Origin of the sequence: Bradyrhizobium sp. 172 (assembly GCF_023101065.1) — a bacterium.
GTDB lineage: Bacteria > Pseudomonadota > Alphaproteobacteria > Rhizobiales > Xanthobacteraceae > Bradyrhizobium > Bradyrhizobium canariense_D.
This window is the reverse complement of record NZ_CP064702.1, coordinates 229526-341981: the sequence shown is the minus strand read 5'-3', so window position 1 is coordinate 341981 and position 112456 is coordinate 229526. Positions and strand designations below refer to the sequence as shown.

The following is a 112456-nucleotide window of genomic DNA, read 5'->3' as shown; positions in this document are numbered from 1 at the left end:
CGATCGGCAAAAGAGGACTGCAGGCTTTGGTAGTCAGCAATCGGCCGACGATTCTGCTGCGCAGCCAGGGACGTCTCAGCTGTTGGGCGTGGTGCGGGAAAGTTCGACGCGCTCCGATGCGCCGCAGGCGATCGGCACGCATGAGGCGTAAGATCCGACCGCGGGCCGCCCGCCGGTGCAGTCAGCGGGAAGGCGAGAGGCGCCAAACCTGACCTGGTTGCATCAGTTGTACGCTATCCAGATCTATTTCTTGCGGGATCTCGATCGAAACAATGCACGGTAGCCGGTACGCACGATGAAGCGACCGGCTTTGACCAGGCGAATGGTACGGCTGCGCAGGTCGTGGGTCTTCCAGCCGCGGTCGATGAGCCGCCTTTTGCCGAACATCACCTCGGCGATCGTTCGATAGGATGCGCCATCCTCATGCCCATCCCGCGCTCGCAGAGCCAGGCCGAGCCTTTTCCGCTGCTGGGCCGAAAGCCGATGAAAGGCAGGTCCCGGCGGGCGGCCGTTCAGCGCTCGCCATAAGCGATGTGCGGCGTGGGCGCGCGCGACGAAATTCTCGTCAAGCGGCAATTCGGTGGCATATCCGGTACCGAGGTGCGGGGCCTCTCTGAGCCATAATCGATGCTGCGCGCCCTGGACCAGCAAGAGGGCATGCCAGCCGTCCGGTGCTTGCCTCATGGTGGCCGACGTAAGGTCAGCAAGCGGAAGTACTACGTCCGAACCTTGAGAGCCGGACGCGCTCCGAACGATCGGCACCACCGTTGGCATCGCCTCGGGCGCCCAGAAGATGGTCTGCTCGTAGAAAGACCCTTGCGGGTCATGGGTGAAAGCAGCGCCAAATACGCGAATGCTTCCTATCCTGCGGATGGACATCCGCAAGCTTTTTGGAGCAAACACGCGTCGATTTCGGTTAGACCTGCGCCTGACCCAAGAGGCGGTGGCAGAGCGCATGGGTGTCGACCGCGCGTTCATCAATGGAGAGAGGGTTGCAAAACGTGACCCTGCTTACGATCTGGCAAGTCTCGCAGGCTCTGGAAGTTCGACCCGCCCAACTGGTCGAGGAGAAGGCGAGCAAAATTCGTGCGTGATTGTGCGCTCGACCGCATCTACTCCGGGCTGAACTCTCCAAGCGCGATTGACTCGATAGCCGGTCAATAAGGGCTGTGGGAGTGCCAAGTTGCCGTGGAAGCGATCACCAAGTGATGCTCAAGAAGATCCATGATGGTCGGAGAGAATTGACTTCTCAACTCGGATGGCCAAATCCTGCTATCTACCTGCGCCACCGCGCAACCAGATGACGGTAGCCGTGATCTGCCAGCCATCTAGCGCGCCTCAAATAGCTCTCGAATGCAGTTTGCGCCCGCATCGATTCTCGGTCCGGATCAAATGTGCAGCACGATTCGGGCCACTTCCTTCCAGTCGGCGCCATCTGCCGCGGCGTCGAGAAGGCGCCAGTACGTCACCAGATGCTCCTCATCATAGGATGTGAGCGCTGGATCTGTGGGGGCGCAGGCGGCGACATGCGGCTCAAGGGGCGGTGTTTGCATGGTAAATCTCGCAAGAATGACAATAGACGTGCGCAGGCACGGTTCCTCAGTTCAATGTGAAGAAGCAACTTGCGCCGATGGATATGCGCAAGTTGGTGGGTCGGAATTTTTTAAAACTGCGGAAGCAGAAAGGCTTCACGCAGGAGAAATTCTCAGAGGCGTCCGGCTTCACGCAACAATATATCAGCGGATTGGAACAAGGTCGGCGCAATCCCACCGTGGTGACGCTGTTCGAACTCGCAACCACACTGGGTGTTAGCCACGTGAATCTTGTCTTACCGGACCAGGAGTTCTCCAGGAGCTTCCTAAAGCACCGAAGAGGAAAAAAGATTGACCAGTAGAGCATCGTACCGCGGCGAGACGTTCCCCTGCCGCCTGCAAGAAGCCTCGCACGAGCGGTTCGACGAGGTTTTTGTTCGAGCTCTGCTTGCCGGTTTTATGCGGTCGGACCTAAGGAGGGTGTAGCCTCCTGCCCTTACAATCCATCCGGCAATGCTCAAGCGTGAGTGAAGGGCTTCAAGATGATGGTCAAAACGGGACCGCGTAGACGCCGAACTTGCCATTCCGATTGTGCCTCCGCCCGATTAGACGCCCGATGCAAGGTCAGCAAAGCGTTAGCGCTGCAGCGGTGACTTATGAGGTTGAGGCGCTCGGTCCCCGGGCTCCGCAAAGCCCCTCGCTGCCCCAAGAGCAAGCTGTCTACGATACCGGCATTGACCAGACCAAAATAGATATCGGTACCCACGAGAGGTGATGTGAGAACCGCTCCAATGGAACAGCAGCGTGATCATCTTGCCGCCTTAGGCTGGAAAAGAAGCCCCGCCCGATCAACTCAGGCGGGGCTTTGGACCGAGCCTCACTCCCCGTTCTTGCGCGGGCGCGACCACAGGAGCGTGTAGCCCTCTCCGCCTTCGTCATCGAACAGGTTCGCGTAGATCGGCGCGTTGAACGACGGGTCGTCAAGCTTGAGCGAGAGGTAATCGCGGCCCTCCTCGGAGCGCTTGGACCAGGCTGCCCCGATCTCCGCCCGGCCCACATAGATGCGGTGGCTGGGAGCGTTATCGTTGGAGCGGTTGGTCTCGGCGACGATGCGGACGCCCCTGGCCTGCAAACTCAGGGTGACGATCTCGCCCTGGAAATCGTTGCCGACTTTCTTGAAAGAACCGATGTTAGCCATGTCACTTCTCCTGTTGTGTTTCGAGCCCGCGACCACCGCGGCCTCGATGGCGATCTAAAGGCCGAAGACGATCGGCGACGCACCCGCTAGCAGGCCGGAGCGCAGCGGAGGACGCCGTTGGAGCGACTTTCTTGTCTCGCGAGGAATGGGCGCAAGCCCAGGGGAAGAAAGTCGCATCAACGGCGTTGCGGCTCAGACGATCGAGGCGCAGCCGCTCTTGGGCCAGATCGAGCCATCAAGGAGGCCACGTGCGTCCGCGCGCTGAACCGCAATCCTAAGGAGATGAGTGGCAAATTTCGGTTGTTCTGAGCAAGAGGTCGGGACGGGCCGGCGCAGAAGGAGAAACAATCTGCCGCAAAGGGCGGTATCGTCTCCCGCAGGAATGATCGAGCGCGTGCGCCCCACGCAGCTATGCGAGCCAGACAGAGATTGGTGGGCCTTGCATAAAGGCTTCAAAGGGAGACGCGGTTGCCTTTCGCTCGAGCTCGACGCCGTCTCGTTCAACCTGGTCTCTGTGCGAGCTTGCTCGACCTGATGACGACGCAGCCTCATCGCTCGAGCGTGGCGGCTGGAAGAATTGGTCGAGGTGTATTCTCCACCACCCCGGCCGAGTGAGACGGTGGGGGGCCTCGCGAAGCGGTCAAACGCGCCCATGCCGTGCCGCCGATGCAAAGCGCACCTACGCAAGCGAAGGCCTCCCGCCAGCTCGGCGAACGCACCCCGATCTGGGACAGGGCAAACACCACATGGTAGCCGGCGATTGCCGCGGGACCGCGAAGACGGTTGCGACCGGGACGCGCAAGGTCAAGGACCGATTAACCGCGAGAGTGAGCTGACCAGCGGCAAGCGTCAGCGCGCCAGAAGCAATTCCGATAAGCAGTGCGCCGAAGAGGCCCGCGCCATCGCGAAAATGCCGATATTCCGACACTGAGCGCGACGAAAAACGGCAAGGCATAGACCGCCAGCGCAAGGATCAGCCAGCAGAACAAACCGATGCCGAGCGTGTTGAGGGCAAGCCCAAGGGCGAGCATGGCGGTGGCTCCAATGCATAGACGTATTGGTCGCGCCTCCACCACCACCGCGGCGCGGCTTCGGACCTAAAATCGAAACGAGGCGGAGTTGCGGCGTGCAACGCCACCTTGGCGTCTTCGACGGCGCTCATGCGCCGCCGAACTTCCAAACGGGAATACCGAGCCGCTTCGCCTTGTCAGCGAGATTGTCCTGAATTCCCGTGCCCGGGAAATGCATGACGCCGATCGGCAGGAGTTCGAGCACGGCGTCGTTGCGCTTGAACGGCGCCGACTTGGCGTGTTTCGTCCAGTCCGGCTTGAAAGCGATCTGTGGGACCTTGCGATTGGTCGCCCATTTGGAGGCGATCAGTTCGGCGCCCTTGGGAGAGCCGCCATGCAGGAGGACCATGTCCGGGTGCTTGGCATGAACCTTGTCGAGGCGATCCCAGATGAGGTTGTGGTCATTGAAGTCGAGCCCGCCGGTGAGTGCGATTTTCGGCCCGGGTGGCAACAAGACCTCGGTTTCGGCGCGGCGTTTGGCGGCAATGAAGTCGCGGGAGTCGATCATCGCTGCGGTGAACGTGCGGTGGTTGACCAATGATCCCGATCGCGGGCGCCAGGATGCGCCGGTGTTGACCTCAAATTGTTCGATGGCCTGGTCACGGAAGAGTTCCAGGCAGTTGCGGCGTTCGATCAGCGTGACGCCTTCGGCGGTCAGGCCCTCGAGTTCGACCGATCGCACCTCGGACCCGTTCTGCTCGCGCTGGCTCTTGTGCTGCGCTTGTTCGTTGTTATCGAGCTGCCTTTCGACGCGCTCGACGGCACGATGGAACAGGTTGACGGTCGACCAGAGCAGATCGTCAAGGTCCGGCTCAAGCCGGGTGTCGCTCAAGGTCGCGACCAGGGCGTCGAAGATATCGGCGACGGCGCCGCCAACCATCTTGCCCTCTGGGAGTGGTCTTGGATCGGGCTGGTCGTCGAAGGGGTGATAGCCGAAGAGCTGGAGTTCGGTGATGACTTGGTCGGTCGGAGAAGAGTTGTGCAGCGGTTCGACGTCGTCATGGTCGGTCATGGGAAGAGGTCCTTTGCCGGATCGGCCGCGACTATCGCCGCCTTCGTGGCGATCCTCTGACGGCGGCCGAAGCGTGCCAGAACCCGAAAGGGCCGAAGCGGCAGCGGAGGATGGCGGAGGCCGGCTATTTTGCTTCGCGATGCAAAGCGCGCGGCGAACCCAATGATGTGTCTTCACATCACTGGCGCGCGGCGGAAAATAGCCGGCCGTAGCCATTGCCGGCGCGCTCCGCCTGCCGTCCGATCGCTCTCTAGAAGGCCGAGGTCGCGTCCTCTTCCGGTATTGGCCTCGCCTATGACTGGCCGATCGACGTCGATCAAGGACCGGAAGCTATTCCGCGGGTACAGTCGAGGGATGCAGGAAGCGAACGACGTCCTCTGGCACGAGCTGGAGCTGCAACGCTGCTTGGAGAGCATGGACACCGAAGACATGCAGATCTTCGTTGAAGTCGCCCAGCCGGGGCGACAGCGTGACCGCTTCAATGCCGGCGTCCGCTGCGCGCTGGCTGAGGGTCGCCTGCACCGCATCGCCAGCGGCATCGACATCGCGGGCGATGTAGAGCCGGCGCAGCCCGGTCGGAAGAACCATGGCGGAGAGATGATTGGCCGAGAGCGCAGCCAGCATTGGCATGATCGGCAACACGTAACGTAGCGACAGCATGGTTTCGATTCCCTCGCCGGCAGCGAGCACGTCGTCCACCACGCCGAAGCGAACCGCGTTCCCCAGGAGATCGCCCATCGCGCGTCGCGGCGTATCGATCGGAGCTTTGCCCAGCCGAATGCGATCAAAGCCGTCAGGGTCGAGCCAGGTGCGATGCACGCCAGTGATCCTGCCTTCGAGATCCGTGACGCAGGCGATCATCGCCGGCCAGGTCTCGGCTGGCAGGTGTTCGTCGGGCCGATAATAGCAGCGCGGATGGAAACGCAGGCTGCCACCATGGTGCAGGTGGGCGATCCCGCGACGCTGCAAATATGTCTCGGCCAGCGTCCCCTCGATCGGTTGCGATCTCATAAAGAGTCGTCTTGCCGCGTCTTGCGATCCGGCCGGTCCTAAGGGACGAACGGGTTTCGGGACGAGTTCCGGTTCAGTACGAGCCAGCCTCAGAAAGCGCCTCGCCTCCTCTGCGACCTCCCGGAAATCGCGCAAGCCGCAGGTTTCACGGATGACGTCGAGGAGATCGCCATGTTCCCCGGTTGCGGCGTCAGTCCATTTTCCGGCGGAGCCTTTCCGTGAGTCCTGGAGCCGCACGAACAGTGAGCGCCCTGGGGCGTTGTGGACATCGCCGACCAGCCAGTACCGCCCCTCCCTCTTTCCATTGGAGAGATAGTGTCGGCACACCGCCTCGGCCTCGCGCGCGAGGCGGCGTGCTAACTCGCAAGGCTTGCTGAACATCAGGCGGCCTCCCGCTCACTGATGCGCGTGATCGGATAGGGGTCGAGCACTTTCGACAGGACCTCCACACCGCTCGCAACCGTACGCACGAACAACCGCCCGCACGTTGAGACTTTGCAGGAGCGTACGCTGCGCGATACTTTCGGCGAGTTGCTCGATGGAAATGCCCGCCGTCACATGCCGGACGTTGGACTGGCTCAGCACCAGCTTGTTGAACGGAATATCACGCGAGGGCGACAAGGTGATCTTTTCGACAGCCTTCGTCATGTCGATTCTCCACGACGGGCGGCCGAGAGCCTCTCTCTCGACCTCCAACCCGTCGCGGAAAACGACCCGCCCTCTCACTCTCGTGCCCGCGGTGACCCGGTGGAGTCTCACGCCGCTTCCTGGTCCGCTTTTTCCGCCTTCATGTCGGCAGCGGGTGCTGGCAAGAATCCAAGGAGATAGTCCGCGACCTTGCTGGCCTGTGAAGCGGCCCGGACAATTGCACGATTGTCCTCGCGCAGTACGTCAAGCCACGAACCGATATAATCGGCGTGCCGCACCGTTGGCACGATACCGAGCGACGCGCAACCGAACGCGGAGGCAATTTCCGCGACCAACTCCTCGAAGGCATACTTCTTGGTACCAAAGCTGCCCGACATGTCGCGGTTGAGACGTGACGGATGGCCGCTGGCATGTACGTTATGCCGATATCGGCATAAGGCGCATAATGCCGCGATCCAGATTATGCCGCATGGCCTCTGTTGGAGGCTGGATATCCCGGTGTTGGCCATGCGGCTGTTCGGCATAATCAGAGCCCTTCAAGGAACGCGAGCAGTTTGTCGTCCGGCCGGAACCGACCCGGCGGCGCGGATGGTGCGGCGACGAGAGCGAGCGCCTTTTCCTTCATCCGCATATCGGCGTGGATGTAGATCTGGGTGGTCTCGACGTTCTCGTGACCAAGCCAGAGCGCGATCACCGCAGGATCGACGCCATGATGGAGCAGGTCCATCGCCGTGCTGTGGCGCAGCGTATGCGGTGTGACCCGCTTGGTGCCGATGCTCGGGCACGCGCGCGACGCCGTGAGGCAGTGCTTGCGGACCAGATGCTCAAGAGCGTCACGGCTCAGCCGTTCGCCCCGGATCGACGGGAACAGCGGCTTGCTCTGGTCTTTGTCGTTGCCGATCCACGTCGCCAGCAGCTTGGCTGTCTCGCGGCGAAGTGGGGTGGCGCGCTCCTTGCGGCCCTTGCCCATGCAACGGATGTGAGCGCCGGTTCCAAGCGCGACATCGCCCCGGGTAAGGCCGACCAGTTCGGAAGCTCGCAGGCCTGTCTGGATTGCGAGCAACAGCAGAGCATGATCGCGCCGGCCCGCCCATGTGGTGCGATCCGGAGCCGCCAGCAACGCCGCCATCTCTTCGGCATCGAGGAACGTAACTGCACGCTTCACATAGCGCTTGTTGGGCATGGCCAGGATACGCTGGCAGTGTAGTAGCCAGGTCGGATCGGTCATCGCGACGAAGCGGAAGAACGATCGGATCGCCGCGAGCCGGGTGTTGCGGCTGCGGGCGCTATTGCCCCGCGTGGTCTCGGTATGGGCGAGGAAGTCCGCGACCAGATCGGCGTCGATATCTTCGACCGTCAGGTTGACTGGCGGCTTGTTGCGGCGAGTGCTCGCGTACCTGAGCAGTAGCCGGAACGTATCGCGATAGCCAGCGACCGTATGTCGGCTCGCCTCCAGTTGCGTGCAAAGCCGCTCGGTGAAGAAGCGCTGGATCAGCGCAGGTAAGGCGATGGTGCTCATTGTGCCATCTCCCCGCCGCTCGCGGTGGCGCGGCCCATCGCTAGATCGAGCAGCTCCGGGACCGCCTCCAGATACCAATATGTTCCAGAAGGGTTGCTATGACCCAGATAGGTCGTCAGCCGGATCATCTCGCGCGCCGGGTCCTTGCCAGTCCGGTACCAGTTGATCATCGTACGCACGGCGAAGGTGTGGCGCAGGTCGTGGATGCGCGGTCCCCGGCCGTGCCGCTGGTACTGCTGCTCGGATCGCAATCCGATCTGCTGGCATGCTTGCGCAAAGTTGTAGCGGGCCCCACAGTCGGTGAGCCGAGTCGCCTTGTCAGTTATGAACATCGGCTTCGCCGGATGACCGATCAACCGGTCGCGTTTGACGTGATAGTCTAGCAGTCGCTCGACGGCGCTGGGGTCGAGCGGCAGCAGTCGCTCCTTACCGTTCTTACCTTGTCGGACGCGTAACGCACCATTATCGGCATCGAGGTCGTCTCCATCGAGCGCGAGCGCCTCGCTGACGCGCAGGCCCGTGATCGCGATGAGTGCGAACAGCGTCGAGCAGGTCAGCCCGCGCAATCCGCAAATCGACGGAAGTGCCATTGCGGCCGCGATGATCGAAGCGACTTCCGCGTCGCTGTAGATATACGGTCGGGAGCGCATCACGGTATTCGGCAACAATCCCCGGGGCGGGGCTTCATGCGCCAGATCGAAGCTACTTAGCCACTGCGCGAAGAGGCGCACGACGGTAAGCCGCGCCGCTCGCGTCCTGCCGTTGGCCTCGTCGAGCGTAGCATGCCAGCGCAGGAACAGCGCCGTGTCGATATGCGTCGCACGCTCGCGGTCGGCAAACCGCGTGAAGCGGCGGAGGATGCGCTCGCTGGTGCTCAGGTCGTAGCCGAGGCTGCGCCGCACGGCCAGATAGCGATCGAGTTGGGAGGTGAGGCTCATTGCGCGCCTCCCACTACGGGCCAGGGCATTGCTATCGATCGCAGCCCATCTATGTCGAGACGGGCATATATCATGGTCGATGTGCGTGAGCGATGCCGCAGCACGTCGCCCACCTCGTCGAGCGATGCACCCGAGTTCACCAACTGGACCGCAAGGCTATGACGCAGCAGGTGCGATCCCACATAGGGCGTCACCGGTTTCTGGCCGGTCGCCTTCAGGGCATCCTTTAGGACGGCGTTGACGATTTGGCCGTCATTGAACGGACGATGTGGCGCGCGATGGGTAACGAACATCATGCGGCAGGACGTGGGGCCGCGCTCCTCGCGCAGATAGCGGCTCAGCGCATCGCCAACCTCCGAGCTGATCGGCACGCGATCGTGGAGTTTGCCCTTGCCACGAACCAAGAGTTCGCCCGCGCGCCAGTCGACGTCGTCCAACCGGATCGCGATGACCTCGGCAGCACGCAAGCCAAGCCGGGCCATGATGAGCAGCATCGCATAGTCCCGAGCCCCGTGCCGCGGGTTGTGGCGCACGCAGGCGAGCACCGCCTCAACGCCCTCGGGCACCAGATGGCGCGGCAGTCGTGCTCCCCAGCGTTTCGCCGTTCTAGGCAGACTCAGAGCTAGATTGGTCGCTGTCGCGCCACTGCCGAACAGATATTGCAGGAAGATACGAACATGCGTCGCTACCGTCTTGTCGCGCCGCGCACTTGCCATTACGTGCTCAAGGAAGCTGATCACGTCGGCGGGCCGCAACCGCCCCGGATCAACCATCGCATCGCCAAAGCGATGATCGAGGAACCGGTTGGCGAACCGCAGCGTGTGATAGATCGTCCGCGGGCTAAGGCCGCGATGCTTGACCAAATAGGTCTCGAAGTCCGCCAGTAGGGCCGCACGCGCTTGCTGCGCCTCGCTCAACGGCACTGGATGCGTCACGCCGATATCGAGGAGATGCTGCGCGAACCGGCGGGCCAACCTATACGGCCATATCGTGCCGGTTTTCTTACGCGGCACCTTGCGTCCCAGATGCTCGGCCATATCGAGCGTCAACGCTGAAGGACCGATGCCCTGGACATCCATCGCGTGACCCACCTTTCGTAGGATCGATAGGTAGGTCTTGACCGTGCCGGCGCTGTAATTCTCCGCCGCAAAACTCGCTGCGAACGAGCCAAGATGCGGCTCGATGCAGGTCTGCAAATATTGAGACATGATCTTCGTGCTCCTTGTTGTTGGAGCGACGAAGATTATGCCGAATGGGATTGGCGGGATCATGCCGCCAACCGGGCCCAGCCGAGCAGATGCGGCATAATCTGGATCGCGGCATTATGCGCCAGCTCATGCAAGGCCGTTCGATGCCAGTTGATCGGCTCGAAATAAGCTTGCGGTGGCGGCACCTGCACATAATCTTCTGTCGGCGCATAAAAGGCGCGGTTGCCGCCGGTGCGGAAGTCGATGCGAGTCGCCTTGATGAGCTTTTCGACCTGCGGCTCGATCAGGTCTGGCGGCGGAGGCGGCGCTGTTGTTGCGATCTCCGGAGGCAAGCCCTCGCATTGATCGATGTTGAAAAGTGTGAAGCGCTTGAGGAACGGAATGGTCTGCGCTTCCTCACCGTTCTCGCTCGCGCGGCGCTGTTCGTCGACCGGCACAAAGCGGTCGGCATAGACGACGGTCGTGCCGCGCTCGCCCTTGCGAACGTGACCACCGAGCGATAGCGCCTGGCGGAATGTGAGCCAGCTCTGACCTGTGAATGCGCGTTCGGTGGCAGCCCCCCAGAGAATTAGTATGTTAACGCCGCTGTATTGGCGGCCGGTCGCAGCACTCTTCGGCATGGCCAAAGGCGCCCTCGCCGCCGCGGTGCCCCAAGGCTGCACCCACGGCACACGGCCGGCCTCCAGTTCGGCGATGATCTTGTTGGTGATGTCGTCATAAAGGCTCGTCCGGTCCTCACCGGTGCGCGCCCGAGGATGATGTCTGGACATCGCGGATCTCCGCGACGGGCGCCGCGAGCCTCTCTCGCAGCCTGTAACCCGTCACGGCAAAACCGCGCGACACTCTTACTCTCAGCCTCTCATTCAGAATGCGACATTTGCGACCCGGTCCGCCTTCCGTCCCAAGTTTTTAGGACTAGATACTGAGATGCCTGGGGCCCCAGGCCCGACCGGGCGTGCGCCAAGAGCGCATCGCCTCGACGGGAAATGGCACCCGGAGAGCGTGAGCATAGCGACCCGAAGGGGCACGCGGGTCCGAGTGCAGCGACGAGACCGGTTCAATAGTGGCACCCGGGAACGGGGCAGTGATAGCGATCGCCGCAGGCGGGCCCCTTTCCCGAGTGCCCCCGGCGAGGAGCTCCGCAGCTCTTGCGCGAGCTCTTGCGCGAGCTGGGGTAATCCGATCCCGGCCACTCGCTAATCTTGTGCTGGGGTTGATTCGGCCCAGCAAAGGAGACAAGCGATGGCCCTGTATGTCGGACTGGATGTTTCACTAAGAATGACGTCAATCTGCGTCCTCGAAGCGGACGGCTCACAGGTATGGGAAGGCAAAGCCGAAAGTGAACCGGTCCCCTTGGTAAAGGTGCTTTCGCCTTGGCGAGACAAAATCGCTCTCGTCGGAATCGAAGCTTGCCCGCTTTCCGAATGGCTTTACGGCGCATTGGCTGAGAGTGGGTTTCAGGTCATCTGCATTGAGACCCGGCATGCACAGCGCTTCTTGTCCTCTCGTCCCAACAAGACCGACCGCAGCGATTCGCGCGGCATCGCCGAGATGATGCGTCTCGGACACTATCGATCGGTTCATGTGAAGAGCAAGGCATCGCAGCTGCTCCGAACGACCCTGATCGCGCGCAGGAAGTTCGTCGATCACATGCTGGCGATCGAGGACACGATCCGGGGGTTGATGAAGGTGCATGGATTAAAGCTTGGTGCAGTGCACCGAAGTCGGTTTGCGGCGAGGGTCGAAACTCTGCTGGCGGATGCGCCAGACTTGCGAATAGCCATCGAGCCGTTGCTCGAAGCGCGAAACATGATGCGTAAGCACAAGGCCCTTATGGATCGGCAGCTTTCGCAAATGGCTCGCAAGGATGATGTTTGCAAGCGATTGATGACCGTATCCGGCGTTGGACCGCTCGTGAGCCTATCGTTTAAGGCGACGATTGACGATCCAAATCGGTTCAAGGATTCCAAGGCCGTGGCGGCGCATCTGGGATTGACCCCTCGCGTCTATCAGTCGGGTGAGATTGATCGATCCGGCAATATCAGCAAATGCGGTGACAAGCTGATGCGGCATGCGCTCTATGAAGCCGCGAACTCCCACATGCGGATTTCCAAAAAGTGGTCGACACTTCGGGCCTGGGGCGTCAAGCTCGCCAAACGTATCGGGTCCAGAAAAGCATGCGTGGCAGTTGCCCGCAAGCTCGCGATCATCATGCATCGAATGTGGGTCGAAGAAACGGACTTCCGCTTCGGAAAGCCGCCTGTGACCCAACCCACATAAGGATCGTCCCGGCGCAAGAATCTGCCCTGCCGAGGACGTGGGGAGGGTCAGTCCGTTTCGATCCCTGTGCGGTGCTCAAGCACGCGCTGTGAGCTTGGACGACCTAACTCGCCGGACCCCATCATGGAGCATGCCGTAGGGCTGACTCCGGACAGAAGCGTGGGCCAGGCAGTGGCAAATCGCGGTACGATAGTCGCATGATGCGGCAACGATCGTTACCCGAATGGGCGGAGACGCCGGCAAACGGTGGCTCCGGTCGCGGGCCTATGCCCGAGACTAGAGCGTGACCGATCGAAGGGCTGGCCGTCCAAACATCCTTTCTCAGTTTGCCCAAAATTCGGAGGTAATTGGGACTCGCGGTGTCGCAAAACGACGATTGCGCGACGCCTCGAATATCGCTCTACTAAACTAAAATTCCTATTCGTGACGGTCGCAAAAGTGTTGCCCGTCCTTGCCTTGGACCTTGACGTGACTGAGCTCGTTATCTTCGATTCGGATGGCGTTTTGGTCGATAGCGAGATCATTGCGTCGACCGTCTTGGCCCGGACAGCATCTCAGGAAGGCGCAGCGATTGGTGTGGAGGAGGCTATCCGGTCTTTCCGAGGGCTAAAGATGGCGGACTGCGTACGAGTAATTGAGCGCAGGTTGGGCCGGGACGTTCGAGAAACCTTCGTCGCCGACGTCAGAAGAGCAACCGCGTTGGCGTTTGATGCCGAACTGAAGGCTGTCGACGGGATCCATGCGGCGTTAGCCGAAATTACCGTTCCGGTTTGTGTGGCGTCGAACGGGCCGATGTCGAAGCTCACGCATACACTTGGATTGACGAAACTACTGGGCCGTTTTGAGGGGCGCATCTTTAGCGCATATGAGGTGGGTTCGTGGAAACCAGACCCCGGCCTGTTCCTGCATGCGGCGCAAACGATGGGAGTCCATCCCTCACGTTGCATCGTTGTTGAGGACTCGGCGTCCGGAATTTATGCGGCAAAGGCTGCAGGGATGCGGGTCTTAGGTTTTACCGGGAGCGATCCGGAAGTTGAACTGGAGTTGGGAGCGATCTGCGAAGACCTTTTCCATCGAATGCGTGACCTTCCGGCTTTGCTGCAAGATCGTATAGAATGATCGCAACCGCCCCGCAAATGATGCGATATGGGTCAAACTGTATTCACCCTGCCGGCAAGCATGGCCGCTTCCACTCTGAACCCCTAAAAAAGGGGCTTGACGTCAGAGATCGGATTACAGAAGGGATCGAAGCCGGACGGCCGAGACGCAAAGCGGCTCGGTTCAACGAGAGCCCGATGCGGCGGAAGCCGCACGCGCACAAGCGGAAGAACTCCACCAGGGCTTAAGTCGGAGGACCTAGATTTCCTCGCGCGCATTGGTGTGCGCGTCATAGATCCTGATCTGAAGCATGGGAAAACGCTTCTTTAGTTCTTCCACCTGCCCTGGCGCCGCCTCTGGCTGCAAATTCGGCTTTGAGCCGGCCGTCCACTTCAAGCGCGCAACCAGAGGCCGGCAATTCACCGGTGGCTGCAACCATTTCATTCCCGTTGTGCAGTGAGGGGATTGGAAATGATGGGTAGAGTGAGCAGCCCAAACGGCGCCAGAGCCACCTGCCCAAGTGTCGTGATTGGCTAACGCCCGTTCTGGATTGGTGCCCCGCAGGGATCGCATCAAGGATGGGCATTTGCATCGTCCGAACAGGCAGACGGCCTTCCACTTGCGCGGATGCATGCACGATAGAGCCACGGCTCGACGTAGCTGCCCTTCCAAAGTCCTCGGCCCGCGCGCTCAGCCTCGCGCTGAGCTTCGTGATACCTGCCCTTCGAGTATTGGGGCCAATCCAGCGCAAGACCGTTGCGTACAAGCCAACCACCGAGATCCTTGCCTGCGACCGAGCAGGTCGCGACCGTGCGGCCATACGGGTCGAGGCTGACTGGAACACAATTGACGGCACTGCGGCCAATGAAGGCATCAAGGTCGTTCGCGGCCTGAGCACCACACCGATATTGCAGACTGTCGTCGCCACGGCACAGCTGGCTGCTCTCCGGTGCATCGATGCCCCAGAGCCGGATGCGCACTCCATGTATTTCCAATGTGTCGCCGTCGATAACACTGGCCTGGCCGACAAAATCGTCGGCCAATGCTACGCTCGACAAAACGGCGATAATCAATGCGACAGAGGTTCGACGCATTCCAATGACCTTCTAGCTACCGCAAATCTCGTGGATCGGATTTCGGCCAGTTCGCGAGTGGCTTCAGCGCCGGCAGGTTCTCGGGCGGCTCAGGATAGTGAAACTCCGTGCGGCGCCGCCAGTGTCCCTCGGAGCGAGCCCAGAGCAGAATTGCGTCCATCAGCCAAGTGAATTCGTAAACCTTTCAGACGCCGTCATTCATTATAACTTCGCCGGTCGCGTTGGATGCCCGCTGTTCAGCCGGCGAAGCGCGTAAATTTCGTCCCAGCGCGCCCCTTTCGGAGGACGCAAGGCGCTGCAGCGCCCTTTACCAGACGAGGGGCTGAACGTCGTCATGCGCGATGCGGACAAGGAAGGACAAGATTGCGGCGTGGCTGGTTTTGCACAGGGCGGCGGAACACGTGGAAAAGCACCTGCCCCAACGATTTGGAATCCCTGCTCTGTGTTAGCAGCCCGGAACGAACCGAGGGCTGCAAGGATCCGTCCCTCGCGGAGGAGCGATCTTGATGCTGATGACCAAGGAGAGGCGGACGGCGATCCGCACGGTACGGGGGTGGGCGATAGCCGTGCTGCAGGAGGCAGGCGCGATCTGCGAGTGTGCGTACCATGGCTGGATGCAGGACCGCGCAGATCCGCACGCCCGTGAGCAGGCGTTCCAAATCGCCCGCCAGGATCCGCCACCGGGCCTTTCGCCCGAGGCGGCCGCCGGGGCTGTGACCGAGGTCCTGGACTGGATCGGCGATACTTGCCCCGAATGCCCGACCGAGGTCTAGGCACGCGCTGAACGATCGACGCCAGCAAAGGTGACTAACGCCCGAGACGCTTCTCGACGCGCTTGCGGCTGTTGCCGACCTTTTTGACAGCCTTTTTGACCGCTGATGCCGACCGCCCGGTCTTCTTGGACTCTGCCCAGTCGATCTCTGCAAGTTCGGCTGGCAACAAAGCCTCGTAGGTGCGAAGGGCCGCGTGGCCTGGGTGAGAGTCCACCGCGAAGGCGACCAATTCACGGGCCCGTGCGTCGTTACCGGTGACACGGTTGACCTCGGCCACATAGAGCGACAGGGCAGCTTCAAGCAGTAGCCCGATATTGGTCACTCCGGCTGTATGCCGCGTCTTGAAGTAGGTTTTGTGCAGTTGCTCCAATTGCTCCACCGTCCACTCAATAGGAAAGCCCGTGATGAGATGAGCAACGAGGCTCTCCACCGTGGGAACATCGAAATCGGATTTAAACTTCTCAAAGAGGGCTGGCCATTGTTTGCAGCTGAACTCTGGGCCTGCCAACTGATGGAACAGATAACAGAGTGTCACCATCGGAAGCCGCTGGCTCGGCTTTCGTAACCCGGGCACCTGGTCCTCCACCATGGTCAGGACCGGCCGCAGGTCGGTTAGCTTGGCGTCCTTTTGACGAGGAGTACGGCAGCACTAATTTGCTCCAAAAACGCCGAAAGCCGTACCGGCGCACTTTTATGATCAAAGCCCCCGGTCGAGGCTACCCAATATTCGGGAGAAAGCTTGACGGTAACGATACCCGGCAGCTCTCCGCGGTAATTGAATGTCTCGCGTTCAACGGTGCGTCCACGTGCGATGAACTGCATGATGATGTGACGAGCGAGCCGAGATAGGCCTGCGAACGACAACGTTTCCTTCTTGTCGACCTCGGTAGCCTCGGGAAAGCCACTTATGGTCAGTTGGCGCGGAACATCGTGCAAGAGATGCACATAGCCTGACCGGATCGTGTACGCTTGCTGAAGCGCAATGGGAAGATCGGGCCGACCTATTGGTCCTTGCGCACCGGCGGCCTCTTCTCGGAAGAATGACGGCGCAACATGCGCCATGGCGAAATCGCGGAAGCGTCGCGCCAGCGCGACATGCTCGTTGGAAAGAACCCCGTCTCGGACTCCACCGGCGACTTCGTCTGACGCATCCTTCAGGGCTTCATCGATTTTGTTTCGTTTGCGCGAGTCGTAGTCGCTCCACTCAGCTACGTGGCCATCAAAGCCCTGCGCGAGAGATTCTATCGACGTAACGAACAGCGTGTAAGCGAGATTCAGATCGTCCGCCAACCGATGTGAACCGATGACGAACTGCCTAATAGCACGCATGGCCCCGACAAACGTCTCACGCTCGAGCCCGATTAATTGCGTGATGAATGACCAACGCTGCAGCTTCGCCGTCCCTGGCGTGGACGTCCTTATCGAACATGCGGCGGATGAACCGGCTTGGCACCGCCTCGATCCCAAGGCTCGGCCGTTCGGCCAAGAGAAGGCGCCGCGTAAGGTCGGGATCGGGAGTGCAGGTCACATTCAAAAAGAAGGAGATGACTGCGGCGAAGTCATTCAGAAGGTCATCGCCACTTGTCGCAATAAAAACACCCGGCTTGGGACCGTCGGGATGTTTCTCCTGCTTTTCCAGCATCTCGCATGTGAGCGTCGCAAGGGAGTGGAGGCCGGTCGAGGGATAAAGGGACCCTACGGGCGTAATGATCTTCTCACCGCGCATAACGCGGTAATCGGTATAGAAGATCGCGCGGTGAAGCGTTTCGTATCGCTCGCCGGGTGGAAAGAACTTCTCGGTGATAATCTGCAGCATGACCCGTGACCTATTGGTGTTCTACGATCGAGGCGGTCCCGGCGGGAACCCGTTCAATCCTCCAGGCCGTGCGTAGCCGGTCTTGTCGAAGACCTCGTCGAAGAAGGCCAGCAGGGCCGCGTTGATTGCCACGGAATCGGCCGAACCAAGCTCGACTTGCACGATGGCTTCGTCGAATTGAAGCGGACCGCGAATGTCATCCTGGTGAACGCCGAGATGCGCACCCCGCATGTTCAACAGGCCGAGTTCGACCTCGCAGGGGAACATCAGTCGAAGACGCTGGACGGCAAACGGCACGTTCGCATGGAGCGCGCGATAATAGCCTTTTTCCAAGGTAACCACGGGAATGAGCGGCAACGGAATGTGCGCCTGACGCCATGCCCGCTCGCGCGTAATCAATGTATCCGTCAGGCTCCAGAGCTCGCCGTTCTGAAAGAGTTGCGTCGCCCAGCGCAGGGGCCGCAGGCCCCATCGGGTACGCGCCGGCGGGATCGTAATAGATCGCCCCGTAGGCGTTCACCGTGGTGAGACCACGTGGCCGGTCGCCCGGATCATTTCGGACTGATTAACGTTGGCGTTGAGGCTCGACACCGTCAGCGGTGTTTCCCGGCGCTCCATAGGATTAATGCGCATGTAGCCGTCGGGGGCGCCTGCGAAAGCAAACCGGATCTGATCGACGTTGGGCACGCCGATCTCGGCGAGTACCTCGCCTTGCGTAAAATAGCTGCCCTTGCTGAAGGTGGACGGCGTTCGCAGGAAGGCAGGTTTTGCCTTCCGCGCACGATCCTGACCGCCATCCAGCCCTGAAATGATCTCGAAGGCGGCTGCGCTGGCCGCATCGGCTGCGCGCTGTTGCGATCCTTCCTTGTCTGCGTTCGCCTTGCCGGACAACAGGTCCGAGATGCTGCGAATGACGGCGCCTTGCGTTGGGTGACTGATATGCACCCCCTTGAGGAATCCGCTGCCTTCCATCTCGACGGCGATGGCATCGCCATAGTGATCCTTAATCAGCGTCGCGGTGGCGGCCTTCTTCGAAGCCACGACTTTCTCACCTGCCGCGATCGGCGCGACGAAGAACGCGGGGTCTCCGTGTCCGACCGCAGGATCAAGCCGCGACTTCCAGTCGTTTCCTTGGCGGATAACGCGGGCGCGCTGATCCAGCGCATGGGCCGTGATCTGGACGTCCGGTCGCGGCTGGAAGCCCTTGGCGGTATCCTTGCCGGACTCATAGCCATAGACCTTGGTTGCGACCACCACGTCGCCGATGGCCACGTCCTTCACGCCGCCGGCGACGCCGACGAACAGCGCAACATGGGGCTTGTAATGCTCAAGGGCTCGAACCGCGATTGCGGCGGCGCCCGCATTGCCGCGGCCGGCTTCGACCACCGCAATATCCCATCCCTCGAACTCGCCCTTGAAAAAGCCGGTGCCACCGACGGTCTCAACGTTGCATTTCCCGAGCTACCGCAAGACCGCGCGCGTCTCGACCTCAAGGGCGATGACGATGACAGCAGTGGGGGATGGGCGTTGTGGCACGCGGCAAGCTCTGTTGGTATGGGGGTACGACTTAATATACAGGTGCTGGTCCGGCTTCGCCTAGCGGTAATCGCGGTAAAGCCAATGATCGGCATGTCGATGATCACCCAGCACGTGCTGGTGCTGCTGCTGGCGATCATGGTGATCATGGTGATCATGGGCACGGCGATGATCATCCTGATGCTGCTGCTGCTGATGGTGCAGCTGCTGGTCACCACGATCATCATCGGCATGATCATCATGGTCGTCGCGGCTAGGTCGCCTTCTCCCCGTCCTTCAGGGCTCGGGCTTCCTGTGCGCGCGGCATCAAGAACTCCGCGAGCATCTTTGCCGCATCCGTCAGCGGGCCCGGGTCGACCGCGACCTGCTTGGTGAACGCCGCCCACTGATCCTTCTTGCCGACGTCCTCGGTAAAGGTCGGGGTGAATGCGTCCAGCAGTGCGGTCGGAATCTCGGTCTTGCGGCGCGCGAATGTCGCCTTGATGGCGCGGGCCAGCGTGTCGCCCTCGAACTTGTAGGAGCGGATCAGCACCCAGACGTCGTAGAAGTCTTTCAGGCGGGTGTTGGCGAGGCCGAGCGCGACCATCGCCTGGAATTTCTCGGCGATGACAGTCTCGCGCGGATAAGAGCGCAGCTTGGGCGCCGGAAAATCCAGCAGCACCGGCAAGTCGGTCTCCTGCACGCCGGGCTCGATGGCGTCGCCGAATGCGATATCGATTACGACGCGAACGCGGGCATTATCGACCGTGGCATTGCCCTTAATCCGGACGCCGCCGTATTCGTTTTCGTCGCGGATGCGGTCGACGGTGAAGCTGGCCGGGTCGAAGATGACGCCGTCGGCGGCGTCGACGGCGGCGATCTCCTTGAATATCGCAAGGAGGGCGTCGGGGTCGGGATTGCCCGAGCCGAGAAGGTCGATGTCGCGCGTCGGCCGGAACTGGTTGTCGACCCAGGTCGCGAGCAGCATCGCGCCCTTGAGGACGAAGCGGTTGCGATAGTCCGTCGAGCCGAGGCGATAAAGGAGCCGTTCCAGCACGTAGCGGGTGAGGAGAAGGTCGAAGGGCTGATTGCGCTCTCTGGAGAGCGTGAGCAGTCGCGCGCGAACCGAGGCAGCGACATTCTTGGGCGGGTTAGCCATTGGCGGTCATCGCTTCAATATAAGGTTGCATGGCCTTCCAAACCCCGGCCTTGCGCGCGAAATCCGCGATTTCCGAAGGCTTGGCCTTGCGGGTTCGCAGGACCTCGCGCAGGCCTTCGAGCGCGAGGTTGAGGCCGGTGCTGTGACGATAGCGTGTCCCGGCGCTCCGCCGGTAGCGAAAAAGATCGACGACGGTCTTGGCGGGGCTGAAGATCTTCACCGGGCAACCTTCGATCGTATGAATCTCCACGCCCTCCTGAAGCCGCTCCGGGTTGAAGCGAACGAACTGAATGGGCGGATTGGTTGGAAGGGGCTGGCGGTCTTTGGGACCGATGGCGAGCCAGACCATCGAAGGAATGGTATCGGTCAGGTCATGAAAGGCGAGCGCCGAGGTGAGCGCGACGACCCCTTTGGGAACGCGCTTGGCGGCTTCGGCGAGGGAATGGTGCGTATCGATGGGCGCGTCGGGCAGCTGGTACAGCCCGCGCCCGAGTTGGACAACGAGGCCTTTTTCCTTCATGCGGGCGATGGTCGCGGCTGTGACGCCTGCCGTGGCAAGCTCGGAAGGGCGCACGATGCCGCGTTCCTTGAGGAGTTCGATGGCACGGTCTTGTTGGGTCGACGATGGCTTGGCCATGGCTTATGATCCGATTTGTCGGATATATTCGATTTATAACCTGCATTTCATATCACGAGGAACTACCGCAAACAACCCGTAAATTGTCACGCAACCCCTTGATAGATATGACATCCTATGGACCAAAATCCGATCCGGTACACCCCGCTTGTCGCGCCGCAATTGGCGTGGTCGGCTACGACCATGCTGGCCGCGATCGCGTCCATGGCCGCCGCATGGCTAACCGCGAAAACTTATGCGCGCCCAAACCGCCGCCTCACCCAGTCGATTGCACGAGCCAAGGCGCTTGTTCCTTCCGGATAATAGATGCCGGCGCCATTGATCTTCGAAGGGGCGATGCCGGCATCCGCAAGCGTTTTCATCATCGTCTTGAAATCCTTCCATTGCTGCTTTGACTGAAGGAGCGGCACGCCAGATAACGTAGCGTGATGGCAGGCCCAACTCCGCAGCATTTCGTCGGGAATTTGCTGAACGAGATGGGCATCGTGGCTTATGAGACCGATTGTCCGAGCCAGCTTCTCACCAGTTTCGTGCTCGCGGCGCAAATGCCATGCGAGGAAATCAGCCGCCTGTAGGGGTGCGTACTGAAGCTCCTTGTCGCTTTTGAATGCCGGAAGCCCATCGATCAGATTTTGTGCCTCCGCCGGGAGGGATTTGATCATCTCGCTGAAAAACATCTCGACATCGACATCGACGCCCTGTTGCTCGTCGAATACGAACCTGATGGGCGCCCGTACTGGGCTTTCCGCGACATAGCGTGAGACAGTAGAGACGACCGTGAAGCACATCGTGAAATGCAACCGTCCGAAGCCGTATGGCGAGACCGGCTTCAGTTCGTCCTCGAATAGCTGACCATTTGCCGAAACTTCGTAGGAGATTGGCTTATAATGGGAGATGATGGCAGCGAGTCTTGCGACCTTGGCATCCCGCAGTTTTTCGTCCCACCGGCTGTAATGAAATTGCCCGCTGAGGTTATGGGCTTCGGATGCTTTCAGGTACTCGATCGCGGGCCACGCTTTTAGTTCCTGGTGCCAATCCTTGGAGAACGAGGCCCACACGTCTGCGCGATGTAGGTAGCCGGCCAGAAACAATCGCTTGTCGCCAGCTTGTGCCTTGGAATCATCGGTAAATGCTTGAAGTAAATTCAAGCGCGTATTCCTTCTGGCCAACCTCAAAAGCGTGCAAGGCGCAACCACGGTATAGGCTTGAGCAACCGCGTATCAAGGTTTGTTTGCCGATGGCATCGCGATCGTTGGCTGGTCCGGCCGGGCGTTCATGAGTGATCGCCAAGGACGAAGCCCGCTTCACTCCCTTGGGCAATGAGCCTGCGTTGTCTGCGAGGTCTCCCCGGCCGGTGCTTTGGCCCCCTCGAAAAGATCGTCCCGCTATTTGCTTTTGTTGGGGTGCGACGATGGGAGTCCATTCGCCTGGGACATAGGAAAGCATACTGAGGTTGAATTGCGACACTAGGAGGTAAATGACCGCCTTCGGGACGGCGTTGATTTCCTGTCCGAGGCGATCTGCACTAACGGCGGTATAACCCTTCGAATTCTCTGCCGGATGGGGATGCCGGTATCTTCAAGGATGCCGACGAAGTTATCGACCGCGGGAGTGTCGAGAGGCTTGACCTCGTTCTTGCATCCAAACGCAGTTTGTACCGGGTAGCCCTGCCTAAAGGTCGTCATCATCAGGCCCCATGCCATCGCGCCATGAGCTCACATCGACGGAGTAGTTGGTGTCGCCGAATGCAATATTGAGAGGATCGACGAGCGAGACTTGAATGTCGCAATGGAATGGAAACGACAAATCGGCTTCGGCTCCGTCACCACGACGCAGGTCCGAATTTGATCCCCATTGGAGGCCAATCGCGACGGTTCCCGTGGCGCGATAGGTTATGAAGTGCGCGCCAATCGAGCGAACCGATGTATCCCCGACATACACTTCTTCGACCGAATGATGCGTGGCAAGCTCATCGACCTCCTGAATCGTGTCGCTGAGGAGCGCATCAACGGCGGCATCGTCAAGTTCCTGTTGGATGGCGTTAAGGATCGTCGAGCGGCACTCGTGATAGGTATCGAGGAAGTTTGCCAAGGCTTCAATCGCACCGGACGCCGCCGCATCCTGCTCGTCATGTCCTTCAATGATCGTATCTTCCCGCCCGTGCACATGTTTGCTTAGGTTGTCGACCGCCTTGATGAGTCTTTGGCGGATTGGCGCAATCTCGATCTGAAGCGTGTCTTTTACAAACTCATCGCTCAACCCGCCCTGAATGGCGAAAACAATGCGTTGCCCCCGCGTTGGGATGTTACCTTCGCGCTCGGAAATGAACCACTCCGTTTGAACGACCTGATCGACAGGTGCGAGCATGCCCATCATATGCTCGAACAGGATACGCATCGCTGTGCTGAAGAAGTTGAGCCGCAGCGGGTTGGCGGCATCCGCCAGCGCATGCTGCGCCCCGGTGATCGTGGTCCGGGAGAAGTCGTCGACCGCTTTTGGCTTTAAGGCAGCTAGTTGATCGTTGAGCCAGGGCAATGCCATGGTACCCCCGCTAGATTTCGCCGCGCCGGACGCGGCGCTCGTGCTTGTAATCGAAGCAACGAGACATCCGGCGCAGGGGGCTTTGTGAAAACGCCATTTCGTTTCGTCATCAAGGATCGAAGTGAAGGTGTCTCCTGCCATACTGAGACCCAGTCCGTAAAACATTCGCACAAGCACGATATCGTAGACTTGAAAGGCGAGACTGTTGAAGCGGTTTAAGGTGCTAACGCTTTCCATCCCGGCGCCTTCCCCCTTGCGCTCGCGCGACATGGCGCTCTGAAACTGCGGCACAGCAGCATGCACATAGAGCGAGAGATCCCCGTAAAGCGACAGGATGGCCGCGTTGGTTTCTCCGGGTTTCTCGAATTCATCGAAGTATCGAAGCTCGGTTACGTAATCCTCAAAGCGCTTGCTACGGTCACCAAGGCCGGCAAGCCTTTCGTCAAACGACTTCGCGTCCACATGAAAGTCGCGAGACGACAGCTTGACCGCAGCTTCCAGCAAAAACCGCAACTCACGCCGAGCTGCGTTTTGCAGGCCTTCCTTCGCGCTCATTGTGATCGCGATTACGGCCTCGCTGAGATGCGGGGCGAAGCGGAACATGAGATAATCTTCTGCGGCGGAATACCGCGTTCCTTGCAGGCGAATATAGGACTGGGCCGCCAGCAGATCGGAGCCAATGCCCTCCAGATAGCGCAACGCATCCTGGAACGAGCGGCTATTTAGAACGCCTTTTCATAGTTTTCGCGCTTTATCTTCATCGCCCGGAAGATTGCTCCAAGCGGGTTCTCGTCACCTTCGGGTACATGATCGCCATCGCTTGTCGTCATCGTCTATCTCAAAAGAACTGCTGCGGATCATGGAAAGCGGAAGAGAGGTCTCGATCTCGTTGCATGATTGCGTCGATTACGGCAAGTGTGTTGTCCATCAGCGCCATATCTCGATCACGATTGGCCGGGTATAGCTTGTTTCCATGGAACAGATTGTTCCTGACTTGCCAAACGGCATCCAGTAACTGCCGTGTATTGCTTAGCTCAGGCAGTTCATTGCCAAAATTCGGCCTTGCACCAGCCTGCACAAATAGATTCTTCGGCGGTCTCTGGATCAGGATTGGGGCGATTTGTGCGTCCCGGACGGCTTCAAAGAAGTCGCCCGGCAAGTTCGCTGACAGTATTTCGCGGCAAGCCTCGGCAACCCTGTTGTGGTGAGTCCGGCGGAGGAAGCCGCACTGCTTCATCGCGAACTCGAACCGCGCGAAGGTAGCGAAAAATCGCAGCGTTTCGTCGGCTGGGAGGCCATTGAGGAGTTGGTGCGTGGTTAGCATCCGCTGTGCCCAGCCAGGAGTTTTCGGCGGATGGAATACGGCAAGAATGGGCTGAAGCCGGTCTTAAAGCGAGCCTTCATGATAATAGACTCTTCCGGCAAAATAGAAAAGATATCGAACACATAAGTTCGCCTGTCGAGAAGACGCGTGGATGGCTTTAGCGAGCCCGCCCATGTCCTGCCGAACTGCGCCGCTGGCTTGAGCGAACGAGGGGCCCCGGACAGGGGTGCACGCACGGTTCCAGACAACACTATAACGGATCAGCGAACGGCGGCTTGCGACGCTCGGCGGTCATCATCATCGCCAGACGGTGGCGCTCCTCCGCGAACTCTGTATGAATCATTTTCTTGGAAACGGAATCGATAGCAAGAAACTTCAGCTTGCCCATATCCGCTTGCGATTGGAAATAGCGGCTAGGCTCTTCACTTACCACGACAACGGTTGCGTAAAGGTCAAACAACCGGACAGAGACAACGATCTTCCCAGGAAGGACCGAGCTGTAGGCAATATGGTGACCCTCGTGGGGCGTCCAGTAATTGGAAAACGCCACGCAATCTTTCGCATCGAAGATATTGCCTATGTACAGATCGAGGGCGTCCAGATCGCTACTCATTACAGCGGCCCGCAACTTAGCGGCAAGGGGATCATCGAGATAAGCCTCACCCAGCCAGAGAAACGCCAATTCATAGACGATCTTCAGCACGGCATGCTGGACGTAAGCGAAGCTGACTTGCAGACTCTTCATAATGACAGGGGTCTGAACCGTCCGCTCTGTGTATTTGTTGGCTTCCGCTTTGAGCTCTTCATCGGACAGCGGTCTCAACTTGTGACGCTGCCGCTCCCGACGGATGATTTTCGGGATCTGATCTTTGTCCTGTGCATCCATCGTTATCTGACGAACCTTCTGACCGTCGGGCAGTACGGTATTTGCCGCATGATGCAGCTGCCTTTGACTTAGCTTTCCGGTGGCTTTGTCGAATGTTGTCTGGATGCGCCCAGCGGCCTCCCCGACGAGCGTGGCGTCGCCAAGGAATATCTCGTACCACTCCGGGACCGCGCCTGAATTTCCAGCCAGACCTAATTTCGCCCGCCGGGCGCGAACGGGTAGAAAATCGCAAAGCGCTGCATCAACATGCGCTCCGAGCTCGGAATTGCATTGATCACAAACGCGGTCGATCGTAAGGGGCCCGCCAATCGCGCGAGGAAACACATGCTCTTGACTTGGAGGCCGCTCCTTCAGGCAAAAAATGCAACGCATGACTTACCTCGATACGCGGTGATTTGACCGTTACCTAGGCCGTCCGCCTGTTTGCGAACCGAGAGAATGGTCCGCCGAAACGATCCTCGAACGGCGGAGGATCGTTGGGCAGCAAGAGAAGCGAAATTGCAAAATCATATTGCTCGGAGAGCACGGTCATTTCGAGCACGGGCTCAGGGAGCCAAATGCCGCCATCATGCTGCCGCGCCGTTTGGCGTTCCGCCGTCAAGCTCTGCGCAGTCAAGCCCTGCGCAGCCAAGGAGGCAACCGGAACGGCAATGGGGCCAAGGGACGTACGAAAAAATGCACCCGTCCGGAGCGCCTTTGCACTCGAGCGAGCCCAAAGAATAAAGCCGTCCCTCGAAACTACGAGAACGGCGCGTTTTTCAGTATAGGAAAGCCATCGAAGCACGGTCGCGATCAGCGACACTCGGTAACGCTCGGCACAGTCAGAGATGACGTCCAGGTCAACTACAGCATCGGGTTGGATAAGCCGACGAAAATCATCAAGCGGCATGAGCAAATTGGCGGCAAAAATGTTGGCTTGGTGCTCGACTTGGCCGTATTCAGAATCCCACTGAACGAAATCCTGCTCGCCACATCTGATACCGTCAGGATAGGCAAGACGGTGCAGAAGGTAATGGCCGAATTCATGAGCAAGCGTGAAATTAACTCGGCCAGTCGATCGCATTTGGTTGTTGTAAAAGATGCCCCAGCCTTTCTTGCCAGCCGGGGCCTTGTATAGAGCGCCATCGAAGCCGGGCAGACTATCCGCAACTATCCGTGAAATCGGATCATGCGGAAATTTTTGAGCGCTATATTCCTGGGCAACGGCGGTGACATTAATTGGAAAGTGTTCTGCTCCCAAGACCACGTTCAAAACGTGGGTGATCTCGAAGGCCCAACGCTCGGGAGAGAACGGCGAGGTCATGAGTCATCGCCCCAAAGCTTTACCATCTTCCGTATCTTTGCCTTGGTCGCATCATCCATTTGCCGGTACTGGCGATAAAATTTGGCGTCTGCGGCATCTTCGGTGGAGAGAGCCTCTCCTTCATCCAGAAGGTACTCTATCGTTGTATCAAGCTGATGCGCTATTTTAGCGAGCTTGTCCGCCGATGGGCGGGGTGGGTTCTTATTTTCTAGCTCCCAAATGTAACTCTTACTCGACTCCGAAAGCTCGGCGAGCTTGTCGAGACTAAAGCCCTTCTCTTTTCGAAGGCGGCGGATCTTGTCTCCAAGCGCTGTGGACATCTGTGTCTCTCCTTTATGAGCAACAATTGGAGTGACTGTCAGGCATTACTCGCCCGCCGAGATACCAGCTTCTTACGAATGAGACGAAATAGTTCAGCTTGATATTGAGCATCGTGCAAGGCGTTATGATCCGATTTTGACTTCGGGCTTAGCTTCCTATCAATCACGCTAGAGCGGGTATCCCGCCATGTACATCCGGTTGCCCCCATATAATAGGCTTTGATATCGAGGGCGGTGAATCCGAACGGGTTCCTCCCAAGAAATTTGTGAAAATAGTAATTTATGAAGGACCAGTCGAACGGCGCGTTGAAGCCCACGAACACCGGCGTATCGGCGTCCCCAATGAAGCTCTCGATCCACGCCGCAAACTGTGCCATCGCTTCTTTCGGCGGCACACCCGTCTTGGCTAATTGCTCCAGCGAGAAACCGCCAACGTCCAGAGCATTGGGCGCGGCATTTTGGTTGATCGGTTGTAATTCGCAGGAGAACACACGCGTCGGTTCGTCTACGTCGCAGGCACCGATTGAGAGAAGGCTGTATTCTCCCGGTATTGGGCCCGCCGCCTCAACGTCGATCGAAATGAAGATTTCGCGTTTGGAGTTCATGAGATTAGGGGCCCTGTGGCAACAAGGGGGGGGCGACTTTGAATCGCAGCCCAATGCTCTCGAAACGCTCGCCGTCGCTCCTCGATCGTTCCTGTCGTCTTCCAATGCAGGCCCGCGAAGGTGTGGATGTCGAACGGATGAGCACTCCCTTCCTTGACGGTCAGCATTGTCGGAAGGCTCCGGCCAAAGGCATAGCCAAGCTCCAAAAAGCAATTGGGTCGCATTCCCGTGATGTCGGCTAGGACGACCCGGCTCCTGTGCAGCTTAGCAAAGATTTCCTGATCGATGTGCGCGTGCTCGTATTTTTGCTGACCGTCCACGACAACCATACGATAACCCAGTTCTCCCTCAATTACCGGCTGCACCACCACCTGGAAAAACGCCTCTACATCGGCGAAGTCCGCATGGTCCGGATTTAAAAGTCGAACGACGAATGCCGGCGGCGGTTCCAGATTTTCCAGAAGGTCTATGATGCCCTTAACCTGATCGGCTGTGTCGGTACGCGCCGTGAAATTGATGCGATTCATCCAGGTGTGAGCGGTTTGAGCCACAGTTCGAAAGAGGCGTGGAGCCTGGCTGCTTGACAGACCTAGGATGAAAAGCCGGCGCGAGCCCTGATCCGCCGGGGTGACCTTGCTGCCGAGTGGCACAACCGGCTTTCCCGCGTCATGATACAAGTTAGCCAGAAACAAAACTCCCTCGGAACCACCGACAGTAAGGAGAATGTCGCCCCAGCGCGCCTGTGCCTCCATCCGCTTGCTGTTCATATTCCAATGGGACACGTTCTCGATCTGGATCAGATCTGAAGAACGTAATTCATCCCAAAGGCCCTGAAATTCTGCGGGGATCTGCTCTTCCGTCTTATGGTGCTGGACGGCAATGAGGAGGGGATTTGGAGCACCGGTCGGGCGACGGGCGAGATTCTTGTGCATTGTCTCCAAGACCAGCCAATCGAAGCAGATCGGCTTGCTGTCGACGGGCCGGAGCTTCTCGCCGTCAACCGGCAGGACGAAGGTCACCCCCCGCGCGACGAGCTCGCGGACAACGCCCTGCAGCAATTCGCGGGCATGAGCGACGTCAGCCGTCGAAGCATGAGCCAACTCCAGTGACACGCCGCCCGCGATGTGGACGCGGCGTCCAAACAGAGGCGACTTGACCATCAGCGATCCTCCAATGTCGGCGATGACTTCATGGCCAGAACAACCGACTTGAGATGCTCGAATGAGAGCGGGCGGTCCGGAAAGGCCAGCGCCAACGCGCTCGGATAAAGGCGGGTGCGAATATCCGAGTACGTCCACGACGGCTGCCCATTCTTTGCTTCGGTCGCGCCTACCAGTTGCGCGATTTGACTTTCTGGCAAGCCAAGGGCAGCCAAATCGAACTTGAATAGCTGTCGGCGCTCGTCAGCCGTCGGCCTCTTGAACTCCTCGACGATGGCCGCGCGTCTCTGCAGAGCGGGATCAAGGATGGAAAGCCTGTTTGTGCAAAGGAAGGTGACGACGCGGCCACCAAACCTGCGAAGATCGTCGATGCCTTGTATGAGCGTGTTGACGGCAACTTTATCTTCGTGGTGGCTATGGTCCTGAGACCGAGAAGCTGCCAGCGAGTCGCCCTCATCGATAATAAGGATCGCACGCCGCCCGCGGCCCGCGGATTGGGTCACGCGGTGGAACGCTTCCGAAAGGAGCGTCCCCATCTCTCCGACCTTGCCGCTACCGCGAACACGGTTGCTGAGCTTGAATAAAATGGAATCTTCTGCGCGGGCGTCCGCAACAATGCGGTTGGCGAGGCATTCGGCGTTAGCCGTTTTTCCTGTACCCACATCACCGTGAAAGATGGCGAGTGGATACTGTTCGGCGACGAGTTCGGACAGCAGCAACTTGCCGCCGTGGTGCTTCTTGTTCCAGGCACCGATTTCGTCGAGGCTCAAAAGGAGGCGAAGCTGATTGTGAACGCGCTTGTACCGCTCCTCAAATCCGAGCAGCGTCTTCGCTTTAGATGTTAGCGCGGGGTCCGGAAGCGGAGTTTCGCTGTCGAAGACTTTGGGAGCCGGCTGGTTCATGAGGCAAAATCCTTTCGCTGCATGCCGAATGCATTGCTGGCGTAATCCCGGTTGCCCGCCGACTTCAATGTCGCGTGACTAGTGTCGTCGCTTGTCGGACCCCAGTTGATCTTCAGCTTGGGGCTCATCGCCATCTTCTGGGTGGGGGTGTAGTCGTCGGTGTAGTAGAGGATGATGCGCAAGTACGGATTGGCAACCTGAGGCCACATGACCCCGCCGGGGCGGCTCATGGTGAGGTCGCCCGAGGTGGTGTTGACGGTATATTGCACCGCGCGCATCTCCACGAGACCGCTGAGCAAAGTGACGTCGACCTTTTCAAGGAACCCCTTCTTGGCGAGGGCTTCGACATCGTGGGCATATTCGCACGCCTTGGCTTCGGTGATGGCACCGGAGCTCTGCGCAATCATGACGAGGTCGGCGGTGAACCGTCGCGCGACCGCCTCGACATCGGCGTTGGTGTACGAATAGGTCTGACTGGCAGTTGCAGAGTGGGTCATGCGGGCTCCTCAACCTTGAAGCGGGGTCCAAAAATTTCTTTCCACACCTCGGTGTCATCCTCAGCCGACGCGAAGTGCGCGGCCTCCCAGGCGTTCTGTGCGGCGGCCACGATCAGCTGGCGCTCGGCCTCGGTGATGCGGCTGGCGACGTTGTTTAGGCTGTAGACCGGATCGATGATCACGACCGGGTCCTTGAACGTGCCGAACGGCGGCGTGTTGTCGGCGAACTGGATGCATTCCTTCAGGCCGGATTGCGCGATGTAGAGAAGGATGCGCCGGAACCGCTGCTCGATCGATCCGGTGTTGCCTTCGGTGTCGAGCAGGTGCGCGACAAGCAGCTCGATGATGAACGATTTGAGCGGCTTCAGCTCGGCGTGGTTGCGCCACTTCTTCATCAAGCGGACCAGGGTGCGGAAGTCCTTGTCCTTGTTCTTGCGATCACGCACGAACTTGATCTGGCAGGGAGCGCAGGTCTGAAGCCTCGACCCGTCCTGCAGATCGAACTGCCAGCCGTAACCGGGGCGCAGCGGGTCTTCAATGACCGGCACGATGTCGACGCTCAGGCCCGTGCCGACGAACGAGACTGTTGCGGCCTTGCGCTGAATCTCGAAGTCCTCGACATCCTTGTTGGGATAGATCTCGATCAGCAGCTTGTAGATGGTGTCGTTCAAGTTCTGCAGCGTCTCATGGTCGATGCTGCGGCCCGAGATATAGAAGACGACATCGACATCGACCGGGTCGGTCGAGGTCTTCCGCAGGATCGTGAACTTTGCAAAAGAGCCCGCCTTGACGACCTTCGTGACCTTGATCGCGGTCTTCTCGCGGACGGTGCCGCTGAGTTCGGCGATCAGGCGGTCAACCTGCTCATGATATTCTTTGCGCTTGTCGGCCGGCAGGCGCAGCACGTTTGCGTCGTAATACTGAAATTCTGTGTTGTTCAAGGGCACGTGGTGGCTCCTCTAAAGAGTCATAAAAAGTTCGGAATAGCGAACACCGTGAGTGAGTCTTCCGGAAATTACAAGGCGCAAAAATGCGCCTACTCCGAACATCCACAGGGGACCTTTGGTGGTGGTGGACGCGGCGCCGCTGCTCGTCATGTGCCAAACGTGTGCCATGTAGAAAATTGTAATGGTCGGCAACCAATCGGAAGGCAGCCTCGCAACCAATTGATACTGCGCAGTAAAATAGAGAATTCGCGGTAATGCGTGGAAATCGCTTGTACTACATGAAAAAGCTCGCCAGAGGCGGAGCTAATTCATTGATTTTCTTGGGAAAGTTTGGTTGCGGGGATAGGTTTTGAACCTATGACGTTCAGTTTATGAGCCTGACGATTGCCAAAGGGCTATTCAACACGCTGGCCTGCACGCCAGCCCATCTCCCAGAAGTCCGCCTCGAGGCCCCAAGAATCCGATCCCTTCAACGCGTCATCATAGCGCCGAGGTTGATTACGATCGCCAGAGAAAGAGGATCATGAATGCGCTCTCGTCAGGGGAGGTGAAGCCTCTGCCCGTTCTTTAGAAAGCGCTTTGGAAATCGCGGCCTGGTCACCTGGAGCGGGAGCGTTCGGATATAATCGACAAGTTCAAGAAGGCCCTTAAATCGTCAGCTGAAGTCGTGTTTGGATCTTAAGTCAGAGGCGACGCTGACGTTGCCCTATACGGCACCGCAAACGGCATGGACTACGAGCAGTTCACGCGGCGCTTCTCCGCGCGGTCGGTCCGAAGGCATCTTCGTGACGCCCTTTGAGCAAGGCGAGATCGGGCCAGATCTGTTCTGGGCGGCCTGCCGGATAGGAATCGAGGACTTGATCTCCAAGCGCCGGAAGTACCCCTACAAGGGCAGCCGGTGCGAACACTGAATTAATCTGAGGAACGAGTGCACCCGGCATTCAGCCGCGTGATAGGTCAGTTCTGAGGCGCTGCCGGCGCAGCGCCGCCACTTACCCCGATCATAATTGCTCGCGGCCAGTCGACCGGGCTTAGAATGCTCAGCATCTCATGCCGAAGCGTGAGCTGCTGGCGCAAATTGCTCAATCGACATATCCTGCGGGACTATCCTCCGCCTACCAGATCTGTGCAGTGCGAAGCGCTCGCTATAATTCGCAGGCGTCAACCTCCTCGTCCGAGAACTTCTCGGACTCCAGCTCCAGCCTGTTCTTCGCCCCTTCCAGCTCCCCGATTATGAGGACGTAGTCTTCGAACGTGCTCGACGGGCCGATGTGCTTCTCGATCAACCGCCGCAGCTCGCCCGCGAACTGATACTTGCTGACGGTCATTCGCTCGACCATGCTGCAATCCCCATCGCGCTTAAGCCCATCAGAGATGCAACAATAAGCACTAGACTAAGGTAAAGCAGAAGTTGAAAGATCAAGTCACCGTCACGGTCCAACATCATATCTCCCAGCGGCGTTGCCCCATGTTCTGGCTGGCGCACGCTGACTTTGCCAGATCTTGCGCCTTTGCTCCCCAGACAATGTACGCAACTAGTCTCGGTCACATGAGAGCGTTGTCTCGGCTTCACATTTGCGTGGTTTCAGCATAATATTGGAGCACTTCGGACAATCGATCAATCCAATAAGTCCCGTTATCGCGCTCAAATCCTGTTGGATCTCCGGATCCTTCGGTGGATTTCAACGCCTCTACTAGTGGCGGACCTGCGGTCAGCACTGGTCCTGCTTCGTGATCGTGCTGGGAGCGTCCGCGGCGGCAGCAAGATCGAAAATCTGATGCGGACTGACATCAGGAACTGCAAGCCATCAAGCCGGCTTGCGCCACCGACATGGTCCGTCACTCCCAGTCTTCATTGGTCAATTCCCGGGAAGTCATGGATTTCATTAACGCAAGCGTGCTTTGTACCGGAGACCGTCTTTCGGCCTTCATTCTGAGATGATGAGAATCGCTACCGAGGAGGAGCGCGAGACCAACTCGAAAAGCGCGCCTTCAAGCCAGCGCATCGGCTGCATCGCTGATGCCAGCGTAGATTTCGTCGAGATCTGCCGCGGTGACGCAATAGGGAGGCATCACGTAGATGGTATTGCCGAGCGGGCGCAGCAGCAGATTTCGGTCGTTAAAGAAAGCCTGAAGCTTCGGACCGATGTCCGCCAGATAGCCGCCATCGCCCGTTGTCAAATCAAGCGCTGTGATGGTTCCGGAACGACGAACGTTTTCAAAGCGCGCGTCGGCGCGGAATGGCTCAATTGCCAGCTCTTGCATGGCGGCGAGCGAAGCGGCGCGCTCGCGAAAGTCCCGATGCCACCAAAGATCCAAGTTCGCTTTTGCAGCGGCACAGGCTACCGGATTCGCCGTATATGAACTCGAATGATAGAACGTACGCATACGATCTTTCGAATAATGCGCGTCGAAAATGTCTGCACGGCAGAGCGTAACCGCGAGTGGGAGCGCCCCTCCCGTGAGACCTTTCGAATAGCAAGCGATATCGGGCGCGACATTGGCCTGCTCGCAAGCAAATAGCGATCCGGTGCGGCCCCAGCCGGTCATGACCTCGTCGGCAATGAACAGCACGTCCGACGCCTCACAGATCCGCTTCATCGCTGTTAGCACCCAGGCTGGGTACATCAGCATCCCGCCCGCTCCCAATATCAGAGGCTCCACAATAAAGGCGGCTGGCATTTCGTTTCGGCATGCCGACTCGAGCGCAGCGAGTGTCGCCTGCTCACGACCTCTCGCGGGGAACGGGATCGAGGTAACATCGAACAGCAGCGGACCGTACGCCGCGTTGAACACGCCTCTGGCACCAACGGACATCGCCCCAACCGTATCGCCGTGGTAGGAATGTTGCATTACGACAATGCGTCTTCGCTGCTGACCGATATTATGCCAATACCCGAGTGCCATTTTCAAGGCGACTTCGACACTGGTGGAGCCGCTGTCGGAGAAGAAGACATAGTCGAGACCACGGGGTGCGACTTTCAACAGTTGCGCAGCAAGCTCCTCAGCCGGATCGTGGGTATAGCCGGCAAAGATGATCTGATTGAGCTTACCGGCTTGTTCCTGAATGGCGCTTACAATATGGGGATGGCAATGACCATGCGTTACGACCCACCAGGATGAGATTGCATCGATAATACGGCGCCCATCTGCGGTGTGGAGATAAGCACCATCAGCACGCACGACCTTTGTCATTTCGCCTTGAAGCGCGTGTTGCGTGAACGGATGCCAGATTGGCGACTTTGTCGTCGGCATCACGGCTCGAAATCATCAGCACGGAATGAGGCTTGGAATGCGGCCTGCAGCGTGTCTGCCGTGAGGGGAGAAAGCCATGGCAATCGCCCTAGCCAGCGCACCCGCCCCATCTCGCGAATTGCAACCTGAGTCTCAGCATTTCTTTCGCCAATGAAGGCCATCCCAAGAATGCGGATTTCGCGTTTTCGGAGAGCCTCTATCGACAGCAGCGAGTGATTGATGGTGCCCAGCGCTGTGCTTGCGCAAAGCACCACTGGAAGCCGCCATCGCTCGAAGACATCAATGTAGAGTGTGTCGCCGCTCAGCGGCACCATCAGCCCGCCCGCGCCCTCGATCACCAATGGCCGCTCTCCTGTATTGGGCACATCGAGCAAATCCGCCTCGATGCGAACTCCGTCAAGTTCGGCAGAATGATGGGGAGAAGCGGGGGTCCGAAGGCGGTAGCGTTCCGGCAGGATGCGATCGGCCGAGAGACCGCCAAGACAAGAGACGACCTCGGTATCAGTTTCTCCCTCGAGGCCAGCCTGAATCGGCTTCCAATAGTCCGCTCCGAGAAGATTGGCGAGCCCCGCGGAAAACACCGTCTTTCCAATTCCGGTACCTGTGCCCGTCACGACGATTTTGACACTCATTGAAGCTCGCCTTTCGTCTCCTCGATCAAGGCATCGAGCATTGCACGCACGCCGTCCTCCCCCACGTTAAGCGTCAGTGAAATTCGCAACCGGGCCGTGCCCGCCGGCACGGTTGGCGGCCGGATTCCGCGGATATCGAACCCGCGCGCCTGCAATGCAGAGGCGAGCCGCATCGTGCGCGCATTGTCGCCTACGATGCATGGTACGATCTGCGAATCCGAAGGACTTTTCCAGCCGCGCTCTCTCATCTCCCGATGCGAGAACGCGACCAGCTTGGTGAGACGCTGCTGTCGCTCGGGTTCCTGCTGCAGGATCAGAATCGCCTCCCTCACGGCGACAGCCATCAGCGGCGATGGCGCGGTCGCGAAGATGAATGGACGGCAACGATTGACCATAAAGTCTCGCAGCACGCCGGACGCAGTGACGAGCGCGCCGGCCGCGCCCAGCGCCTTGCCGCAGGTATGAACGACCAGCAGATTTTCGCGTCCCTCATAGGGCGCGGTGAGTCCTCGTCCCTGCTCGCCGTAAACGCCTGTTGCGTGGGCCTCGTCTACCATCAGGAACGCATCATGCCGGTCGGCGAGCGCGACCATATCCTTGAGAGGCGCAAAGTCGCCGTCCATGCTGTAGAGACTTTCGACCACGATCCAGATCCGGCCCATTCCGCCACCGGCCCGCCAGTCACGAATCGCGCTTTCGACCGACTCCGGATCGTTATGCGAGCTTGTCCGAAAGTCGGCCCGGCCAGCTCGCGCGCCTTCATGAATACTCGCGTGCACCAGAGCATCAAGAACGAGAAAATCGCCTCGCTGCGGCAGCGTTGTCAGGACAGCGAAATTTGCGACATAACCGCCGCCAAAAAAAAGCGCTGTCTCCGCCCCAAAGAAACTTGCAGCGTCTGCTTCGAGACGTTCGTGCTCCTCGCAATTGCCTCGCAAAAGCCGCGAGCCGCCGGCACCGATCGGTGTACCGGCCTCGATCGCGTCCAAGACAGCCTTTTTCATGCGCGGTGCGCTCGCCAGCGCGAGATAGTCGTTCGACGCGAAATCGATCCCCGCACGCGGCTTGAGGCCGCGCAGCCGGTCGTCTTCTTTCAGGGCATGCAAGGCTACGACATAATCGGCAACTTTGGTCGCATGGATTGGATTCATTCTTCACTCGGACAGTAGCGATCGATCTTACAAAGGGTCTGATGGCAGCGAAGAACAAGGCTTCAGTTTCGGGCCCTTGGCTTCAGCCTGGCAAGATGCGATTTGCTCGGTCGACCAGCACAACGTGCGGCTTGAAATTGTTTGCTTCGGCTCCATCAAAGGAGGCATATGCAACGATAATAACTTTGTCTCCTGGCATCGCGAGTCGCGCTGCCGCACCATTCAGACCTATGATGCCTGATCCTGGAGGCGCTTCGATCACATAGGTGGCAAACCGCGCTCCGGTATCGATGTTGTAGATTTCAACGCGTTCGTTGATCAAGAATCCAGCAGCATTCAGCAGCGCACCGTCAATCGAAATCGAACCTTCATAGTGCAGGTCGGCTTCGGTGACCGAGGCGCGATGGATTTTGCCTTTCATCAAAGTAATCTGCATTTCTCGCCCAAGCTGGATTTCCGCGCGGCCGCGCGCTGCTCTGATTGATTCAGGCCAGGCTGGACGCGATGCCGAGCCGGTCCAGCAAGTTCGCGTCGCGATCGCGCTGCGGGTTCTTGGTGGTCAAGAGTGTGTCGCCGATGAAGATCGAATTCGCGCCGGCAAAAAAGCACAGCGCCTGCAGTTCATCGGTCATATACTGCCGTCCAGCGGACAACCGGACGACGCTCTTCGGCATCATGATCCGAGCGGTCGCCACCAGGCGGACCAGCGCAAAGGGCTCGGGACGCTCCGCGGTGTCGTTCACGGGCACGCCCTCGACCTCGTTCCACATGTTGATTGGAACGCTCTCTGGATGGCTGGGGAGATTGGCGAGCAGCACGAGCATGCCAAGGCGGTCCTCGACGCGCTCGCCCATGCCGACAATGCCGCCGCTGCACACCTTGATACCGGCCTCTCGAACATGTGCGAGTGTGTCGATGCGATCCTGCAAAGTACGGGTGCTGATGATCTTGCCGTAGAACTCCGGCGAGGTGTCGACGTTGTGATTGTAGAAGTCGAGTCCAGCCTCAAAGAGCTGTATGGCCTGGTTCGGGGTCAGCATGCCGAGCGTGACGCAGGTTTCCATTCCAAGACCTTTGACCGCGCTAACCATATCGCAGACCTGATCGAGATCGCGGTCTTTTGGACTGCGCCAGGCCGCGGCCATGCAGAAGCGGCTCGCGCCGGCATCTTTGGCGCGCTGTGCGCTGGCGACCACATCGGCGCAATCCATCAGGCGGGTCGCTTTCAGACCGGTCTGGTAATGCGCGCTCTGGGAGCAGTAGCCGCAATCTTCCGGACAGCCGCCCGTCTTGATGCTGAGCAGGCTTGCGGTTTGGACGTGGTTTGGATCGAAGTTGTCGCGGTGAACGCTTTGCGCCCGAAACATCAGGTCGGCAAACGGCAGGCTGTAGAGCGCTTGGGCCTCGGCGCGCTCCCAGTTACTGCGGAGCTGTGCGCCGATTCTACTGTCGTTCCGTTCTACTCTCCCAGAGGCAATCATTAAGACTTGCGTTCCCATCAATGATTGATCATAGATTATACTGGCGATTATCTATGATCGTTGACCTTCGCTTGATGCTAATCCACACCGCCTGCGAACGCACCCGTTTTTTCGATAGATAATCTATGATGACCGACAGCGAGAGTACGACCGTTGCCTGGCGCATTGCCGAGTCAATCGGAGAGCGCATCATCAGCGGCGCCATCCAGCCAGATGCCCCGCTGCGGCAGGATCATGTCGCGCGGGAGTTCAACTCGAGCCACGTCCCGGTACGCGAGGCTTTTCGGCAATTGGAGGCGCAACATCTTGTCGTCGCTGTGCCCCGTCGCGGCGTTCGGGTTGCCCCGCTTGATACCAATTCAGTGAAAGAGATCGCCGAGATGCGTGCCGCGCTCGAAGTGGTCGCATTGCGCAATGCGGCGCCAAAGTTCACATCCACCCATTTGGCACGAATTGAGCTTGCCCTGATTGAAGGAGACAATGCCCAGACGATTCAGGATTTTGAGATGGCCAACCGCGCCTTTCACCAGGCGCTGGTGGCGCCGTGCGCGATGCCGCGCCTGCTCGCCAGTCTCGACGGACTACAGCTTGCAAATTCGCGATTGGTGTTCGCGATGGCGCGCAATGCTGGGGGGCGACCGCGATCCAATCAGGATCACCGCCTGATTCTGCAGGCACTGCGAGCGCGCAACGTCGATCAAGCCTGCAACCTGCTCTCACGCCACATTCAAACGATTGAGCGCCTTGCCCTTCCCGCGTCCTGACCAGAATGAGATTGGCGGGCTCCGCTTCAGACCGCAGGCCATCGCAAGAGTGTCAAACCCTGTCTGTTTGCCGCGCGAGGCGGCATGTGGCGCCAGCGTTGCAGCGGGCTCGATTCCAAGATAGCTATGCGATCTGCTCGCGATTTTAACCTATGGCCATCCATGATCCGTCACATCGTCTTGTTTACCGCCAAAGATAAGGCCCATATCGACCAAATGATCGAAGGCCTATCGCTTCTCACCACGATCTCGCATGCCCGGCGGCTCGAGATTGCTCGCAATCGCAAGGCCGACCAGTTCGGCAACGATATCGACGTCGTGGTCTATGGTGAGTTCGACAACGAGACGGAACTCGCAGCCTACAAAGCGCATGACCTCTACCAGGAATCGATCAGGCGAGCACGACCGCTGCGCGAGCTGCGCCTCGCGGCCGACTATGACTTATCAACAGATGCGCGTTTCGTCTCAGCGGCAGGCGTAGTCCAACTTAGTCCGCGCATCGCATCCACCGACGGGGCTTAGCCTGACACTCAATCTCGAGAGCTTGCGGCGCTCCGACCAGCGTCGCTCTCGTTGTGGTCGGGATCATATTCGAAGCGTGTCTCACAGCACGCCAGTCGCCGGTGACTCATAGCCGATGCACGTCCGTGAACTACAGTGGATTGAGCCTATCACAGCGGTGCAATGTCTCGCGCATCGACCGCACCTCTCGTTTCTCGATAGCGCAGCAACGCATGAGTTGCTCGGGCGTTACTCATATGTGACCTGCGATCCAATCAGCACCTACATAGTCGCGGGGGGACGGGCGAGTTGCAACGGCGAAGATATCGATGGCGATCCATGGGAAGTTCTTCGCACTCTTCTCGCCAACTATCCGCAAGAGCATCGTCCCGATCTCCCGCCATTTCAGGCAGGCGCGGCTGGCTTCTTCGCTTACGATTTGAACAGGACGCTGGAGCGATTGCCCGCGCCGGCAATTCCCGGTCAGCGTTTGCCCCAATCCATTCTGAATCTTTATGACGTGGTCGTCAGCTACGACCACCGGGACAACAGATGCTGGATCGTCTCGACCGGATGGCCGGAGCAGGATCCCGCACGTCGCGGCGAGCGCGCACGTCGTCGAGCCGATGAGTTTGCAGCCCTGCTTGCCAACCCAAAGTCGCCGCGGATTGTGCTCCCTGCCACAGCGGGTGCATGGAATTCCAACTTCAGCCGTGAAGCATACATTGCGGCGGTACAGCGCGTCATCGACTTGATTCTGGCCGGAGACCTCTTCCAAGCCAACATTGCGCAGCGCTTCACGGCCAGGCTGTCGACTATGTTCGATCCGCTCACCTTCTACCGCCAACTGCGGTCATTGAACCCGGCACCTTTTGGGGCCCTCCTGCGGTATGGCAAGCTGACCATCGCATCGAGCTCGCCTGAACGATTCCTGAAGCTCGACGGAACAAAGGTCGAAACACGACCGATCAAAGGCACGATCGCGCGTTCCGCTGATTCCAACGAAGACAAGCGCCGCGCCAACATGCTCGTTGCGTCCGAAAAGGATCGTGCCGAGAACATTATGATCGTCGACCTCCTGCGTAATGATCTATCACGTGTTTGCACTCCACATTCAATCGACGTTCCAGCCCTGTGCGATCTCGAGTCCTATGCCTCAGTGCATCACCTCGTCTCCATCGTTACGGGTATACTTGCGGGAGACGAAGATGCGGTCACCCTACTTCGAGCTTGCTTTCCTGGTGGCTCCATTACCGGGGCGCCCAAGGTGCGATCGATGCAGATAATTACGGAAATCGAGCGTGTGGCGCGAGAGGTCTATTGCGGGGCGATCGGTTTCATCGGCTTCAACGGGCAGATGGACACGAACATCGCGATCCGCACTGTAACGATCGACGATGATATGGCTGTGTTTCATGCAGGTAGCGGTATAACGGCGATGTCGGACCCGGCGGCAGAATACGAGGAGACGCTTGCCAAGGCGCAGCGAATCTTTGACGCATTTCGTGCTGAAACATCCGGTGCGCTTTGATTGTCATCATCGACAACTACGACTCCTTCGTCTTCAACATTGCCCGCTATTTCCATAAGCTTGGTGAAGCAACGGAAGTATTCCGGAACGACGCGATGAGCGTGAGCGACCTTGTTGACCTCAAGCCGCGCGCAGTGGTCATCTCCCCCGGTCCGTGCACTCCAATTGAGGCCGGAGTATCTACGGCCGTCGTCCGCGAACTTTCGGGTCGCGTTCCAATTCTCGGCATCTGCCTCGGACACCAGTGTATTGGGAGCGTATTCGGCGGACGGGTGGCGCGTGCACGTCGCCCTATGCACGGTCGGTCCTCGTATGTAACGCATGACGGCCGAGGGCTATTCAGGGAGCTACCGTCGCCACTTTGCGTTGGTCGCTACCATTCTCTTGTTGTTGAGCTCGATGAGTCATGCGCACCGAATCTTACGGTGAGAGCGCGTTCCGACGAGGGCGAGATCATGGCCCTCGCACATCGCTATCAACCAACTTTTGGTGTGCAGTTCCACCCGGAATCGATACTTACCCAAGACGGGCACGTGGTGCTTAAAAACTTCTTGCGACTCGCAGAGACTTATCGCTCGCAGCAGGATAAGACAGCAACGTGAGGTACGTGGGTTGGAGTGGGGCTGCTATCTCGCGAGGCCAACTATTACCCGGCGGCCAGTGCGAGGGCGCTCCGCAGCCCGGAAGGTGGGTGCCGCGCTGCGGAGAACAGCGCGCTACTACGTTCGTTTCCGCCGGCCGGCGGGGGGCGCTCAGCGACTCATGGGGCTGGGCTTCGTGCCTCTGCGCTATTTACAACGTTGCGTAGAACAATTTCAGACAGCTGCACAACCAACTGTTTAAGACGCGTAATCTCTTGCTTGCAGCGTTCAAGCTCGCACTGTTCGTCGGTCATGAGCGACATTTCGCGGCGATCTCTATTTGCGGTAACATGATTCATCTAGATGCACCGGAGTTGACGCTGGTCGTCGAGCATGCCCCAAGAGATCGTATGCATTTTCGCAATGAGTGGCGAGCTCACGCCTAAATCCTGCGTTTGACTGCTATCTTCAGGGATTTCATCGCCTCCATCAGAAGCGGCGGGAGACCGATCGATCTGCAACCAACTTGTTCGGTAGTCGCGGTCTGACCGTGCCCCGCGGATTTAATCCAGTTTGAAGTTCGTACTGGCCCACGACACGGACTGGAGCATGAAGCGCAGCCGCTTTTCGGAACAGCGGATCATAGGGATCTGAAGGAGCATGAGACGGGCGTATCGGGGCAGAGCTCATAGGCAGCTTGGCGCCGCTACGGGGCAGATACGGTCGAGCAATACGTTGTCGATGAGGTGCGTCGAGCCGATGTAGGCTGCCGCGCACAAGGTGGCAGGCCGATGTAGCGGGCTCTCAACTGGCTCGAGCGTATCGGCGTCGAAAAGCTCGATATATTGCAGGCGGTCGACGGTCTCCAGATATTGTTCGGCGATAACCAGCAGCTCTTTCCCGTCGCGCTCTCCTGCCTGAAACTCAGCGCGCGCCGCGAAGAGGCCACCTCTGATGGCGCCGGCGCGCCGACGTTCTTCCTGGATGAGATACCGGTTGCGACTGCTCATCGCGAGTCCCGTCGGTTTTGCGGATTGTGGGGACCGTGACGATCTCAATTGTGTTTCATTAGTGATTCGTCACCCGCCCTGATGCCGTAGTTGCTTTCCCGTCATGTTCCGAAACATTTCGACGTTGCGCAGCGTGTAGATCAGAATGGCATAGGATTCGTTTTTGGCCTTCTTCTGTTTGCTGCGTGTCGGCAGATTCATGCTCGTCTCCAGCGTCGAAGGCGGCGTTCAACATAGACGACAGGGTCGGCGGTGGACAACCGACGACCCGATCTGCCTTGTTCTGACCCATAATTCCTCCGGGATCCTCTTTCACAACGGGATCCTCTTTCACAATTCAACCCTGAAGAGATCGTGCGCGACCCGCTCCGAGGCCGTACCTCGGATGCGTGTCTTGGCCTCCGCACTGCCGGCGCGCAGCTTGCCACCGACGGCGAGATCGGCAAGTCCGCGAACCGAGAAGGATGTCGCGCCACAGCGGCGGCCGAGCGACTTGATCGACGTCGTCGGCCACCGGATCCACCAATACTCGAGGCAGGCGGGCCTCCCGTCGATATCAGCTGCCACGTACACTTTGCCCGAGAGGTTCACCTCCCAATAGACGTCGACGCTCTGCGACGGTTCGACCCAGACCGTGACCACATCGCTTGCCCGCGATCCAGTCAGCGGCAACATCAAGAGCACGACCAGGCCAAGGATGCTTCGCTTCATAGATTCCACTCCTGTCTCAAGGCGATGCGAGGGGCTGATGGCCCCTCGAACGCGCGGTCGTTAGAGGTCCCGCGGAGGGCGCGGTCTGAAAATCAGCGACCGTCCTTCGGATTTGACATCGAAGAACCGGTCGGATCCCGCGCCGGTGAACACCCGGGATCGCCGGTCGAACGTTGTGACGTCGATGTGGAGCGACCGCAGGTTGGGCGGCAGTTCGAAAGTTTCGTCGCGATTGCAGCTCAACTCGCCGGTCCGGGTCGGCCCGTCTTCCTCTCGGGTCTCCATCCTGTAGACAGGCAGGCTGATCGAGCAATCGACCCAGGCGTCGTGGGTGCCTAGCCAATTGTCGCGGTTATCGACCCGAGCGAACATTGTGAGCCCATTCTCGGTAATCGACGCGTCTTCAATACCTTCGCAGCGGCCGTGATCGCCACCGCCAGGCAGCAGATGGATGTCCTCGCGCCGCGTAAGGTCGAGACGCCAACCGAGGGCGGCATCGGGTGCTGCAACGGCCCGCGGGACCCGCGAATTCCGTCTGCGGAACTGGCCCAGATTGATGGTACGCATGTCGGTCATCTCGTTCTTGAGGACGAGTTCGACCTCCGCATAAAAGTCGAATGCCTTCTCTGCGACGTCGCGACGGTCATGATTTCCTCGATGCCCAGAAATTCGAAGCCGAGCTGGCCCTCGGCGCCTACATTGAGCTTGTTCATCAGGCTCGCGGCTTCGTCCCAGATATCGACGAGAGTCTGCAGAGCGGCCGCGGCGCAATACAGATTGCAGTTTTCTTCGGCGGTCAGGGTCTCCTTCTCATGGGCCGTGAGCGCTTCCCGAATGTAGACGAGGTACAAATCGCCAATCAGAGAAGCATTCGTGGTGAAGCGGAACTGGAGCTCTTCGGCCGCGTCGTTCTTGTCGAATGTGGAAGGATCGAACTCCGAAATGTTCGCGCGTGCTCGCTCCTCCTGCTCCCGAAGCTGCCGCATCAAGGGCATGATGCGACGCGGGCACGAATGAAGGGGCACTTCGTCGTGAAGGGTATAGGCCGTCACGAATGCATCCGATTCGAGCTTTGGTGAGAGCCGGATTCCCTCGCGGCGAAGACGCTCGATCTTGTCCTGAAAGTTCGTGATATCTCGACCCGAAGCTCGTGGAGCCGACTGTAGGGGATCCCGCTTGCCTGCCCGAAATAGCCTTCCGTGTCGGCGTACATCGTTCTACCTCCGTGTCTGCCCGCCGCAGTTTGGCTGGCTCGCGGAGGCCAATCGGGGTTTTCGCGCGAAAATCCCAAAGTGAGTGTTCCGGTGGGATCGACGGCCGGGAACCGACATGTGGGGGCTTCAGAGCCGGACCATGGCGTTCGAGAAATGGAGCTACGTTGTCGCGTCCTTGGTTGTCCTACTTGTTTGATATATTATTATTATCACAACGGCCGTGACGATAAGAATAGTTATCGAGCTTGAAACTGGAGGCATGTCCGTGATATATCATTCTTATCGAAACGATCCTTTGATTAGGATTATATATCATGTCGTATCCGAGCGAAGAGCTTGTCCGGACTGTCCAGGCGAAACGCACGCAAGAGCGCATAAGCCAGCGTGCGTTGGCGGTCCGATCGGGTCTGACCCAGGCGCACATCTCCCAGATAGAGACCGGCCGGGTCGAACCGGGCCTGTCCAGCTTCATCCAGATGGTCCGGGCACTCGAGCTCGAGGTCGTACTCGTGCCCAAGAAGCTGCTTCCCGCGGTGGAGGGCATCCTGCGCTCAAACTTCAACGAATTCTCCCTTGAGGAAGGACCCTCAAACCTCTTCGTGAAGGCCGAACGCATCGTTTCCGGACAAAGGAAGCGCTACGGTAGCTCCGCTGCGCTCGACCGCATCGCCGAATACTTGCGCTTTCTGAAGCAGGTCCATCTTTCGAAAGCTGACCTGAACCTTGTCCAAGACGTCGTCGATACACTGCGAGGCTATCGCGCCGAACCTATCCCCAACCCAGTGCTGGAAAATTCGGCAGGCGTGTTGCAAGGTCTACGCAACCGGATCGCGCATCCCGTAGAAGCCCCCCGCCCTGCCTACGCTCTCGACGAAGAGGATGACGATGCCTGACGTATCGGTCCTGGACGTACGCCTGCACGACAACCCGATCGCGACCCTCACGCTCATACAGGGCGACCGGTCGCTGCTCGCCTTCAACCAGAGCTACATCGACGACGCCGCACGCCCAACGTTGAGCCTGTCCTTCAAGGACACGTTCGGAAATCTGCTCACCTCATTCAAACCGTATCAGCAGGTCGTTCCGCCCTTCTTCTCCAATCTTCTGCCGGAGGGACCGCTGCGTCGCTACCTCGCGGAACGCGCGGGCGTGAAGGAAAAGCGCGAATTCTTTCTTTTCTGGATGCTGGGCCGGGACCTCCCGGGCGCCCTGTCAGTCCATCCGGCGGAAGGAGAAGCGTTGCCTTCCCAAGTCGAGGAGGATCTCACACCGGACGAGCGGCAGAACTTGCTGCGCTTCTCGCTCGCGGGCGTGCAGCTGAAGTTCTCGGCACTCAAGAACGATCCCAAAAACGCCGGTCTGACCATTCCCGTCGAGGGCGTCGGCGGTTCGTGGATAGTCAAGCTTCCGTCCCATCAGTACCCTGGCGTGCCGGAAAACGAATTCTCCATGATGACCCTGGCGAAGGAGATGGGCATGGAAGTGCCCGAGCTCCAACTGATCGACGTCGAGTCGATCAAGGGGCTTCCGGAAGGAATCGGCGAGCTGAAGGGACGTGCGCTCGCCGTCAAGCGGTTCGACCGCTCCGCCGACGGACCGGTCCACATGGAGGACTTCGCGCAGGTATTCGGCGTGTTTCCGGACGAGAAGTACGACAAGGCCAACTACCGGAGCATCGCGCGCGTTCTCGGCATCGAGACCGGCGAAGCCGGCGTCGCCGAGTTTGTCCGACGCCTCGTGTTCAGCACGCTGATCGGCAACGCCGACATGCATCTGAAGAATTGGTCGTTGATCTACCCCGACCGCCGCACGCCCGTCCTGTCCCCCGCCTACGATTTGCTATCTACGATACCCTACATCGCGGTCGACAAGATGGCGCTGAACTACTCGCGCACGAAGAAGATGACCGAATTCTCCAAGGACGAGCTCACGCATCTGGCGGCGAAGGCGAAGATCTCGGAAAAGCTGGCCGTCGACACGGCCGCGGAAATCGTCCAGCGCTTCAAGAAGATATGGTCGGAACGCAAGGGCGATCTCCCGCTGGAAAAGAAAGTCGTCGAAGTCGTCGACGCACATGCCGCTTCGATCCCGATCTACAGCGAGTTCTGAGCCGTGGCTTACTTAGCCGGATCGAAGGGCGGCAGCGCTGACATACAACCCCACGCTGGTCATCACTGTCTCTCCCGTTCAATCGGATGGGCCACGCCACGCCTTCCAGGATCGTTTTCGGCAAGCCATGCGCTTGCGGCCTCCTAGGTGGCAAAGACCTTTATCCAATCCACATCGCCCGCGCGCTTATGACCATGCTCGTAAATCCAGACAGACTCTTGTCGTTGTTGAGCGCCGCCTCGTTGACCTTCTCACGGTCTAACCGATCCTCAGGCGGAAGGTCCATGACAGCGTGGTACGATTTAGCCGGGGTCGTGCGCCGATCACCCGGAGGCTTTCCCGCCCATTCTCTCCATTGGTCGAACGCATCAGTCATCCCAAAATTTTCCTCAATCCCTTGAAGAACGGATGCCGCACTTTTCCTTCGGCGCTCTTGGTCCTGTACTCGATCTCCGCCAGCAATTGCGGTTCACCCCAAATGCCTCGCTGCGCGATGCGCTTCGTGTAGGGTTGTGTCTTGCGCATCAGCGGGTTGAGTTTCTTCTGAAGCTCCTTCGCGTCGGCTGGCGAAAAGCCGTGATCAACTTTGCCCGCGTAGATCAGGTCCTCGCCCTTGCGGCGACCAAGGTAGAGGCCATCCCATTCTTGTGGTTAATCAGACAGCTCTCCCGCTTGAGCAGAGCATGCAGCCGCCGATAACCGAAGCGGCGATGCTCCTGGGCGATCGCCCGCATGCGCTGGCGAAGGCTGGTATCGTCAGCCCGGGTGGTTTGGTATCTCACGGTCATGCGGCAACAGCCGATGGCTTTACACGCCTGCCGTTGGCTCATCCCGAATGCCTCTCGCAGATGGACGACAGGTTCCGCTCCCCCCGCGGGCGTTGCGCGCCGTTTACGGAGTCGAGATCAATCCACTAGCTGTCGCTACAATCCACCGGTTGCCCCAACGCACGATCGAATCGATTCGCCCGATGCCGGGAACTGTATCGCCGCGCATGGCCATCCGAACCCCATCGGGCCCTCCGAGAACTGCCGTTCCGCCGCGAACGTCAAGAACGGTCCAACCCTCAATGGTTGCTGGTCTTGTCTCCGGGGCAGGCATGAGAGGTCCGCTGGGCGCTATCGAGCCGGTCGCCGTCATATCTGCTTCGATGGCCTGAGAAACGGTGCTCGATACGTCCACGGATTGATGAGCCCTGTCGGACCATGTGGCTGTAGGTTCGGCGGAAATGCTCGCTCCATCTGCGGAGAATTGACTTACGCCTGGCGGTGTTCGCAAACCCAAAGTCGATACCGTCTTTCGCGGGCCTCCGGTCCTGCGGCCTGACTTCGTTTCGGCGATTCGACGCGAAGGCGTTTCTGTCTGAGTGGTTGAATTGAGCGACCCGAAAGTTATAGGACCGTACCCACCAAAACCGGCAGCCCATCCCAACGCAAAACCAGCGATCACCGCGCCTGCGACCAGCCAATTGGTGCGCGTTCGATCGCCGTCTGCTTTCAATAATGCAAGAACCTCTTCTCGGCTGGCACTCGAGAAATCCCGCGCGCTCAGCGTCACACGCGCCATTGGGTCTTCGCTGGCTTCAGCGACCCTCGCCTCGATCTCTTCCCAGGTATTCGCCTGGCGCAATCGCATGACCGAATCCCTTGTGGCTCCCCAATGATCATGCTGCGAACTGAATCAATCATTAACGGCGAATGAGCCGCCAGATCAATATTGATTAGAACCATTGCGCAGCGGGCGACTAGAGGTGGGTCATGAATCGCACGGCGGCGATAAGTTCAGCTTTCTTAACAGGGGATCCAGCCCGTCCGAACGGCACCGCTTAGTCTCAGTCTGCTTTAGAGGCTGATCAGCCGCGCCCTTTCTTGGTCCTTTCGCGGTGTCGGCTCTTTTGTTTGCGGCCCTGGCGTTCAGGTCATGGGGATCGTGCCAATGACGAGGGGTAAAGTCGCGACGCGGTGGAAGAGCGACTTGCTTTGGCGCGGATGGCGGTAAATCAGCTTGCTCTTCTTCGCCAGGCTGGACGTACGCAACATCCGCGCGCTCACCGGCAGCTGGCATATCCAGTTTGATTGTGAATGGCAGGCGATCAGCCTTGTTACCGGCTACTATTGGCATGACCACATCGGCCGCGGGCGGCGGCCCGGATTTCTTCGTGGCTGCAGCAATAGCGCCCAGTCCAACTAGGCAAGCCACTCCAAGCACGACGATTCTAATCACGTGGCGGCTCCCGGTGCAGAGCGTCCCAACGGTCATGATCAGTTGGTCCAAAATGAGGCTGCTCGCTTGGTGTGGTTAACCCACGCAGCGTTAAGCTGAAACATGGGCTCGTGGGTTGGAGCAGTAGCTGAGTAAGCTTCGAGCGAGAAAATGCAACGGGCCGAGTTCTTCGATGTTTCGTCCGAGCGTTGGCAAGCCAAGGTCAGCGGAGCTGTCACTCTTGATCATAAATCTGCTAAGGCCTCCAATCGTTAGAATGCGGCAGCGGCAGGCTAACTTTCAGTTGACTTGCTTCACCGCTGGCACACGATGGTCGCTCACCAAAAGGAGGAGATCATGCTCAGTCGCTTGCTCGCTTCGGCTTTCGTCCTGGCAGGTGCCAACACAGCCATTGCCGATGATATGAAAATGCCGATTAACTCTGGTGAGCTTAAATGGGAGGCAGCACCACCCACCTTGCCGACATCGCGGTACTCTCGGGCGACCCGTCCAAAGAAGGGCTGTTCGTTCTCCGCCTAAGAATGCCAAGCGGTTATAAAATTCCCGCCCATAATCATCCAACAGATGAAGGCGCTACCGTCATATCGGGCAACTTTCACATCGGAATGGGCGACAAACTCGATGAGAGGAAAGCGATCGAGCTAACAGCGGGCGGATACGCCGAAGCGCCTGCCAAAATGAACCACTATGGTTGGACAAGTAGTCCTTCCGTTGTTCAAATTCATGGCCAAGGGCCACTCGGGATAACTTACGTCAATCCCGCAGACGATCCGAGTAAGAAGTAGCGAAGTAAACGAATCGTCTCTGTGTCGCGAGGCAAAAGAAAAGCCCGGACGGTGGTCCGGGCACATTTGTTAGTCGTTATCGTGATGAATGACGGTTTTCTCTCGGCTGCCGTCCTCATTCTCTTTCTTAATGACGGTCGTTCTATCACTTTCCCGATGCTCGGGCTCCTTGATGACCGTTGTGCGGTCCCGATCAACGGGCCGGCGCTCGCGAGACTCTCCGACCGTGACGCCTCCGCCCACCGGACCGGCCTGAACGCCGACACCGACTTCATCCGCGATTGCGGGTGTCGCGATTGCACTCACGATCGCCGCAGCAAACAAGTACTTGCGCATCCTATTCTCCTTCACTTGTCGAGTTGGAGAATGTCTGCGTGCGACAGTTCGTTCCAAGAACAACGGGCGTCAAGCTGCTCATTGTTTACGCAAGTTCCCGTTCCGGGTGAGGCCTTGGATTGGGCGGAACGATTGAGGTTTATCAAACCGCAGGTCTCTTCCGAGCATTGGTTGCGCCGTCTCTCGGAGTGGCTGAGTGGCATCGGATCTGAAGTTCTGGATGGGCGGGGCAGCATCGCGATGATGGCCGCCGACGCCGACTTTCGCAACGCATGGACGGATGCCAACGAAGCAGGCTCACGGGGCACGCGTTTCGTCGCTAAGCGGATCGCCAAAAGGGCCTCCGGGTCGGGCCGAAGCTGCTGGCCGAGGTCGAGTACCGCGCGAAGTGGGCGGAGAAGAAGGTCCGGCCACCCGATCTTCAAGGCCTGCGGGAAGATTTGTGATGGGTGCCTGGGATCGCCGCAGGAAGCAAGCCGACTCAGCGCTCGTTGCGCATGTAGGGGCTACGCTCGCTGATCTCCCGGAGAGCGGGATCGTCATATAGATCGACGCCTGCGGGTGCCCCTTGCTTGCCAAACGCATCGAAGCCGGCGCGCTGCTCCCGAATGGCGAGCATGGAGAAGAACACAATCACCACCCCAGCGACGGCGATCAACATCGACCAGCTGCGCTTCATGTGCGCCTCCGTCGGGCGAGAGCTCGCCTACGATACCGTACCGGTGGTCCGTTTGCGATGCTCGTTTACGCTAAGGCCTATCGTCGGATCGGGTTGCTCCAAGAACCGCGTGCTGCGCCGCAAACGCAGGCCCCTCGGGTGCGCCGTGGGCAGCGGTCGAACTCCTGCGTTCCTGTTTTAATTTTACTTTTTGAAACGAAGCGACAAGCACGGCCGTTTACGGTGCGTAAAATGAAGAAGGAGGAATACCACGCCTGTGAGACTTCTTATTGCAACAAGCGCCGCTGCCGGTCTCCTGGCCCTCTCCGCCGCGAGCGCCTCGGCCGCCATCGCATGCCAGGGGGATTTTTGCTGGCGCATTCATTCGCGCTATCCCTACCCGCCGTCCCCGACCATCGTCATCCATCCTGATTATTGGAGGCCGCCGACTGCAACCATCGTTATTCACGAGCGCTGGCGTCCGGTCGAGCGCTTCACCCGAGAGTACATCGTTCGGGACTACGGCGGCTTCGACGATCCAGAATGGTAGTCAGGTCGCACATGGAAATGCGATCGCCCCAGCGGCACATAACGCTGGGCCGGTTTAATGATGGGCGGCGGAACAGCTTGCGCATTCGCGTGGGATCCGAGTTCCCGACTTGTGCCGCTCCCTCGGTCGGGAGCAAACCTTCCCGAACGGTTGGCAACCTCGGCTGCTGCACTGGGTTTTCAATTCGGACCGGGATGTCGTTCAGGCGCACAATGAATCCATGGCGCCGCCGGAATTGAGCCGCATGGCGGCCCATGTAGGCGCGAAGGGTCGTGGCGGGTGGGGCGCAACACCGGGAGTTTCTGATGTCCCGTCATTTGCGATCTTGCTTCGCCGGTTTGGCTCTTGTTGGAGGTCTTTCGGCGACACCTGCGGTCTCCGACCCGTTCGCCGACTTGTTCAATGCCGCTCCTCGCGAGCCCGCCGCGACCTCTTTGGCGCAACCGCAATGCTTGCCGCGACCCGGCAACACGACCGCGGACCGGGCGCATTGGGTCTATCGGTTCGACGGTCACCGTAAATGCTGGTTCCTGACCGAGGGTGTCGCGAAGGTGAAGAAGACAGTTCGTCATCGCGGGGCCGAAGATCGCACCGCCAGTTTGGACGAGAACGGGACTGCGCAGTCCAGGCACAGCGCGGTGGTTGATGCGCGCGCGGAGTTGCTGCGCTCCGCACCGGCCGAGCCGTCTCAGCCGCCTGCAGCCGAAATCAAGGTGGCTGATGCCGCTGCCGTGCTCGATATTGGCAACGCCATGACGTCAGCGCAGAGCCGGCGGCTTCCGCCTGAGCACTCCGTGCCGGGCCAAGTCGACGTTGAGCAGCTCCTCGCGCCCGCGCTCGCCGGCTCCCCTCCAGCTTTGCTAGTGGGCGCGCGCGTTGCACGACGAGGCACGCAGCTGGACGGCAACTTGGTCAGGTATGCTGCTGATAATGCTTGGTGGCTTCTCAATCCTAAGCTCGAGCCGCACGCTTCGGCGCGCGGTGAGATTACGCCAGTGAGGTAGCGCAATAGCTAGGCACGTACGCGTGTCGCCGCGCGATCGATGAATTCCAGGTATAGCCGAATTGCCACACGTACAAAGGTTCCGCCCGCCCACACTTAGTTTGCCCACCGCCTTAGACGGACATTCGATTACGATGACGGTCCCCGTTGGGATCGGATTGCGGAATGCGGTACAAAGCATTCGTGGTGGACAGCAGCCGACAAGTGATCTGCGTGGCGAAGCTCGACTGCATTGACGAGCAGGCGGCGCGGCGTCGAGCCGAGCAAATGCATGCCGAGCACGACGTTGAGCTTTGGCAAGGCGATCGATTTGTTGCTGTGTTCCGAGGTGCAACGACGAACGACAATGAGCGCGCGATCCTGAATAGACGGCCGGTCTCTCCGCCGAGTTGACATTCGAATATTGTGAGTCATGCCGGCCTGGCAGGCTGCCGACATGTCGCAGGGCCAAAGTCGCCGAGCATGCCCATAACACACCCCGTGTCTTCGGAACCGGGGTGCAGCTCAGGAACGGGTTTCGCGCTGAAAAACATTGAAGCGGTTGAACTTCGCGCAGCTGGGTTGGTCGAGAAGTGGCTCCAGACTCAGATATTGAACGATACCAGCATACTTGGTCTGGGCGAGCTTGAAGTCTCGCGCGAGAGCGCCGTCAGCCGCATGGCGGCAAGAGCGACTTCCTGATGTACTCGGAGGAAGCGGACACCTTCTACGAAGAAGAGGTAATGCTGGGAGCGTTGGACGAGAGTCACATATCCGCGCCATCGAATATTGGGGTGTTGAGCGGCAGCGTCGTCCCGGGTCAGAACACAGAGCCGTAATTGTCGCAGAGAGAATCACGAGCCGTTTTTCAACGTGCTACGGGTCCTCAATCGTTCAGTGCCGATGATCGCAGTGCAGGTCGGAGCTTTTAAGCTGGACGAAAGCAACGTGGTTCTTCATGGCGTCACTGTGTTGGACGTTACCGGAGAGACCCCTGAAGCACATACTTCGGAGGAGGCTGAACGAACGGATCGGAACTATTGGGAGAAGAAGCGCGACTTTGCTTCATTGGCCGTCATGGACAAGATTGCAACCGCCCTGAAGGCGTCTGGGCTCGAGGAACGCCTGTCATCCAACAAGCATCACGTAGCACTTGGATCAACGGGTAATAACTTCTGTTGGTTTCACCCTCGCAGAACGGTTGGTTTCTGCCATATCCAAGATGAGCTCTGGCCTGAGGATGAGCATCTTTCAAATCTTCAAAAGGCCCGCATTGATGCTTCGGCTAGGACACGTATCGCATATCCTTCAGCATAAGCAACAAGACGGTGGATGAAAGGATCGGACGAATCGTCGAATCGCTAAAGCGTACGGAAACGCTAAGTCGCTGACAATGGCACCGCTAACCGCTTCATCGCTGGTATTGCGGGCAGTGCATGACCATCAGGATACCTAGCCACTCTGCTGACCCATTCCTTTTAGGAGGTTCTCCGGCGCTTCGTGGGGCACCGCGGTCGACCTGATGCTCGCTTTGCCGAGCTCGTCCAAAACGGCAGGAGCTATGCCCAGCGCCGACGACATAGCGTGGCGCAACTCTCGCGCCTGGTCGGGCGCATGCTGCGCTAGAGTAGCGATCTGAGCGGAGGCCTGTGTTAGCTCTCTAATCACTCGAGTATATTCCTGCGGAGGATCCGGCAGCGACTTCACTAAACTAAAGAACGGGTCGGACCGAATATAACGTGCCGCAACGTCAAGGAAGGGCTTCATGCAGCGCTCTCGGTCGGTGTAGTAGCGTGCCTCCCAATGAAGACTTTCGTTACCAACGGTTATGCCTTGAGCCGTCCCACTAACGTCGGTGGACGCAAAACGCTCGCTTGCGCTCGCCTCGATTGACAAATCGACGTGGCCAACGACTCCAGGCAAGTCAAAGACCAGGTTCGAAGTGAAATCGTCCTCTCCGACGCCATAGTTGATGAGGACGTCCTGCAGCACGGACGTAGATGGCTGGGCCGCATGATCGGTCGCCACTGTCGCCTGAACCGTGATCGAACCCTGCACGTTTGGTTGGTCCAGTTGCGCCGGTGGATTCAGGTCAACTCCATTGATTCGCCATCGGTATATGGGAAGCCCAAATCCACGCACAGTGGCAACGCAAGTCACTTTCTTCGGAGCGCTGTCGACATACCACTTATAGAGATCCTTTGGGCAGGTGAAAAAGGGCGACGTCAACGCCACGCCTTCATTCACGTGGAACGGCTTCCCCTCGGGCTCCGGGTCGAGCGAGAGCTTTACGTCCCGCCGCAATCCCTCCAGGAGCGGAAATGGATTTTCAGTGGCGAGCTGGGGCGTGCTCCCCGGCCGGAAATATGCATTAATCAATTGCGAGAAGGCTGCGGCTGCGTCGTTCTTGCCTGTGAGGTTTTGATAAGTTTGCGCAAGGCTGTCCCCTCCCGCAGCAATGATGTCCGGAATGGAGTGGTTCAGTTGGTTCTTGAGATAGTAGAGAAACAGCAAGGACAATCCGAAGCTGAGCGGATTCTTGTCGGTGTTCTCGGAGTCGTTGATCCACTGCGTGTCGCGGCTGGACTGCAACCAGCTGTTCACCCATGGCGTTCCGAAAAACAGTGAATACCCTGTGCCGAAGCGCTCGCGGGCGCAAAGCAACGACAGGCCCTCGCCATCGCTCTTGCTCGCGTTCCAGGCGGCGTTTCCGTGCTGGTTGCGATAGCTGGCAAGGACCTCGACCAATTCAGCCACAAAAGACATGCAGCTGCTCTGACCCGCAGCAATCGCGTTCGCGTTTGCCGTCTGGTTGCCGATCTTGATGAGCGTGTTGCCTCCCTTGTACCCGTTGTTGCTTGCCCCACCCGCTGCAAAGTCCGCAATGAGTTGAACTGTGACGCGATTGTCGGGTCCAAATCCATCCGTGATTTTATACCAGCTAGCCAAGAGACCGAATTCAGCTTCACAGACTCCCAGGACTCGCTGAGCCCGCGAGATCGCGTTCGGATTGCCATCGGGGCCGAGCAGGGTTTCGTCGTACTGGATGTTGAAATGCGCAGTCTGTCCAAGCGTCTGCATCTCGGATGCTCCTGCAAAAATAAGCCCCATGGGACGAAAAGCACCACCAATTATGCAGCAATCGGCCTGTTCGACGGGTAGCGATGCTACATCACTGGCTTCTTATCGCTACGTTACGCTAGACGGCGCTTTGCTTGTGAGAGCCAGTTCACAGTTTTGGTTGTTCGCGCATTATTAGATGCGCACGGGTAAATGAGCTCCGGATAGAGGAACTCGAAAAGTCGGGTTCCTGTTGAACAGGTCGAGCGCATCAGCAGACCATGCGCGACTGGTTTAGGGTCGTTGCCCCACGCTGAACATCTTCTTCGAGAGGGAAGGCCGAGAGCGGTGCACAGGACACGCAATTCGTTGCACTCTCCGACTCGGAAGCAGATCCAGGCAGGTATTTTCCTCTGAAAGCCTTTGTTTGACACCGTCGCCTAGCGCGCAGCAACCAAAGACCTCAAGGACGAAGACGCGAAGCGCATTAATGAGATGCAATCCGTGTTTAAGGAAATGCGAGTGCCGGTGCAGTATTCGACGATCGAGGACCGCGCCACGGTTGCGACCATATTTGAGCGCGTGAATCGACAAGGTGTGGCGGTAGACACCCTGCAGCTTCTATCAGCCATGGACCGAGGTCGGCTTATCTCCTCAAGTCAGACATAGCGCCCTGCAAGCGAAGGTCGGCGACGGGCCAACAGCCGACATAGGACAAGGGAACGTGCACGTGAGCCTAAGACAAAGGCTGGCCTGCCGAACACATCAGCGACGCACGACTGCTGCCGGATTCATCCGCAGGCCCAGCAGGCAAGAACAGGCTGCCTCACTCCGGGAGCCCAGCCCTTCGCAATGCTTCTTCATACCGTTGTAGGTGTTCGACGTGCCGGTAAGGTCCAAGCACGCTTTTCAAGTTAGAAATACACAGGGCCGGGTACAGGCTTTGGAGGCGTATCATTGACTTCCGCGCTTGTTCCTCATGCCCGGCCATTGCGTTGCTCGCCGCCGCGATCCGTAGTCCCGCCTGATAATCTGGAGTTTCGCGAAGGGCCCCCATCGCCAACGATGCCCCCTGCTCATATCGTTCCAGGAAGAAGTACGCATGCGCTATCCCGATCCGCATCCGTACCGCCCACGGGTCCACGGGGCTCAGTCGCAAAGCTCTAGTGAACCGCAGAACCGCTTCTTCGGGCTCTCCGAGCCACAATTTCGTCCAGCCACCCCAATTTAGGGCCTCGATGACGTTCGGGTTCAGCGTGAGCGACCTGTCGATCAGCGCGGAGCCTCCATCAAGATCGCGAACGACGTGACTGAGGGTCCATCCACATTCAGCCAGTACATTTGCATCGTGCTTTCCGAGTTCAACGGCCCGATGCGCGAGTCTACAGGCATCAGCAATCTCGTCATCAGTCTCTGCGAGCCATCCGTTCGTTTTTGCAAAGGCGTAACAACTGGCAGCTCGGGCGTAGGCAGATGCATAATTGGGATCTAATTCGATGGCTCTCTTGAACAGCCGGAGCGCCTCCTTATTAGCTTCCCGGTCCGCAAGCTGCTGATATAACCTTGCCTGACCGCGCAAAAACAGACTGTACGCATCAAGGTTGTCTGTAGGTTTGCGCGTAACACGTTCGATTTCAGCCCGCTCCAAGGCCGGCACAATCGCTCCTACCACATTTTCGGTCATCCGGTCCTGTAGATCGAAGATGTCGACTAAACCACCTTCGAAGCGGTCAGCCCAGTGATGCGCTCCTGTTCCGGTATCGATCAGCTGTCCGGTTATACGTACCCGATTTGCCGACTTGCGAACGCTACCTTCCAGCACATACCGCACACCCAGTTCACGCCCGACTTGCTTGATGTCGATAAGTTTGTCCTTGTATACAAATGAGGAATTTCGCGCGATCACGAAAAGCGATTTAAACTGCGATAGCGCAGTGATGATGTCCTCGACCATGCCATCGGCGAAATACTCCTGCTCGGGATCGCCGCTCATGTTGTGGAAAGGCAGCACCGCGATCGAGGGCCGGTCCGGCAGCGCGAGTGGCTTGGTGGTCTCGGCGACTCTTGGGACCGATTGCCCCCATGTGGTCCGGACCGCATAGAGCCTCACCGGCCGGTCGATGTTCTTTAAGCTGCGTTCCCCAAGCTCATCGAAAGCGAATGGGGTCTTCCCGCAAACCTGCTCATAGGCGTTGCCGGAAAGATAGACATCGCCCGGTTCGCATTCGTTTTCAACACGTGCGGCAATGTTGACGCCGTCGCCGAAGATGTCGTCACCATCAATGATGATGTCGCCGATATTGATGCCGATCCTGAAAGTGATTGTTGGGGCTGAGCTGCCGTTTCGCTCGGCCATCTTTGTCTGCACAGCCACCGCGCAGGTGACTGCATCCACCGCACTGGCGAACTCCACCAGCATGCCGTCCCCCGTGGTCTTAACGATGCGGCCCTTGTGGTTAACAATAGCAGGATCAACCAGGTCACGGCGGTGCGCTTTCAGCGCTTCCAACGTGCCGAGTTCGTTCTCGCCCATGAGGCGGCTATACCCAGCGACGTCGGCTGCCAAAACAGCCGCGAGTCGTCGCTCGACACGTCCGCTCGTCACATAAAGCTCCCGCCTGGCCTGCCTCAAGCCACTTCTAATCAAATCATGGGATGACCACGGCCGCCAGCCCGCCGAACGGAGTTCCGAACATGGTTATGCCCGAAATGAGTCAGAAGCTGCCGAACTGGGCCCGGCTGCAAACTTCCAGTTTGCCCCTGTGGCTGACTTGCACCGACACCCCGCCGACGGAAACGATCGGCCAGAAGCGGTCATTCAATCACTTCATCTGCAAGCGCCAGTAAGCTCGGAGGAACGGCAATATTGAGCGCTTTTGCTGTCTTCAGATTGATTGCGAAAACGAACTTGCTTGCTTGCTCGATGGGCAGGTCGCTCGGCTTGGTGCCGCCGAGAATCTTTGCGACATAACTCCCGGCATGACGAAATCCATCGTCTAGATCACTTGAATAGGACATTAGAATGCCAGCACGCGCCAGTTCGGGATAGGGGCCGACGGTTGGCCGACCTGCCTTGCTGAGAGCGGGAACCGCTCGCGACTTGTTGATCGTTAGCATAGGTTCGCCAGACAGGTAGAATGCACTTACTTCGTCGCGCAAACCTTGCGCGATGGCTTCCTCCAAATCGTCAATGGATTTCAGACTGTAGTTCGACACCTCGAAGCCAAGCTGGGCGCCCACCTTCTTCAGAGCAGCCTTTTCCTTCTCCAGCAGTAAACCTTCGAGCGGTCCTAACATGCCAATCCGCGTCACGTGCGGCACGAGCTCTCCAAAAAGGCTCATACGCTTTGCGGCAAGAGCCTCTTCGCCGCCTATTGCATTCAGCACGTTCCCGGTGACCAAGCCGCCCGGCCGCGCATAACTCTGAGCCAAACCCGACGCAATTGGATCAGCGGCGTAGGAGGTGAACACCAGCGGCATCTCAGGGAGCATCCCGTGCACGAAGTTAACGACCGCTGCGACCACAATGACGACTGGTTTGAGTTCGCCAAGTTCTTGAGTCAGCGCGGGTATTCGGCTCAGATCGCCATCGGCGAAACGAGTAACAAGTGCATAGTTTCTGTCTTCGACAAGACCGGCCTCCCTCAGGCCACGACGGAGGCCAGCGAGGCGATCGTTCAGCTGGTCGGCTGACCCAGGAATTAGGACCCCAACGAGTGGCAGCTTACCTCTCGTCTGGGAATATGCCGCCGATTGCGAATTCCAAGCGACAGCTACTCCTATCAAACTGATGAATTCCCGTCGGTGCATGCCTCCCTCCAAGGATGACCACAAGGGAAGCCATGCTAACGGCCCACCGATACGAAAGCGATTCAAGATGCGCCTGGAAGTCCGGTTTAGGTCAAAATGCGAAGAACTCAACCTGAGCAAATCTAGTCCGCCGTGCCGCAATAAGCGGACCTCAACGAGACGCGCCGCTACTTCGCTGGGCCAATTCCGGACTCATGCGTCGCGCGAAGGTGAGCCTTATTCGATCACCTCGTCGGCGCTGGCAAGCAATGTCGGTGGTATGGTCAGGCCGAGGGCGTTAGCGACCTTGAGGTTGATCACCAACTTCAACCGCGTGGGCTGTTCGACGGGAAGATCAGCCGGTTTTGCGCCCTTCAGAATTTTATCGACGTAACCAGCTGTCTTGACGAGAATTTCGGATACATCTTGCCCGTACGACATTAGCAGTCCAAAGCGAACCTTTTCAGCCCATATCGATACCCCGGCTATTCGGTGCGCCAGCGCTGATGCTCCAACCTGCGGTCGCTCGTTTGCGAGCATCGATCCGACCACAATAGCGCCGTCGCATCCGTCGGCAGCAGCAGCCGAAAATGCCCCATCGATTGCGTCCGGGGTTGCCACTTCGAACGGATGCAGGACAACACCTATCGCCTCGGCGGCTTTCGAGTACGCTGAGACATTGTGTTTTGAAGTATTGGGGTCCATCGACCGATCTAGGAGAAGCGCCACGCGGCTCAGACTTGGGACAGCTTCCTTCAAAAGGCTGAGACGTTTGCCGGAAAGATCGGTTCCAATAACAGATAATCCGGTCAAATTTCCGCCGGGATGCGCCAGACTAGCAACAAGTGCGGTGCCAACCGGATCTGGCACGATAGCGAAGACAACGGGTATTGTGCTCGTGATCTGCTTTAGTACAATGGCTCCCGGCGCCGTTATCGCAACGATTACATCGGCATTACTTTCGACCAGCTCTTTGGCGAGGCTGCGAAACTGCTCCAGCTGTTCGGCGGGAAATCGATGCAAGAACACAACGTTCTTGCCTTGGACGTAACCAAGATCATCAAATGCCTTGGTCAGGCTATCCAGATAGACCTTCTCTTCCTCGGCGCTGCCCGCATGCCAAAGCACGCCAATCTTGGCCGCTCTGCCGCTTGTCGCCCCCTGCTGCGCGCGCGCCGCTAGCGGCAAAGCGGGTGACAGTCCAACCAGCCGGATGAAGTCCCGTCGTCGCATATGTCCTCTCCTGCAAGGACGCGCCTATTGGGAAGAACACTCTAGCACTCTTTCTCGTGGGATTTTGAGGTGCTTTAAAGGACCGCTTCGGGTCAAAGGCGGCGGTTGGACCCGGACTGGGGACGACTTCCGCTCTACCTCTCGCTCCAGACATGTCACTGTGGTGCCAACCGACGTGATGGGCGATCAACGGACATTTCGACCGCGATCCTCATCGTCGACTCCCTTGGCACCTGCACCCAAATGCGTAGACTGGCCCCGAACGAGCCAGGAGAGAGCTTTGGCGATCGAGCGGCCAAACCGACGGCTGACGACGATCCTCGCGGCTGATGCAGTCGGCTATAGTCGGCTTGTGGGGATTGACGAGGAAGGCACGCTCGATCGCCTCCGGACCGTCCGCAATGACCTCATCAATCCTATGATCGCCGCCCATCGCGGGCGTATCGTCAAAACTACTGGGGATGGCTTGCTGGCCGAGTTCGCCTCGGTTGTGGATGCAGTTCGTTCGGCGATCGGTATGCAACAGGCCATGGCCGAGAGCAATTCTGGCCTCGTACAGGATAGGCGCATTGAGTTCCGCATCGGAATCAATCTCGGTGACGTGGTCGTGGAGGACGATGGCGACCTCATGGGCGACGGCGTCAATGTGGCGGCGCGATTGGAGGGCACTGCCGACCCTGGTGGTATTTGCCTTTCTAGTGCAGTCTATGACCAGGTGCGTGGCAAAATGGATATCACCGCGCAAGATCGCGGTCGGCAGCAGCTAAAGAACATCGCCGAGCTGGTGCAGATCTATTCGATTTCACCCGCGCAACCCGCAGCAGCAGCGCCGCACACGACCGTCGCACCGCGACTCTCTATCGTTGTCTTGCCCTTCGTCAATCTCGATGGCAACAGCAAGCAGGACTACTTCGTCGACGGTGTCACTGAAAGCCTCACAACCGACCTGTCGCGTATTCCTGGCGCCTTTGTCATAGCTCGCAACACTGCCTTCACTTTCAAAGGCAAGCCAGTGGACGTCCGGGTGATCGGGCGAGAACTTGGTGTGCGCTACGTGTTGGAAGGCAGCGTGCAAGGTGGCGAGGCCCGCATTCGCGTCAACGCGCAGCTCATCGACACGGAAACCGGCGCACACCTCTGGGCTGAGCGCTTCGACAAGCCGCGCGCCGACATCTTCGACATGCAGGACGAAATCACCACGCGCCTCGCCCGGACGGTGGGTGTCGAGCTCGTTGCCGCAGAGGGCCGCCGCGCCGAACGCGAACGACCGAACAATATGGATGCCGGGGACTTGGCCATGCGCGGCTGGGCAATCCTCAACCAACCCTTGTCGCTGCGCCGCGACAGCGCCGCGTGTGACCTGTTCGAGGCGGCGCTCCGGTTGGACGATTGCAACGTCGAGGCGTTGGTCGGTCTTGCTTTCTACCATGGTAATGACCTTCGCACCTTCGCCTCGACCAATCGGGACGAACAGCTACGCATCGCCCAGATGGCCATCACTGAGGCACTGAGGCTCGCTCCGTCCAACGCTTTAGCCCATTTCGTTCACGCCAATCTCCTCCATGTCTCAGGCGCGACGGAACGCGCGCTGCGCGAACTTCAGTTCGCTATTGCGCTCGATCGTAATCTGGCTTGGGCCCATGCTGATGCAGGCTTTCTTAAGGTACTACTGGGGCGAGCTGAAGAGGCAGAAGCTGACCTCACAAAGGCGATCCGGCTTAGCCCACGGGACCCTGCGCTCGATCGCTGGTATGCCCTACTCGGTATCGCCGACCTGTTCCTCGGCAGGCTCAACTCAGCGTTGGATCGGCTCCGCAAATCGGTCGAAATGAATCCGAACGTCGCGATGGCTCACTTTTTTCTAGCCGCGGCGTTCGCGCTGAGCGGCCGCGCTGCCGATGCGCGGGAGGAGCGGAATGCCGGCCTCGAGCTGGACCCGCACTTTACTGTTGCAAGATTTCGAAACGAGCGACGCAGTGAAAACCCGACCTTCCTGGCCCAGCGCGAGCGCATCTACGAGGGCCTAAGCTTGGCAGGCGTGGCAGCGGGCAATTAGAGTTTGTACAGGCACGCGGCTAAGTAGTTCCCGGAAATCAGCACTTTCCTAGCAGGCGGTCGCCCAGCGGCACAAGTTGCCTGCTAACGTCAAGAGCGTCGAACTGCTGGCCGCCGTGGCCGGTCTCGCCTCACCTCCCGACGCGGCTGACGCCATCGCGATCTACGCCTTCAGGCCATCAGCGGACTTGCATGCGGGAACAAAGAGGACGGCCACTGAGGTGTGTCTACTTTCCACCCCTTAAGATACGAAACCGCGGGATCGCCAATTTGTCAGGCGGGCCGCGAACCGCGGTCAGGGCTGTATCGCTCCGCTGAGCGCGCTTGCAGTTGGGGCAGACGAAAAGGTGGGCGATTATCGGTTCTAGAGTATCTCGCACCAGATCCGAGCGAAACCATCTCATGGGGGTGCGGCAATTCGCACAGTCCGGGTGTTCGAACTGCCCAAGTGCTTCCTTTTGCCGGTCCATGCCCGCTCCCCATTGTTCGGGAAACAGTAGCAAGGCAGACCAAATCGCGACGTATCAAACGATACACAACGGCAAATTTGCGCGCCAACCTTGCTTAGGACCTGCCGCTGCGCTGTGCCAACTGACGCGACACGCCAGAAGCGGCGGTCCGGCGCTCGCATACGGCAGGTTCTACGAGGACCTAGCCCACCGGCGCGCCACTCTCCCCTGCTACGATCGGATCCCAACTCCGCAACATATCGGGACGCGCACACGGCCATCTGGCGAGCTCGCAGTGGCTAGTCGGCGTCGCACGTTAGCTTCGTGATTGCGGAAAGACACCACCCGTAAATTTCCCAAGAGTTGGCACCAGTCTCACTGGTACGCAGAGCGGCAGGTTGTGAGCGCCGCACAATGAAAACACCGAAGCCGAAGCAATGGGCCCAGCGCGAGCTCCAGCAATTGTTTAGTGGCGCGGGCAGGAGCTGGTGTATCGAAGATTGCCGCCGAACTGGGCCGCCACGCCGGATCAGTGAGGCGAATGGCGCGAACGATGGGGGATATTGTTGAAGAAGTAGCCGCGGCGCCTCGCCGGCGGCGGATCAGCTCGAAAGACCAAAAAGCGCGCGACGCGACACATCTCGCCTTTGGGCAGCGCGAAAGCTTTTGCCACCTCGCGTATCCGCAATCTTACGGCCATTGTGCATCCGCCATCTTTGGCATCTACTTCAGATTGAATTTGATGACGAACTGATTTTCAGTCGAGGTCCCCATGAGCGTCAAAGCAACGATGGCGACGATCCTCCAGAACCAACTGACGTTAGACGGCGTGCATTCACTGACGCCATCGGACTGCGAGCAGATCGTTGATCGGCTGATCGAGCAGCTCAGAGAGCTGGAGCTTAGTTTAGCTGCGCGAGAACTCGCTGAGAAGCAGGAGCCATAGCGCCCCGCAAATCTTTACGGCCAGCGAGACATTCTGCAGGCGAATGCCTGTCTGCGCGGCGCGTGAGTCCTCCGGCAAATGTCTGCTGCGGGTCAAAGGTGGCGGTAGGCCACTCAGCGGGACGACTTTCGCTCTACCTCTCGCTTCAGAAATGTCGCTGCTTCGCCGACCAGCGCAATGGACCACGAGCGGAAGGCCGTAACTGCGCTAGTCCAGGGTGTTTGAACGAACGGCCCATCGATATCGGCGGCGCCGCAACACTAATGGCAAGCGTCGTCTCCCGAGGGCAATGCTTGCCAAAGACAAGGCTCTGCCTGCGGCCGCGACTCATCCGTTCCGCCCGGAGGAACGATTGCATCAGTTCCGCTTTAGTCGTTCCGCACGTTCAAGAATTTGATGGGCGGCTTGCGATATCCGGCCGCCGATCGAAGGGCCCGGTCAATGCGCATCCTTCTCGTCGGCGGCACGGGGCTTGTCGGATCGGCGATCGACGCCAGGCTGTCCACCGAGGGGCATGAATGCGTATTGGTGTCGCGCCATCCGGACGCGGCGCCTGATACTCAACACGTCATCCTCGATGTTGCAAGGACCACCGACGCTGCGAAATGGAAGGGCATTGTTGCCGGCGTCGATGCCGTCATCAATGCGGCGGGTGCCCTGCAGGGGCAGGACATGCAAGGGGTTCACGTCGCCGGCAGCGCAGCTCTTTATACCGCGTGCGAAAGCGCAGGCGTCCGCCGGGTCATACTGTTCTCGGCGATCGGCATCGACCGCGATGCGCCCACCGATTTTTCTCGTAGCAAGCGGGATGGCGAAGCCGCCTTGATGGCGCGCGACCTCGATTGGGTCGTCTTGCGGCCTTCCGTGGTGGTGGGCCGGCCCGCCTATGGGGGCAGCGCGCTGTTGCGAGGGCTGGCATCACTACCGGTTCTACCCGTCATGCCGGACACGGCAGCTATTCAGCCCGTATATCTCGACGATGTGGTAGAAACGGTTCTGTTCTTCCTGCAACCCGGGGCTCCTTCGCGCATCGCACTTGATCTAGCCGGTCCACGGCAGATCGCCTTCAGCGAAGCCGTGGCGCTGTTTCGCGCATGGCTACGCTGGAGGCCCGCCTACCGCCTGCACCTGCGTGGTTGGGTGGCTTCGGGCGCTTACCGGGCGGGGGACCTGGCCCAGATGCTGGGTTGGGGAACGCCCATCAGTTCGACGGCAAAGGCGGAAATGCGGCGCGGTGCGACCGGCGATCCCGAGCCCTGGCGTCAGCTTACCGGCTTGAGGCCGCGCGATCTTGCAAGCGCGCTCGCACGCGAGCCCGCGTCCGTGCAGGAACGCTGGTTTGCCCGGCTATATGCGCTCAAGCCGCTGATATTCGGCGTCTTCGGCCTGTTCTGGATCGTCACAGGCATCATCTCGCTTGGCCCTGGCTGGGAAATTGGAATGTCCTTGCTACGGGAAGGCAGGGTGCCGGAAAAAGTCGCTTCTCTCACCGTCATCGCCGGCGCGCTCGCCGACATCTGCATCGGCCTCGCGATTCTTTGGCGGCCTCTGAGCCGCTACGGGCTCTGGGCAGCACTGATCATCTCGCTAACCTATTTCGTGATCGGCACGGCGCTGGTGCCGCGGCTGTGGGCCGATCCGCTTGGACCAATGCTGAAGATCTGGCCGGTGCTGATGCTCAATCTGGTTGCCATGGCGATCCGGGAGGATCGCTGATGTTCTATTTCCTTCTTAAGATGGTGCACATCATTGGTGCTGCCGTCCTGCTCGGTACTGGGGCTGGCATCGCCTTTTTCATGCTGGTGGCGCATCTGCGCGGCGACCCGCGCGAGATCGCGGGGGTCGCGCGGACGGTGGTACTGGCCGACTTCCTATTTACGGCGAGTGCCGTGGTCCTGCAGCCGATCACCGGCACATGGCTCGCTTGGTCGAGCGGATATTCCCTCCGCGATGGGTGGATTGCGGCGTCCATCGCACTGTACCTGGTGACCGGCGCCTGCTGGCTACCGGTGGTGTGGATGCAGATGCAAATGCGCGATCTTGCCGTCGGTGCGGTAGAGACCAACGCCAAGCTGCCCGCCCGGTATTACCGACTTTTTCGGTGGTGGCTCGCCTTCGGATTTCCGGCGTTCGCAGCCGTGCTGGTTATCTTCTGGCTGATGATCGCTCGCCCGCCTATTCCATACTGGGATTCGTAGACGGTCCTCATAAGAGGCTGACGTGCTCCACCAATCAGGAACGCATCCTGGGCCTGTGGCTGCCCGGATCGAGGAGTGATGTTCGAGAACAGGCCAGTACGGGCGGCCGGTGCCGTCCGCCTTCGGACACTCTTGAGCCACACCCCGACACCGTTCTGCTCGCAGAGGCCGTCGAAGCAAAAACGCCGCCTGCTTAAATGATCGCAGGCGGCGGCTTCCAGCCCCGGGAGTGTCAGGGATAATTGGGCTCGCTCCATATCTGGGAGCGAAGACGCGAGAGATGTCACTTCCTGTCGCGAGGCGACCATCGTGGAACTCGCGATGGTGCAATCTCTTCCGTGCTCTTTGGCGGTGTAGAGGGCTATGTCGGCGTCGCGCGTCAGCCTTAGTTCATCTGCCGTCGCATCGCTTTTCGCCGCGATGCCAACACTGATCGTCACATATTGTCGTTGTGCTCCAGGATGGTAGATGTGCAATCGGGTGACCAGCAACCGGATTGCGTCAGCAACTTTGACTGGTCTCTCCTCGCTTACACCCGGCAGGACCACCGCGAACTCCTCGCCGCCGTATCGCACTGAGAGCCCTCCGGTGTTTGCCGTCCACTTCCAATCACTTCGGAGATGCGTCGAAGGCAAGCATCGCCGGCCTGGTGACCGAAAGCGTCGTTGAATCCTTTGAAGTGATCGATGTCCATCAAGAGCACAGAAAGCACTTGATCTTGGGCATAGGCTTCGCGAAGGATGCATCGAAGCTGCGTCTGTTCGCCAGCCCGGTAAGCCCGTCAGGCGTCGCAAGCTGCCCCAGCTTCAGGTTGGCTGAAGATAGCTCATCCTCAACGGGCTTTTGCTTGGAAACGTCGAGAAGAACGCCGACAAGTTCCAGGTCATCGCCCGGCGAGTGTTCGGCGATCTTGAAATTGGCCTCGAGCCAGATCATCACGCCGTCGCCGCGCCGCATGCGAAAGCGAACCGAAACGAGAAGCGGTCGCGCCCTTCAACTCCCGGCTTGCCGCCAAAGACCCTTTCGCGATCATCCTCGTGAACTACGTCGAGACACAAACGTCCCAGGAAGTCGGTTTCAGTTTTCCCCAGCACGTTGACTAAGGGGGACACGTAGCGCAGGTACCCCTTCCTATCCATCACGATGACAATATCGGCGATGTTGTCCGCCAGCAGCCTGACCCTCGCCTCTCGATCTCGAAGCGCCCGTTCAAGCCCGGTCCGAAACCGTAGTCGGCTGCTCAGGAGCGCGGCCATTCGAACCCGAGGTCGCGAGGATCTAACGCATCCACGCACACATCGACCGCGCTAATAAAATTGCTCTCATCCGACCCAATCATCGAGGCATTCCGGCGACAGCGGCATCTGCTGGCGATCCGCACCTTGAACGAAGCCCCGCATGAAAGTATCGTGTCTCACTTAAGAGGTGCAGTCCAGTAGAGCCGAATGAGTACTCGGGCATAAAGTAGCCGAAAGCGCTGCCATTTGCGTGGCGGATGCCCTCCTTTGCTCATGTCGTCGACTTGATGTTCCCATCTCGTTTGCACCGATCGCGCCCTGGGCGCGCGTGCCGTCCGCCATGAATATGCGACTACGCGTGTTTTCGAGGAGTAGCAGCCACATGAAGCAACATACCTTCGAAGCATTTTCCACCACCGCGATCTACTGGACACCGCTTGTGCTTATGGGCACCGCAATGCCGCCAAGAGATCCCGATGAAGACGAGGAGGACGAAGACGACGAAGAGGAAGATGACGCTGACGAACCGCCGGTCGTGCGCGAGCCGGACGACGACTAGACTAGCGTGTTCGGCAGCCAGGGGTATAATATTTGTCATGGGCTGGCATGCGAATGACATAGCGCTCCTCAATAGGCTCTGGTCCGCAGGACAGAGCGCGGCGCAGATAGCGCGTCGTCTCGGGTGCAGTCGTAACGCGGTCTGCGGCATGCTGACCCGTCTGGGCCTGAAGCGCGGCCACAAGCCGCCCACAGCAACGCCCAAGATAAGGCCGTCCCCGAAGCTGAGGCCGACGTCGTCGGCAGCCTGCGCTCGTCCAGTCGCACGGAAGGTGTCGCGGAACACAGCGGAGAGGCAACAGCCCAAGGAATTCAGCAAGCAGCAGCTCTACTCCATGCTGGCTGAGGCCGTCAGAAACACTGACTAGGAGCTCACCACCAACGTCGTTGCGCTCCTCGCTTCAGCTATCGTACACGAACCGACGCACGCAAGTCCGTCCGACGAACTGCGTCCATAAAGACCATAGCCTTGATGCAGCTGCACAGATCGGCAGCTAGTTGGCTTCTTGTTTCGCCATTCCGCTCAACGCCAGGTTTCTATTGTTCTGGAAGCTCAGGATGCCAGATATTCGGACCTTTTACTGAAGCAGTGCCTTCGCCGCCGCGATCTGCTCCCGAGAACGGCGGAGCATCTCTCGTGTCATTTGGCTTGCCTCGTTAACATGGCCTGTGCACTGCTATTGCGACTGTACCGAAAGACTGCCTCGATTTAGGAGCCGAGTTTAGTTGGTTGGATCGCGAATTTGCTCCGTCGGCCGGATGTCGGCCTGTGGCCTGGGAACGGCGCACAAGTAGACCTAGAACCGCTATCCAAGCGCGGCGGCCGATGGCTGAAGTACAACCTGTTTCGCTTCCCGGGCGCGGTGTGGTCTGGCAAGCGCGGTTGCGTGGAGCTGGCAGAGGGCGACGTGATCGCGCTGCATCTCGTGGTCGAGCGGCTGAAAGAGGCCGGGGTTCGGGTGCGGTTCTACGGGCGGCTTCGGCGCTGGGACGGCACGTCACCGGTCTGGACGTTGCTGGCACGCGGGAAGCAATGATCCGGCGACTGTCGCAGCGACACCGGCACCGCGCACGCTGCGGCCGGCCCCGCTCTTGGGCATTTTCTGCGTAATAAACAAGGCAGGCTTTAACTCGTCCTGCACTGCCCAATGCTGCTACCCTCAAACGTTTCCCAGTGTCACTTCATCTAGCTCGTTGTCGTCTACATGGGGCGCGAGGGCCCAGTCGCCTGCGGCCGCGCGCTACACCATCGGTTTCGGCGGCGAGCTTCATCGCCGGCACTGCCTCGCGCTCACGTCGTACTCGATGACCATCGCACGCAATTATGGTCTCGGGTCGTAAACGATCACGCGTCGATGCAGAAATATGGAGCCCGGCCACGCACAGGTTTGACGCTGGTCTAAGGGTCGGGAAATCGCTCCTCTCTCATCGAGATAAGATTACGCACTGAAGTCTTTTGGATATGTCTTGGGCAACTTGAAAACAAAGGTCTTGGCCTTGGGAAGAATATTGGTCGGTGTTGTCGAGGTCCGCAAAAGGGACAATCTCGACCAGGAATTGACAACGATCTCGTGGCGATCGCAGATCAGCGTGATTGTCCTGCCTGTCGCTGGAACGCGTAGATGGGATTCAGACCGCAATATGCGAGGGTGCCGGATGCGGTGGCCATGCATTGATCGTAGGTTGAGAACTGGCAGTTGCCAGGATATCCCCAGGTACGTCCCTGCAGGCAATAAACGTCCTGCCGAGCTGAGGGGATGTACGAACGAGCCCGCGGAGCGGCGGTCGAAGGTGATCCAAAGCAGACGAGCATGGGAAGTGCAAGCACAGCAATAAAAAGAAGGTTGCGCATGATCTAGCCTCCGTGAAGTCTTGAGAGGATAGAGAGTGTAGAATTGACGCTTTGATCTTGGTCAATGGCAAAACGCTTAGTAGACGGTTTGACCGATCGGTTTCAAAGTAAGTCTAAGCGTCAGGCACTCGGGTTTAGGAGCAGCTTTCCTGCGAGTTTTGCGGATGGAATGCATTTTTCAAGCGCGGTGGGGGTTCGTGCGTTTGAAAAACCTGGGAGAATAGGCCGATCCGAGCTTGGGAGCTCCGCGCGCGGCAATAGCCGGTTTGGGACAGCCGCAAACCCGCGCACTTATCAAGCCCAGATCGGCGGACTATCGCTACCTCAATTTGTGCCGCTGAGTGTGCAGGGAAGCTTCGGCGGGCTCAAGCTCGTCTAGGCTCTCGTGATCGGCCTGATCCGGCGCAGTTGGGAATTGGCATATTCCTCGCGCTCGCGCGTGAAGTGCTTTTGGTGCGCTTTGAAGCTCTCGACCCGCTTCTTGATCTCTTCACGTTCGCTGCCGTCATACTCTGACGCGCTCAGGTCACCCCGCTCGACGGCTTCCTTCGGCAGAGACCGGGGCAGCTGGATCTCTAGCTTCAGCGATTTGGTAAATGCCATCGTTTCCGCGGCCAGTGCGTCAAGTTCGTTCTTCCAATCGTGCATTAACGGCCCCCATGCGGCACTGCTGTGCTGGCCAGCTAATTCATCATAATCCGAGCTGCGGCTATAAGCACCGAAACCGTCGCATGTAGGCCAGTCCCAAATCGGGTTATTGCTGAAAAAGGCCGCGGACAATATTGGCGGCGGCCCGGGTTCAAAATGCCTATCGTGAAAAAATGCGGTCCAGCGCCGGTGCCAGCGACCCTACACACACAACGTGTCTCTTCATAGTTCCGCCGTTCAGAAACCTTAACGCGCGCCGATCCGGGTTTGCTCGAAAGGGTGATGCGTCCGGAAGAGATCACTGCCGCCTTGTTTCCAATTATGTGCAATCGGCCCGGACCTGTTTCGGCGTGGCTTGCATCAAAGCGCGTAACGGTGTTGCCTCGACGAGGTCAGCTATATCACGAGGACTGCAAGAGCCATGGTCTGGATTAATGGCGATGTGAGCCCGGCCATACATCGTGAACTGGACATTCGGGTTAGCGAGGGTTCTAAATGCCAGATTGTGTGATCGTTCGGGCCCATGGGACGCAATTGGATCTCTTGCGCGAAGAGGCATCGCGCATTGCACGGGCTGCCAAAATCGACTGGTCGATTGAGCGCGCCGATGAGGGGGCACATTTTTGCTTCGAGAATGCCGAGGCGAAAAAGGCGTTCGTCACCATCTGCAAGCACTTTGATATGCCGCACCGAGACGCTTAGAAACCAACTCCGCGTGCGATGAGTCAAGCCACTCCAGAACTCTGCGCCCCACGCGTAGAGCTCGGGCCGCATACCGAATCTATCTTGATCGGGACTTCCAGAAAAGCGGCATGAGCCCAGGATCAGCATCGTATGGGCCGGGATGGCAAATCTGCTCATTGACTTTGACATGAGCCAGCCAGGTTCGCCCTTACTTGCTGCTGCAACGTCTCACGAAGCGGATGTGACCGTGTCGTCGCAAAAAGTTGTTGGACCCGAGCACCTGATAGATCGGCGCTCGTCGAACGCCGAGGCGGAATTGCAATGCGATGAGCCGATGGGCGGTTGATGATGACGGTGCCTGGACGTGCGTGGTACCCTCGCAAAGGCAACCATCAGCGATCCAACGAGCTCCCCTTCGACGACTGAAGTCGTCCCCTGCCTCGGGTTGTCACCGCGCCAATATCCATGGAGGCCTTTAAACGAGCCCCGTCCAGCCGTCGCCTGAGCGCTGCAAATCGGCTGGACAGTTTGGTCAATTCCTCGACGCCAAGCTCACCGAACACAAATTGATCGAGTTCCTTCTGTTGTGCAGCGACGTTCGCGAGGCGCTTACAAGCCTTGTCCGTCAGTGACATGTGGACGACCCGACCATCCCTGATACAGGGCTTGCGCCGCAGAAATCCGGCTTTCTCCAGCGCCTTGGAATTTATTGTAATGAACGACGGGTCAACTTTCAGCAATTTTGCCACCGTGCTGACTGCAACATCCCCCTCGCTCGCCAGGTCTGTCACTGCCATCAAGATTGTCAATTGTGGTCCAGTGATGCCGATTGCCTTGGCCCGGACTTGAAGAAAATCCTCCAGACAGATGTTGAGGGATCGGACCTCCAACGTTAATCGCCGCACCAGCAGCTGAGTGTCAGCAGAGTCGTTCCCGACTTGCGTTGCTGGCTTGGTCAAATGCGGCGCCACCGGATGTTAGGCCCTATCCTCAGAGCTCGTTCGCACTGACAAGATTTCAATAGAGGATCTCTGCTCGTTGCAGCGATTCTGTGCAAGCATCACGCGCTCACCTGCGCCCACGATTTAAGAACGATTACTAGTGATTCGGATTACTGGCTTTTCGACGAGAAACTCGGGCCGCCGTTGGCGGCCGCGCCTAGCTGAGTTGCGAATGCGAGTAATCTCACCGAAATGCACGTTCAAAGGAAGATCTCGATCCGTAGTCTCGCGCAGCGGCGCGGCGTTTCGCCCGCTTCGAAAGCGCTAATTCGAAGGTCTGTTGCCGGATCCCGGGCAACGGCTTCGAAATGGCTTCCATACTGAGCAGCTTTGGGGCGCAACCTCGCACAGGCGCTGCGGTGAAATTCATCGAAATTGATGGCCTGAACGCGGGATTCAAGCGCATTGCGTTGTCGCGTCTCTGTCGCAGTTGCCGTCCACGAGCGCGTGTTACTCGACGGGTTATGCGACTTCACACTTTGCAGCCTGGTCGCCCCTTATAGGTTCAGTCGAGATCCAAAAATTCGACCGTGGAGCTCTTGGAGTAGTGTTAGTTGCCCTGGTCTAATTTACTCATTGAGCATATTTGAGCGCTGCTGAAATCGAACCCGGCCTCTCGGCCGGGTTTCTCAGGCTACGTTTGTACTCAAATTGAGCCTATTTAACATTTGCGGGAGGCTTCAATGCCGATCTCTGGACTTTACGGCCCCGACGACTTTGCCAACCGACCGCAGCGCCAGACCACCGCTGCGCCGCGTCCCGTTCCAGTGGGCTCGAGGCCCGCACTGCCAATGCCTTCGCTGCAATGGACGCCGGAGGTCGAGCGCGCCACCGCGCCGCTTTACGAGCGCGTGAAACGTGTCATCCCGCCGATCGAATGGCCGCTGATGGCGCCGACCATCAAGGCGATCAACGAGCTGAAGCAGGCCCGGGGCGCGGTGATCCTCGCGCACAATTACCAGACGCCGGAGATCTTCCACTGCGTCGCCGACATCGGCGGTGATTCGCTCCAGCTCGCGGTCGAAGCCACCAGGGTGAAGGCCGGCATCATCGTCCAGTGCGGCGTGCACTTCATGGCGGAGACGTCGAAACTGCTCAATCCGGACAAGACGGTGCTTATTCCTGATACGCGCGCCGGCTGCTCGCTCGCTGCCAGCATCACCGGCGCCGACGTCCGCCTGCTCCGCGAAAAATTCCCCGGCGTGCCTGTCGTTGCCTATGTCAACACCTCCGCGGAGGTGAAGGCCGAGGTCGATATCTGCTGCACCTCGTCGAACGCGGTGCAGGTGGTCGAAAGCCTCGGCGCACCAAGCGTGATCTTCCTGCCCGACCGCTATCTCGCCACTTACGTGGCCTCGAAGACCGACGTGAAGATCATTGCCTGGAAGGGCGCCTGCGAGGTGCACGAGCGTTTCACTGGCGCCGAGCTGCGCAGCTACCGCGAGGCCGATCCCTCCGTGCAGATCATCGCTCATCCCGAATGCCCGCCGGACGTGCTGGCCGAGGCCGACTTCACGGGCTCGACCGCGCACATGATCAACTGGGTGCGCGAGCGGCGGCCGCGACGGCTGGTGATGATCACGGAATGCTCGATGGCCGACAATGTGCGCGCCGAGCTGCCCGATGTGGAGATGCTGCGCCCCTGCAACATCTGCCCGCACATGAAGCGCATCACGCTCGCCAACATTCTGGAGAGCCTGCTGACGCTTCGCGAAGAAGTGACGATCGATCCCGCGCTCGCGGACCGCGCAAGGCGCTCGGTCGAGCGGATGATCAATTTGAAGAACTGAGATAAAGCCATGACAAACAACATCAACACGCTCCCCCGCTCCGACGACGTCATCATCGTCGGCGGCGGCCTTGCCGGATTGTTCTGCGCGCTAAAACTCGCGCCGCGGCCGGTGACATTGATCTCGGCTGCGCCGCTTGGACAGGGCGCGTCGTCCGCATGGGCGCAAGGCGGCATCGCCGCGGCCGTGGCCGACGGCGATACGCCGGAAGCGCATGCCGCGGATACGATTGCGGTCGGCGGCGGCATAGTCGACGAAGCCATCGCACTCGGGATCGCGCGCGAGGCGGCACCGCGAATTCACGACCTTCTCGCCTATGGCGTGCCGTTCGACCGCGATCTCGAAGGCAGGCTCGCAGTCGGGCGCGAGGCCGCACACTCGGCGCGGCGTATCGTACATGTGCGTGGCGATGGCGCGGGCGCCGCCATCATTGCGGCGCTGGGCGAAGCCGTGCGGCGCACGCCGTCGATCCGGCTGATCGAAGGTTTCGTCGCCGAAGCGCTGTTGACCGAGGACGGCGCGGTCGCCGGCCTACGATTGCGCGAAGCTGGCGACGCGGCAGCACAGCCGATCCTGCTCGCCGCGCGGATGGTGGTGCTCGCGACGGGCGGCATCGGCCATCTCTATGCCGTCACCACCAATCCGCGCGAGGCCAGCGGATCCGGCCTTGCGATCGCCGCACGCGCCGGCGCGGTGATTGCCGATCCCGAGTTCGTGCAATTTCACCCGACCGCCATCATGGTCGGCCGCGATCCCGCGCCGCTCGCCACGGAAGCCTTGCGCGGCGAAGGCGCGACACTGATCAACGGCCGTGGCGAGCGTTTCATGGCGGCGCGCCATCCGCTCGCTGAGCTCGCACCGCGCGACATCGTGGCCCGCGGCGTGTTCGCGGAGATCTCGGCCGGACGCGGCGCCTTCCTCGATGCGCGGCAGGCGCTGGGCGCACGTTTTGCCGACATATTCCCGTCCGTCCATGCAAGCTGCATCGCCGCTGGGATCGACCCCGCCACGCAGGCCATCCCGATCGCACCGGCGGCGCACTATCACATGGGCGGCATCGCGGTGGACGATCGCGGCCGCAGCTCGATCGACGGGCTCTGGGCCGGCGGCGAAGTATCGTCCACCGGCGCGCATGGCGCGAACCGGCTTGCGTCGAACTCGCTGTTGGAGGCCGTGGTCTACGCCGCGCGCATCGCCGACGACATCGCCGGCCGCACCACTCCCTCGCCCGCACGCCTTGCGGACGTGCCGATGCCGCGGGACGGCGCGCCGGATGCTGCGGCCGTGAAGCGGCTGCGGATGCTGATGAGCACGCATGTCGGCGTGATCCGCAATGGTGACGGGCTTGCGGACGCGGTTCGCAGCTTCGCCGCGCTCGAACGCGAGGCCACGAGCATCGCGGTCCGCAACATGGCAACGGCAGCCCTGCTCGTGGCGGCGTCGGCCTGGAACCGGCGCGAGAGCCGCGGCGCGCATTTCCGCTCCGACCATTCCGCGGACGTTCCCGCACTCGCGCAACGCACCATGACTACGCTCACAGCAGTGCGCGAATTCGCGGACGTTCTGACCGAACGCCCGACACCGCGAGCCGCGCAACCGATGATCGCCTGACGGAGTCTCCCATGATCACCCCGACCTCTCTGCTCTATCCGGACGCCTTTCTCTCCCCGCTCGCGCTCGACGAGGCCGTGCTACGCGCGCTCGACGAGGATCTCGGCCGTGCCGGTGACATCAGCTCGCTTGCGACGATCCCCGAGGCAGCGAAGGCGCAAGCGATCCTGGTCGCGCGGCAATCCGGCGTGATCGCCGGCTTGCCGCTGGCGCTCGCCACCCTGCAAAGGCTTTCGCCCAATATCGAGGTACGCGCACATGTTCGCGACGCAGCGCGCGTCACCCGCGGGCAGCAGGTGCTGACGATCTCGGGGCCGGCACGCGCCATTCTCACGGCGGAACGGACCGCGCTGAATTTCGTCGGCCGCCTGTCGGGCGTTGCGACGCTCACGGCGAACTACGTTGCGCGCACCGAAGGCACCCGGATGCGGATCTGCTGCACGCGGAAAACCACGCCAGGGCTGCGCGCCTTGGAGAAATACGCGGTACGCTGCGGCGGCGGCTTCAATCACCGCTTCGGCCTCGACGACGCGATCCTGATCAAGGACAACCACATCGCGGTCGCCGGCGGCATCCGCCCCGTGCTGGAGCGCGCCCGCGCCCATGCCGGCCATCTCGTCAAGATCGAGATCGAGGTCGACACGCTGCCGCAATTGCGCGAGGTGCTCGACACCGGCCTTGCCGACGCCGTGCTGCTCGACAACATGGACATTGCGACGGTGCGCGAAGCCGTTGGGATCAACGAGGGACGCCTCAAACTGGAGGCATCCGGCGGTGTCACCCTGGACTCGATCGCAGCCATCGCGGCGACCGGCGTGGACTACGCCTCAGCCGGCGCACTGACGCATTCGGCGCCGAATTTCGACTGTGCGCTGGATATCGAGGCCTGAGGAGGTCTTCTCCCTCTCCCCGTTCCTACGGGGCCGCACGAGATTTGCTCGCGCCGAGAGGACTGGGGTGAGGGGCATCTCTCCAGGTATTCGACTGTCGAAAGACCTGTACCCCCTCGCCCGCATCGCAAGAGCGATCTTACGTCTCCCCGCAAGCGGGGAGACGTAAGAAAGGTTACCCTGTTCGCTCACGCCGTCTCGGCCGAGCTCTTCGCTTCCTCGGCGAGTTCGGGGGGAGTGCGGCGGTCTGCGCGGGATGCCCCAGTTTGGTTCCTCGCTGCCGTCGCCCCAGGCGCAAGGCCGGTAGAAGGTGTGGACGGCGCTCGTGTCATCTTCTTCATCTCGGCCACCCAGGACGGACGCACCCACTACGCGTGGTAGTGAGTCGACTTGCCGACCTCGGGCGCCGGATCTGGCCACCAGCATCGCCTTCCAGAGTTTCTGGCGTGCTTCCGCCTGCTTCAGCGGTTCGAGCGGCTGAATCGTCAGCGAGCGCGCAGCGTCTCGGGCCTGGGACCGATTGGGGATTGCGAGCGGCGGCGCGCGAACGGCTGAGGCGCCAGCGGAGAGGCGGTGTGCTACTGCCGGTCTCTGGCGTTGATGCGAAGATGCAGAGACCAGTGCCGAAGGACGCGAACCGCGCGCCCTTCGGATGGGTATGCAAATACACAAGTCGCTACGCGCACGCTACGCTTACGCCAGAAAAATCGAACCGCAGTACATCCGTGCGATTCGAGTCTTCTCGTGAGTATCTAATTTAGGTTGCTGGGGCGTTAATCGGCGTTGCGCGTGCAGCGCACGCAAGCGAACACAGGTGGTTCCACGCAGTGACCGCGTGCACTGGTAAACGCCGCTCATGGTAACGATAAACATCCGGTCAACGTGAGTGGTCAGAAGCCCTGCACGCCCGTATCATAAGGGGACTCGCTGTGTTTCCCACTGTCTCACCATTGTGGTGCGGCCACTCCCTCGACCTCGCATCGGTGTTCGCCAGGAATTTATGAAGGGTACCCGGAAGCCCGATCGTGACCGGCAGGCCCTTCATGATCTCGAAGAAGCACCACGAAGTCGGCATGTGCCGCCGCGGGTCCGAAGCATCTATAGCTTGCCTGCTCAACCGTAAACTCGGTGTCCTGCATGTCGCGCTAGTGCTTCTCGAGCGGCGTGTGGATCCGCGTCAACTCTTCAATACCTGCGGCAGCGGCGATCCATCGACGCGTTGTGGGATCCCGTTTTCCGTGCTGCCTCACTGATGTTCTGCGGCGCACGAATGCTCGCCCATTACGCTCTTTGCACGGAATTCACGTTGCTTGCGGCTCGCGCTCTAGAGGATGCCCCACGCGCGATAGCGTCCCCGGCCAGTCGTCTCGCGAAGGTCGAGTTCGGCGACGAGGTTTTGGGCCGCACGGGCCGTGATCCCAAGCTCCGCCGCGATCATGCCGGCCGAGACGATCGGCCGGGTCAGCACGTAGTCGAGGAGCGCCGGCAGTTTCGAAGTGGCGCGCCGGCCGGCGAGTTTTCGGGCGAGGAGGTTTCTGGTCATCAACCAGCGGTCGTGGTCCTTTAGGCCGGCCTCGGCGGCGGCCGTCATGGCCTCGAGGTGCACAACCAGCCGCGCTGCGACGTCCCGTGCCCGCCGACGCTCACGCGAGATGCTTTTCAGCCCTCCATGCAGGCACAACAGATACCAGCGTGTCTTGCCGCGGTCGCGCAACACGCTAGCTGCGAGCAGGCACCCTAGCCAAGGCGTATGCTCGAGCGGTTCAATCGCGTCCCAGGCATCCGCGGCGATTGCAGCCGCCAGGGTCGGCGGCAGCTTGCGGGTCTCATCGACGACGGCGCGCCAGTCGTCGAGGCGGCCGTCCTCGTCCCAGTCCGGATCGTAGACGAGCGAGTCCCGCTCTGGCCACGACCGAAGCTCGTCGGCGAGTCTGCGTTCCGCCTTGGCGTTGGCGGCGTCGACCGCGGCGAAGGCTGCGGCCAGATGGGGATCGGCGTTCATGACGCCAAGCGGTCTGTCGAAACCCACCGCGTCCCGCTCTGCGTCCTCGTTGAGCCCGAGACGTTCCTCGACCTCCTCTCGCTCGCGCCGGCCCCGAAGGTCAGCCAGTCCGGAAACCGACAGCGCCCAATTGGGCTTCGCGTCGGCAATGCGCCGACGGGCACGCAGCACGGCGTGAGCCCGGGTCAGCTCGTGGGTGGGGGCGCGGACGTCCATGCCGGCGTCGTGGAGCACGAGGTCATCGAGGTGGACAAGTTCGCCGTCAAGCCACAGAGTGGCGCAAGCCTCGGCGAAGTGCATTCGGCTGATCGCACCGTCACGGATTGGGCTTTTGGCCAGTCGCTCGTCGAGGCGGGCGACAGCATCCTCGGCCGCGGCAAGCGGCCCCGCGAGCTGAGCCCAAGGCAGTGGATCGGCGATTTTGTAGCCGGAAGACAAGACCTTGATAACCTTAAGAGGAAATGGCGAAACGGAACCTAACACACCTTTATGTTCCGTCATAGCGAGGCCTGTTCCCGCTCTCCCCTCGCTATCGATAAGCACGCCTTATCGATGGGGTGCCGCCCCATTGCGATCAGCACGCGCAGCGCTGTAAATCACCACCGCCAAGCTTCAGATCAACCACAAATCGCCACTCGTGCCAACCCTGCCCTGTTCCGGACCAGCCGCTCCGGTGACTGTCCCCTCCCCGGCAAAGCAGGCGCCCTCGAAAATCAGGCTGCACGGAATGCAAGGTGAAGCGTAGGTAAAAACAGGTCCGGAAATTGACGCCCGCCGGACCGGCCTTGCCCAAGCGAGAAAGGCGTCGAGCGAGCCGTGCGGTCTCAGGCTGCACCGGCACTGCGGCAATGAGGATCAGGCTACCTAATCTTCGAGCGCCTCCGCGGTGGCGCTGACCGAAAGATTTGTGCTGGCGCCACGGCAACCGCCCTCCCCACGGCCTGCGGCGACGTCGGACGCGTTCCGATTTCCTGCAGGCGAGCCAATAGCTCGCGTGCCTCGTCTCAGTCGCTGATGAGCGCGATGAAGGGCGATGCGCCGATGAATCTCCTCATACAGGCCGTCGCGGATTCCTTTTGGTGGGCCGTCCGCCGCGGAGTTGCCCCCTTTTGGCAACATCCGGGCAGAACTGGCCGCCACGGTCGAGGAAAAACGACGTCGGCTCGATCTCGAGCTCATGAGCGCGTGCCGATGCACTGTTCGGGTGAGGCGGACCTTTTTCCACCACCGTCAATTCCCGCGCCATCGCCTCGGTCTGCGAATTCTCGATATGGCTATGGCATGCTCCTCTAGACGCAACCATCCCTAGGTGATTCCGATACAGGGAATACGGGAGCAGGCCCCGTTAGTAGGACCGCCAAGGTCGCTGGCCTTCCAGTGACGGGCGGCCTCAGGTCGGCGTGCGGCTCTTTGTGGTGCTGACTGGAACTTTATGGTTAACGGCTGATAAACGCCTCCTCTATTCCTCCGTCCTTTCCGCTCCCCTACCCTGCCCTTTCCGTCTCCGGACACGAGGCGCGCTTTGTTTCCATTGTTGCCGCCCTAGCTGACCTCGATCCGTCCCGGACGACCACAACCTCGCCGATGCCCTCGCCCGCGCCTGCGTGGTTTCAAGACAACCGATCCGAGACCCCCTGGGGCAAACCCTCGGCGCGGCGCGACCTGGATGCTGGAAGGCGCCAAGGAGGCGGAGCTGAGGAAGCCTCCGCCGACTACATCTGCATTCGCCCTCGGCTGCGAGGGGGAAATGGGCTGCACCGCCGTTGATCCGCATTGTGGCCCGTTCCGCGAAGATGAAGAGATGCCGTTCCTTCCGAACTGGATTGGCCAAGACCGGTTTCGGCGACACTGATCGCCAGACCGGCTCCGGTCTACCTCTTGCCCGTCGCGCCGCCATCCCTGCTGCTTTCTTCGTCCCGCCAGTCGCGTGGAGCGTGGGACCCAGCAACCCGGGATGGCACGGCGGATGATCCGCATAGGACACCCGCGAGGGATAACAGGTCCTCAACCCCGTGCCTAAGCTCGAACGCCTGCCGCGCGAGGTCCACTGCTTCCGGGGTGTTGTGCCGCTTGGGAGCCGACCGTCCGCCAAAGCCCTTGATCGTCACGCTATGCGGGCTGACGTCGCGGTCGTGCTGTGCGAGCGCGACATGTTCGCAGCCGATGATCATGCGGCTTCGAGGGTGGAACGGCGGCTGGGAGCGCGCCGGCTTTAGCGGTGAAAGCGGGCACTTTCCCTCGCTGCAGCGCTCGCCGAGTCGGCTCGCCATTCCAAGCCAGCACGCGACGAATCAGTGCAAACGCAAGCGCCTGCATCTGGTGATGTGCTGGACGACTTGCTCGTGACGGTCGCGGGGCTCTCGACCTGCCATCCTTCCGACCTGCCATCCCCCGCGTCTGCACGGTCTCGACGCGGGCGCCGCGCAGCGGATGTTGCGGTTGCGGCTGAGCCGAGCGCGCCAGGGCTCAACGCTGAATTTTGATCCGAATGGGGCGGTGATAGAGTTCGAGCGCGAGTCGATTGTGGGAACTGCGTCGGGAGAAAGTTGACCGCGGTCAACTTCTGTTTAAGAGCGGCGTCTTCGGAACCGCAGCAGCCGCGCAGGCTACGTGCCGAGAGTTGACCGCGGTCAACTTCAGACCAACCCGCGGCCGATTCGGACCGTTAAGGATTGGTTTACCCTTTAACTGTTGCGAGACCGGCCAGAATCGGGCGTAATAGCCACGCTTTGCGCATGCCGTGTACCCGAAATTCGTAACTACGCGAGAAAGCCGTGGCCCTGAACGACCAACAAGCGATGGCGTCAATCACGCCTGGCGCGCCGCAGGCGATCCACGACACGATCGCGGCAGACGCGCGGGAACTGTCGGCGAAGCTGCACGCCCACCGAACGAAGCTGTTCCCGCCAAAAGCACGCAAGCATCTGCGCCGCTTTACATCTGGCGAAGTCGCTAAGCTCGTCGGCATTAATGATGGCTACCTCCGCCAATTGTCGCTGGAGGGCAGGGGCCCTCAGCCGGACACCAGCCCATCGGGTCGAAGGTCGTACACATTCGACGATATTCAAAGCCTTCGTGCTTATCTCGATGAATCCGGCAAGGGTGCGCGCCGATACCGACCGTATCGCGTCGCGGGCGAACAGTTGCAAGTCATTGGCGTCGTTAATTTCAAGGGAGGGTCGGGTAAGACCACCACGGCCGCGCATCTGGCCCAACATCTCACCTTGCAGGGCTATCGAGTGCTTGCGATCGATCTGGATCCGCAGGCCTCGCTCTCCGCGCTGCACGGCTACCAGCCAGAGTTTGATGTCGAGGAAAACGGAACTCTGTACGGCGCCATCCGCTACGACGACGCGCGTCGCGAACTGAATGAGATCATTCGGCAGACTTACTTTTCGGGGCTCGACATCGTTCCCGGCAACATCGAACTGATGGAATTCGAACATGAAACCCCGAAAGCGCTCGCTGCGCGCCAGTCGGGTGACCCGCTGTTCTTCGCCCGCGTTGCCCGTGCCCTCGCCACGGTCCAGGACCGCTACGATATTGTCGTGATCGATTGTCCGCCTCAACTCGGATTTCTCACGCTTTCTGCGCTCTGCGCAGCAACGGCAATTCTGATCCCTGTGCATCCGCAAATGCTCGATGTCATGTCGATGTGCCAGTTTCTAATCATGACATCCGACCTCCTTGCCGTCGTGGCCAAAGCAGGAGGCAACATGAATTACGATTGGATGCGCTATCTCGTCACGCGTTATGAGCCCGGTGATGGACCGCAGGCCCAAATGGTCGGCTTTATGCGCTCGCTGTTTGGCGACCGCATGGTCACGAACATGATGCTGAAAAGTACGGCGATTTCGGACGCCGGCATCACGAAGCAAACGCTCTATGAGGTCAGCCGCGATCAGTTCACACGGGCTACCTACGACCGCGCCATGGAATCGCTGGACAGCGTCAATGGTGAAATCCAAAGCCTCATCCAGGCTGCGTGGGGGAGGGCCTAATGGGTCGAAAAAACCTGCTTGCTGATCTCATCGATGACAAGTTGACCGCGGTCAACGAACCCTCGTCAGGTGAGCCCAGCGACAATCGCAGACCAACCCAGCCAACACTTGGGTCGCGCGGAGCGGTCGGCGCCATGAGCCGTTCACTCGAGATGCTGTCCGCGGAGCGCGATGCCGCCAAGGCCTTGACCGAGCAACTCACCACCGGTCAAACCGTCGTCGAGATCGCCCCAGATTTGATCGACGCCTCGATCGTTCCCGATCGTATGACGAGCGTGGACGAGAAGCACTCTGCCCTCGTTGAATCGATCCGCGCCAATGGGCAGTTGGTTCCCATCCTCCTTCGCCCGCATCCTTCCAGCCCGGGCCGGTTTCAGATTGCCTATGGCCATCGTCGCGTTCGTGCGCTCGCCGAACTTGGCCGCCCTGCGCGGGCCGTGGTCCGCGACCTTAGCGACGAAGACCTGGTAGTGGCACAGGGCAAGGAGAATGGTGAGCGGGAGGATCTGTCCTTTATTGAGCGGGCAACTTACGCCGCCGCGCTCGAGGATCGTGGATTCAAGCGCGAGATCATCATGGCGGCGCTCAGCGTCGACAAGACGGAGCTCTCCCGCCTCATCACGGTCGCGCGGGCCCTTCCCCGGAGCCTACTCGATGCAATCGGGCCAGCGCCAAAAACGGGCCGCCGGCGCTGGATGGAGTTGGCAGAGCGGCTTGTAGGTCGCCACGACCAAAAGGTATTGGCCGACAGCGTTGCCAGCGATCGGTTTGTGCGCGCTACTTCCGATGAACGGTTCGCGATAACTTTCGCCGCGCTGGCGCCCCGCAAGCCTAAAGTTGCACGGCCGACAACCTGGGCGGACGACGGAGGCAAAAAGATCGTCAAGATTGAACGTCGCGCAGATCGAATCACGCTAGCTGTAGATGAAAAGGCCGCGCCTGCGTTTGGAGACTTTGTGATTTCGCGGCTGCCGGAACTCTACCGGGCATTTCTCGATGGAGGCACCGATGAGTGACATCGGGCGTCTTGCCGCTTTGGATATGGCGCTGCCTGGACCTCACACGGTCGGGCAGCGCGATGCGTACCCGCGTTTCCGTCCTCTCACCGTAGGAGCATAGCGGAAAAGAAAAAAGGCCCCCGGAACGTCTCCGTCCGAAAGCCTTCTCTCGTCACGTTTGGCGACTGACAGAGAATCACTTTCACGAATCGCAGTCAAGCGTCTTTAGCGACGGCACCGTTTTGGTGAGCGGATTTTCTTTGCCCGCATGAGGCAAAGACATGCAGTCACACTCCCCAACGACGCCCTTTGGGCGGCGATCGTTGACGCTTGCCCATGTGGCAAGCCAGATGGTCGCAACCGAACGTCCGCCCGAAAAGATCGTCCATAAGTGGAAGATCTTCCACGCCATCTGCACGGCACGGCCGCGCCTTGGCGTGTCGGAGCGCTCGCTCTCGGTCTTGAACGCGCTCTTAACGTTCCATCCCGAGACCGCACTGACGGGGGCAGGCGATCTGATTGTCTTCCCGTCCAATCATCAACTCAGTCGGCGGGCGCACGGCATGCCAGCGTCAACGCTGCGACGTCACCTCTCCGTGCTGGTCGACGCGGGCCTGATCGTTCGGCGCGACAGTCCCAATGGCAAGCGGTATGCGCGGAAGGACAATGCCGGCGACATCGAGCTCGCCTTCGGCTTCGATCTGTCGCCGCTGGTCGTGCGCTCGGAGGAGTTCGAGAGCCTGGCAGCCGATATCGAAGCCGAGGCCCGCGCACTCAAGCTGGTACGAGAGCGCATCACGCTGTGCCGGCGCGACATCGCGAAGATGATTGCAACTGGCATCGAGGAAGCGGTTCCGACGCGAAGGGGAGGGCAGGGGCCTGCCGATTGGCAGGTTGTGCACGCTGCCTTCCGCGCGATCGTCGATCAGATTCCGCGCACGGCTACGCGCCAGGAGCTCGAGCCGATCGCCGACGAGTTGTCTCAGCTTGCCGACGACGTGCTCAATCTTCTGGAAGAACACATCAAATCCAAGAATCCGAGCGCCAATGAGTCCCATTCTGAGCGCCACATACAGACTTCAAATCCAGACACCCCAATTGATCTTGAACCTGTCTTCCGAGAAGGCAGGGCGGCGGGAGCTGAGCCCAAGCCTCAACCGTCGCGAGTCGGGGAGGGGGCCTATCCGTTGGGAATGGTTCTGAGTGCGTGTCCAGACATCGTCGATTATGCGAAGGGTGGGGTTTCGAACTGGCGCGATTTCCTCGCTACCGCGGCCGTTGTGCGATCGATGCTGGGGATCAGTCCGAGCGCCTGGGAGGAGGCTCAAAAGGTTATGGGCGAGGTGCCCGCGGCCATCGTCGTCGCGTGTATCCTGCAGCGCGGGACGGCGATCAATTCCGCCGGCGGCTATCTGCGCGGTCTGACGCGAAAAGCCGAGGTCGGCGAATTTTCGCTTGGCCCGATCCTGATGGCGCAGATCAATTCTCGCCGGCGAGACAAGCAGCGGGCGTGAGGCGATGAGGCGCCGCCCCCAAACCGTTCGTTTCTCGTGGATCGAAGAGGCCAGTCCAACCGGCTGCGGCGGTGTCGACGCAAAGCTGTTCGCAGAGATCGTAATGGCAAAACACCACCCGATCCTCACTCTGTTTTTCCAGCCTCGTCATGGAGGCGCCGCTGAGCGCGGATGGAGGTGGCGCGGTTCGCGGACGGGGGGCCGAGCCTTGGGGGCGCTAATCCCGTTGGATGGGAGATGGTCGAGCACGCTGTTCCGGGACAACAGACTTTCGCGTCTGGTGCAACTTAGACGGTCGCCTCCAACCGCAGCCGAGCAGCGACGGTCTTTTTGAGGAGCTTCTGGAGAGAGGCTAATGAAGAGACGAGATCGGTGCCGCGATCCACGGACCGTTCCGCTCGATGCGAGTGGGTGCGGTTTTCCTTCGACGGCCGGCAGTCAGGCCGGCAACGTTCTCAACCTCCTCCGGAGCACCAGTAGTATCGATCTACGTACAGCCTCGCAGAAGATCTCCAAGGCGAGGCAAGTACCTGCCTATCTTAAGCGGAACGATACGACGCCTCAAGGAACGCACTTTCTCTCCATCGAATAGGGCGGGATTGACCAGCAGCATCGTGCTTGGAATGACAGCCCTTTTTCAAATGGACATGTTCGAGGGAGGAGTGATCGATGCTGCGCCGCTGCACCAGGGCGCTGACCTCTTCCTGCCGCTGCTGGAGAAGTGGACAGCCATGGAAGACTATGAACCGGTCGACGGGCTAAACTTTGCCGAGGGATTGCGCGATTTGGATCCCAGGACGCGTTGTCGGCGATCGAGCGGAGATTGAAGCAGGTGCTTGGTTCGAATGATATCGATCTTCTAGATTCTGACACGGCAGCACACGTTGGGCATGCACGACGACGTTATGTGAAAGACAGCATCTTCTGCCGCTTTCATTTCTCGAGAGAGTGGTCGCCCGATGTTCCTACAACTGGGCATCCGGAGCCGTCTCTATGATCGCCGCGCACGGCACGCAAACCGCGCTAGATGTATTGCTGGAAATCCACACGGGCGCCACAACGCGGTCCGTTCGATCTTGATCCGAAGACCCCTTGTGGTCTACTGTCCTTTGTCCTAGGACAAAGGACGAGAGCGAATCTGCATGAAAAGTCAAGACGTTGTTATATTGCTGAAGCTCGTGAGCCTTGAGCAGGCCAAAAATGAGGGCGACGCGCATCTTGTGGAGGCTGCGCATAACGATGACCCGTACTCAGTACGCAGCCTGGAGTCAGCCCTTGGTATCAGCAAGACAGAGGTCAATGCGTCGATCAACCGGAGCGTTTCGTCGGGACTTGCGGTCAAAGATCGGGAAACCGGCCAGGCAAAGCCCAACCGCCGCAATCTCTATAATTTCGTGGTGCACGGATTGAAGTTCGTTTTCCCGGCTAAACCGGGTGCGATGACCCGGGGCATCCCCACCGCCTTTGCGGCCGCCCCGCTTAGAAATCTTCTGATCAGCGCAGGAGAGTACATCTACGTATGAGAGCGCCAACGACGCGTACGCCGTGTGACCGGCAGGTAGGGTGCGAGGGATGCGGCTACGCATCGGGGAAGTTAGCGCGCAGAAAGTCTGTTGCCGCCTGCGCTGTGGGGAACATCGCCAGTTGCTGCGCCGCCTCGTCCGGACGTTGGGCCTGCCGGACCACTATGACCTGATCTGCATCGAACTGAACGCAGGGGCGTTCGCGGAACGTCAGCCATTCCGCTTGCTTTACCTCTGCTAATGCGCAGGCCGCATCGTAATCGTCCGCGACGCCGAGATGGGTCGAACGGTCCCACGCCCCGCCATTCAGGCACCGGACCTCGATGCGGCCATCCGACAGCGTGATGCCGTAGGGACGATCCCACCATTGATCGAGCTGGGCCTTGCTTCGCGCTTCGTTCGGAGTCGCGTTGAAGGCCTTCGGCAGTTTGGGGTCGAGCGGAATCCGGTTTGGCATTGTGTCACCTAATCAGGCCGAAATTGCCAGAACGCAGGCTGAATTGGGAGAGCTTAATTTAGCCGTGACCATGTAACGCACGGTCGACGCCCCGCCCGGCCCTTTTCGACGGGGTCGTGGCCGCAGTTCAAGGGTGTGTCGGCGTTCCGGGCGAGGATCCTAGACCTGTCAGGTATCATTGTTTGAGTCTCCCCGAGGGGGCTTCTGCTGCGGTTGAGCGCTTGGGATCGATCGATTGAGGCTGGCGGGTTGCCGCGCCCTTGCGAGAGGATCGTTACGCGAATGCGCGGAGAACCTTGCCAACCAGACCGGCACAGGCAACGACGCCTTCGTCGGCACACTGGCGATCGGCGGCATCTCCGTCGTCGTCTTCATCATCTCGATCTACGTCCCGAACATCGTGCAAGGCGTCGTGCAGGGCGTTTCCGTCGGCAGCGGCATGGAAGTGGTGAAGCATGCGGGACAGGCCGCGAGCTTCGCCCCCGGCGGCGCCGCACTTGCCGTGGGAGGTGCGAGCGCAGGGGCGGCGGGTTTCAGCGCGGCCCGGGCCGGTGGCGCCTCATTTGGCGCGGCCGCGCTCAAGGCCATGACGGAAGGCGTCGGAGCGGCAGGCGGAGCGCTTGCGTCCGCCGCCCGCGATCAGGCCATCCGTGCGCCGGGCTCGTTCGGCACGTCGACGCTGGGTCTTGCCAACGCCAAGCTCGATCAACGCCAGCCACAGAGAGGATCGGGCGGCAAGAGCTGAGCCTTTTCACCCGCAACATCATGATTGGAGACCACGATCCCAATGGCCGCGCGTAATCCGCCCGACAATCCCTATCTCGCTGCGCGCCAGGAATGGAACGAGCGCTACGGCTCCTATGTGAGAGCGGCCGCAGCATGGCGCATGGTCGGCATCATCGCCATGGTGATGGCCGTCATCGGCTTTGCTTATGCGCTGTTCCAGAGCACGCAGGTCAAGCTCGTGCCCTATATCGTCGAGGTCGACAAACTCGGCACGGCCATGAGCGCCGGCTATTCGCAGCAGATCGAATATGCCGATCCGCGCGTGGTGCGCGCGACGCTCGGAAGCTTCGTCTCGAGCTTCCGATCAGTGACGCCGGATGCGGTCGTGCAGAAGCAATATATCGATCGGACCTACGCGCTGCTGCGAACCTCCGATCCCGCGACGCAGAAGATCAATGACTGGTTCCGGAGCACGTCTCCGTTCGAGAAGGCGAAGACGACGACGGTCGCGGTCGAGGTCAACAACATCGTGGCTCTTTCGAACCAGTCCTATCAGATCGACTGGACCGAATTCGAACGGGACAGGAAGGGAAAGGAAACCGGCGAGCACCGCTTTCGCGGCATCGCCACTGTCACGCTGACTCCACCCCAGGACGAGCAGACCATCCGGCTCAATCCGATCGGCCTCTACCTGCGTGATTTCGACTGGACGGCGCAACTATGAAAGGGGCGGGGACACCGATGCAGCCAAACACAATCGGACTCAGGATTGGCACTCTTTTTGTGGCTTCCGCCTTTGGCTTGCTGCTGGCCGATGTCGGCGCGCATGCGCAGGCGATGAGCGCCAAGGAACGGAAAGGCACGAACATCTCGAACCAGTGGCGCGGATCGACCGGACTCGTGACGCGCGGAGCGGATGGCAAGGTCATCTTCCTGTTCGGGGAGGTCCAGCCATCCGTCGTCTGCTCGCCGCTCGAGGTCTGCGACATCGAGCTGCAGGCAGGTGAGGTGGTGCGCGACGTGCTGGTCGGCGACACCGTGCGCTGGAAGGTGGAGCCGGCCACATCGGGCACGGTCGGCGGCCAAGCCATCCACCTGATCGTCAAGCCCGCGGAGCCTGGGCTCGTCACCTCGATGGTGGTAACGACCTCGCGGCGGACCTATCATATCCAGCTCAAGTCGAACGCGACCCAATATATGGCGCGCGTCGGCTTCGAATATCCCGAGGATGTCGGCAGCAAGCTTGCAGACGTCAACGCCCGGCTCGGCGCTGAGCTGATCCCCGGCGCCGGCGTTTCGGCCGAGCAACTGAACTTCGGCTACAGCGTGAGCGGCAGCGCGTCGTGGCGGCCGACGCGCGTCTACAGCGACGGCGTCAAGACGTACATCCAGTTTCCGTCGTCGCTCTCCGGAGGGGATGCGCCGGTCCTGTTCGTCGTGTCGGGCGGCCAGAACCGCATCGTCAACTACCGGCTGAAGGACGACATGATGGTGGTCGATTATCAGATCGACACCGCCATTCTGGTGTCCGGCGTTGGCTTTTGGAACCAGGACAAGGTGACGATTCGGAGGGGAGGCTGATCATGCGGCAGGTCTCCTCGATGCCTCGGCTCGTCATTCTCTCCCTGTTCAGCCTGCCGCTCGCCGGATGCGCGTCGTTCGGCGGCGGCGCCCTTATGGCGAGCTCAGCGCCGGCCGATCTGTCCGCTCCCGCGGCTTCTGCGATCGCCGGCGACATGGTGACGAAACTCGCAGAGCAGGTCGGGCCCGGCTCTGGAAGAATCATCCTGAAGCCCGACGGCACGCCCTTTGGCCAGGCGTTGGAGACCTCGCTCAAGAGCTGGGGATATGCGGTTGCGACCGATCAGAAGACCAAGGGCGAGAAGACCATTCCACTCGCCTATGTGATCGAGTCCTACAACGGTCAGATCCTGGCGCGCTTGTCGACCGGCAGTGTCGAGCTCGGCCGCGCTTATAGCGCAACCACCGCTGGAGCATCGCCGACCAGCCCGCTTTCCATCATGCAGCGCGGGTAGGGAGAACTATCATGGCGCAATCGCTGAAGCTCGGCGGTGCTCCGGAGGGAGCGGAGGCGAGAGGAATCCGCCGCCTCAACCGCTTGCCGATCATCGTCGCGATCGTGCTGGTGGTCGTGTTCTTTGCTGTCATCTTCTACGGCCTGACGTCGCGCGGACTGTACTTCCGGCGCGCCCCCGGCATCGATACGGCTTCATCCAATTCGGCCTCGACCTATGCCGATCAACTGAAGAAAGGCATCTCCAACGGCATCATCGGAGATCAGGCCGAAGCGCAAACATTCCAGCCGGCCCCGCCGCAGCTCGACTCAAAGCCGGCAAACAATCCCTTTTCCGGCCGACAACAGACCGAAGCGCGGTCCGCTTCGCAGCTCGAGCCGGAGGCGCAATGGCGGGCGCGGCTCGAGCGCGAGGCGCATGAGCGATATCTGCGGGAGCGACAGCGCCAGCGAATGGCCCGTGTGCAGGCCAGCGATGCCGCCCATGACTCACCGCTCGCCATCAATCTGAGCAAGCTCCAGACGGTCTCTGCGACGGCGACAAGCGACACGGCGCCGGCAAAGACGACGACAATACCTGTCGTTGCGGGCAGGGCGTCCGATCTCTATGCAGCCGCGTTGCGTGACGGCTTTGGCATGCAGAACATCGATCAGAACCGACAGGCGGCGAAAGAGGATTTCTTCAACGCGGACCTCAAGAAACTCGGCTACCTGCCCAACAAGGTTGTCACGCCGACATCCGCTTACGAATTGAAGCGCGGCTCGGTCATTCCCGCAACACTGATCACGGGCATCAATTCCGACCTGCCCGGACGCATCACAGCCCAAGTGAGCCAGAACGTCTACGACAGCGCCACAGGTCATCACCTGCTGATCCCGCAGGGCGCCAAACTCCTGGGACGGTATGATTCCAAGATTTCCTTCGGCCAAAGCCGTGTGCTCGTGGTCTGGACGGATATCATCTTTCCGAACGGCGCGACCATTCAGATCGGCGGCATGGCCGGTACCGACGCCGAAGGCTATGGGGGCTTCAATGACGAAGTCGACAGTCACTATTTCCAGGTATTCGGCTCGGCGATCCTGATTGCCGCGATCGGCGCCGGCATCGACATGTCGATGCCGGCAAGTTCACCTTACGGGTATCAGCAAACGCCGACGGATGCCGCGCGCAACAGTTTTGCCGAGTCGTTCGGCCGCGTCGCCGAACAGACGATCAGCAAGAACATGAACGTCCAGCCCACACTCGAGATTCGACCGGGCTATGTGTTCAACGTCCTCGTCGACCAGGACATGGTGTTTCCCGGCGATTACCACGGATAAGATACGACCACGCTACCGATGGTAAGTCATACGCCTATGTTTCATCCTTCATCATACCGGGAACGACAGGAAGCAACTCGTCGAAGGACAATCGATACCGGCGATGGCAGGACTTGCTGTGCTATCAACCCTACCGGTTCAATTCGTCTCTCTGTCAAGCGTGCCGGCGTCGGTCTTGACGTGAGCCTGGGCGATCGCCTTCACCTGCAACGGATTGGCGATGATCACCCGCGCCACGACCAGAACCCGCGACACCGCCATGCTGTTGGCGGTCGCTTCGAGTACCACCACTGGCCCGCAGGCTTTTGCCAAATCCCTCCAGCGGAGTCCGCGTCATATCAATGGGCCCGCATGTCGGAAGCCTGCCGTCCTCCCAAAAAACACCACCTCCCCGAAGGTTCGAAGGTTCGGTGGAGGTCGATGCCATTACCCGTCGCATTCGCACCTCTCTGCCGGGGGCTGTTGGATGAACTTTAACCGCGCTACACTGCACCTTCCATCGACGCTGACAGGCACCTCGCCTTCGACGGTCGCGCGACGAACGACCCGATGGTGATCAGTGTAATCCTTCACCACACGGTGCATCGTGGCCCTGTTGTCCCACATAGCGACATCACCCTCTTTCCATTTCCAACGCACAGTGTTTTCCGGCGCGGTGATATGGGACCCAAATATTTCGAATAGCCTCTGGCCGTCATACTTGGAAATGTCAACCAAACGTTTCGCGTAAATGCCGAGCACCAGCGTGCGCTCGCCGGTCTCGGGGTGAACTCGTACCACCGGATGCTCGGTCTCGATTCTCTTAGCGGGTAAGCTGTGGACTGCCCAGAGGTCGTCAGCAAGCCGCTGCAGCGACAGCGGCAGATCGCGATATGCGGCCGCGGTGTTTGACCATACCGTGTCGCCGCCGACTAATGGGATCACAACGCCTCGCAAGATCGAAATCTTGGGATAGGCGTCCATGCAAGACCAATCGATGTGCCACTTATGGGCCTTGAGTGAGGAATCGACCTCTAAGATCGGCATTGTCCCCTCCGGATATGGCGAAGGCTTCCCAAAACGAAGAGCAAATCGCTCCTGCTCGGCGTTATCGAGATGAGCCTGGTCCCGGAAGAAGATGACCTTGTGTTCAAGCAGCAGGCCATTTATCGCGGCAATGGTCTCGTCCGGCAAATCACCCGACAGCTTGATATTCCTGATTTCAGCACCGATGCGCGCTGTGCGTCTGACTATATCGGTGTGCGTAATGACATTGTCTTTCAAAGCCATTGTGTATCTCCCTTGATGAGGACCAAACCAGCACCCGTCCCCGGCTCGGCGTCTATTGCTATAGCTTGCCTCATACCGCCTCCTATTCGCTGGCGTTTGCTGGGCTCGCGTGCGGGCACTGTTACGTGTCTCCAACGCCATCGTCACCCTATGCCTCTTGGTGGGCTCACAGGGCGGATCGGTCAGTGTGCTTTTGAGCAACCTCATCGATTCAAAACCTTCAATCAATTGCAACTATAATACTGGTTAGAGCTGATGAGGGAATCTCTTTCGGCAAGGACCGCAATCAGAGCCCCGCCGGCCAAGGCGCTGCATTAATCTCTCCGCACCACTGCAGCAGGCCGCCTCGTCGCGATTGATTCGACCGACACTCGCAGGCAATGACTTCAGACCTTGTGGCCCTTCTCATGCACGCGAGCCGTCACCGCGCTGCGTCGTACGACGTTCATTGGAGTGTTGCCATCGTCACCCCCGGTTAGCGCTTGCAGGACGCCCATTTGCTTCAACTGCGAGGGCCGGCGCCGGACGCCGCGCCGCTTTCGTGCGTGAAAGATCAACATAACGCACTAACCCTGCGAACTTGCCAAAAGGACGCGCAAGGCGAGCGCGCAATGACCCTTATACAGCGTGCGCTGATACTCCCTCATCCGGAAATTGGGTCTAACATGCAAATCGTCGAAACATTCCGTGATCTACAGACCGAGGCAACCGCCTGGCGGCGCCATCTCCACGAAAATCCAGAGCTCGACTATCGCCTGCACAATACGGCGAGGTTCGTGACTGAGAAGCTTGCTTCGTTCGGTATTAGTCGCATTGAAACGGGGATAGCTGAAACCGGTATAGTCGCGTTGATTCATGGCGACCTCGGAGATGGGCCCACGATTGGGTTGAGAGCGGACATGGATGCGTTGCCCATACTTGAAGCGTCAAATAAGCCTTGGTCGCGAAAATACCGGGCAATATGCATGCCTGCGGTCATGACGGTCACACGGCCATGCTGCTGGGCGCCGCAAAATATCTTGCCAAAACACGTAACTTCAAGGGGGCTGTTGCTTTGATCTTTCAGCCTGCGGAAGAAGGAGCGCTCGGTGGCCAAAGGATGGTCCAGGAAGGAGTCATGGATCGTTTCAACATCTCCCAAGTTTTTGGGATGCACAACTCGCCGGGCATGGAGGTCGGCAACTTCGGCATTTGCGATGGCCCAATCATGGCTGCGCTAGACGAGTTCGACCTTGTCGTGAAGGGTAGGGGGGGGCATGCGGCAGCGCCCCATCGGACCATTGATCCCGTTGTCATTGCAGCACAAATCATCGTCGGCCTGCAAACCTTGGTCTCGCGCAATACGAACCCGCTTGAGGCTCTCGTGATCTCCGTGACCAAGTTCAACGCGGCTCACGGCTACCACATCATTCCCGATCAGGTTGAACTGGCAGGTACCGTTAGGACGTTCCTACCGAGGCTGCGGGACTTCGCGGAACGACAGATTCTGGCTGCTGCTCAAGGCATTGCGCGGGGATTCGGTGCGGACGTCGAGTTCAAGTACCGTCGACACGACCCCGTCACCTTCAATCACACGGAAAGCACCAATCTAGCGATCAACGCGGCACGCAACCTGGTGGGTTCTGCATCCGTGAACGACAAAATCTCACCGACGATGGGGTCGGAGGATTTCGCCTATATGCTTGAGGCGCGCCCGGGGGCTTTCATTTTTCTTGGCAATGGACCGACCGCCGGCGTGCACAACCCGGCATACGATTTCAATGACGAAGCCCTTCCTTATGGCATAGGCTATTGGGTGAACTTGGTTGAGACGACGCTGGCTGCTTAAAGTTTCGTCGGGCCAGAGGTGGCAAGTCGCCTCCTGCCCCGATCTACTGAAGGGAGGCGGGCTTAAATTCAACCATCGTGTAATCACAAATGGAGCCGCGATAGCCGGAGATGGTATCCAAAGGCGTTGAGGCCGGAAGGCTCGGTCACTAGCACTTTGTCGTCTGCAACGACCAAAGCCGTGGAATGCATATGAGGTTAACTTACTCGTGCGTTTTCATGATTGAATGCCTGGGCGACGTCGCTGCAAGTTGCTCCGGGTTGGACCTTTCCAGCCGCGCGATTGCTCAGTTCTCGAATGCCGCGCCGATGCCTGCGGATTCCGCCTGCGCGAAGGCAAGCGAGGCGATGGCCGTGTCCTGAATACCAGTGCCGGTGAGATCGGCGATTGTGATTTGCCTCTCGCTCAAGCGGCCTGTTTTCGTCCCGGCGATGATCTCGCCGAGCTCTGGAAAGCTTACGTCGCTCCCGATGGCGCCGGCTGCAATAGCATGGTGCAATTCGCCGAAGCAGCGTGTTTGCCTGAGGCTGTCGGCGACATAGAGATCCGCCTTGGCGATCGCTTTGGGGTCAATCTCATTCTTATGTTCGGCGTCCGATCCCATCGCTGTGACGTGCTGTCCGGGTTGCAACCATGCTGCACTCAGGATCGGCTGATCCGCTGGCGTCGTAGTAACAATGACATGGGCGCCAGCCACAGCCTTTATTGGTTCGGATTCGGCCGTCACGGGAAATCCCAGTTGTGAGGATAGCTCGTGCGCAACTCCTGCAGCTTTCGATGTATTGCGCGCCCAAATACGGGCTCGACGAATGGGCCTCACCAACGTGAGCGCCCGCAGCTGCTGCTTCGCCTGAATGCCCGCCCCCAAGATAGCAGCAACGGTAGCGTCTTTCCGGGCGAGATAGTTTGCTGCAACCGCACCTGCGGCGGCCGTGCGCACGTTGGTCAGGTAGCCGTTGTCCAATAACAGCGCTTGCACCAAACCGGTTTTGCTGGAAAGTAGCACCATCAAACCATTGGTGCTCGGCAATCCAAGCTTCGGATTGCCGAAAAAGCCGGGGCTAATTTTAACGGCAAAGCCGTCAAGGCCCGGAAGGTAGGCCGTTTTGACGTCAACCTCGCCCCGATGTTCGGCAATATCGAGCCGCAGGATAGGCGGCATCGCCACCTCCTCCGTGGCGAGCGAACGGAACGCATGCTCGACGCATTGCACTGCCGCAAGTTCAAGCGGCACGATTTGCGTAAGTTCACGTTCTGTCAGAATCCTAATCGTTGGCATCAGGCGTCTCCCCCAAGCGGATTTCTCATCCCACTTACGACGCGGCGATGCAGCTCCATGTCGATATTTCGGCCCGAAAGAACGAGCGCGACCGACCCTCGCAATCCAGCGACCTTCTGCGCGAGCAGAGCCGCGATGCCGACAGCGCCCGAGCCTTCGAGGATTTCGCGCTCATTCTCGTAGGCATGACGAATGCCGGCCGCGATCTCACTCTCACTCACCAATAGTAGATCATCGAGCAGAGTTTGACACATCGCGAACGTCAGCTTGTTGTCGAGGCCGATGCCGCCGCCCAAAGCGTCAGCAAGGGTTCGAACTTCCTCCACCTGGACCGGCCGGCCAGCGTCGAGACTTGCCCTCATCGCCGCGCCGCGCTGCATGCTTACCCCTATCACTCTCGCATGCGGCCGCGCAGCCTTGACGGCTGCTGCAATGCCAGCCGCCAGCCCGCCGCCGGAAACCGGCACGAGCACGGTTTCAACATCAGGCATCGCTTCCACGATTTCGAGGCCGATAGTCCCCTGTCCAGCAACAATCTCAGGATGATCAAATGGCGGCAGCAAGACAAGCCCGTTTTCACGCACCAGCCGATCGACCTCCTCCTGCGCTTCGTCCTGCGATTCTCCAATGATCCGCACGTCCGCGCCGAGACGGCGGATTTCGGAAACCTTGTTTTCCGGCACCAGTCGCGACATGCAGATCGTCGCACGCGAGCCCACGGCGCGGGCCGCGTAAGCCAGCGCCCGGCCATGGTTACCAGTCGAGACCGCAACTACCCCACGTCCGCGCTCAGCTCCGGTGAGCCTGAGAATGGCATTGGTTGCACCGCGTATTTTGAAACTGCCCGTTGTTTGGTGATGCTCAAGCTTGAGACCGACGGACCCGCCGCAAATATCCGAAAGCGTCGGCGAGCGTACAAATTGGGTCGAGAGAATGTGCCTGATAATGCGGCTGCGCGCATCCCGAATGGCGCCGAGATCGACCACGGGAACAATTTTCCTCGCACATGAAGCCAACAACTCGCCCCTAACCATCGATCAGCTACAGAGCGCGATCACAACGAGCGGCGCGCGATCGCACAAGTGAGGGACGCGCCGTCGAATGCCTTTCCATTTGATGGGGAGGCATCTATCGCGCGAATATTGCACGCTGTTGGAAGTCGAATTTGCCCGATTTTTCCCTCTTGCCGCCGAAATCCTTCGTTGGAAGCAGGTTATATGTAGCCCGTCGATTCAGCAGACGCTCCTGAGACCGGAGATGGATCACGATAATGAAGCACGACAGTTCTTTGCCTCGCATGTGCACTTGCGCTGATATGCCGCTATTTCTGTCCCCCACCCTGCAAAGCAATTGCCTCCTCGAGCTATATCGGATGCAACTTTGAGCAGCCGACGGGAACATACCCCTGTAAAACACTTCTACCGCTGGCACACAGGCAGACAAATCAGACCCTCCGAGCATGGCAGTATGATCTGCTCAGGATGTGTAGAAAGGTCAGTTTCTCTTCTTGAAGGAGATCAGGCTGTACGGGGGCGCGACCTGCCAATTCTCGCTGAGCTCTGCAATAATCCCACCAGGTGGGCACTCGCTCGCGATCGAAATTCTGACTAGCACTTGAATTTTTATTCGTCAGCGGGAGCAAGCAATGATGGGAGGTTGCGTTTCATCGAATCGCCCTAACTGATCGTCGAATCGGAAGAACAAGAAAATAGTGGACCGACCATCGGGTCGAGATCGCCAAAGCTCCGATATTCGGAGTGAAACAAAGAGGAACTTACGTTGGGTGAGCAACTACAATGGTTGATTGACGCCGTCGACGTGGCACACGACGAGCGCTCCATACGCAATGCGATCAAGAATTTTACCGTCGCGTCTGGCTTCGATCGGTATGCCTATATCCATGTTCACGCCGACGATGCGGTTGCTTTCAGCGATTATCCCGCGGAATGGCTGAACGTCTATTTTGCAAAGCGATACACAATCGTCGATCCTGTGGTGACGACGGCCAAGCGCAACATGCGGATGTTCGCCTGGTCGGCTGAGGACCGGGAGCTGCGGAGGAGCTCGCGCGAGATCAAGCAATTCTATTCCGAGGCAACCAACTTCGGCATCCGCTGCGAGGTCTCCATCCCTATTAGGACAAGCTATGGCCGAACAGCGATGATTACCCTCGCGTCAGATCGGCGGCGGGTGGAGGTCCCACCATGGGATCCGATGCAGGCGGCATTAGCACTTGCCCACATCCATATTCACCTCAGCCTAGTACCTGTGTCTTCGTTCAAAACAGGCAAAGTGACATTGTCGACACAGGAAGCGACCTCGCTCAGTTGGTCGTCGTACGGAAAATCGATGAACGTGATTGCCGACCTGCTTGGCATCAAAGCACGAACCGTCCAGTCCTACCTGGACAATGCACGCGACAAACTCGGGGCCAGCAGTCTCCAGCAGGCAGTCCGAATCGCTATGGAGAAGAAGCTCATTTAGTCTGGCGTGGGGTATACCACCCGGAATCCTCACGCTCATCTTAGATGGCGATCGAGGCAGACAGCACGTTGATACCGGCCTCGGATTCGGTTGATCGATGGCGTATGAGGTGCGTTGGCTCCTGCTTATCCAGCCGGAACCTTCGGAAGGTAGGCGCGCAGGCTCGAGTCGTCGTTCACCCATGCGAGGACGATGATCTTGGCGTCAGCCGAGTGCTGGTAGCGAAAGAAGAGGCGGAACTGCTGCAGGAATTTCGCCCGGAACCAGTGCTTGTAGTCTGCGCCGAGCGTAGCGCCCTGGCAGTAGACATCGCGCGTGGGATCGCTCGGGATGTCCTCGAACGCCACCTTGAGAACCGCGGCGAGGAGTTTTGTCGCGCGCTTCTTCTTGTATCCCTTGGGGTCTTTCTTGCGCGCCTTCTCAACCGCCTCGATCATCGCCTCGAGCTGGTCGAAGAAGAGAGGATGGGCGTAGATCGTCCATCCGTTGATCGCGATGGTGTCGTCGCTCACGCATCATCTTCCGGCAAGGCCGCATCGAGATCGACCTCGACGCCCTTGACGAGGGATTTGCCGCGGGCGACCAGCGACTTGGGCACGGACCGAATCCGCGCCGGCTCCGTCGCCATGTCGCGTGCGAGGAATGCAAGAAACTTGCCGATCACAGGATCGGTTTCGTCGGCACGCCCTTGCTTTTTCGCGATCACGACGGTGCCGTCGGCCAGGCCGCGAAATACCACCTGGTCGCGCTTGCCGAGCGCCAGCATCTTGCGGATGGCGGCGGGCACGGTCGTTTGGCCGCGCTCGGTGATGGTCGCAGGGATTTCGAGGATCTCAGCCGTCTTTGCCATTGCCGGCTCCTTGTTTCGTCGCACCGACTGATGTAATGCATTTGCATTGTAAGTCAAGATGTGGACACTCCCGACATGGCGACCAAGCCGATCGACAACGAACGACGCGCCTGCGATGCCGTGGCTAAGGTATTGGAGGAGCGCTTCGCCGCGCGCCGCGCGAATGCGACCTCGCCCGAGGATAACCGGGTAGGCCCGCCGGTCGAATATGTTTTCGAGCTAACCGGGGAAACCTATGCGCTCGAGCACACGGTCGTCGAAGCCTTTGTCAGACAGATTCACAAGGACGTCGATTTCGACGCCTTCGCCGCGCCCATCGCCCGCGCGCTCGATCGCCAGATGCCTTCCCCCGGCAGCTATCGCCTCACGTTCGCCATCCACCCGAGCAAGGGACTGAAGCCGAAGCGCATCGCGCAGGTCCAGGCCGCAATCGTTGCCTGGGTACGCGCATCCGCGGCTGCCATGCATGCCGAATGTCCGGAGGTTCCGACACGTGGCCGTAGGCCACACGGCCACGAGAGCGTCCGGCGGGCAACGGTGGAGGGGGTCGACCTGCATCTTCATCGCGAGATCGGTTGGTCGTTGCCGGAGGCGGCCTACGGCCGCGTTTTCTGCGGTCGGTTTGCGCCGCCCTCCTACGAGACGCTCCGCGTCGAGCGGATGCGCGCCGCCCTGGCCAAGAAGCTGCCAAAGCTACAGAGCTGGAAGGACTCAGGGGCGCGTTCCGTGCTGGTGCTGGAAAACCGCGATCGTTCTCTGTCGAACCATGTCGTCATCCTCGAAGCTGCCGAGGAGGCGCTCGAGGCGCGAGATGATGCCCCGGATGAGATCTGGCTGGTCGACACCACCATCAGGACAGAATGGACCGTCTGGTGCCTGATGCGGGACGGCCTCTCCTTCCCGGACGAAGAGACGCCATTTCGCTTTCGCGAGTTCAGGCCCGAAGATCTCGTTCACGTCGGCGCTGTTTGAATCCCGAAGCGAATGAACATGCTGTTCGTCGGGATCGGCCACCTATTCGGGGCGGGAAGCAGGACGTCGCGTCAGCGACGTATAACTGCGCCCTTGGACCGCTCCTTCGGAACGGCGGGATGATCTTCCAAAGTGTCGACTTCGCCGACCCCGTTAATTACCCGGGTCGCGCTTCGCGCTTACCCCGGCTTTCCTTGTCGGAAGCTTTGCGCAAAACCGACAAGAAAGGTCTTTCGGAATGAAAAAGCCCTCGCGGCAGATCAGGGACGAAATCGCTCGGCTTCAGGACCAGCTGAAGCAGGCCGAAACGCGGGAGGCCGAGCGCATCGGCCGGATCGCACTGAAGGCCGGCATCGGGGAGTTCGAGATTGACGAGGGGGCGCTGCTGTCGGCCTTCGAGGAGATCGCGGGCCGGTTTCGCAAGGATAGTTCCCGAACCACCAAGGTGCTTCCAACGGTCACGATTGGCGCGGCTTCGGGCGCGGTTGAACAGGGCTGAACGCATGCGCCGCTCCGATGCTACTCACGCCCGCAAGAAGGACACGCGGGAGAAGATCGAGCTCGGTGGCCTGATCGCCAAGGCCGGGCTCCGCAAGAAGCGCGCGCTGCTGCTGGGTCTGCTGATCGATGCCTCCGACCGTCCACGACGCGACTGCGGCAATGTCCTCTTCCTTGGTCGCGCCGTGTAGGCCGATCCAGTCGAGCACGTTGAAGCCGATCGCTGACGAGCGGGGGTCGAGCACGAAGACCTGGCGGCCCGCCCCGTGCCGATGTCCCGTGACCATCGGCGCGACCTCGTTGGAGGGGTCAAGGACGACCAATCCGCCGGCCCATTTGAGGGCCGTCGGCACCGTGACGGACGTCGTCTTGAAGCCGCCGGAACCGGCGAACACGATGCCGTGCGACGAGCCGAAGGACGCATCGAAACAGAGCAAAGGAGACTTGCCGCCGGCGCCCCATGTCTCAGCGTCATCGGCGCGGAAGGACCGATCAGTGACCGCATCCCGATCGACGCGATAGCGCTCCCCGACCACGATGCCACCTGCCTCCGGGAACAGCCGCGCAGCCTCGGTCATCGCCATCCAGTCGGACTCGCCATGGATGGCGCGCCGGCCCCGGATGCGGCGCGGCTCAGCGGCCGCGAAGGCGGCATTGCCCCTCATCGCCACACGCAGCCCGAACACAGCCGTGAGCGCAGCGATCGTCGCTCCCACGACGGTCGAGGGATCGGCGTAGGCGAGAGGGCGGTCTCCAGCCGGCAGGGCATTGGCGAACGAATGAAGGCGCGCGATCTCGCGCGACGCGGCGATCGCGACCACAAGCAGGCCACCGAACATGACGCTCCAGCCGGCTGAGCGGATTGCAGTCGCACCGGCTGCCGCGAACAGGAAGACCACGCCGATCGCCGCGGCGATCACGTAGGGCAGGGCGATGCCGATTCGGCCGAACACCAGGTGCGCCTTCGGGGTTGTCCCGAACTTCGAAAGCCAGGCTTCGATGCCGGTGAGGGCAAGGCATAAGCCCGCCATTAGCAGGGCCGGGGCGATCGCCAATGCGATCTTATTTGCTTTCATGACCGAACGCCTTCGCGCCGATCGCCATCAAGCGCTCGCGTTCCGCTTCGTTGCCGCGGAAAAGGCAAGGACATGGGGCAGGCGGTAGACCCGCTGTTTAAAAGCGTACCCCAGGCCATTCAAAAAGACGATCGCCTGTACGAGTATCTGGCCCTTATCGACGGTGTCAGGCTTGGACATCAAAGGGAGGCTGGGCTCGCGGCCGAGCGTTTATCGGAAAGGCTTCTCAGAAAATGACCACCGTTAAAGGCCAATTGCTTCATATGTTGCAAACGGTCGCGCAGTCTTTGGGAGATGAACTGCGCGAGCGGCTGGTGTTTGTTGGCGGTTGCACAACAGCCCTTTTCATTACGGACGAGATCGTGCTCGAAGGCGTTCGGGCAACCGATGACGTGGATCTGATCGTTGATCTCGTCGGGCATGCGCAATGGGCTCAACTGCAAGACCAGTTGCGTCAGAAGGGGTTCGTGGAATCTCCGGAAGACGAGGTCATTTGCCGCATGCGGCTCGGCGACCTCAAAGTCGATTTCATGCCGGATGATGAAAGCATTCTCGGCTTTAGCAATCGCTGGTACGCCAAAGGCATCGAGACGCCGGTCACGTGTCACCTGAACGAGACATTGAACATCAAGCGCCTCACGCCGGAACTGTTCGTGGCGACAAAGTTGGAAGCATATCTCGGCCGCGGCAACGACGATCTCCTAGGCAGCCGTGACATCGAGGACATCCTTCTCGTCGTTGATGGGCGAGAGGAACTCGTGGCTGAAATCCAAACGCAGACGATGATGTTCGCTGCTACATTGCAGAGAAGTTCAAAGCCCTCTTAGGTCATGAGGATTTTGACCATTTTCTCGACGGCAATATCAAGGGACCTGAAGGCCGGGTCGATATTGTACGAGAGCGCTTTGTCGCCATAAGCCAGAGCGATGCTGCCGAGCGAGAGGGGAATGGAGATCAATCGGCGCAGTGAGCAATGAAAGAGGACGCGCGATAACGGGATTGCGGGGGAGTAGGAATGCGCGCCGATGCCGTGTTATGTCTCCTTCTCGACGGTTCAACCTCTGCCCCAACAAGCGGTGACCTTGCCCGCCAGATTATCCGCGATGTCGTAGACTGGTACGTCGCCACAGACGAAGCCGCAATGGCAGAAAACCTCAGCCGGCAATTGCGCCGCACTCATCGCAGTTTATCTCGGCGATTTCCGCGGGACAGCGTGAGCTACGTGCTCGCCCAACGTGGTGAACCAACGCCTGCGACTCGCCTCGGTTTCGCCCGCGCTGCTCGAGGTCTATGCCGACGAGGGCATGTCGCTCGAGCAGTTGATGGCCTTCGCCGTCACCGCGGATCACGGCCGCCAGGAGCAGGTCTGGCAGACCATCTCCGGCTCTTGGTAGAAAGAGCCTTATCAGATCCGCCGCATGCCGACGGAGAAGTCGGTGCGCGCCTCCGACCGTCGCGCCATGTTTGTTGGCCTAGATGCCTACGAGGCAGCCGGTGGCGTGGTGCTGCGCAACCCGTTCCAGTCCGACGACGGCGGCTGGCTCGAGGACGTCGCTCTGCTCGACGGTCTGGTCGCTGAGAAGCGAAAGGCAGAGGCGGAAACGATCGCCGCCGAAGGCTGGAAGTGGATCGAGCTCCCAGGGTGCGAAGCTCATCGGCCAGTACGACAGCTCAGCGCTTTATCGCTGGGTGGCATCCGACCGCTCGCCTGGACCTGCGCAGCAACACGCGCTTAGCCCTACGTATCTTGCGGCCGAGAAGTCGATTGGATGACTCCAGTTCTCATGTGATCCATCGTGAAATCCGAACCTGCCATCGGATTACTTGATCTCCGTCACCAAACGATTGCGTCCCAACGATACTGCGTCGGCCGCACAAATGCTGACCTCCAGTGGATAGGGACAATGACACTCTCAGAAACGAACTTCCGCTTACTTCGAACAATCAAGAATGTTGTTTTGACTCTTGCGGCGGCGTCTCTCGCGTCGAGTGGGGCACAAGCTGCTGACCTGCCAGTCAAAGCCAGAGCAGTGGAGTACGTGAAGGTCTGCTCACTGTACGGCGCTGGCTTCTACTACATCCCTGGCTCGGACACTTGCATCAAGCTTGGCGGATATCTGCGCACTGACTTTGTCGCGAATAGCAACAGCGATTTTGACCCGGCCGCCAATGGCGTAGCGGGAGCACGCAACCGTCTAGGCAACAGCTACGCTTGGCGCGCTCGTGAAGGACTGAGCATCGACACGCGCACCGCGACTGAGTACGGCCTCGTTCGCACCTATTTCTCGGGCGTGTTCACCTGGACGTCGGGCGGCTATACTGGCGCCGGCACGAGCGCCGTCAATGGGGCGACCGCTTACACAACGTCGACCGCTTCACAGGTCGCTGGTGGTTCGCTCGGCGTCTACTCCGCCTTTATCCAGTTCGCAGGCTTTACGATGGGTAAGGCCGTCTCACAGTTCTCGGCGCCCTGGACCAACTATCCAGGCAACGAGTTCGATGATCTTCCGGGCGGCGGCGGATGGGTCACGGGCGTGAACCAGTTCACCTATACCGCTGACTTCGGACAAGGCATCACGGCTGCCTTCTCAGCCCAGGATCAGGTCGCCTACGGCACGACCAATATCTGGAATGTAAGTGGAGCAACGGCGGCTGCCCTCGCGACCGGTGCATATGGTACTAACAACATCGGCGGTTCATCGTCTCCAGATCTCGTCGCGATGGTTCGTATTGACCAGGCGTGGGGTCTCTTCCAGGCGTCGTTCGCGGCGCATGACAACCATGCTGGGTACTACGGTGGCGACGAAGCGACCGGGCATCCGGACGACAAGTGGGGCTGGGCTGCTGCTTTGGCCTTGTCAATCAAGAACATCCCGACTGGACCCGGTGACACGATCAACGTGTCAGGCGCTTATACCAATGGCGCGACCCGCTACAACTTCAACGACTTGATGCCAACCACCTACGCGATGTACGGCGGCACCGGGCTGGCAGGTGCTTATCAAAGCGTCGGCCTGGCGGGCTTGTCTGACTCCGTGTTCGTTGCCGGTGCGGGCCAGGAGCTAACCACGACGTACGGCTTCCATGCTGGTTACACACACAACTGGGATCCTCATTGGAATAGTGCCATCTACGGCGGCTGGGGCGCCGTTCGGTATAACAGCGCAGCGAAGGGCTACATCTGCGGTGCATTCGTAGCCAACCTTGCGCTGTCGAGCGGCAATGCTGGCTGTAATCCTGATTTCAACTATGGGGTTGTTGGCGTCGTCACGCGCTGGACACCGGTCAAGAACCTGACCTTCACGGCAGATCTCGCCTACACCATGCTCGACCAAAAGTACGCGAGCGGAAGTACAGTGACACTGCCTGTGCAGTCTGCGGTCGCCAAGCCGGCGGCTCTTTACGAATTGAAAGATCAGAGCACGCTGACCCTGCTCTTGCGGGCTCAGCGGAACTGGTGAGGCTCTGTCTAGACCAGCGGAAGGAGAAAAGAGGGCTCAAAGAACGAAGTTAACCTCCAAGGAGGCCTCCGGCATGCCCGCCGGGGGCCTTCTGCAATTAGTATCTAAATCAGAGCTGAGCATACGGCGGCTTTCAAACGGCGTTGAAGGACCGTTTTGGGCCGAGCTTTGTCGTTGTAGGCTTTGCTCTCACGTTTAAAAAACGGGTGCTAGGTGAGATCTTCAAGCCCCACAGTTGGAATGCTGCTACGACAATCTTATGCCGTCTCCGCAAGGGCGGTCTTCTTACAAAGACGAACGAGCCACCGGCAAAAAGCGCGAGACATTTCGGGATTATCGCCTCGGTCTACAGCATAGGCGCGATACTGCATGCCGCTCGGAGTGCGCGATCGTGGAATCACATTGAGAGCTCCACCACGTACCAGGTCACTTACAATGATTTCGGGCGCGACGAGAAGACATTTGCCCGTCATCACCGCCGGCAGGGCCAGGTAATTGTGATCATATCGCGCTCCCGATTTTATATCCTTTGGGGTCAGGTTCATGGCCCGAAGCCATGTCGGCATTATGTCAGGCCGGGATGTGATGTTCAGGATGGGTACTGTGCGAACAACCGGGAGGCTCTTGCCATCGACGTGATTTGGTGAGCCCACACATACGAGTTGCTCGTTGTAGATTTCCCAATCATCTGCCGGCTCGATGACGGAAAGATCCCGTGTGATCAAAATGTCGTAATCGTCGGACGACGTCGGTTGCGAAAGTGAGCTAATCACATCCACCACTACGCCGCCCATTTCATTAGAAAAAGCTTGGAGATTTGGAATCAGAAAGGCGTAAGCGAAAGTCGAGAGTGACGTGCGGACTACAATCCGATTGGTGTCCCGACGATTCCGTCGGCGCATTCTCTTGGCGGTGAAGCAAACGGTATCTAGCGGTTCTGCAACCGTGTTCGAAAAAAGCCGCCCGAATTCCGTCAATTCGCTACGCCGGCCGCGACGCTGGATGAGGTCACTGCCCAGATACTCCTGCAGCACGGCGAGGTAGCGGCTGACCGAACTCTGGGTCATTCTCAAGGCGCTAGCCGCGCGGGTTACGCTTCCCTCGCGCGCAATTGTGACGAATACCCGGATCGCATTGAGTGGCACTTCATCCGTTTCGGTTGCCATGTTGTGCTCCGGAAGTCCGGCATGCCCGTCAGTTCTCGCAGGGGGGCATTGCCAGAAACCAATGGTCCATCACATTATTCGATGATCGTAGCCGGGTTACTAGATACCAACTGCAGGTCGCGCGCGAAAGCGATTTCGCTCAGACGCGGTGCAATCCGTGTGAACGAGCTCGCTTCTATTTGCGCACATTATTTTCCAAAGGCGCGACGAAATCGTGCTGTTAAATCGGCTGGCGTGATCGCTCTTTGCGCGGTCCCCCTTCTGGAGGAGAGGGGCGTTTACAGCAATTGTCGAACAGCAAAAACTGCGCCCGAGCAGAGCTCAGACGCAATGACGCCCTCTTGGACAAGAGATCTAGCGAAGGAAGCGAGCTTCGGCCGCCTTGACGCTATCCACGTTCTGGAGGTCGAAAATCTCCTCGACCGGCAGAATATCCTTGTGGACGTTCTGGACGCCGCCATCGGCAATGATTCGCCGGAAGGTCTCTCTCATCGCAGTTGCAGCAGCGCGGATACCGTAATTGCCGTAGATCATTACGCGGATATTCCCGAGTGCTTTGACCCGCTCGGCGTCGAGATCCGGGTAGGCGTTCGGCACGATCGCTAGCGGCACCGATCCGCCCCAGCCGCGCGAAAAGCTTTCGATCTCTGATGCATCCTTCTTTTTCGAATGGATCAGCACCATTTCGGCGCCGGCCTCTTCGTAAGCTTTTGCTCGGCGCAGAGCTTCCGTTTCGCCAAGACCCGCAATCAGGGCTTCGGTGCGGGCGATCACGAGAAAATTTGGGTCCCGTCTTGTCGCAACAGCGGCCTCGATTTTGCCCTGGAACTCCTCGATGCGGAGCAGTTCCTGGCGTCCGCCAGCCATAAGGCTTGTCACTTTCGGAAAGGTTTTATCTTCGATTACCACAGCGCTGGCGCCAGCTCGCTCGTATTCGTGAACGGCGTGGATCACGTTGATTGCATTGCCATAACCGGTGTCAATGTCAGCGATGATCGGCAGCGTCGTGCGTCCAGCGATCGAGCGCAGCATGTCGAGATGCTGGGTCATCGAGATCAGGCTCATATCGGGCAGACCGTAAAGCGCGGAGAGTTCGAAGCCCGATGCCCACAAAGCATCGAACCCGGCCTCTTCGGCCAGCAGAGCCGAAAGAGGACTATGGGCGGCCATGACATGGATGAGACTGGTCTCGTCCAGGCGAGTACGAAGGCGTTTGATGGAGGACATCGGACAATCCTTCTTTCGCAGATTCGGCTGGCCTTCACTGAGCGGGGTCACCTCGGCGCCCTGATCGCGCAATTGGGCCGCGCCAGCGGTCATGATCTTGGCTTTTTGAGGGACGGACGACATCTGAGTCGGTCTAAACGAGAGACAAGAGTCAGCACCTGAGTGAAAAGCGGAAATCTTGCCGGTTTCTAATTGCTCTTAAGCGGGCCGACCAATGGTGTGATCGCATTCTTGCGATCTAATGATCAACCATCTCGATGATGGCGTCGTGTCTCGTTGCACCTCAGAGCTGGTCAAGAAGCTAGGGGGGACATCGTTTCCGCGCGACACTTGATCACTCGAGACCATGTTGGTTGCGCTAACAGTGAGAGCGCTGATGACGTTTTAGTTGGGCAGCGTCCTCAGCCCAACCGGGAGCGACCCAGTTCCGAGGAGGCACCTTTCTCTGCCCGGAAGCCTCATGTCATCTCATCTGCGCACGTGAACATCGACTTACTCGATGAATGTCATCGCAGCGTAGCATTTCGCGGCTCTAACGTCGGACACGTTTGGCAAGCACGAGATCCAGCGATCTTGGTTTTCGGCTTCTGCGAGGATCTGCTGATCACCGCAAGGTCAAGGCTATGCGTTCTGTACTGATTGAAGCGAATTCCGGGAGACGGTGATGACCCGCAGCCATCTGACACGGCGAGAGGCTTTGACTGGTGCGGTCGCAGCAGGTTTGTTGCCGACCGCGAGCACCGCCTGGGCTGAGAGCGACGGCAAGAAACCAGCCCGGCGGCGATTAAGAGTTGGCATGTCCGGCTTTCCCCGCACGTTTGACCCAGTCATCGCAACCGACACCGCCATTCGGCGGATCATGCCACAGCTGTTTGATAGCCTCATTGGCTTTGACCACGCCAATGGGATGGCGCTGCGGCCGGCATTGGCCGAACGTTGGGAGCGAGTTGATGCGCAGTCGCTGCGGCTGTTCCTGCGCAAAGGCGTGGAGTTCCACGACGGAAGCCCGCTGACTGCCGAAGATGTCGCCTTTAGCCTCGGGCCCGACCACCTCTTAGGACCGGGCCGCAGCGGAATGTCCGATGCGCTGCAGTCGCTGGACCGGATCGACAAAGTGGATGTCGTCGATCCCTATACGGTCATTGTCCACGCCAAAGGGAACGACGCACTGCTTGAGCAGCGTCTGGCTTCCTGGGGAGCGGAGATCGTCAGCAAGCGCGCGTTCACCGCCGCGGGCTCGTGGGAGCGCTGGACGGCAGCTCCTGTAGGGAGCGGCCCGTACAAGCTCGTCAATCACAAGCTCGACATCCATGTCACGTTGACTGCGCACGATGCATATTGGGGCGGACGGCCACCATTTGAGGGCGTCGAATATCGCATTATTCCCGAGCTTTCCGCGCGCGTGAACGGCCTTCTTGCCAACGAGCTCGACCTCATCACTGACATCCCACCCGATCAATTCGAGCGTATCGAGAAGCGGGCCGATCTCCAGGTCTCGGGCGGGCCAGTACAGAATATCCGCTCGCTCGTGCTCGACCAGAACGATCCAGTGCTGAAAGACGTGCGGATCCGCCGTGCGATGAGCCTTGCGCTCGATCGCAAGCTCTTGATCGAGAGCCTGTGGGCGAACCGTCTGCCGATTCCGAATGGCTATCAACTCGCGAGTTATGGCCAGGGCTACATCGAGGATTTCCCCGCGCTGCTTTATGATCCCGATAAGGCCAAGGAGCTGGTCGCTGCGGCGGGCTACAAAGGAGAGCCGATCATTTATCGGCTCCTCAACAACTACTACCCCAATCAGATCTCTGGCGCGCAAACCATGATCGAGATGTGGCGTGCAGTCGGCCTGAACGTCAAAATCGAGATGATGGAAAACTTTGCCCAAGTTCAGCGCCAGCCGGTGCGGGCGATCTTCGACACCTCCAACACGGCGTTGTTTCTGGATCATCTCGGCCATCCCTGGCGTGAATACGGCCCCAGCGGCGCCCTGCCGAAGTCGGTTGGGGTCTGGAAGAACGAGGAGTATTTCGCCTTGGGCGCGCAGCTCCAGGAGACCGCTGAGCCCGAGCAGCGCCGTCCAATCGTCCGCCGCATGCTCGAGATTATCAATGACGTCGATCCACCCTGTGTGATTTTGCATGTGTCCGGCCAGTTCTATGGCAAGCGGCGCGACGTACCCTGGTTGCCGGGGCTGACGCTCGATCTCAATTTCGGCCCATTCAACAGCGCCTTGATCCGGACCTGATTCAGGATGAATGACGCGTTCCTCCGCTTGCGCGCAGCTCCACCACGTGGGCTGCCCGGCTCCCGCAATCCCTATGACGCCGCCCGCCAGGAGCAGCCGCGTCGACGCTGGCAGGACAGGGAGATGAGATGACACCACTTCTTGAGATTACGGGGCTGCAGGTCGCTTTCGACCAGGTGCCGGTGCTGCGTGGAATAAATCTCAGCCTCCGCCGTGGCGAAGCGCTCGGCATGGTCGGCGAAAGTGGTTGCGGAAAGTCGGTGACTTGGCTTGCGGCGCTTGGTCTCTTGGGGTCGCGCGCCCGGACGGCAGGCAGTGTACGCTTTGCTGGCCAAGAGCTTCTCCATGCTCCCGCCCGTCATCTGGAACAGGTGCGTGGTGGCCGAATTGCAATGATCTTTCAGGATCCGACCAGCGCGCTCAATCCCGTGCGTACCGTGGGCGATCAGATCGGCGAAGCTCTGCAGCTCCATCGTGGAATGGACAGGCGCAGCGCGCTGAACGAAGCGCGTCGCCTGCTGGATCAGGTCGGCATTCCCGATGCGACGCGACGGCTTGGCGCCTATCCGCACGAGTTTTCCGGTGGGCAGAATCAGCGGGTCATGATTGCCATGGCGCTTGCGGGACAGCCCGACATCCTCATCGCCGATGAACCCACCACCGCCTTGGACGTCACTATTCAGGCGCAGATCCTTGAGCTTCTGCAAGAGATTCAACGCGAAAGAGGCATGGCGCTGGTCCTGATCTCACATGATCTGGGCGTTGTCGCCGAGATCTGCGAGCGCGTGCTGGTCCTTTACGCCGGGCACATCATTGAAGAAGCACCCGCCGTGCGTCTGTTCGACCATCCCACTCATCCATATACACGCGGGCTTGTTGGGGCCCTCCCGAATCTAGACGGGCCCCGGCAGCGCCTCGCCGCCATTCCCGGTGTCGTTCCAAGCCCGGCGGACCTTCCGCCAGGATGTCCCTTCGCGCCACGCTGCGACCTGCGCACGAACCGGTGTGGCGAATGCACTGTCGAATTGACTTCTGTGGACGATAATGTCGACCACAGAATTGCCTGCCTGCATGTCACCGGCCAGCGGTGCCACGACGAGACCGTCGCCGCATGACGATGACGGTCGCACCGCTTCTCCAAGCCCATGGGCTTGTCCGGCGATATTCCTTGCGCCAGGGCCTGTTTCGGGGTCACTCGACGGTCCACGCCGTCAATGGACTGTCGCTGTCTCTGGCCAGCGGCGAGACGCTCGGACTTGTTGGCGAATCGGGCTGCGGAAAATCCACCGCGGGCCGGCTTCTCATTGGCCTGGAACGACCGGATGCGGGCACCGTCAGCTTCGGTGGAGAAGAGTTGCCGCCGATGAGCGATATCCGTTGGCGGCATCTCAGGATGCGAATCCAAATGGTATTTCAGGACCCGCTGGGGGCGCTCGATCGGCGGTTAACGATCGGGGCGCAAATTGCAGAACCGCTCGAAATTCATCGGATCGGCAGCAAGTCCGAAAGAGCGGACCTGATCAATAGGCTCCTCGCTGACGTTGGCCTCAGAACCGATCACGGGGCGCGCTATCCTCATGAACTCTCAGGTGGTCAACGCCAGCGTGCGGTGTTGGCACGGGCACTCGCGACCGATCCGGACCTCATCGTGTGCGACGAGCCGGTGTCCGCGCTCGACGTCTCGATCCAGGCTCAAGTCGTCAATCTTCTGCGTGACCTGCAGGAGCGGCGGCGCATGGCGATGATCTTCATCAGCCATGACCTGCGCGTCGTTCGGCAGATCAGTGATCGCATCGCCGTGATGTATCTCGGCTCGATCGTCGAAGAAGGCTCGCCCGATGCAGTTCTGCGCGCCCCCCTGCATCCGTATTCAAAAGCGCTGGTTTCTGCCGTACCCAGGCCTGGACGGCGCGAGCGCACGATCCTGCAAGGTGATCCGCCCAATCCATCGGCGCGGCCCGCCGGCTGCGCCTTCCATCCACGTTGTCCGGCGGCTCTTCCGGCCTGCGCACGGATTGTGCCCGAGCTCACATCCGTAGGCCCAGGACGCAGGGTCGCTTGCCATTTGATCAACAGGGATGGTCTTCAACTTGGGAGCGTCGCCTGATGACCCGCTTCATCATGACTCGGGTGGCTCGCGCCGTGCTCACCATAGCGATGGTAGTCACATTCGCCTTCGTGGTTCTGCGAGCCTCTGGCGATCCCGCTCGCGCGATGCTGTCGCCTGAAACGTCGGCCGACGCGGTCGAGGCGTTTCGCAAGGCTTGGGGGCTCGATGCACCACTCTGGGTCCAATACGTAAAATATCTTCTTGCGGTCGTCCACGGAGATCTCGGCCAATCCATGCGGGACGGGCGTACTGCCGCCACGGTTGTTGCCGAACGCATCCCGGTCACGCTGATGCTCACTGCTCCGGCACTCGCCCTCAATCTTCTCCTAGGCATTCCGGCCGGCATCTATGCAGCCCTCAAGCGCGACAGTTTCACGGACCGTCTGGTGATGATGGTGACGGTAGCGGGCTTCACCGTGCCATCATTCGTGCTCGGGCTTGTACTCGTGCTCGCCTTTGCGGTCGAGCTTCCCTGGTTTCCTTCAGGTGGTGCGGGCAGCGTGCGCCATATGGTCCTGCCGGTGGTCACGCTTGGCCTTGGTGGCGCGGCCGTTCTGGCTCGTTTCACCCGCAGCGCCATGCTCGAGGTGCTCGGGCAACCCTATATCCGCACGGCGAGTGCCAAGGGAGTACCGTGGCGCAGAGTCGTGACGGGCCATGCCCTGCCCAATGCCGCCATACCAGTGTTGACCATTGTTGGTTTGATGGTGGGCAACCTAATCGCGGGGACTGTGCTCGTCGAAAGCGTCTTTTCCTGGCCGGGAATCGGCAGTCTGCTCGTCGTCTCCGTCGTAAGTCGCGATCTGGCTGTGGTCCAATGCATCTTGCTGCTGGTGGCAGCCGCCATGATCGCGACAAACCTCGCAGTCGATCTCCTTTACGGTATGCTCGATCCGCGTCTGCGCGATACGCGCTCTGCTGGAGGAGCGTAGATGGCGGAAATGTCTGCCGGACAGATGTCGTTTGCTCACGTTAAGAAGAAGAGAGTACTTCGTTGGCGCAATGTTGCTGTGCAAGGCGCCATCGCTTGGCTCGCGCTCATGCTCGTCATCGCGATCCTGGCAGATCGTCTCGCTCCCTATGATTATGCCGCACTTGATCTTCGGCATCGTCTCGCCGCGCCTATTGGCTTCGGGGGGCACGTATCGCATCTGTTCGGCACCGACGAGCTTGGCAGGGATCTGCTGGCGCGCTTACTGATATCGATCCGGATGAGCCTTTTCATTGCTTTTGGAGCCACGTTGATAGGCGCATGCCTGGGTACCACGCTCGGCTTTCTCGCCGCCCATTTCCGCGGCTGGGTCGAACAGGTCATCCTCGCATGTGTCGATTTCCAGGCCAGCATGCCGTTTCTCGTTCTAGCGCTCGCGGTACTTGCATTCGTGGGTAACTCTCTGCTGCTCTTCGTGGCCCTCCTTGGCCTTCATGGCTGGGAGCGCTACGCGCGCGTCACGCGCGCGCTCGCGATGAGCGCGAACACGCAAGGCTATGTGGTCGCCGTACGCCAGCTGGGCGCAGGACCTTGCCGCCTTTACCTGCGCCACATCCTACCGAACATCGCCTCAACCTTGATCGTCACCATGACTCTTGCCTTTCCGGATATTATTCTGCTCGAGAGTGGTCTGAGCTTCCTTGGTCTGGGCGTGCAGCCCCCGCTCACCTCCCTCGGCAATATGGTCGGCTATGGTCGTGACTATCTGACCCGCGCGCCCTGGATACTCGTCCCCTCTTCGCTGATCATCTCGCTCACCACACTGTCCATCTCGCTGGTGGGGGACTGGCTGCGCGACCGCATGGACAAGACATTATCGTGAAGGCCTCTGTAACTTCCCCTGCTACCCGCCGCGTCATCCTTGTCAGTTTCGATGGGCTCCGTCCCGATCTTATAAACGCTACAGCGACTCCTCATCTTCACAGGCTGCAGCGCCAGGGCGTGACCCTCGGCC

General features: G+C 59.6%; 108 protein-coding genes and 17 pseudogenes (1 of these 125 only partly in view). 57 read left to right on the top strand and 68 right to left on the bottom strand.

Annotation, left to right across the window (positions count from 1 at the left end):
- Window positions 1–243: 243 nt before the first annotated feature.
- Window positions 244–879: a DUF2285 domain-containing protein gene (locus tag IVB07_RS40285; RefSeq protein ID WP_345946707.1), complete on the bottom strand. Its 636-nt coding sequence runs from the start codon at window positions 877–879 to the stop codon at window positions 244–246.
- Here IVB07_RS40285 and IVB07_RS40280 point away from each other — a divergent pair.
- A pseudogene (locus IVB07_RS40280) lies at window positions 872–1094 on the top strand (helix-turn-helix transcriptional regulator). The gene IVB07_RS40285 and the pseudogene IVB07_RS40280 sit on opposite strands and share 8 nt — an antisense overlap.
- Window positions 1095–1276: 182 nt before the next feature.
- Here IVB07_RS40280 and IVB07_RS40275 read toward each other — a convergent pair.
- Window positions 1277–1553 (bottom strand): annotated as a pseudogene (locus tag IVB07_RS40275) (DUF2285 domain-containing protein).
- A gap of 77 nt (window positions 1554–1630) precedes the next feature.
- Between IVB07_RS40275 and IVB07_RS40270 the strand changes: the two are divergent.
- Window positions 1631–1894, top strand: coding sequence for a helix-turn-helix transcriptional regulator (locus IVB07_RS40270; RefSeq protein ID WP_247338177.1), 264 nt, complete (start codon window positions 1631–1633; stop codon window positions 1892–1894).
- Window positions 1895–2409: 515 nt separating this feature from the next.
- Here IVB07_RS40270 and IVB07_RS40265 read toward each other — a convergent pair.
- From IVB07_RS40265 to IVB07_RS40220, 9 genes and pseudogenes are all read right to left on the bottom strand, one after another.
- On the bottom strand, window positions 2410–2730 hold the full coding sequence (locus tag IVB07_RS40265; RefSeq protein WP_018458991.1) for a DUF736 domain-containing protein: 321 nt from the start codon (window positions 2728–2730) through the stop codon (window positions 2410–2412).
- 1158 nt (window positions 2731–3888) lie between these two features.
- Window positions 3889–4812, bottom strand: a complete 924-nt coding sequence (locus IVB07_RS40255) for a DUF2493 domain-containing protein (RefSeq protein ID WP_247767959.1) — start codon at window positions 4810–4812, stop codon at window positions 3889–3891.
- Window positions 4813–5142: 330 nt separating this feature from the next.
- On the bottom strand, window positions 5143–6204 hold the full coding sequence (locus IVB07_RS40250) for a toprim domain-containing protein (RefSeq protein ID WP_247299923.1): 1062 nt from the start codon (window positions 6202–6204) through the stop codon (window positions 5143–5145).
- 90 nt (window positions 6205–6294) lie between these two features.
- Window positions 6295–6471: pseudogene (locus tag IVB07_RS40245) on the bottom strand (DNA-binding protein); the annotation flags it as partial.
- Between the two features lie 107 nt (window positions 6472–6578).
- Window positions 6579–6884: pseudogene (locus tag IVB07_RS40240) on the bottom strand (zincin-like metallopeptidase domain-containing protein); the annotation flags it as partial.
- 113 nt (window positions 6885–6997) lie between these two features.
- The gene (locus IVB07_RS40235; RefSeq protein WP_247297730.1) at window positions 6998–7990 is read right to left on the bottom strand and encodes a tyrosine-type recombinase/integrase; all 993 of its coding nucleotides are present in this window, start codon (window positions 7988–7990) and stop codon (window positions 6998–7000) included.
- Window positions 7987–8928 (bottom strand): tyrosine-type recombinase/integrase, encoded by a 942-nt coding sequence (locus IVB07_RS40230; RefSeq protein ID WP_247767692.1) that lies wholly within the window; start codon window positions 8926–8928, stop codon window positions 7987–7989. The genes IVB07_RS40235 and IVB07_RS40230 overlap by 4 nt, the downstream gene beginning before the upstream one ends.
- On the bottom strand, window positions 8925–10136 hold the full coding sequence (locus IVB07_RS40225; protein WP_247377095.1) for a tyrosine-type recombinase/integrase: 1212 nt from the start codon (window positions 10134–10136) through the stop codon (window positions 8925–8927). Before IVB07_RS40225 ends, IVB07_RS40230 begins: the two co-directional genes overlap by 4 nt.
- A 116-nt stretch (window positions 10137–10252) precedes the next feature.
- Window positions 10253–10906: pseudogene (locus tag IVB07_RS40220) on the bottom strand (ArdC-like ssDNA-binding domain-containing protein); the annotation flags it as partial.
- Between the two features lie 472 nt (window positions 10907–11378).
- Here IVB07_RS40220 and IVB07_RS40215 point away from each other — a divergent pair.
- Window positions 11379–12416: an IS110 family transposase gene (locus IVB07_RS40215; protein ID WP_247457174.1), complete on the top strand. Its 1038-nt coding sequence runs from the start codon at window positions 11379–11381 to the stop codon at window positions 12414–12416.
- Window positions 12417–12884: 468 nt separating this feature from the next.
- Complete coding sequence (locus IVB07_RS40210; protein WP_247767957.1) at window positions 12885–13535, top strand: HAD family hydrolase; 651 nt, start codon at window positions 12885–12887, stop codon at window positions 13533–13535.
- A 551-nt stretch (window positions 13536–14086) separates the two neighbouring features.
- Here IVB07_RS40210 and IVB07_RS40205 read toward each other — a convergent pair.
- On the bottom strand, window positions 14087–14608 hold the full coding sequence (locus tag IVB07_RS40205) for a thermonuclease family protein (RefSeq protein WP_247300134.1): 522 nt from the start codon (window positions 14606–14608) through the stop codon (window positions 14087–14089).
- 506 nt (window positions 14609–15114) lie between these two features.
- Between IVB07_RS40205 and IVB07_RS40200 the strand changes: the two genes are divergently transcribed.
- Window positions 15115–15381, top strand: coding sequence for a hypothetical protein (locus IVB07_RS40200; protein WP_247767956.1), 267 nt, complete (start codon window positions 15115–15117; stop codon window positions 15379–15381).
- Between the two features lie 34 nt (window positions 15382–15415).
- Here the strand turns inward: IVB07_RS40200 and IVB07_RS40195 are convergent.
- From IVB07_RS40195 to IVB07_RS40110, 18 genes and pseudogenes are all read right to left on the bottom strand, one after another.
- Window positions 15416–15529, bottom strand: a pseudogene (locus IVB07_RS40195) (DUF3606 domain-containing protein); the annotation flags it as partial.
- Window positions 15530–15993: 464 nt separating this feature from the next.
- On the bottom strand, window positions 15994–16671 hold the full coding sequence (locus tag IVB07_RS40190) for a hypothetical protein (protein WP_247767954.1): 678 nt from the start codon (window positions 16669–16671) through the stop codon (window positions 15994–15996).
- 55 nt (window positions 16672–16726) lie between these two features.
- Window positions 16727–17197, bottom strand: coding sequence for a hypothetical protein (locus IVB07_RS40185; protein WP_247767952.1), 471 nt, complete (start codon window positions 17195–17197; stop codon window positions 16727–16729).
- Between the two features lie 21 nt (window positions 17198–17218).
- Window positions 17219–17596, bottom strand: coding sequence for a hypothetical protein (locus IVB07_RS40180; protein WP_247767951.1), 378 nt, complete (start codon window positions 17594–17596; stop codon window positions 17219–17221).
- A gap of 117 nt (window positions 17597–17713) precedes the next feature.
- Complete coding sequence (locus tag IVB07_RS40175) at window positions 17714–18583, bottom strand: hypothetical protein (RefSeq protein WP_247767949.1); 870 nt, start codon at window positions 18581–18583, stop codon at window positions 17714–17716.
- Window positions 18584–18986: 403 nt separating this feature from the next.
- Window positions 18987–19871: a nucleotidyl transferase AbiEii/AbiGii toxin family protein gene (locus IVB07_RS40170; RefSeq protein ID WP_247767948.1), complete on the bottom strand. Its 885-nt coding sequence runs from the start codon at window positions 19869–19871 to the stop codon at window positions 18987–18989.
- Entirely contained in the window at window positions 19864–20508 is a 645-nt protein-coding gene (locus tag IVB07_RS40165) for a type IV toxin-antitoxin system AbiEi family antitoxin domain-containing protein (RefSeq protein ID WP_247767946.1), read from the bottom strand. The genes IVB07_RS40170 and IVB07_RS40165 overlap by 8 nt, the downstream gene beginning before the upstream one ends.
- A 233-nt stretch (window positions 20509–20741) precedes the next feature.
- Entirely contained in the window at window positions 20742–21656 is a 915-nt protein-coding gene (locus IVB07_RS40160; protein ID WP_247767945.1) for a DUF3800 domain-containing protein, read from the bottom strand.
- Between the two features lie 523 nt (window positions 21657–22179).
- Window positions 22180–23748 carry a hypothetical protein gene (locus tag IVB07_RS40155; protein WP_247767944.1) on the bottom strand — a complete coding sequence of 523 codons (1569 nt, stop codon included), beginning with the start codon at window positions 23746–23748 and terminating at the stop codon, window positions 22180–22182.
- A 139-nt stretch (window positions 23749–23887) separates the two neighbouring features.
- Window positions 23888–24373 carry a hypothetical protein gene (locus IVB07_RS40150; RefSeq protein WP_247767943.1) on the bottom strand — a complete coding sequence of 162 codons (486 nt, stop codon included), beginning with the start codon at window positions 24371–24373 and terminating at the stop codon, window positions 23888–23890.
- Window positions 24374–24623: 250 nt separating this feature from the next.
- Window positions 24624–25631, bottom strand: a complete 1008-nt coding sequence (locus tag IVB07_RS40145) for an HNH endonuclease (RefSeq protein ID WP_247767941.1) — start codon at window positions 25629–25631, stop codon at window positions 24624–24626.
- A gap of 34 nt (window positions 25632–25665) precedes the next feature.
- Window positions 25666–26562 (bottom strand): ImmA/IrrE family metallo-endopeptidase, encoded by an 897-nt coding sequence (locus IVB07_RS40140; protein WP_247767939.1) that lies wholly within the window; start codon window positions 26560–26562, stop codon window positions 25666–25668.
- On the bottom strand, window positions 26559–26882 hold the full coding sequence (locus IVB07_RS40135; RefSeq protein ID WP_247396089.1) for a helix-turn-helix transcriptional regulator: 324 nt from the start codon (window positions 26880–26882) through the stop codon (window positions 26559–26561). The genes IVB07_RS40140 and IVB07_RS40135 overlap by 4 nt, the downstream gene beginning before the upstream one ends.
- A gap of 38 nt (window positions 26883–26920) precedes the next feature.
- On the bottom strand, window positions 26921–27487 hold the full coding sequence (locus tag IVB07_RS40130) for a 3'-5' exonuclease (RefSeq protein ID WP_247767938.1): 567 nt from the start codon (window positions 27485–27487) through the stop codon (window positions 26921–26923).
- Window positions 27484–28647, bottom strand: a complete 1164-nt coding sequence (locus IVB07_RS40125) for a hypothetical protein (protein ID WP_247767936.1) — start codon at window positions 28645–28647, stop codon at window positions 27484–27486. The genes IVB07_RS40130 and IVB07_RS40125 overlap by 4 nt, the downstream gene beginning before the upstream one ends.
- Complete coding sequence (locus tag IVB07_RS40120; RefSeq protein ID WP_247767934.1) at window positions 28647–29549, bottom strand: ATP-binding protein; 903 nt, start codon at window positions 29547–29549, stop codon at window positions 28647–28649. Before IVB07_RS40120 ends, IVB07_RS40125 begins: the two co-directional genes overlap by 1 nt.
- Window positions 29546–30046 (bottom strand): hypothetical protein, encoded by a 501-nt coding sequence (locus IVB07_RS40115; RefSeq protein WP_247396082.1) that lies wholly within the window; start codon window positions 30044–30046, stop codon window positions 29546–29548. Before IVB07_RS40115 ends, IVB07_RS40120 begins: the two co-directional genes overlap by 4 nt.
- Complete coding sequence (locus IVB07_RS40110) at window positions 30043–30993, bottom strand: CBASS oligonucleotide cyclase (protein ID WP_247767933.1); 951 nt, start codon at window positions 30991–30993, stop codon at window positions 30043–30045. Before IVB07_RS40110 ends, IVB07_RS40115 begins: the two co-directional genes overlap by 4 nt.
- Window positions 30994–31594: 601 nt before the next feature.
- Here IVB07_RS40110 and IVB07_RS40105 point away from each other — a divergent pair.
- Window positions 31595–31750, top strand: a pseudogene (locus IVB07_RS40105) (ArsR family transcriptional regulator); the annotation flags it as partial.
- A gap of 388 nt (window positions 31751–32138) precedes the next feature.
- Here IVB07_RS40105 and IVB07_RS40100 read toward each other — a convergent pair.
- The 6 genes from IVB07_RS40100 to bioB form a co-directional block, all read right to left on the bottom strand.
- Window positions 32139–32333, bottom strand: a complete 195-nt coding sequence (locus tag IVB07_RS40100; protein WP_247399128.1) for a hypothetical protein — start codon at window positions 32331–32333, stop codon at window positions 32139–32141.
- 652 nt (window positions 32334–32985) lie between these two features.
- Window positions 32986–34248, bottom strand: a complete 1263-nt coding sequence (locus IVB07_RS40095) for an adenosylmethionine--8-amino-7-oxononanoate transaminase (protein ID WP_247767932.1) — start codon at window positions 34246–34248, stop codon at window positions 32986–32988.
- The gene (gene bioD, locus IVB07_RS40090) at window positions 34248–34880 is read right to left on the bottom strand and encodes a dethiobiotin synthase (RefSeq protein ID WP_247767931.1); all 633 of its coding nucleotides are present in this window, start codon (window positions 34878–34880) and stop codon (window positions 34248–34250) included. The genes IVB07_RS40095 and bioD overlap by 1 nt, the downstream gene beginning before the upstream one ends.
- On the bottom strand, window positions 34877–36031 hold the full coding sequence (locus IVB07_RS40085) for an 8-amino-7-oxononanoate synthase (RefSeq protein WP_247767929.1): 1155 nt from the start codon (window positions 36029–36031) through the stop codon (window positions 34877–34879). The genes bioD and IVB07_RS40085 overlap by 4 nt, the downstream gene beginning before the upstream one ends.
- An 82-nt stretch (window positions 36032–36113) precedes the next feature.
- On the bottom strand, window positions 36114–36467 hold the full coding sequence (panD, locus tag IVB07_RS40080) for an aspartate 1-decarboxylase (RefSeq protein ID WP_247300100.1): 354 nt from the start codon (window positions 36465–36467) through the stop codon (window positions 36114–36116).
- Between the two features lie 49 nt (window positions 36468–36516).
- Window positions 36517–37512: a biotin synthase BioB gene (gene bioB, locus IVB07_RS40075; protein ID WP_247768025.1), complete on the bottom strand. Its 996-nt coding sequence runs from the start codon at window positions 37510–37512 to the stop codon at window positions 36517–36519.
- Window positions 37513–37637: 125 nt separating this feature from the next.
- Between bioB and IVB07_RS40070 the strand changes: the two genes are divergently transcribed.
- The 4 genes from IVB07_RS40070 to IVB07_RS40055 all read left to right on the top strand — a co-directional run bounded on the left by IVB07_RS40070 (window position 37638) and on the right by IVB07_RS40055 (window position 40910).
- The gene (locus IVB07_RS40070) at window positions 37638–38276 is read left to right on the top strand and encodes a GntR family transcriptional regulator (RefSeq protein WP_247300099.1); all 639 of its coding nucleotides are present in this window, start codon (window positions 37638–37640) and stop codon (window positions 38274–38276) included.
- A 162-nt stretch (window positions 38277–38438) separates the two neighbouring features.
- Window positions 38439–38798, top strand: a complete 360-nt coding sequence (locus tag IVB07_RS40065; RefSeq protein ID WP_247300097.1) for a Dabb family protein — start codon at window positions 38439–38441, stop codon at window positions 38796–38798.
- A gap of 115 nt (window positions 38799–38913) precedes the next feature.
- Complete coding sequence (gene pabB, locus IVB07_RS40060) at window positions 38914–40308, top strand: aminodeoxychorismate synthase component I (RefSeq protein ID WP_247767927.1); 1395 nt, start codon at window positions 38914–38916, stop codon at window positions 40306–40308.
- Window positions 40305–40910 (top strand): aminodeoxychorismate/anthranilate synthase component II, encoded by a 606-nt coding sequence (locus IVB07_RS40055; protein WP_247282191.1) that lies wholly within the window; start codon window positions 40305–40307, stop codon window positions 40908–40910. The genes pabB and IVB07_RS40055 overlap by 4 nt, the downstream gene beginning before the upstream one ends.
- A 665-nt stretch (window positions 40911–41575) precedes the next feature.
- Here IVB07_RS40055 and IVB07_RS40050 read toward each other — a convergent pair.
- The 5 genes and pseudogenes from IVB07_RS40050 to IVB07_RS40035 all read right to left on the bottom strand — a co-directional run.
- Window positions 41576–41948 (bottom strand): annotated as a pseudogene (locus tag IVB07_RS40050) (pantoate--beta-alanine ligase); the annotation flags it as partial.
- A 20-nt stretch (window positions 41949–41968) separates the two neighbouring features.
- The gene (locus tag IVB07_RS40565; RefSeq protein WP_256465066.1) at window positions 41969–42100 is read right to left on the bottom strand and encodes a hypothetical protein; all 132 of its coding nucleotides are present in this window, start codon (window positions 42098–42100) and stop codon (window positions 41969–41971) included.
- A gap of 129 nt (window positions 42101–42229) precedes the next feature.
- Complete coding sequence (locus IVB07_RS40045; RefSeq protein WP_247282192.1) at window positions 42230–42610, bottom strand: hypothetical protein; 381 nt, start codon at window positions 42608–42610, stop codon at window positions 42230–42232.
- Window positions 42611–42670: 60 nt separating this feature from the next.
- Window positions 42671–43177, bottom strand: a complete 507-nt coding sequence (locus IVB07_RS40040; protein WP_247767925.1) for a hypothetical protein — start codon at window positions 43175–43177, stop codon at window positions 42671–42673.
- A 5-nt stretch (window positions 43178–43182) separates the two neighbouring features.
- Window positions 43183–43662, bottom strand: coding sequence for a hypothetical protein (locus tag IVB07_RS40035; protein ID WP_247767924.1), 480 nt, complete (start codon window positions 43660–43662; stop codon window positions 43183–43185).
- A gap of 476 nt (window positions 43663–44138) precedes the next feature.
- Between IVB07_RS40035 and IVB07_RS40030 the strand changes: the two genes are divergently transcribed.
- Complete coding sequence (locus IVB07_RS40030) at window positions 44139–44717, top strand: helix-turn-helix transcriptional regulator (RefSeq protein WP_247767923.1); 579 nt, start codon at window positions 44139–44141, stop codon at window positions 44715–44717.
- Complete coding sequence (locus IVB07_RS40025; protein WP_247767921.1) at window positions 44710–45933, top strand: type II toxin-antitoxin system HipA family toxin; 1224 nt, start codon at window positions 44710–44712, stop codon at window positions 45931–45933. Before IVB07_RS40030 ends, IVB07_RS40025 begins: the two co-directional genes overlap by 8 nt.
- Window positions 45934–46305: 372 nt before the next feature.
- Here the strand turns inward: IVB07_RS40025 and IVB07_RS40020 are convergent.
- Both IVB07_RS40020 and IVB07_RS40015 read right to left on the bottom strand, forming a co-directional pair.
- Window positions 46306–46578, bottom strand: a pseudogene (locus tag IVB07_RS40020) (DNA ligase); the annotation flags it as partial.
- Window positions 46578–46790: pseudogene (locus tag IVB07_RS40015) on the bottom strand (IS3 family transposase); the annotation flags it as partial. The pseudogenes IVB07_RS40015 and IVB07_RS40020, both read right to left, overlap by 1 nt.
- A gap of 1147 nt (window positions 46791–47937) precedes the next feature.
- Between IVB07_RS40015 and IVB07_RS40010 the strand changes: the two are divergent.
- Window positions 47938–48123 (top strand): hypothetical protein, encoded by a 186-nt coding sequence (locus IVB07_RS40010; RefSeq protein ID WP_247367787.1) that lies wholly within the window; start codon window positions 47938–47940, stop codon window positions 48121–48123.
- Between the two features lie 467 nt (window positions 48124–48590).
- Window positions 48591–48941 (top strand): cupin domain-containing protein, encoded by a 351-nt coding sequence (locus IVB07_RS40005; protein ID WP_247767920.1) that lies wholly within the window; start codon window positions 48591–48593, stop codon window positions 48939–48941.
- A gap of 69 nt (window positions 48942–49010) precedes the next feature.
- Here the strand turns inward: IVB07_RS40005 and IVB07_RS40000 are convergent, their stop codons facing one another.
- Complete coding sequence (locus IVB07_RS40000) at window positions 49011–49277, bottom strand: hypothetical protein (RefSeq protein ID WP_247767919.1); 267 nt, start codon at window positions 49275–49277, stop codon at window positions 49011–49013.
- Between the two features lie 335 nt (window positions 49278–49612).
- On the opposite strand from IVB07_RS40000, the pseudogene IVB07_RS39995 reads away from it, so the two are divergent.
- Window positions 49613–49723, top strand: a pseudogene (locus tag IVB07_RS39995) (DNA ligase); the annotation flags it as partial.
- A gap of 35 nt (window positions 49724–49758) precedes the next feature.
- Here the strand turns inward: IVB07_RS39995 and IVB07_RS39990 are convergent.
- A complete protein-coding gene (locus IVB07_RS39990) occupies window positions 49759–49956 on the bottom strand; it encodes a hypothetical protein (protein WP_247300081.1) in 198 nt (65 codons plus the stop codon).
- A 256-nt stretch (window positions 49957–50212) separates the two neighbouring features.
- Here IVB07_RS39990 and IVB07_RS39985 point away from each other — a divergent pair, with 256 nt between their 5' ends.
- The 4 genes from IVB07_RS39985 (at window position 50213) to IVB07_RS39970 (ending at window position 52784) form a co-directional block, all read left to right on the top strand.
- Window positions 50213–50485 carry a hypothetical protein gene (locus IVB07_RS39985; protein ID WP_247767917.1) on the top strand — a complete coding sequence of 91 codons (273 nt, stop codon included), beginning with the start codon at window positions 50213–50215 and terminating at the stop codon, window positions 50483–50485.
- A gap of 305 nt (window positions 50486–50790) precedes the next feature.
- A complete protein-coding gene (locus IVB07_RS39980) occupies window positions 50791–51489 on the top strand; it encodes a hypothetical protein (protein WP_247767916.1) in 699 nt (232 codons plus the stop codon).
- 164 nt (window positions 51490–51653) lie between these two features.
- On the top strand, window positions 51654–51881 hold the full coding sequence (locus IVB07_RS39975) for a hypothetical protein (RefSeq protein WP_247282199.1): 228 nt from the start codon (window positions 51654–51656) through the stop codon (window positions 51879–51881).
- 489 nt (window positions 51882–52370) lie between these two features.
- Complete coding sequence (locus IVB07_RS39970) at window positions 52371–52784, top strand: hypothetical protein (protein WP_247767914.1); 414 nt, start codon at window positions 52371–52373, stop codon at window positions 52782–52784.
- A gap of 135 nt (window positions 52785–52919) precedes the next feature.
- On the opposite strand, the gene IVB07_RS39965 is transcribed toward IVB07_RS39970, so the two are convergent.
- From IVB07_RS39965 to IVB07_RS39950, 4 genes are all read right to left on the bottom strand, one after another.
- Complete coding sequence (locus IVB07_RS39965; protein ID WP_247767913.1) at window positions 52920–54548, bottom strand: hypothetical protein; 1629 nt, start codon at window positions 54546–54548, stop codon at window positions 52920–52922.
- Between the two features lie 805 nt (window positions 54549–55353).
- Window positions 55354–57132 carry an adenylate/guanylate cyclase domain-containing protein gene (locus IVB07_RS39960; protein ID WP_247564416.1) on the bottom strand — a complete coding sequence of 593 codons (1779 nt, stop codon included), beginning with the start codon at window positions 57130–57132 and terminating at the stop codon, window positions 55354–55356.
- A gap of 209 nt (window positions 57133–57341) precedes the next feature.
- Window positions 57342–58337 (bottom strand): ABC transporter substrate-binding protein, encoded by a 996-nt coding sequence (locus IVB07_RS39955; RefSeq protein ID WP_247767912.1) that lies wholly within the window; start codon window positions 58335–58337, stop codon window positions 57342–57344.
- A 216-nt stretch (window positions 58338–58553) separates the two neighbouring features.
- Window positions 58554–59549, bottom strand: a complete 996-nt coding sequence (locus tag IVB07_RS39950) for an ABC transporter substrate-binding protein (RefSeq protein ID WP_247767910.1) — start codon at window positions 59547–59549, stop codon at window positions 58554–58556.
- Between the two features lie 280 nt (window positions 59550–59829).
- Here IVB07_RS39950 and IVB07_RS39945 point away from each other — a divergent pair, with 280 nt between their 5' ends.
- The 5 genes from IVB07_RS39945 to IVB07_RS39925 all read left to right on the top strand — a co-directional run bounded on the left by IVB07_RS39945 (window position 59830) and on the right by IVB07_RS39925 (window position 65197).
- Complete coding sequence (locus IVB07_RS39945) at window positions 59830–61605, top strand: adenylate/guanylate cyclase domain-containing protein (RefSeq protein ID WP_247767908.1); 1776 nt, start codon at window positions 59830–59832, stop codon at window positions 61603–61605.
- Window positions 61606–62594: 989 nt separating this feature from the next.
- Complete coding sequence (locus IVB07_RS39940; RefSeq protein WP_247372263.1) at window positions 62595–62807, top strand: hypothetical protein; 213 nt, start codon at window positions 62595–62597, stop codon at window positions 62805–62807.
- Between the two features lie 18 nt (window positions 62808–62825).
- Window positions 62826–62999 (top strand): hypothetical protein, encoded by a 174-nt coding sequence (locus IVB07_RS39935; RefSeq protein WP_247767907.1) that lies wholly within the window; start codon window positions 62826–62828, stop codon window positions 62997–62999.
- Window positions 63000–63440: 441 nt separating this feature from the next.
- Window positions 63441–64715, top strand: coding sequence for an SDR family oxidoreductase (locus tag IVB07_RS39930; protein ID WP_247406115.1), 1275 nt, complete (start codon window positions 63441–63443; stop codon window positions 64713–64715).
- Window positions 64715–65197, top strand: a complete 483-nt coding sequence (locus tag IVB07_RS39925) for a DUF2269 domain-containing protein (protein WP_247767906.1) — start codon at window positions 64715–64717, stop codon at window positions 65195–65197. Before IVB07_RS39930 ends, IVB07_RS39925 begins: the two co-directional genes overlap by 1 nt.
- On the opposite strand, the gene IVB07_RS39920 is transcribed toward IVB07_RS39925, so the two are convergent.
- From IVB07_RS39920 to IVB07_RS39910, 4 genes are read right to left on the bottom strand one after another with little or no spacing between them, the layout of a single operon-like run.
- Entirely contained in the window at window positions 65086–65745 is a 660-nt protein-coding gene (locus IVB07_RS39920; RefSeq protein ID WP_253075636.1) for a diguanylate cyclase, read from the bottom strand. The genes IVB07_RS39925 and IVB07_RS39920 overlap by 112 nt on opposite strands.
- Window positions 65727–65900 (bottom strand): diguanylate cyclase, encoded by a 174-nt coding sequence (locus tag IVB07_RS40390; protein ID WP_253075638.1) that lies wholly within the window; start codon window positions 65898–65900, stop codon window positions 65727–65729. Before IVB07_RS40390 ends, IVB07_RS39920 begins: the two co-directional genes overlap by 19 nt.
- A complete protein-coding gene (locus IVB07_RS39915; RefSeq protein ID WP_247406117.1) occupies window positions 65891–66154 on the bottom strand; it encodes a hypothetical protein in 264 nt (87 codons plus the stop codon). The genes IVB07_RS40390 and IVB07_RS39915 overlap by 10 nt, the downstream gene beginning before the upstream one ends.
- Entirely contained in the window at window positions 66133–66453 is a 321-nt protein-coding gene (locus IVB07_RS39910; RefSeq protein ID WP_247372272.1) for a PAS domain-containing protein, read from the bottom strand. The genes IVB07_RS39915 and IVB07_RS39910 overlap by 22 nt, the downstream gene beginning before the upstream one ends.
- Window positions 66454–66817: 364 nt before the next feature.
- On the opposite strand from IVB07_RS39910, the gene IVB07_RS39905 reads away from it, so the two are divergent.
- The 3 genes from IVB07_RS39905 (at window position 66818) to IVB07_RS39895 (ending at window position 68030) form a co-directional block, all read left to right on the top strand.
- Entirely contained in the window at window positions 66818–66994 is a 177-nt protein-coding gene (locus IVB07_RS39905; RefSeq protein WP_247372274.1) for a hypothetical protein, read from the top strand.
- Window positions 66912–67361, top strand: coding sequence for a GcrA family cell cycle regulator (locus tag IVB07_RS39900; protein WP_346348204.1), 450 nt, complete (start codon window positions 66912–66914; stop codon window positions 67359–67361). The genes IVB07_RS39905 and IVB07_RS39900 overlap by 83 nt, the downstream gene beginning before the upstream one ends.
- 519 nt (window positions 67362–67880) lie before the next feature.
- Entirely contained in the window at window positions 67881–68030 is a 150-nt protein-coding gene (locus IVB07_RS39895) for a hypothetical protein (RefSeq protein WP_247385661.1), read from the top strand.
- Window positions 68031–68578: 548 nt separating this feature from the next.
- Here IVB07_RS39895 and IVB07_RS39890 read toward each other — a convergent pair.
- Both IVB07_RS39890 and IVB07_RS39885 read right to left on the bottom strand, forming a co-directional pair.
- Window positions 68579–68845, bottom strand: a complete 267-nt coding sequence (locus tag IVB07_RS39890; RefSeq protein WP_247372280.1) for a DUF3551 domain-containing protein — start codon at window positions 68843–68845, stop codon at window positions 68579–68581.
- A 375-nt stretch (window positions 68846–69220) separates the two neighbouring features.
- Entirely contained in the window at window positions 69221–69493 is a 273-nt protein-coding gene (locus tag IVB07_RS39885; protein WP_247372282.1) for a hypothetical protein, read from the bottom strand.
- Between the two features lie 495 nt (window positions 69494–69988).
- Between IVB07_RS39885 and IVB07_RS39880 the strand changes: the two genes are divergently transcribed.
- On the top strand, window positions 69989–70195 hold the full coding sequence (locus tag IVB07_RS39880) for a hypothetical protein (RefSeq protein WP_247372284.1): 207 nt from the start codon (window positions 69989–69991) through the stop codon (window positions 70193–70195).
- Between the two features lie 142 nt (window positions 70196–70337).
- Window positions 70338–70523 (top strand): hypothetical protein, encoded by a 186-nt coding sequence (locus tag IVB07_RS39875; RefSeq protein WP_247372286.1) that lies wholly within the window; start codon window positions 70338–70340, stop codon window positions 70521–70523.
- A 46-nt stretch (window positions 70524–70569) separates the two neighbouring features.
- Here the strand turns inward: IVB07_RS39875 and IVB07_RS39870 are convergent, their stop codons facing one another.
- The gene (locus IVB07_RS39870) at window positions 70570–71136 is read right to left on the bottom strand and encodes a MarR family transcriptional regulator (protein WP_247767904.1); all 567 of its coding nucleotides are present in this window, start codon (window positions 71134–71136) and stop codon (window positions 70570–70572) included.
- A 725-nt stretch (window positions 71137–71861) separates the two neighbouring features.
- Here IVB07_RS39870 and nadA point away from each other — a divergent pair.
- Genes nadA through nadC form a run of 3 tightly spaced genes read left to right on the top strand, consistent with a single transcriptional unit; the run spans window position 71862 to window position 75469 of the window.
- A complete protein-coding gene (gene nadA / locus IVB07_RS39865; protein ID WP_247767903.1) occupies window positions 71862–72968 on the top strand; it encodes a quinolinate synthase NadA in 1107 nt (368 codons plus the stop codon).
- A 9-nt stretch (window positions 72969–72977) separates the two neighbouring features.
- Window positions 72978–74579 (top strand): L-aspartate oxidase, encoded by a 1602-nt coding sequence (locus tag IVB07_RS39860; RefSeq protein ID WP_247767902.1) that lies wholly within the window; start codon window positions 72978–72980, stop codon window positions 74577–74579.
- Between the two features lie 11 nt (window positions 74580–74590).
- A complete protein-coding gene (gene nadC, locus IVB07_RS39855; RefSeq protein ID WP_247767900.1) occupies window positions 74591–75469 on the top strand; it encodes a carboxylating nicotinate-nucleotide diphosphorylase in 879 nt (292 codons plus the stop codon).
- A gap of 188 nt (window positions 75470–75657) precedes the next feature.
- On the opposite strand, the pseudogene IVB07_RS39850 reads toward nadC, so the two are convergent.
- Both IVB07_RS39850 and IVB07_RS39845 read right to left on the bottom strand, forming a co-directional pair.
- Window positions 75658–75873, bottom strand: a pseudogene (locus IVB07_RS39850) (cell wall hydrolase); the annotation flags it as partial.
- A 920-nt stretch (window positions 75874–76793) separates the two neighbouring features.
- Window positions 76794–77972 carry an RHE_PE00001 family protein gene (locus IVB07_RS39845; protein WP_247768024.1) on the bottom strand — a complete coding sequence of 393 codons (1179 nt, stop codon included), beginning with the start codon at window positions 77970–77972 and terminating at the stop codon, window positions 76794–76796.
- A 2297-nt stretch (window positions 77973–80269) separates the two neighbouring features.
- Here IVB07_RS39845 and repA point away from each other — a divergent pair.
- The 5 genes from repA to IVB07_RS39820 all read left to right on the top strand — a co-directional run bounded on the left by repA (window position 80270) and on the right by IVB07_RS39820 (window position 85507).
- A complete protein-coding gene (gene repA / locus IVB07_RS39840) occupies window positions 80270–81472 on the top strand; it encodes a plasmid partitioning protein RepA (protein ID WP_026233724.1) in 1203 nt (400 codons plus the stop codon).
- Window positions 81472–82488, top strand: coding sequence for a plasmid partitioning protein RepB (gene repB / locus IVB07_RS39835; protein WP_247369813.1), 1017 nt, complete (start codon window positions 81472–81474; stop codon window positions 82486–82488). The genes repA and repB overlap by 1 nt, the downstream gene beginning before the upstream one ends.
- A gap of 263 nt (window positions 82489–82751) precedes the next feature.
- On the top strand, window positions 82752–83984 hold the full coding sequence (gene repC / locus IVB07_RS39830; RefSeq protein ID WP_247767899.1) for a plasmid replication protein RepC: 1233 nt from the start codon (window positions 82752–82754) through the stop codon (window positions 83982–83984).
- A gap of 599 nt (window positions 83985–84583) precedes the next feature.
- A complete protein-coding gene (locus IVB07_RS39825; RefSeq protein ID WP_247445765.1) occupies window positions 84584–84811 on the top strand; it encodes a hypothetical protein in 228 nt (75 codons plus the stop codon).
- A 315-nt stretch (window positions 84812–85126) separates the two neighbouring features.
- Window positions 85127–85507: a hypothetical protein gene (locus IVB07_RS39820; protein WP_247767897.1), complete on the top strand. Its 381-nt coding sequence runs from the start codon at window positions 85127–85129 to the stop codon at window positions 85505–85507.
- Between the two features lie 55 nt (window positions 85508–85562).
- Here the strand turns inward: IVB07_RS39820 and IVB07_RS39815 are convergent, their stop codons facing one another.
- A complete protein-coding gene (locus tag IVB07_RS39815; RefSeq protein ID WP_247767895.1) occupies window positions 85563–85964 on the bottom strand; it encodes a hypothetical protein in 402 nt (133 codons plus the stop codon).
- A 235-nt stretch (window positions 85965–86199) separates the two neighbouring features.
- Between IVB07_RS39815 and IVB07_RS39810 the strand changes: the two genes are divergently transcribed.
- From IVB07_RS39810 to trbI, 5 genes are all read left to right on the top strand, one after another.
- Window positions 86200–86709: a hypothetical protein gene (locus tag IVB07_RS39810; RefSeq protein WP_247767894.1), complete on the top strand. Its 510-nt coding sequence runs from the start codon at window positions 86200–86202 to the stop codon at window positions 86707–86709.
- 42 nt (window positions 86710–86751) lie between these two features.
- Complete coding sequence (locus IVB07_RS39805) at window positions 86752–87414, top strand: conjugal transfer protein TrbF (protein ID WP_247767892.1); 663 nt, start codon at window positions 86752–86754, stop codon at window positions 87412–87414.
- Window positions 87415–87527: 113 nt separating this feature from the next.
- Window positions 87528–88271, top strand: a complete 744-nt coding sequence (gene trbG, locus IVB07_RS39800; RefSeq protein WP_247768023.1) for a P-type conjugative transfer protein TrbG — start codon at window positions 87528–87530, stop codon at window positions 88269–88271.
- 2 nt (window positions 88272–88273) lie between these two features.
- Window positions 88274–88726 (top strand): conjugal transfer protein TrbH, encoded by a 453-nt coding sequence (gene trbH, locus IVB07_RS39795; RefSeq protein ID WP_247767890.1) that lies wholly within the window; start codon window positions 88274–88276, stop codon window positions 88724–88726.
- A gap of 11 nt (window positions 88727–88737) precedes the next feature.
- The gene (gene trbI, locus IVB07_RS39790) at window positions 88738–90045 is read left to right on the top strand and encodes an IncP-type conjugal transfer protein TrbI (RefSeq protein ID WP_247767889.1); all 1308 of its coding nucleotides are present in this window, start codon (window positions 88738–88740) and stop codon (window positions 90043–90045) included.
- Between the two features lie 168 nt (window positions 90046–90213).
- Here trbI and IVB07_RS39785 read toward each other — a convergent pair.
- Window positions 90214–90382, bottom strand: a pseudogene (locus tag IVB07_RS39785) (IS110 family transposase); the annotation flags it as partial.
- 89 nt (window positions 90383–90471) lie between these two features.
- Complete coding sequence (locus IVB07_RS39780) at window positions 90472–91314, bottom strand: TauD/TfdA family dioxygenase (protein WP_247767888.1); 843 nt, start codon at window positions 91312–91314, stop codon at window positions 90472–90474.
- Window positions 91315–91979: 665 nt separating this feature from the next.
- On the opposite strand from IVB07_RS39780, the pseudogene IVB07_RS39775 reads away from it, so the two are divergent.
- Window positions 91980–93142: pseudogene (locus IVB07_RS39775) on the top strand (M20 aminoacylase family protein).
- A gap of 286 nt (window positions 93143–93428) precedes the next feature.
- Here IVB07_RS39775 and eutC read toward each other — a convergent pair.
- A complete protein-coding gene (eutC, locus tag IVB07_RS39770; RefSeq protein WP_247767886.1) occupies window positions 93429–94421 on the bottom strand; it encodes an ectoine utilization protein EutC in 993 nt (330 codons plus the stop codon).
- Complete coding sequence (eutB, locus tag IVB07_RS39765; RefSeq protein ID WP_247767885.1) at window positions 94421–95407, bottom strand: hydroxyectoine utilization dehydratase EutB; 987 nt, start codon at window positions 95405–95407, stop codon at window positions 94421–94423. The genes eutC and eutB overlap by 1 nt, the downstream gene beginning before the upstream one ends.
- Before the next feature lie 793 nt (window positions 95408–96200).
- On the opposite strand from eutB, the gene IVB07_RS39760 reads away from it, so the two are divergent.
- Window positions 96201–96905, top strand: a complete 705-nt coding sequence (locus IVB07_RS39760; RefSeq protein ID WP_247767884.1) for an autoinducer binding domain-containing protein — start codon at window positions 96201–96203, stop codon at window positions 96903–96905.
- 149 nt (window positions 96906–97054) lie between these two features.
- On the opposite strand, the pseudogene IVB07_RS39755 reads toward IVB07_RS39760, so the two are convergent.
- A pseudogene (locus IVB07_RS39755) lies at window positions 97055–97417 on the bottom strand (type II toxin-antitoxin system YhaV family toxin); the annotation flags it as partial.
- Window positions 97414–97755 (bottom strand): type II toxin-antitoxin system PrlF family antitoxin, encoded by a 342-nt coding sequence (locus IVB07_RS39750; RefSeq protein WP_247767882.1) that lies wholly within the window; start codon window positions 97753–97755, stop codon window positions 97414–97416. The gene IVB07_RS39750 and the pseudogene IVB07_RS39755, both read right to left, overlap by 4 nt.
- 75 nt (window positions 97756–97830) lie before the next feature.
- Between IVB07_RS39750 and IVB07_RS39745 the strand changes: the two genes are divergently transcribed.
- The 3 genes from IVB07_RS39745 to traD all read left to right on the top strand — a co-directional run bounded on the left by IVB07_RS39745 (window position 97831) and on the right by traD (window position 99416).
- Complete coding sequence (locus IVB07_RS39745) at window positions 97831–98727, top strand: hypothetical protein (protein WP_247767881.1); 897 nt, start codon at window positions 97831–97833, stop codon at window positions 98725–98727.
- A 238-nt stretch (window positions 98728–98965) separates the two neighbouring features.
- Window positions 98966–99226 carry a conjugal transfer protein TraC gene (traC, locus tag IVB07_RS39740; protein ID WP_247767880.1) on the top strand — a complete coding sequence of 87 codons (261 nt, stop codon included), beginning with the start codon at window positions 98966–98968 and terminating at the stop codon, window positions 99224–99226.
- 4 nt (window positions 99227–99230) lie between these two features.
- Window positions 99231–99416, top strand: coding sequence for a conjugal transfer protein TraD (traD, locus tag IVB07_RS39735; RefSeq protein ID WP_247768022.1), 186 nt, complete (start codon window positions 99231–99233; stop codon window positions 99414–99416).
- Here traD and IVB07_RS39730 read toward each other — a convergent pair.
- Window positions 99363–100301 (bottom strand): annotated as a pseudogene (locus IVB07_RS39730) (type IV secretory system conjugative DNA transfer family protein); the annotation flags it as partial. The gene traD and the pseudogene IVB07_RS39730 sit on opposite strands and share 54 nt — an antisense overlap.
- Window positions 100302–100373: 72 nt before the next feature.
- Here IVB07_RS39730 and IVB07_RS39725 point away from each other — a divergent pair.
- The 4 genes and pseudogenes from IVB07_RS39725 (at window position 100374) to IVB07_RS39710 (ending at window position 103762) form a co-directional block, all read left to right on the top strand.
- Entirely contained in the window at window positions 100374–100538 is a 165-nt protein-coding gene (locus IVB07_RS39725; RefSeq protein WP_247767879.1) for a hypothetical protein, read from the top strand.
- A complete protein-coding gene (locus IVB07_RS39720) occupies window positions 100535–101128 on the top strand; it encodes a hypothetical protein (RefSeq protein WP_346659463.1) in 594 nt (197 codons plus the stop codon). Before IVB07_RS39725 ends, IVB07_RS39720 begins: the two co-directional genes overlap by 4 nt.
- A 408-nt stretch (window positions 101129–101536) precedes the next feature.
- Window positions 101537–101938: pseudogene (locus tag IVB07_RS39715) on the top strand (DNA-binding protein); the annotation flags it as partial.
- A gap of 267 nt (window positions 101939–102205) precedes the next feature.
- Window positions 102206–103762 carry a porin gene (locus IVB07_RS39710; RefSeq protein WP_247484765.1) on the top strand — a complete coding sequence of 519 codons (1557 nt, stop codon included), beginning with the start codon at window positions 102206–102208 and terminating at the stop codon, window positions 103760–103762.
- A 257-nt stretch (window positions 103763–104019) separates the two neighbouring features.
- Here the strand turns inward: IVB07_RS39710 and IVB07_RS39705 are convergent, their stop codons facing one another.
- Together IVB07_RS39705 and IVB07_RS39700 are read right to left on the bottom strand one after the other, a co-directional pair.
- Window positions 104020–104928 carry a LysR family transcriptional regulator gene (locus tag IVB07_RS39705; RefSeq protein WP_247405603.1) on the bottom strand — a complete coding sequence of 303 codons (909 nt, stop codon included), beginning with the start codon at window positions 104926–104928 and terminating at the stop codon, window positions 104020–104022.
- Between the two features lie 354 nt (window positions 104929–105282).
- Window positions 105283–106155, bottom strand: a complete 873-nt coding sequence (locus IVB07_RS39700) for an isocitrate lyase/phosphoenolpyruvate mutase family protein (protein ID WP_247768021.1) — start codon at window positions 106153–106155, stop codon at window positions 105283–105285.
- 664 nt (window positions 106156–106819) lie between these two features.
- Here IVB07_RS39700 and IVB07_RS39695 point away from each other — a divergent pair.
- The 6 genes from IVB07_RS39695 to IVB07_RS39670 form a co-directional block, all read left to right on the top strand.
- Window positions 106820–108400 (top strand): ABC transporter substrate-binding protein, encoded by a 1581-nt coding sequence (locus IVB07_RS39695; RefSeq protein WP_247405597.1) that lies wholly within the window; start codon window positions 106820–106822, stop codon window positions 108398–108400.
- 128 nt (window positions 108401–108528) lie between these two features.
- Entirely contained in the window at window positions 108529–109515 is a 987-nt protein-coding gene (locus IVB07_RS39690; RefSeq protein ID WP_247405592.1) for an ABC transporter ATP-binding protein, read from the top strand.
- Entirely contained in the window at window positions 109512–110507 is a 996-nt protein-coding gene (locus IVB07_RS39685; RefSeq protein ID WP_275995369.1) for an oligopeptide/dipeptide ABC transporter ATP-binding protein, read from the top strand. Before IVB07_RS39690 ends, IVB07_RS39685 begins: the two co-directional genes overlap by 4 nt.
- Window positions 110507–111442 (top strand): ABC transporter permease, encoded by a 936-nt coding sequence (locus tag IVB07_RS39680; protein WP_247452655.1) that lies wholly within the window; start codon window positions 110507–110509, stop codon window positions 111440–111442. The genes IVB07_RS39685 and IVB07_RS39680 overlap by 1 nt, the downstream gene beginning before the upstream one ends.
- Window positions 111443–111466: 24 nt before the next feature.
- A complete protein-coding gene (locus IVB07_RS39675; RefSeq protein WP_247282308.1) occupies window positions 111467–112324 on the top strand; it encodes an ABC transporter permease in 858 nt (285 codons plus the stop codon).
- Window positions 112321–112456, top strand: partial view of an alkaline phosphatase family protein gene (locus tag IVB07_RS39670; protein WP_247405587.1) — the beginning only. 1370 nt of this gene lie beyond the right edge of the window; 136 of the gene's 1506 nt are visible here — the first part of the coding sequence; the start codon lies at window positions 112321–112323; its stop codon lies beyond the right edge, outside the window. The genes IVB07_RS39675 and IVB07_RS39670 overlap by 4 nt, the downstream gene beginning before the upstream one ends.

Excerpts from the sequence above, each read along its gene's own strand:
- IVB07_RS40205 (WP_247300134.1), bottom strand. The coding sequence starts at position 14,608 with ATGCGTCGAACCTCTGTCGCATTGATTATCGCCGTTTTGTCGAGCGTA.
- IVB07_RS39745 (WP_247767881.1), top strand. The coding sequence starts at position 97,831 with ATGGCGACCAAGCCGATCGACAACGAACGACGCGCCTGCGATGCCGTG.
- pabB (WP_247767927.1), top strand. The coding sequence starts at position 38,914 with ATGCACGTCCGTGAACTACAGTGGATTGAGCCTATCACAGCGGTGCAA.
- IVB07_RS39940 (WP_247372263.1), top strand. The coding sequence starts at position 62,595 with ATGGCGCGAACGATGGGGGATATTGTTGAAGAAGTAGCCGCGGCGCCT.
- nadC (WP_247767900.1), top strand. The coding sequence starts at position 74,591 with ATGATCACCCCGACCTCTCTGCTCTATCCGGACGCCTTTCTCTCCCCG.
- IVB07_RS40200 (WP_247767956.1), top strand. The coding sequence starts at position 15,115 with ATGCTGATGACCAAGGAGAGGCGGACGGCGATCCGCACGGTACGGGGG.
- IVB07_RS39805 (WP_247767892.1), top strand. The coding sequence starts at position 86,752 with ATGGCCGCGCGTAATCCGCCCGACAATCCCTATCTCGCTGCGCGCCAG.
- IVB07_RS39890 (WP_247372280.1), bottom strand. The coding sequence starts at position 68,845 with ATGCGCAACCTTCTTTTTATTGCTGTGCTTGCACTTCCCATGCTCGTC.
- IVB07_RS40235 (WP_247297730.1), bottom strand. The coding sequence starts at position 7,990 with ATGAGCACCATCGCCTTACCTGCGCTGATCCAGCGCTTCTTCACCGAG.
- IVB07_RS40070 (WP_247300099.1), top strand. The coding sequence starts at position 37,638 with ATGATGACCGACAGCGAGAGTACGACCGTTGCCTGGCGCATTGCCGAG.
- repA (WP_026233724.1), top strand. The coding sequence starts at position 80,270 with ATGGCGTCAATCACGCCTGGCGCGCCGCAGGCGATCCACGACACGATC.
- trbG (WP_247768023.1), top strand. The coding sequence starts at position 87,528 with ATGAGCGCCAAGGAACGGAAAGGCACGAACATCTCGAACCAGTGGCGC.
- trbI (WP_247767889.1), top strand. The coding sequence starts at position 88,738 with ATGGCGCAATCGCTGAAGCTCGGCGGTGCTCCGGAGGGAGCGGAGGCG.
- IVB07_RS40135 (WP_247396089.1), bottom strand. The coding sequence starts at position 26,882 with ATGTCCACAGCGCTTGGAGACAAGATCCGCCGCCTTCGAAAAGAGAAG.
- IVB07_RS40285 (WP_345946707.1), bottom strand. The coding sequence starts at position 879 with ATGTCCATCCGCAGGATAGGAAGCATTCGCGTATTTGGCGCTGCTTTC.
- IVB07_RS39930 (WP_247406115.1), top strand. The coding sequence starts at position 63,441 with ATGCGCATCCTTCTCGTCGGCGGCACGGGGCTTGTCGGATCGGCGATC.
- IVB07_RS39885 (WP_247372282.1), bottom strand. The coding sequence starts at position 69,493 with ATGCACGATTGGAAGAACGAACTTGACGCACTGGCCGCGGAAACGATG.
- IVB07_RS39750 (WP_247767882.1), bottom strand. The coding sequence starts at position 97,755 with ATGGCAAAGACGGCTGAGATCCTCGAAATCCCTGCGACCATCACCGAG.
- IVB07_RS39705 (WP_247405603.1), bottom strand. The coding sequence starts at position 104,928 with ATGGCAACCGAAACGGATGAAGTGCCACTCAATGCGATCCGGGTATTC.
- IVB07_RS40085 (WP_247767929.1), bottom strand. The coding sequence starts at position 36,031 with ATGAATCCAATCCATGCGACCAAAGTTGCCGATTATGTCGTAGCCTTG.
- IVB07_RS39980 (WP_247767916.1), top strand. The coding sequence starts at position 50,791 with ATGTCCCGTCATTTGCGATCTTGCTTCGCCGGTTTGGCTCTTGTTGGA.
- IVB07_RS40000 (WP_247767919.1), bottom strand. The coding sequence starts at position 49,277 with ATGCGCAAGTACTTGTTTGCTGCGGCGATCGTGAGTGCAATCGCGACA.
- IVB07_RS39780 (WP_247767888.1), bottom strand. The coding sequence starts at position 91,314 with ATGGCTTTGAAAGACAATGTCATTACGCACACCGATATAGTCAGACGC.
- IVB07_RS39845 (WP_247768024.1), bottom strand. The coding sequence starts at position 77,972 with ATGACGGAACATAAAGGTGTGTTAGGTTCCGTTTCGCCATTTCCTCTT.
- IVB07_RS40265 (WP_018458991.1), bottom strand. The coding sequence starts at position 2,730 with ATGGCTAACATCGGTTCTTTCAAGAAAGTCGGCAACGATTTCCAGGGC.
- IVB07_RS40030 (WP_247767923.1), top strand. The coding sequence starts at position 44,139 with ATGTCGTATCCGAGCGAAGAGCTTGTCCGGACTGTCCAGGCGAAACGC.
- IVB07_RS39925 (WP_247767906.1), top strand. The coding sequence starts at position 64,715 with ATGTTCTATTTCCTTCTTAAGATGGTGCACATCATTGGTGCTGCCGTC.
- IVB07_RS39905 (WP_247372274.1), top strand. The coding sequence starts at position 66,818 with ATGAAGCAACATACCTTCGAAGCATTTTCCACCACCGCGATCTACTGG.
- IVB07_RS39955 (WP_247767912.1), bottom strand. The coding sequence starts at position 58,337 with ATGCACCGACGGGAATTCATCAGTTTGATAGGAGTAGCTGTCGCTTGG.
- traC (WP_247767880.1), top strand. The coding sequence starts at position 98,966 with ATGAAAAAGCCCTCGCGGCAGATCAGGGACGAAATCGCTCGGCTTCAG.
- IVB07_RS40230 (WP_247767692.1), bottom strand. The coding sequence starts at position 8,928 with ATGAGCCTCACCTCCCAACTCGATCGCTATCTGGCCGTGCGGCGCAGC.
- IVB07_RS39950 (WP_247767910.1), bottom strand. The coding sequence starts at position 59,549 with ATGCGACGACGGGACTTCATCCGGCTGGTTGGACTGTCACCCGCTTTG.
- IVB07_RS39900 (WP_346348204.1), top strand. The coding sequence starts at position 66,912 with ATGAAGACGAGGAGGACGAAGACGACGAAGAGGAAGATGACGCTGACG.
- IVB07_RS40100 (WP_247399128.1), bottom strand. The coding sequence starts at position 32,333 with ATGGTCGAGCGAATGACCGTCAGCAAGTATCAGTTCGCGGGCGAGCTG.
- IVB07_RS39820 (WP_247767897.1), top strand. The coding sequence starts at position 85,127 with ATGAAAAGTCAAGACGTTGTTATATTGCTGAAGCTCGTGAGCCTTGAG.
- IVB07_RS39860 (WP_247767902.1), top strand. The coding sequence starts at position 72,978 with ATGACAAACAACATCAACACGCTCCCCCGCTCCGACGACGTCATCATC.
- IVB07_RS39720 (WP_346659463.1), top strand. The coding sequence starts at position 100,535 with ATGACCACCGTTAAAGGCCAATTGCTTCATATGTTGCAAACGGTCGCG.
- IVB07_RS40125 (WP_247767936.1), bottom strand. The coding sequence starts at position 28,647 with ATGGTCAAGTCGCCTCTGTTTGGACGCCGCGTCCACATCGCGGGCGGC.
- eutC (WP_247767886.1), bottom strand. The coding sequence starts at position 94,421 with ATGCCAACGATTAGGATTCTGACAGAACGTGAACTTACGCAAATCGTG.
- IVB07_RS40170 (WP_247767948.1), bottom strand. The coding sequence starts at position 19,871 with ATGGCTAACCCGCCCAAGAATGTCGCTGCCTCGGTTCGCGCGCGACTG.
- repC (WP_247767899.1), top strand. The coding sequence starts at position 82,752 with ATGCAGTCACACTCCCCAACGACGCCCTTTGGGCGGCGATCGTTGACG.
- IVB07_RS40115 (WP_247396082.1), bottom strand. The coding sequence starts at position 30,046 with ATGACCCACTCTGCAACTGCCAGTCAGACCTATTCGTACACCAACGCC.
- IVB07_RS40025 (WP_247767921.1), top strand. The coding sequence starts at position 44,710 with ATGCCTGACGTATCGGTCCTGGACGTACGCCTGCACGACAACCCGATC.
- bioD (WP_247767931.1), bottom strand. The coding sequence starts at position 34,880 with ATGAGTGTCAAAATCGTCGTGACGGGCACAGGTACCGGAATTGGAAAG.
- IVB07_RS40185 (WP_247767952.1), bottom strand. The coding sequence starts at position 17,197 with ATGCTGCAGATTATCACCGAGAAGTTCTTTCCACCCGGCGAGCGATAC.
- IVB07_RS39680 (WP_247452655.1), top strand. The coding sequence starts at position 110,507 with ATGACCCGCTTCATCATGACTCGGGTGGCTCGCGCCGTGCTCACCATA.
- IVB07_RS40065 (WP_247300097.1), top strand. The coding sequence starts at position 38,439 with ATGATCCGTCACATCGTCTTGTTTACCGCCAAAGATAAGGCCCATATC.
- IVB07_RS40140 (WP_247767939.1), bottom strand. The coding sequence starts at position 26,562 with ATGACCTCGCCGTTCTCTCCCGAGCGTTGGGCCTTCGAGATCACCCAC.
- IVB07_RS40215 (WP_247457174.1), top strand. The coding sequence starts at position 11,379 with ATGGCCCTGTATGTCGGACTGGATGTTTCACTAAGAATGACGTCAATC.
- IVB07_RS40255 (WP_247767959.1), bottom strand. The coding sequence starts at position 4,812 with ATGACCGACCATGACGACGTCGAACCGCTGCACAACTCTTCTCCGACC.
- traD (WP_247768022.1), top strand. The coding sequence starts at position 99,231 with ATGCGCCGCTCCGATGCTACTCACGCCCGCAAGAAGGACACGCGGGAG.
- IVB07_RS40045 (WP_247282192.1), bottom strand. The coding sequence starts at position 42,610 with ATGAAGCGAAGCATCCTTGGCCTGGTCGTGCTCTTGATGTTGCCGCTG.
- IVB07_RS40040 (WP_247767925.1), bottom strand. The coding sequence starts at position 43,177 with ATGCGTACCATCAATCTGGGCCAGTTCCGCAGACGGAATTCGCGGGTC.
- IVB07_RS39915 (WP_247406117.1), bottom strand. The coding sequence starts at position 66,154 with ATGCGGCGCGGCGACGGCGTGATGATCTGGCTCGAGGCCAATTTCAAG.
- IVB07_RS40130 (WP_247767938.1), bottom strand. The coding sequence starts at position 27,487 with ATGAACTCCAAACGCGAAATCTTCATTTCGATCGACGTTGAGGCGGCG.
- IVB07_RS39690 (WP_247405592.1), top strand. The coding sequence starts at position 108,529 with ATGACACCACTTCTTGAGATTACGGGGCTGCAGGTCGCTTTCGACCAG.
- IVB07_RS39880 (WP_247372284.1), top strand. The coding sequence starts at position 69,989 with ATGCCAGATTGTGTGATCGTTCGGGCCCATGGGACGCAATTGGATCTC.
- IVB07_RS40270 (WP_247338177.1), top strand. The coding sequence starts at position 1,631 with ATGGATATGCGCAAGTTGGTGGGTCGGAATTTTTTAAAACTGCGGAAG.
- IVB07_RS40005 (WP_247767920.1), top strand. The coding sequence starts at position 48,591 with ATGGGAGGCAGCACCACCCACCTTGCCGACATCGCGGTACTCTCGGGC.
- nadA (WP_247767903.1), top strand. The coding sequence starts at position 71,862 with ATGCCGATCTCTGGACTTTACGGCCCCGACGACTTTGCCAACCGACCG.
- IVB07_RS40120 (WP_247767934.1), bottom strand. The coding sequence starts at position 29,549 with ATGAACCAGCCGGCTCCCAAAGTCTTCGACAGCGAAACTCCGCTTCCG.
- IVB07_RS39675 (WP_247282308.1), top strand. The coding sequence starts at position 111,467 with ATGTCGTTTGCTCACGTTAAGAAGAAGAGAGTACTTCGTTGGCGCAAT.
- repB (WP_247369813.1), top strand. The coding sequence starts at position 81,472 with ATGGGTCGAAAAAACCTGCTTGCTGATCTCATCGATGACAAGTTGACC.
- IVB07_RS39935 (WP_247767907.1), top strand. The coding sequence starts at position 62,826 with ATGAGCGTCAAAGCAACGATGGCGACGATCCTCCAGAACCAACTGACG.
- IVB07_RS39970 (WP_247767914.1), top strand. The coding sequence starts at position 52,371 with ATGATCGCAGTGCAGGTCGGAGCTTTTAAGCTGGACGAAAGCAACGTG.
- panD (WP_247300100.1), bottom strand. The coding sequence starts at position 36,467 with ATGCAGATTACTTTGATGAAAGGCAAAATCCATCGCGCCTCGGTCACC.
- IVB07_RS39695 (WP_247405597.1), top strand. The coding sequence starts at position 106,820 with ATGACCCGCAGCCATCTGACACGGCGAGAGGCTTTGACTGGTGCGGTC.
- IVB07_RS39710 (WP_247484765.1), top strand. The coding sequence starts at position 102,206 with ATGACACTCTCAGAAACGAACTTCCGCTTACTTCGAACAATCAAGAAT.
- IVB07_RS40165 (WP_247767946.1), bottom strand. The coding sequence starts at position 20,508 with ATGGCCAAGCCATCGTCGACCCAACAAGACCGTGCCATCGAACTCCTC.
- bioB (WP_247768025.1), bottom strand. The coding sequence starts at position 37,512 with ATGATTGCCTCTGGGAGAGTAGAACGGAACGACAGTAGAATCGGCGCA.
- IVB07_RS39990 (WP_247300081.1), bottom strand. The coding sequence starts at position 49,956 with ATGAAGCGCAGCTGGTCGATGTTGATCGCCGTCGCTGGGGTGGTGATT.
- IVB07_RS39875 (WP_247372286.1), top strand. The coding sequence starts at position 70,338 with ATGGCAAATCTGCTCATTGACTTTGACATGAGCCAGCCAGGTTCGCCC.
- IVB07_RS40225 (WP_247377095.1), bottom strand. The coding sequence starts at position 10,136 with ATGTCTCAATATTTGCAGACCTGCATCGAGCCGCATCTTGGCTCGTTC.
- IVB07_RS40250 (WP_247299923.1), bottom strand. The coding sequence starts at position 6,204 with ATGTTCAGCAAGCCTTGCGAGTTAGCACGCCGCCTCGCGCGCGAGGCC.
- IVB07_RS39700 (WP_247768021.1), bottom strand. The coding sequence starts at position 106,155 with ATGTCCTCCATCAAACGCCTTCGTACTCGCCTGGACGAGACCAGTCTC.
- IVB07_RS39815 (WP_247767895.1), bottom strand. The coding sequence starts at position 85,964 with ATGCCAAACCGGATTCCGCTCGACCCCAAACTGCCGAAGGCCTTCAAC.
- trbH (WP_247767890.1), top strand. The coding sequence starts at position 88,274 with ATGCGGCAGGTCTCCTCGATGCCTCGGCTCGTCATTCTCTCCCTGTTC.
- IVB07_RS40095 (WP_247767932.1), bottom strand. The coding sequence starts at position 34,248 with ATGCCGACGACAAAGTCGCCAATCTGGCATCCGTTCACGCAACACGCG.
- IVB07_RS39975 (WP_247282199.1), top strand. The coding sequence starts at position 51,654 with ATGCGGTACAAAGCATTCGTGGTGGACAGCAGCCGACAAGTGATCTGC.
- IVB07_RS40150 (WP_247767943.1), bottom strand. The coding sequence starts at position 24,373 with ATGCTAACCACGCACCAACTCCTCAATGGCCTCCCAGCCGACGAAACG.
- IVB07_RS39910 (WP_247372272.1), bottom strand. The coding sequence starts at position 66,453 with ATGGCCGCGCTCCTGAGCAGCCGACTACGGTTTCGGACCGGGCTTGAA.
- IVB07_RS40145 (WP_247767941.1), bottom strand. The coding sequence starts at position 25,631 with ATGCGTTGCATTTTTTGCCTGAAGGAGCGGCCTCCAAGTCAAGAGCAT.
- IVB07_RS39685 (WP_275995369.1), top strand. The coding sequence starts at position 109,512 with ATGACGATGACGGTCGCACCGCTTCTCCAAGCCCATGGGCTTGTCCGG.
- IVB07_RS39725 (WP_247767879.1), top strand. The coding sequence starts at position 100,374 with ATGGGGCAGGCGGTAGACCCGCTGTTTAAAAGCGTACCCCAGGCCATT.
- IVB07_RS39965 (WP_247767913.1), bottom strand. The coding sequence starts at position 54,548 with ATGCAGACGCTTGGACAGACTGCGCATTTCAACATCCAGTACGACGAA.
- IVB07_RS40565 (WP_256465066.1), bottom strand. The coding sequence starts at position 42,100 with ATGAATCTGCCGACACGCAGCAAACAGAAGAAGGCCAAAAACGAATCC.